This is a genomic window from Sphingorhabdus sp. Alg231-15 (assembly GCF_900149705.1).
Lineage (GTDB): Bacteria > Pseudomonadota > Alphaproteobacteria > Sphingomonadales > Sphingomonadaceae > Parasphingorhabdus.
In genome coordinates this window covers 2463876-2579218 of record NZ_LT703001.1, presented here as the reverse complement: position 1 = coordinate 2579218, position 115343 = coordinate 2463876, and the positions used below count along the sequence as shown (strand labels likewise).

The following is a 115343-nucleotide window of genomic DNA, read 5'->3' as shown; positions in this document are numbered from 1 at the left end:
GGATATTCGATAACCGGAATGACCGGTGGGAGCGATTTCTCCGCCGCCAATTGCTGCACGTGACTGCCATGGCTCCAGGCATGCGTGATCCGGCGATAGCGCATCAACGCCCGCATTTTCATCGAATAAGGAGAACCGAGTGCGCCGTGAATTGTGTACATGTCCGTATCCTATTTCAGCTGTGTCTGTTCGATATTGGTTTTGTTTGCTGGCAGGCTGAACAGCATACGATCTTCACCAACGGTAATTTCTCCGTCAAATTTCTCCGGCGCATCTGCCAGAAAGGCGGGATAGAGATAAGCGCTTGGCAGGGGAGGGACCAAATGGCTGAGTACCAGCTGTTTCACGCCCGCCGCCTGCGCTGATTCCGCCGCCTCAGCGGGTGTAGCATGGTAGTCCAATATGTCCTTTGTTATGATTGCAGCATTTTCCAATCCACGCTTTTCCAATGCTCCCGTCATCTGCTTGACCATATGAGACGCCAGCGCTTCATGGACCAACAGATCAACTCCTTTGCAGACGCGTTCCAGATTATCAGATTTGGCTGTGTCCCCGCTGATGCAGACAGAACGATCTTTATAGTCAAACCGATAACCGACGGCGGGTGCGACCGGATCATGATCAACCTTGAAAGCGGTGATTTTGAGACCGCTCTTTTCCAGTATAACCACGGTACTGCCGGTCATCTCAAAAGGACGCGCTTCCACGCCGCCGCCTGTTGATGGAGCAATTTTCTCACCATGATGAGCGGTGCGGTAGCTGTTATCGGTTGTGTAGGCAGCGTTGAAGCCTTCCACAATTGCTTCAACACCCGTCGGGCCATGTACTGGAAGAGGTGCCGTCGATGCACCCTGAACCCAGTAGGCCAGCATCAACGGCCCCATGCCGTCAATATGATCGGAATGGAAATGGGTAAGCAACACGCCCTCCACGTCGGGAGCTGGAATCGCCATCAGATTAAGATTGCGAGCGCCGCCTTCGCCGATATCCACGATAAACATCTGGTCACCCGCAATCACGATATTACAAGGCCCGGCGCGATCCGGATTGGGCAACGGTGACCCGGTACCGCACAGACCGACATGCAGACCATCTTCCAGTCCGGCCAGATTGTCCGTGCCGATACGTGCATCCAGTCCGCGCTGAAACAGGCTCAGCCCGATTTGTTTCTGGAACAGGAAAACAGATGCAACCGCGACGAGCATGAGAATACCGAAAACCAGACTTATCTTTCTAAACATGGAATTTCTCCAACCTCGGACGGCAATGACGGATGAAATTATAATATGACACTATAAATGTCATTAAGAAATTGCCATATGCGGAATTTCGGCTATTATAGCATTAATAGTGTCAATATATGAATAGGCCGCGGACTAACGGAATGACAGACAAAAAGCCAGTACAAATCCGGATGTCAGACTATCCAGCTACCGGGAATGCACGCGATATTTGGCGAGTCACCCATGATTCCCTTCGCCCCGTTGAAGATGGGGAAGTGTTGGTTCGGCTCGACTATATTTCCATTGATCCAGGCATGCGTGGCTGGATCACCAACAAGCGCAGCTATATGCCACCAGTAAAACCGGGCGGCGTCATGCGCGCCTTTGGTGTGGGTGAGATAGTCGAATCTCGGGCGACAGGACTTGCTGTGGGCGATCAGGTTACAGGATTCACCGGTGTACAGACGCATGGTGTTTTCAAACAGGAGAACTTGCGGAAGGTCGGAATTCCCGGCGTTCCTCCGCATACATTTCTCTCTGGTCTCGGCATGACTGGCTACACCGGGTATTTTGGCATGACAGATATCGGTCAACCCAAAGAGGGCGAAACGGTGGTAGTATCTGCGGCATCAGGTGCTGTTGGCAGTATTGCAGCCCAGATAGCCAAGCTGGCCGGTGCACGGGTTGTCGGCATTGCCGGTGGTCCGGACAAATGCAGCTATCTGATTGATGAACTGGGTCTGGACGCTGCAATTGATTACAAAAAGGGGGATATCAGTGCCGCGCTAAACGCAAATTGCCCGGACGGCATCGACCTCTATTTTGACAATGTTGGTGGTGACATTCTGAGTGCTGTATTGAACCAGATGAATTATCAGGGCCGAATTGTCGTGTGCGGCGGCATTTCTCAATATGGCGATTTCGCGAGCGCAGCCGGCCCGGCCAACTTCATGACTGTTGTAACCCACAGCCTCTCCATGCGCGGCTTTACAATGCGTGACTATATGCACCGCGTTCCGGAAGCGCTCGATTGGCTTGTTCCGGCATGGAAAGAGCGTCGGATCAAATTTCGTGAGCATATCGTGGAGGGAATAGAAAACTTTCCGAATGCCTTCGATATGATCTTTGATGGCAAAAACCACGGCAAATTGCTGCTTAAACTAGGGTAACGGATATGGAGTTTCTACGCACACCAGACGAGTGTTTTGAAAATCTGGCAGACTACCCGTTCGCCGCGAACTACGTGGATGTATCGGATTTTGAAGGCAGCACCCTGCGTTTGGCTTATGTCGATGAGGGGCCACGCGATGGGCAGCCAGTTGTGATGATCCATGGCAATCCGACATGGTCCTATATGTGGCGTAAGCTGATCCCGGTGCTCGCCGAGAACGGATACCGCGCCATTGCCATCGATCTGATCGGCATGGGGCGATCGGACAAGCCGGCCAGGATGAGGGACTACACAATCGCTCGTCACGAAGCATGGGTGAAGGAAGCGCTCTTCGAAAAGCTCGACTTGGAGAATGCCCATTTTATCCTGCATGACTGGGGGGGGATTATCGGTCTGCGCGCGATTGCCGATAATCAGGACCGAATTGCCAGCGTTATCATGTCGAACACCGGCTTTCCTGTACGCGACCCGGATGAGGCTATCACACAAATGGCACGTAAGGGCGCAAAGATGCTGCGGGGCTTTCAGCTCTATATTCGGTTCCGGAAGAACTGGGAACATTGGAAAACGCTGCGCAAGCTAGTGCTGTCCGAAATGCCCGATGCAGATGTGGCAGGGTTTGCAGCACCATATCCCGACAAAAGATATCTAACCGGGAACCGCCAGTTCACCCAGATGCTGCCAACTCGCAACGACAATCCCATTTTGACGGAAAACTGGCAGGCATTGCAAAGGCTCAAAAACCTTGAAAAGCCATTCCTCAATCTTTTCTCTGACAAAGACCAGGTTGCCCCACAGGGCTTCAATAGTGTGCGACCAATCATTCCGGGAACCCGGAACCATGAACCAGTCATCCTCAAGGATGGGTCCCATTTCCTGCTTGAGGATGTGCCACAAGAATATACCGCCGAGGCCTTGAATTTCCTCAAATCAGTGGAGACCGGGTGATATGACTAAAGTCACTGAATTATGGGTAACCCGCGACAAATTGCGCGAAACAAGGATTGTCGAAAGCGACCAAAAACCCCTTGAAAACGGCCAGATCCGCGTTGCCATCGACAAGATGGGGCTGACCGCGAATAACGTCAGCTATGCCGTTTCTGGTGACGCGATCGGATATTGGAAATATTTTCCGGCCGAAGGCGCATGGGGCAAAGTCCCCGGCTGGGCGATGGCGGACGTGGTCGAATCACGCAGCGACGCCATTTCTGAAGGCGAACGGCTATATGGTTTCTTCCCGATGGCCAGCGAGGTGATCCTGGAACCCGGTCGCACGGCAGATGATTTCTTCATGGACGAGGCGCCGCACCGCGCCGAGCTTCCTGCGCTCTACAATCAGTATCGCCGGACGCGGAGCGAACCGGAATTTCTGCAATCCCTCGAAAATGAGCGTTGTCTTCTGTTCCCGCTCTTCGTCACATCCTTTGTTCTCTACGATTACCTGATCGACAACGCATTCTTCGGCGCGCAGCAGATCATTATCGGTTCGGTATCATCGAAGACCGGCTTCGGTCTAACCCACCTGCTCAAGAATGATCCAGAGGTGAGCCAGAAAGTTGTGGGTCTAACATCGTCCGGCAATGTGGGCTTTGTCGAAAACCTGGGCTGTTGCGACCAGATTGTGACCTATGGCGAGGCAGACGATATCGACAGGAGCCTTCCATCAGCGTGGATCGATATGTCAGGCGACGGCCCGCTCACCGGTGAACTGCATCGACTGATGGGCGACAACATGGTTGAAAGCTGTATCGTCGGCGCTACTCACTGGGAGGCGGAGCGCAAACGCGACAAGAACTTGCCGGGTGCTTTGCCCACCTTCTTCTTTGCCCCTGGACACATTGCCAAGCGCGATGCCGAATGGGGTGCAGGCGAGATATGGCGACGCGGTTCTGAGGCCGGCGCCGAAATTGCCAAATCGGTGTCGGACCAGATTGCGGTCGAGAGGATATCGGGTGCGAGTGAAGTCGCCGCGATCTGGAGGGAGATGCTTGACAACAATGTTTCACCAAGCCGCGGAATCATGATTGCGATCTAATCATGTCCAACAAAGGAGAGTAGCTATGCGTCTTTCAATTCTAGTGTCAATTTCTACCCTGGCCATGGCAGCTCCGGCTCTCGCCCTAAACGCCGCCGCAGACAGCAAAGCCGCCCAGGAAAATTTCAGTCAGGCCGATGGCGATAAAGACGGCCAGCTGACAAAGTCCGAGTTTCGAAAATTCATCGATGCCAATGCGGCCGACGATATTGGCAGGGCGTCGATGATCAAACGCTTCGGCACCTATGACACAGCCTTTGGAAGAGTAGACGCGAACAAGGATGGCCTTGTAACTCCAAAAGAACTCGCCGCTTCACAAGGGAAATAATATCATGACACTCAAACTGCACTTCGCCCCGAACAGCCGAGCCAGCCGGATCAGCTGGCTGCTTGAAGAGCTGGAACTGCCCTATGAGCTTAACGCCATGGCTTTTCATCCCAAGGATCTGAAATCGGATGAGCATCGCGGTCGCCATCCGCTGGGGCGTATTCCGGTGCTAGAGGATGGCGATGTGTCGATTTATGAGTCCGGTGCGATCGTCGAATATATCCTCGAGCGCCACAAAAACGGAGGTTTGAAACCGGCGGTCGATGATCCGAACTACCCCTATTACCTGCAATGGTTTCACTATTGCGAAGGCATGGTGATGCCGCCGGTCAACACCATCGTGGTTCACACATTATTGCTGCCGCCCGATCGACAGGACGAAACCGTGCGTGAGCAGGCCAAGCGCCTGCTGACCAAGGCTTGGAAACCGGTGGACGAAGCCCTCGAACGAAAGGATTATCTGATCGGTAATTTCTCCGGTGCGGATATCATGCTCGGCCATGCTGCTTTTATGAGCAACCGCCTGGGCTGCGTGACCGATGATATGCCGAACCTGAAGGCCTATGTGCAGCGGATTACTGAAAGACCGGCCTTTGCCAAGGCGATTACAATGGGAACCTAGGCTAGAGACCTAATCACCAAAAAACGAATAGCGCGGGCCTCTTGGCTTGGGAGTTTTATGTTCCTCTGGCAATTTGCAAAGCCGGTTCATTTTTGTCACCGAACCATCGGCATATTCCCACACCAGTTGCTTGCCATCCAGGTAGCGGCGCACAACGACCGGTCCCCATCCGAAGACATTGAAATCCAGCTTGCCATCGCGCCATTTCATGCTGGCAGAGGTGCGGTTGCAATATTCTTTACCACCTAGGGTAAAGAGCACCGAGCCTTCGGTATCGTTGGAATTTAGCCCGCCGGTCTTGTTGGTTCCAGCATCGTGAATGATCCCGGCAGCGGTTATGACCGTCCGGTCGCCGCATTGCTCGACGCGCTCAAGATGGCCGATCTTGGCATTTTCGCCGCCACCTGTACCAATCCACAGTCCGCGCATATCGTCCGCACCCTCGACAAGGGGCTCGGTACATTCGGCCAATATGGGAAGCGGGAAATGATCATAGGCACAGCCCGGTGTATTCCCTTTGGCGATGTCCGCCGCCATTTTCCCGCTGCCATCGAGTTCGGGCATTTCGCAATAGTTGATGGTGCTGCCGTCCCCCGCCAATGTTTCCGGATCAGTTGTAAGCGGTGGCCTCGGTGAGAAAAAAGCAAGCCAGAACAGGAACAGAAAGAGCAGCAGCAAAGTGCCTGAAATGCGGAGCATCCATTTTTTCATATCAAGTTCCCATGTTGTTCATTGTTTGCGTCTTGCGCGTGCGTAAAGGACGAATGGCGATACAAACAGTAACAAGAGAATGCTGATCAGGATCGCAGGCCCCGCCTGTTCGCGCAGTCCGTTGAGAGCGACTTGCTGCTGCGCATTGAAGCCCTTTGGAACAGGAAGCACACCATTTTCTTTCGTGTACCGGACATAGGCATTAAGCATTTTCTGAAAGCGCTTCGGCTCGCTTTTTGACAGATCCCGCGTTTCACCGGGATCGTCCACAATGTTGTAGAGATACCATTGTCCATCGCCTACCGGGCCCCGGTTGAGGACAATCTTGTAATCCCCTTGAAACAGCGCACTGTTTCCGCCCAGTTCATAGCCAATCGGTTCATCCGGCTCGTATATGCGGTCTTGTTCACCGTTGATCAGCGGGACAAGGCTGCGCCCGGTCATGGCCTCCACTTCCCGGCCTCCATAACGCAAGGCACCAAATCTTGGCAGAGGTTTCTCCGCACCGGCCAGCTCGAGGATGGTGGGCGCGATATCGGTGGCAAAAGCGAAGGCACTGGTCATAGCAGATTGCGATGGCAGGACCTCACCGGCAATGATCAGCGGCACGCGCATACCGCCTTCGCCGGAATAGAATTTGTAGTAGGACAAAGGCGAAGCGGCAGCGCTTGCGAAGCTGGGACCGATGCTGTTGAAACTGCCTTTCAGGCCGAGTGTTTCATAGTCATTTTTATAGTCCTGCCGCGTAAGCGCAAATCGAGTCAGCGCCGTATCGGGGTCGGCAGGACCGCTGGGTTCCGCACCGTTGTCTGAGGTGAAAACAAATATCGTATTCTCATATTCACCAATGCTTTTGAGATGCGCGATTAGACGGCCGATGTGAAAATCCATAGCCTCGACCATCGCCGCATAGACCGCCATGCGTTTGGCCTGGTATTTTTTCTGCTTTGGCGTGAGCTTGTCCCAATCCGCAGTGGTTTGCATATCAACCATCGCGCTGTTTTTGGGAACCAAGCCAAGTTCCACCGCCCTCAGATAGCGCTGCCGCCTGAGTTCATCCCAGCCGCCGTCATAAGTATCCATATAACGGTCAATAAACTCCTGCGGCGCCTGCACTGGCAAGTGCACCGCCTGAAATGGGACATAGGCCAGAAACGGTGCGCCATCGCCCGCATTTTCATCGATAAATTCTATGGTCTTGTCGATCAGAAATCGCGAGGAATAGAAATCATCGGGGAGCGTGGTCCGCTTGCCATCGGCGAACCAGTTGGCCTGCTTATAAATTGGCAGATAGGGTTTCTGCTCCCAATTATCCGCGCCGGAATCGGCCATGATGAAGCTGCGCTCAAAGCCGCGCGCGCTGGGCAGCAAATCGGGCGTCATCCCGAGATGCCATTTGCCGGCGATATAGGTGTGATAGCCCTGATCCTGCAAAAGCGTCGCGATGGTCACGACATTGCGGCCCAAAACGCCGCGATAATGGGAGTATTGTGTCTGCTCGGGCGGGAGCATTTCAGGGATATTCGGAACCCCCGCCCGATGACTATCCACACCGGTCAGCAGCATCGCACGCGAGGGCGCGCAGCTGCCTGCGGTGTGATAGTTGGAAAAGCGCAAGCCCTTGGCCGCCAGCGCAGATATGGTCGGCGTGTTGATCTCGCTGCCATAGGGCGCGGTATCGGTAAAACCCAAATCATCGGCGAGGATGAAAACAATATTGGGCCGGGAAGATTGGGCGCTGGCTGCATTGCTAAAAGCAATCAAAAGCACACTGGCGAGAGCGGTGCGGAATAGAATGAAAGTGCGCTTTTTCATTCTGGCTTTTGCGATTGATCAGCGGTCAGTTTTTTGGATGCAATCAAAAGTAAGGTGCCGATGACAATTTCCGGCACGATCAACGGTATCACCAGAGACGCGCCATGAAACAGCCAGGCCAATATGCGGAAGATCGCGATCGCATAGACCAGCAACGATGTGGCGAGGAACCACTCGCGCTTTTTCGTGACCATGCCAAACAAGACAAATAGTCCCATACAAAGAAACAAACCACCGACATCGCCAATCTGGCTGCTAAGCGCCGCGCCGTTGAACAGGGACATGTTCAGGGCTTCCGCCGCACCAGATGGCGCAACTGCCCACCGCAGGCCCATGACGAGAAAATTGAGGGCAATCAGTCCGGTCAGCACCCAAAGTACGGTACGCAGCGCCTTTTTCATTCTGTAGTTTCCTCATCTTTCGATGCCGGGGCGGCAGGCAGTTTGGAAATAATCTCCATCATCTTATGGGCTGTGACATGGCCGCTATTCTGGTTTTGCCCAGTCACAAAACGTTTCTCGTCATCGATCACAACATGGGTTGCAAACATGTCGCGAAAGGCGGTGCTGCTTTCATAGAGCGCACCCGCTTTGCGAAGCTCCGTTTCCGGATGCATCGGGGTCATGCTTACGCCCAGTTCTTTGATCTGTTTATCACTGACACCCGTAGCTTTTCTGCCAGCGATGATTGGTTTTCCATCCTCATCCTTGGCGTTGATTAAGCCTAATGCGCCGTGACATACCGAACCGATAATTGGCCTCTTGGCAAAATAGGCATCGCTGATTTTCTCTCCCAGCTTTTCAGAATAGCCGAGATCATAAGCAGCGCCCCAGCCGCCCGATATGAAGATTGCGTCATATTGCGTGAAATCGAGGTCATCAATCTTGATACTGTTCTTGATCTTGCCCCGTAGAACCGGGTCTTCGAGATAGCGTTTATCCTCCGGCGTGATGGCCATCCGGCTGAGGGTCTGCGGATCAACGGGAATCACACCACCCTTGATACTGGCAATATCGACATCCATCCCGGCGTCAAGAAATCCATAATAGGGATGGGTAAACTCCGATGCCATGACTCCGGTTGGATCGCCCGTTGTCTCACCCGGCTTGTTGAGCACGCCGTGATTGGTTGCGATGATCAGCGCCTTTTTCCCAGGCAACTTGTAACTCGGTCCATCATAGTCGGGATGTAAGCCCAGCGCGTGGACGATCGATGGAGCAGCCATTGCCAATATGACGATGGTCAGGGCTAACAAGCCGAAGATAGTGAGCAGTTTCTTTTTCATGGCGAGCCTTGTGGTTGGGATTCTCTTGACCCTTCTAATCCAATATGACACACATAGTGTCAATATAATATTTCCTCTCATAATTCCCACAGATGACGCTAAACAGTTTCTTCTATGAAAATTCTGGAGATCGAAAAATGCTGAAAACCCTCAAGAGAAACTTTGCATTTGCGAGACGCATTTCCAGTGTTCTACGCAGCATAAAGGATTTGCAACCGGACTCGCCTGTAACAATGGCCGATGAGTTTGAAGCCACCGTCGATCGATCCCCCGATTCCGCCGTTTTCGTCTTTGAAGGACAAACTCTAACTTATCGCGCTTTTGATGGGCGCGCTAACCAGATTGCTAACTGGGCCATCGAGCAAGGTTTTAAATCTGGCGACACCGTTGCGCTAATCATGGAAAATTGTCCCGACTTTGTGGCGATCTGGTTCGGTCTTTCAAAAATTGGTGTGATTACCGCACTGATCAATACCAATCTGGAAGGCGCCGGGCTCAAACATTGCATCGATATTGTGAACAGCAATGCAATCATTGCAGCCGGCGTTCAGGCCCAGCGAGCTGAAGCCATAAGGGATACGCTTGCTGATGACATAGTGATCTGGAACTTTGACGGCAAAACAGGAGAGGACCTGCAAGCCCAGCTTGCAAAACATAGCCAAGATCGCCCCGATCCTGCAATTCGTTCGCATATTCGCGGATCAGACACTTGTCTCTATATCTATACATCGGGCACCACCGGTCTGCCGAAAGCGGCCAAAATCACGCAAATGCGCATCCGCGGGACATCGCGTACAGCGATTGCGTTAAGCGGAGTTAAAGCCGGAGACCGCGTCTATAATGTTCTCCCGCTCTATCATATTACCGGCGGAGGCATGGGCATTACCGGCCCGCTTTACGTGGGCGCGACTGTTATATTGCGGCGTAAATTTTCCGCCTCCGCTTTTTGGGATGACGCGACTGACAATGAAGCGAGTTTGTTCGTCTATATTGGTGAGCTCTGCCGCTATTTGATCAATGCTGACCCGCATCCCAAAGAGACCAGTCACCAAATGCGTGCCGGTTTTGGCAACGGTTTGCGTGGTGACGTATGGCGATCCTTCATTGATCGGTTCGAGATTCCAACCATGCACGAGATTTATGGCTCAACGGAAGGTAATGTCGCGTTCGTCAATTTTGATGGAAAAATTGGGGCTGTTGGCCAGATGCCCAAATGGATTGAAAAGAAGATGGGCGTTGCTCTTGTGAAATTTGATGTCGTCGAGGAACAGCCTATCCGCGATGGAAACGGATTTTGCATCAAGGCAGGTGTTGACGAACCCGGAGAAGCGCTCGGGCGAATTGGAACCAGCGGGCGCGAGTCATTTTCCGGCTATCATGAAAAGAAGGCCACCGAGTCCAAAATTCTCACTGACGTGTTTGAACCAGGCGACCGCTGGTTTCGGACTGGCGACCTGATGCGCCGCGATGCTGAAGGTTACGTCTATTTTGTTGACCGCATTGGCGACACATTTCGCTGGAAAGGCGAGAATGTTGCAACAAATGAAGTATGCGACGCGCTTTCCAAATATCCAGCAATTGATCTCGCCAATGTTTACGGCGTGGAGGTTCCTGAAACAGAAGGACGTGCGGGCATGGCTGCCATTACCGTAGGCGATGGATTTGATATTGGCGGGCTGCGCGAACATTTGGCGGCGCATCTTCCCGTCTACGCAGTACCGCTGTTCATTCGTATTCAGCCGGAAGCAGAGACCACTGGCACGTTCAAATTCCGCAAGGTCGAGCTGGTGAAGGAAGGCTTTGATATTGAGGCGGTTGACGATCAGATTTGGTTCCTTGAGCCAGGACAACAGAACTTCATCAAACTCGGCGCCGACCAGCATGACCGTATCAACAATGGTGATTATCGCTTCTAATCTCACTCAATCGAAAGAATTGCATCAATGACCACACCCCATATTCTCTATGGCATGGCCGGTTCACTCTACACCGGTAAGGTGCGCGCCTATATGCGGCAGAATCATATCCCGTTTGTAGAGCACAAGGCAGGCAGCAGGCGGTTTACCGAGCAGATTGTGCCCAAAGTTGGTCGCTGGATCATTCCGGTTGTCGAAACACCGGAAGGAGAATTGATTCAGGATGGCACGGTCATTCTCGATCATTTTGAAGCCAATGGCGCGAGTGTAAAATCCATCTATCCGCAAACGCCGGTCATGCGCGCAGTGGCACATCTGTTCGAGCTGTTTGGCGGTGAGGGCTTGTTGCGCCCCGCGATGCACTATCGCTGGAATTTTGATGATGTGAACTTGCCGTTTATCCGCGATGTATTTCGCGATGTCCTGCCCAATGGCCTTGATCCCGAAGCGCAAAAAGCTGTCTTTGATCATGCCAGTGGACGTATGCGCAAAGCGGCGGTGGCCTTTGGCGTGACGCCAGAAACCTTCACGACGGTGGAAGAAAGCTATGCCGATTTTCTCGGTCGCTATAACGCACATTTGCAGCAGACACCCTTTCTGCTTGGTGGTCATGCAACCATCGGCGATTTTGGGTTGTTCGGACCGCTCTATCCACACCTGGCACGCGATCCCAAGCCGCTCCACCTGATGCAAACGACCGCTCCAAGGGTGTTCCGCTGGACAGAACGGATGAACATGCCGGAGATATTTATCGACGAAGAGGCGGAGCGGGTTGGCGACAAGCTGTTCGCTGATGACGAGATTTCCGACACGCTGAAATCACTGATGTATTTTGTCGCAGAGGAATATCTTGGCGAAATTACGGCCCATGTTGAGTTCGCCAATGATTGGCTGGAGAAAAATTCGGAAGTCGATCCCAGCAAAATGCGACTTGGCCGGGGAATCGGCATGACCAGTTTTAACTGGCGCGGACATGAGATCACGACAGCGGTAATGCCCTATCGTTTCTTCCTGCTCCAGCGCCTGACTGACTGGATCGAGGGCCTGGACGGGCCAGATCAACAGTCCGTTCGTGCGCTTTTTGCCGAAACCGGCCTCGAACCAATTCTCGACCTGAAAACCAGCCGCAGAGTTGAACGGAAGAACCACCTGGAAGTCTGGGCGGATTGATCAACAGACCTACGCTTTCGGGACATAGCGGGCGTCAGGGCGGCGATAGTCTTATTTTTGTTAAGTCTGGAACTGGGCCGGCAGCGGACTGTCCGCTGCCGGCTGCTTTGGGCGAAAAAAGCGGACGTTGGAAATCTAGGTTGCCAACTCTCGCTATTTCTACTCGTCCTTGCGTCCCAAACACAGGCATATTTTATCGATCGATTGTTTCGCATATTCTGCGATATCATGGTTTCTCAGGGATGCGATTGTCGCGCCTTTCAATTCCGCAAAACTGCTGAGTGAAGCGACCTTATTGGCTTTGGCTCCAACACCGAACCGCTCGTTATCGAGGCTCATATCATAGTCGAGATGAAGCGCGGCATCACAATAGTCTGGAAGGCTTTTTGAGTTTCTGAAATCATCATCGTCAACTATATGGAGCGATACGGTATACCCATGACGTTGGGCATTTTCCCGTAACGCTTCCAAAACGCGGAATATGCGGTTTGCCGATGTATTTCTTATACCCGTCAACTTGTCGCCGGCGATAATTGCAATATTCTTGAACGCGCTTTTTCGCAGGCTCGATGCTGCTGTATTGGGATGATAATTCATCTCTTCGGAGATACGGATTATCTTGTCCCGCAGAAAATCACTGACCTGAGAGCTGCCACGCAAAGCACGCGAAACCGTCGTAGGGGCACATCCGACTTTCTTCGCTACGTCAATCGAAGTCACCGCCTTTTTGGGAGCGCTGTTCAAGACCGGGGCCGATCCCTCGTTCACAGCCTTTTGATTACGCGCCCGCTTTTTTTCGATGGGACGCACATTGGTTGCTGATGCGATCTTATGGACAGTTGCCATGAATTTATCCTCCTGCACTCCTGAGAAAGTCGAACTGGGTCATTTCAATCCAACAATGCCGGACACGGTGTTGGTTCGTCGGCTTCATCGATCGTCGCGCTCAATAAAGTCACCGCCAAACCCGCTTCTCCTTCCAACCGGAAGGCGTTCCCGACGCTTTCAAAATCACTTTCAGCTGTTCCAAGGCATCGTAGCGGGATTTGGAGGCTCCGAACTTTGCCGATTTCGGCTTGTCGAAACCATCGCGTCAGCGACATTCGGCTGTTATGAAAAGCCAGCACAGCGCCGCCTACGCCCTTTGCATCCACCCGCATGTCTATCGCGAGGGCCAAAGACTTTTGATATTGGTCGGTCATGTTAGCCATTGGTCCTTCGATGCTGACCGAGCCTGCCCCCGTCCAAACGAACGCCTTGCCATCTTCTTGAGCCGCAACGTCGATGGATCGGACAGAAAGCAAGCCAGATGGGCTTTCGGCCGAACCGCTTGCAACCGGTCGTTTTCCGCCCAAATCAGAGATGTAAAGCGTCCAAGGTTTCTGAGCGCGCCCATTCGAAAAGAAATCAGCTGCGTTCATTGCCTTTTCAAGGTCGATGCCCGGATCTTCTGACAAAGGGGATAGAGTGGCAGAACTTCCATAACTCAGGCCATAGCCGCGCTTGAAAAGCGGTTTTTCAATCGGCGAGTTGGCATCAACCGGCCAATGGAATGGCAGTTTTCCGTTAAAGTCACGTGATGATTTACCGTTTTGCTGCGCGACCATGACATCGGCCAGACCGTCACCCTGGGTCCCGGGAAGCCAAGCGGCTACGAATGCGTCCGAAGCATTAATCTCTGGGCTAGTGAACATGGCCCGGCCGGAAAGAAAAACAGAAACCACAGGGATGCCCTGACTTTTTAGCTTCTTTAGGAGCGCCAAATCCTTGGCTCCGGAAGGTTGGTAATCAAGGGTTGTGACGTCTCCCTGGAACTCTGCATAAGGTTGTTCACCAAACACGACGATCGCGACGTCTGGTTTGCTTACATAATCCCCATCGGCTGATAATTCAGCGCTTCCACCAGCTGCACGGATGGCATCAGAAAGCCCTTGCCAGATCGTTCGTCCATTGGGAAAATCGGATCGCGTAACATCTGCGCCTTGCCAGCTTATCGTCCAGCCACCGGATTGCATCGCGAGACTATCTGCGCCGGGTCCAGCCACCAACACATTCGTCCCTGGCCGTATAGGTAAAATCGACCCGTTATTCTTGAGCAATACAAGCGATTTTGCGACGGCTTCACGGGCCAAGGCCAGATGGTCTGACGCGCCAATGTCGGAATAGCTGCTGCGATCCCGCATCGGATCATCAAGCAGACCCAGCTTTATTTTCACACGCAAAATGCGGCGCACAGCGTCATCGATCCGTTCCATTGGGATAGTCCCATCTTGCGCATCTTGAAGCGTGTTTTTGTAAAGCTCTTTCCAGCTATCGGGGGCCATGAACATGTCGAGCCCAGCATTGATAGCCTGCGGGCAATTCGTCACCGTACAACCGTCCACTTGACCGTGGCCATTCCAATCCCCGACGACAAATCCTTCAAATCCCATTCGGTCTTTCAAAGCATCGGTTAGAAGCGATTTATTGCCGTGGTTTTTGACGCCGTTCCAGCTAGAAAAACTGGCCATTGCGGTCAACGCGCCCGCTTCTATGGCCGGCGGATATCCGGCAGCATGAATTTCGACCAGTTCGGCCTCATCAATAACCGCATCGCCTTGATCCTTACCATTCAGGGTACCGCCATCGGCCAGAAAATGCTTTGCTGTTGACGCGACTTTTCCCGCTTGCAAAGGCTGGCCATTCGCCAGCTGGCCTTGCAATCCATAGACCATCGCGCTTGCATATTCGGCGACGATGGCCGGATCGGACGAATAGCCTTCATATGTCCGGCCCCACCGCTGGTCCTGCGGAACGGCCAATGTGGGAGCGAAGGTCCATTCTATGCCGCTAGCGGCAATTTCTTTTGCAGTCACAGCTCCGATGCGACGGATGAGGTCCACATCGCGCGCGGCTCCCAGTCCAATATTATGTGGAAATATTGTCGCGCCCGGGACGTTGTTGTGCCCATGAACCGCATCAACACCGAAAATAATCGGGATGGCCACATCGCCCTTGCCATATTGCAACGACGCGGCTCGAAATTCCCGCACCATCCGATCCCAATCTTCGGCCGACCCGCGTTCGTTCCCATAAGGACCGCTATTTCCCCCGGCCAGCAAAGACCCCAGCGGATAGGTAAGCAAGTCCTCCGGTTCAATCGTGCCGATATCAGCCTGGATAAGTTGACCGACTTTTTGCTCGATCGTCATTTGTGCGAGCAAGCCATCAATCCGCTTTTCCGTTTCAGCATCGCTGAGTGCTTCGGGGCTCTTGGCTTTCGGCCAGTTTTCCGCTGCCGCAACCGATCCCGAAACGGCGTCTTCAGATTGATTTTGAACGCATGCAGCCAGCATAACGATGCTCGCCATTGTGATTATTTGCTTGCGCACTTCCAAGCCTCCCCCGAATCTCTGTGAACGTTCACAATTGTTATCTAGTCCGGGGACTAAATGCAAGGGATTATCTAGCCTCGGGAAGGGTCGCCAATAGAATACAAGAAAGAAGTGCGAGGCCGGCAAATAGTAGCAACATTGCTGGGAATCCAAAGACTGGAACCATGGCCAATACGATCCATGGCATGATGAGCGATGGCGCCGTGTTGGTCAGGTTAAAAATCCCCAAATCGCGGCCGCGTCGCTCTGGCTTTGGCAGCACGCGCAGGGTCTGACTGGTATGGAGTGCGAGAAATACCGCTGTGGCGAGACCGAAGATAACATAACTGCCGACCGCCGCAGCCAAAGACGATGAGAGCGCCATACCCACCAGCCCGGCAGCGGCAAAACCGGCGCACAAAACCAAAGGAAATATGGGACGGCTCTTCAAGTCCGTCCATCGGCCCATGACCATCGCGACCGGGATGGATATTATCAGAACAAAGCTCAATACCTGCGCGGTACTGCTCTCGCCCATGTCCGAGTCAATCGAACGAAACCAGTAGAGTAAGTATGAAAACAGAGCCGCCTGCGAAATTTGCAGCAGCAACCGCGCAGACCACATACGCATAAGCACACGGGTTTGGACACCATCAGACCCAATGTTTCTGTCCTCATCCTCCGGCTTGCGATGGAGTTCGGCAAAATGCACAGGTTTCGCAAAGAACAGAACCGGCAATACGCAGACACAGACCAATCCTGCCAAAAGCCACAGTCGCGCTTCGTCACTTGCCAATCCCGGGATGGTTACGATGGCCCCAGACATGGCGCCCAATGCTGGTGAGAAAGCGAGCAGTCCTCCGAGCAATCCTTTCTGATGGTCTGGCACACAATCACCCGCCCAAGCACCAAGTGGAGCCAGCATCATGTTAAGCGCGAGTTGCCATAGTAGCATCAGTCCGATCAGCGCTTCCAGCTGCTCGGTCCAATTGAACAAAACGAGCAATATACAGGATGAAAACAGACCGCAAAACGTCCAACCACGACGGTTCTTCGTTATATCGCTCAACCAACCGAAAACGATATTTCCAATGCTAGCTGAAATAGCGCCAGCAAAGCTGATATAGGCCAGCCATTCCACATCATTATAACCTGCAAATACTGTGACACGCGCAGGCAGAACGATCGTCAAAAATGGCACATAAGCTATTGCTCCTCCGGCTGCAGCCAGAGCATAGAGCAACATAAAGCGATAGCTTTGCAGCTTTGGAGAATGTGCGTCAGCCACCTTTTGGCGGCGGTGCAGTGGACTCGCGTTCGACAAATCCAGCCTCAACAATCGTTGGACCCGCAGCGGATTTTTCACCCCGTTTCGCGGCGACAATCATTTCAACGGCCCGCGATGCTGTTTCGGCGACAGGCTGATCGATCGCCGTCAGCGCCGGGCGTGTAAATCGCGTCATTGGGCTGTTATCGAAACTCACTATTGAGAGATCTTCTGGCACCGAAAGGCCAATTTCATGGGCATGTTCCATGGCGGCAATGGCCATATGGTCATTGCTGGCCAAGATGGCTGTTGGCCTGGGCTCTAGCGATAGCAATGTACGCGCTGCCGATACCCCGGACGCATAGCTAAAATCGCCTTCGGCACAAAGGCCTTCGATCGACAATCCGGCCTTCGCCATTTCATTTTTCCAACCGTTTTTGCGCCAGCTGCTTAATTTGTAACTGCCAGGGCCAGTGACAAAGCCAATCTGCTTGTGCCCTAGATTGATCAAAAATCGTGTCGCCATTTCCGCAGCGCCTTCATCACCCATTTTGAGTGGAATGCCGCCGCCACGTTCGGCCGAGCCGATTTGGGCAAAGGGAATATTATGCGTGCTGAGCAGCTCGGTAATGAGCGGATTGTCAGAATGGGGAGGCGTTAAAATTACACCATCCGGCTGCAAGGCGGCAATGGCGGCCTTGAGTTCGCGCTCGACATGTTCGTTGCGGGTGTCCACCAGTTCCAGAATGAGCCGATAGCCAAGTTCTGCGCATTTAAGCATTCCGCCGAGCAACATCTGGTCAACCCAGTCGCTTCCCTGCCGGGCTTGCCAATCAGCGATAGTCCGTTCCCGGTCATTCAGGGCCAGTATCAGATACGATCTGGACCCGCTCATCCTTTGGGCAGCAATGGATGGAACATAACCAAGTTTGTCTATCGACGCCTGGACCTTGTTCTTCATTGCCGGGCGCACATTCGGTTCATCATTTATGACCCGACTAACGGTCTGCAGGGATACCCCCGCATCAGCCGCGACATGCTTGATTGTAACCGCCTGACGTAGCCGTGCCATTCCTGATTATTCCCCTGAATCGATACAGTTATGTGGGTTAACAGGTCGTTCGGTACATTGCCAGACCCGGACGAAGTCCACTTCAAATCGCTTGGGAAAACCATCTTCAGAAACACCGCCAGCTCCCCGATCTTCGGACAGTCTGCCACCTATGGCAAGATTGAGGATCAAGTGAAAAGGCTTGTCAAACGGGGCATGGGGATCGTCAGAGGCGGTGGTAAACCAGTCTTCTGCTGTCTTGGTGGCAATATGGCGACCGTTGACGAGCCAGTCGAACCTGCCTTCGCTCCAGACAATAGTATAGGTGTGGAAATCATCCAGTGAGCCGGGCAAAGGCACTTCCGTATCCGCCTTTTTGTTGTCGGGCCAGAGCCCGCCAAAATGCAATGCTGCCATAATCGTATTTTCAAGCCCGCCCGGGCATTCTTTACAGGCTATGCCCAAATTGACGGCTTCCATGATATCGATTTCGCCCGATGCGGCCCAGCTGCCATAGTCATTATCTTCCGGCAGCATCCAAATGGCTGGCCACGTTCCTTGACCTTGCGGCAGTTTCGCTCGCACATCTATCCGGCCATAGCGCCATGAAGCCTTGTCTTTGGTTGTGAGCCGCGCCGACGTAAATGGTTTCGTGTTTATCGCCTTCCGGTCTTCGGCAGTTTTTCGAAGATGGGTTGGCAAAGCCGGGCCGGCCGATTCCTCTTTATGCGCGGTAATGACCAATTTACCGTCTTCAAGCGATGCATTTTTGATATTGTCAGTATAGCATTGCCGTTCATTGTTACCGCCGCCCCAGCAATCGATGTCGAACCCCCATATGGAGCCATCAATCGATGATCCGTCAAATTCGTCTGACCAAATCAGGTCCCAACCCTCCATATCGCTCGGGCTAGTGAATGCATCAACAGCATCATCGGCCGCACAACCAGCGGTGAGGAGAGCCAGTGGGACAAATTTAAGACAGAATCGCATCATTTGAATCTCTGCATATCGGTAACAAGAAAACGGGCCCCTGCCAAAAAAGCAAGAGCCCGCTTTACACTAAGCACGTTCGCTTTCCCCCTAGAAGTCGAAGCGCGCCAGAAAAGTAAATCGACGGTCATTTCTGAATGCCGATCGCGGAACTCTAAGCCCGTCGAAATTGACGACCTGGGATGTCCGGGTCACCTCATCCAGCAAGTTCACGGCCTGAACGCCCAACTTGATTTGATCGGTTAAGCTGTAGAAAATTGACGCGTCCAGCTGACCCGTTGATTCCTGCCAAATTGGCGAGAATGGGAAAATGTCATCGCGCGGCGTGACCAGGAATGAAGAGCGCCAGTTATAGGCCGCCCGCATCGCCAAAGGTCCTTTTTCATAGAATATCGTCGCGTTGACGGTATGCTTCGAAAGCCCTGCCAGCGGTTGCAGGAAAGCGAATGAACCGCCGCCCAACTCATCGCCACCCGTGGTTACCGATGCTTCACCCGGATTGGCCAGATTCGGGTTCGAGAAGTCATTGCCATCCACATAGGTGTACGTGACCTGTGTTCCTAACCCGCTCAACAATCCCGGCAGGAAGTCATAGGTCTGTTGGTGAGTGACCTCGAAACCTTTCAGGGTTCCGCCTTGGTCGTTTACCGGACCCTTGACCTGCACGTCCGTCGAAACACCGCTGTCGCCGGTGTAATTGACGGTCTCGAAACCGGTGTTCACAATTCCCTTAATGTCCTTCAGGAATACCGAGAATGTGAGTGACCCAACATCATCGAAATACCATTCCGCCGATAGATCATAATTCCAAGACGTGACCGGGCGCAAATTGCGGTTACCAGTGGAAAGCGCAAATAACGGACCTGATTCAAGAGTGCCCGCTTGTAAAAGCGCATTGGTATTGTCCGCAATACCTCCGCCTGCGCGGAACAACTGCAAGTCCGGCCTTGATAGACCTTTTGAAACCGCGACACGGAACAATAGTCCGTCGCCGACGTCTAGCTTCGCGTTAAAACTCGGCAGCCAATTGTCGAAACGGATTTTGCGATTGTCGACCAGAATTTCACCTGTATGGACCGCTGCAAATTCTGATTTGCGCGCATCGGACAGGTCGCAATATCCTCGATCAATGCCTGGGATCGGTGGTCCCGCGCAATTGGCGTTGATTTCAGCCACCTGCACAACACCATCGCCATTCCCGAAACCGTTGGCTGGGTCATCGAAGCGAGCAGCATCCGGGAAGCCGACCCGACCACCGCTGGTCACCTCGGTTTCAACATATCTCAAGCCAATATTGCCCTCAATACTTACACCACCATCAAACTCATGGCCGAAATCAACACGGGCATAAGCTGCCTTCGTGACCTCTGAAACAGTTGACACCTCACCGGGGCAAAAGACGCCTTCGATATCGCATGCGATTAGATCACCGGTCAGTGGATCAGGGCGAGAGCGGCCATTTACGCCGTAGTTGAAACGCTCTGGCGATTGGCCAAATTCCTGAATTTCCGCAAATTGTTCGTCAGTGATTCCGTCGAGATATTCTGCGAGGAAGTCATCACCACCGAAAAACCAAGCCGAACCATTTTCAATTGGCGTTTGCGCATTACCGCGTTGGAAACCATTGGCAAATGGATTGCGATATTGTGAGTAGTCCGGGAATTCGTCGGTAAAGGCACCACCAGCAATGGCAAATTCCTGACCTGGCAGCCCGGTATAAAAGCGGCCCGGGATGAACCCGTTGCCGAAAGGCCCTGGACCGCTTGCGCCGCATCCGGGACCTTCACCCCACGGGGCACAGCCCGCACGACCGGCCCAAGGCGCCGACAGGTTGCCCCAGGTGCTGAAATCCGTATTGCGCGTGGTACGATCGCGATCAGCCCAGCGCGCGCCGAAGCGGGCACTCTTGAAAAAGCCCTCGTCGCTGATGTCATATTCAGCATCGAAACGCAGGCTGTCCAGATTGCCCTCGTTCTTCTCGCGGCTGTCGAGGCCAAACCAATAATAGGTATTCAAGCCGGATGAAAAATAGTCAGCAGGTGATCCCGGTGGTGCTAGAAATGCAACTTGCGGCGTTTTGCCTGTCAGGTCGAGATCCAAATTCGCGAAGGTACTCAGCGCACCGAATACTGAGTTTCGCTCAAGGTCCGAACTGATATGCTGCGCTTCAAAATTGAACCGCAAGCGATCAGTGGCCTCAAATTTCAGATCCAGCGAAATATCTTCGGTGGTCGAATCAAGGCCCCGCAGGAAGCGGAGAGAGTCCACCGGAATACCGCCGCGACCAAATGGCGTCGCATAAGCGTCGCCCGGACGCTGCGTCAGGACACCACTTTCGAACACCCCGTTATGATCAAACTGCCATGTGCTACCAGCGGCTGGCACCGGGAACAATCCATCATCATCAACGCGGGCAATCAGAGCATATTCCTCGGTCTCGAAACTCGTTTCAGAGCGCAGCCATTCCACTGTCGCAACAAAACGACCATCGACGCTTTCATATTGACCAACCGCCGAAAATGCTTCGCGGGAGCGGTCCAGGTCCGTCGTGCGAACCCCTGCACCTTTGGGCACGACCAAGGTATTTGCCGGCGGGAAATTTGCGGCATCAAAATTTGGATCACCAACGAAACCGCCCGACCCGACAGTAACTGCGCGCAAGCAGGGCTGGTCGAACGTGTCGAGGCGATAGCATGGATCCGCAACCTGAGAAGCATCGGTCCGGCTCTTCAGTTCCGAATAGGCATAGCCGAGCTGGATACCAAAACTACCCGCGTCTGTGTTCCAGCTGTTGGAAACCAAACCCGAAAATTCGGGTGACCATTTTTCACGAAGATCACCATAGTTGGCGCCAATGGTTCCTGCGATTTTGAAGCCATTGGTATCCAGAGGTTTGCGGGTGACCAGATTGACGGTACCGGCGATTGCGCCCTCGACCATATCCGATGTGACGTTTTTGAAAACCTCGACACGACCGAGCAACTCAGGAGAGACATCATTAAAGCTTAGCACGCGTCCGCCTGTTGCCGAGAAAATTTCCCGACCATTCAGTTCGGAGCGAACATAAGGAAGGCCGCGAATGATAACGCCGGTTCCTTCGACCGAGAAGCGATCGGGATCAGAGGCTTTTTCAAAGCGCCCGATATTGACGCCAGGTACACGTTGCAAAGACTCGGCTACAGATCGATCCGGAAGAGCACCGATATCTTCTGCCGATATAACATCAACAAACGTATCAGATTTACGCTTGATCTCCTGGGCATCGTTTAATGCCGCTCTAAATCCGGTAACGACGATGGTATTTTCATCATCTACCACCTCGGCTTCTGAGGACTCCTCGGCAGGCACAAGTTGTTCACTTGTTTGTGCATAGGCAACATTACTCATTGCCATACCCATTGCCATCGACGACGCCGCGCCAAGCATTTTCATGCGATTGGCCCGGAATATACCCCAAATATCGTTTTCGTTGGTCAAGCGACCCTCCCCTTTTTCAACAAATCTACCCGAATTCCGTGATTCGCGCTTATTATGTTGCACGCTCTATATGAAATTGTGAGCGTTCACAATCATAAAAATGAACGTTCACAATTGATATTCATTGTGATAGACCTGCGCATGCTAGTGAAGCAATCACTATCCATCGAGTTCAAGTTGCGATAGCTCGAATAAAAGATAATAAATGCGCAGGGGAGCGGTGGAATGCCAATTAACAAGATCGTGATCGTCGGTGGCGGTACTGCCGGCTGGATGGCAGCGGCTGCATTATCGAAATTAAACCAGGCCAACAAGGTTTCCATCACATTGGTGGAATCAGAACAAATCGGAACAGTGGGCGTTGGCGAGGCGACAATCCCGCCGATCGTCGAATTTAACCGGCTCCTCGAAATCGACGAACGCGAAATGCTCAGCGCTATCCAGGGCACGTTCAAACTCGGCATCCAATTTGTGAACTGGGGACAAGTAGGCGACAGCTATATCCACCCTTTCGGCAATTATGGCTATCAGATCGAAGGCTTGAACTTCCACCATATCTGGCACCGGATCCGCGAAGCAGGTGACAAACGACCAATACAGGTTTTCAATCCGGAAACCATGGCTGCCTATTTCGGACGCTTTGCCCGCACCCCCGAGCAACAGCGTGAAGATCTGCCGCCCATCAACTATGCCTATCACATTGACGCTGGCCGCTACGCTCAGTTCCTTCGTGGCTATGCTGAAAAGCGCGGGGTCACACGGCTAGAGGGCAAGGTTTCCGATGTTGCTCTGGATGGCAATAGCGGGTTTGTGGAATCCGTCACCATGGACAATGGCGAAACCATATCCGGTGACCTTTTCATCGATTGTTCGGGCTTTCGCGGCCTGTTGATCGAGCAGGCACTCGAAACCGGATATGAGGACTGGACCCACTGGCTGCCGTGCAACCGGGCCGTCGCACTCCCCTGTAATCGCGATGACGGCAGCCCGCCGCTACCCTACACTCGCGCGACGGCCCATTCGGCGGGATGGCAGTGGCAGGTTCCGTTGCAACATCGGAACGGAAACGGACATGTCTATTGCAATGAATATATGGATGATGACGAGGCCCATGATATTCTGGTCAACAATCTCGCCGGCAAGCCATCAGCAGACCCAAATTTCTTGCGCTTCGTAACAGGCAGACGAAAAAAATTCTGGAACAAAAATGTGGTCGCGATCGGTCTCTCCGCCGGTTTTATGGAACCACTCGAATCCACGTCGATCCATCTCATCAACTCCGGTATCAACAAGCTGATTGCACTATTATCTCTGAACGATATCACTGAGGTTCAGCAAAATGCGTATAATCGGCTGACCGGCAAGGAGTATGAACGCATTCGCGATTTTCTAATCCTGCACTATTGTCAGACTAGCCGGGATGACAGCGAGTTCTGGAACTATTGCAGAACCATGAGCATCCCCGACAGCCTGACAGAAAAGATCGAACTTTTCCGCGCCAACGGCCAGATTTTTCGAGAAGATGACGAGCTCTTCACGGAAACCAGCTGGGCGGCGGTCATGATGGGGCAGGGCCTGGAAATGCAGGGTCACAACGCGATGGCAGATGCGATCGATCTTGCAACCTTGAAACCCGAAGTCGATGAAATCGAAAAATCAATTTCCTTCCTCGTCAAGCATATGCCGACACACAAGGAATTCCTTGATCAATATTGCCCTGCTGCGTCGCAAGCGTAACTAGGCGAAACAGAACAGATAGCCTTGTCGGAGCAATTTTTCGGGGCATTTTGTTGGTGCTCTAGTGTCCGCTTTAAGGATATTGCGGACTCGATCGGAACGTCCGAAACTGGGGCGCAAAGCAGTCATTCTCGAATAGTTCCGATTGCCATCAACAAGATTTCAATCTGGTTTGTTTGATCAACCAAGTCATCTAACATCTTCATGGCCTCAGATTGATCAATCTCGCTACGTTGTCCATGAACCGCCAATTCATGAGCATCTTCTATGCGCGCGGTGAGAAGAGCAAACAGCCCTGATCGCGCTTTTCGGGGATCGATTTCATCCAAATTGATCATGCGCCAAACAACGCTCATCTCGCTCAAGAAATCCACATGCAGCTTTTGAATTTACTCAGATAAACGACTGGACTTCGCTGCTTGTTCGAGCAATGCTGTTGTTGTCGCACATCACAGCCGCGACATGCCGCAAGCCTCATCGAGCGATCTGCGGCTTGGATCAGTGGAAGCGCTGGATTATCCAGCGTCAAGCTGGAGACCCAGAATGGCAAAATCAAATCCTCAAACCAAATCAGCGAAAGTGATCGCACTGCTTGAACGCGGCAAAGGCGCGAGCATCGATGAGATATGCAAAGCGACAAACTGGAAACCGCATAGCGTTCGAGCGTTCCTGACCGGTCTTCGCAAAAAGGGCTTTGTGTTCGCGCGTGAACAACGCGGTGATGAAGGAACGGCCTACCGCATCACCGAAGGGCCTTCCAAAGATGATAAGGCATCGGCATCATGACATCGCTGAATCAACAGCTCGCCGAGCTAAAGGCGATGTCCCCTGCCCGGCTTCGTTCACTGTGGCGTGATACATTCAAGACACGCGCTCCTGATATTGCACCTGACCTCCTTCGGCGCGGCATTGCAAACCGGCTGCAGGAACGTGTCCACGGTAGCCTCACCGGCGCGACCAAACGTGAAATTGACCGGCTACGCAAACGGGTCGAACGAACCGGTAAGGCTGGTCATATGCATGCCATCTCACTCAAGACTGGAACACGGCTGGTTCGATCATGGAAGAACAAAACCTATCACGTGCTGGTGTGTGATGCTGGATTTGAGTTTGAGGGTCGCCAATATGCCAGTCTCAGTCATATCGCACGCGAGATAACCGGTGCCCATTGGTCGGGACCTCGTTTCTTTGGTTTGAGAAAGCGGAGCGAGTATAAACCCAGAATTCCAGCCAATGCCTGATAACAAACCGAAGCGAAAACGCTGCGCCATCTACACACGCAAATCTACCGAAGATGGTCTTGAGCAGGATTTTAACAGTCTTGATGCGCAGCGAGAGGCATGTTCCGCCTATATCCTCAGCCAGGCAAGCGAAGGCTGGGAGGCAGTTCCGGAGCTATACGATGACGGCGGCTGGTCTGGCGGCACCATGAAGCGTCCTGCCCTCAAACAGCTGTTGGACGATGTTACGGCCAATAAAGTCGATGTCATTGTGGTTTACAAGGTGGACCGGCTAACCCGCAGTCTCGCAGATTTTGCAAAGATTGTTGAGATACTGGACGAGCAGGAAGCTTCATTCGTCAGCGTCACGCAAAGCTTCAACACCACCAACAGCATGGGTCGATTGACGCTGAACGTTCTTCTCTCCTTCGCTCAGTTCGAGCGCGAGGTCACTGGCGAGCGCATCCGCGACAAGATCGCTGCGTCCAAGAAAAAGGGCATGTGGATGGGTGGTGCTATTCCGCATGGGTACAAGGTAGAAGATCGGCAGCTGCTAGTGCGAGACGATGAAGCGAAAGAAGTTCAATACATCTTCGATCGTTACGCACAGCTCAAATCTGTTCCCAAACTTGTTGATGATCTGGCGGCCCGAGATTTCAGGACGCGTAAACGTGTCCTGTCCAATGGAAAGATACTGGGTGATGAGCACATCAGAACAGGTGCCGTAACCCTGATGCTTCATAATCCCATCTACATTGGCAAAATCCGTCATAAAGAGAATGTTTATGATGGTGAACATGAGCCAATCATTGACAGGGAACTGTTCGAGAACGTGCAAGCAATCTTCGCTGCCAACCGTCGCGATATTAAGCTCGGCAAAAGAACCCGCAATCCTAGTTTGCTAACCGGTATTGTCACCGATCCCGATGGAAGGCCCATGTCTCCTACGCAGGCAAACAAAGAATCCAAATGCTATCGCTATTACTCAACGCGCCTCGAACCATTGGAGGATAAAGCATCGGCATGGCATCTACCTGCGGGTGACCTGGAAACCACGGTCATCGACGCAATCGCTAGCAATCTTGAAACTGAACTGATCAAAACGGCGAATGAAGACACGATTGCGCGATATCGAAAGTTGGTGAAGGAGCTTCCGTCACTGAATATTGTGGGACGACGAAAGTTCCTGCTCGGACATAAGGCGGCAATCCAAGTGAATGCCGATACCGTTGAGATCAGATTGCATCTAACGGAGCTACTGGATTACTTCACCATATCGGTGGAAACTACGCTGGTTCGCAAAGGATCAGAGCTACGACTGGCCATCGCGCCCGACAATGGGCTGGCAAAACACAAACCAGATCCGGTACTTCTGCGATTAATCGCGCAAGCTTTTGCGGCCAGAGATTTATTGGTCGATGGACAACAGTCATCCATTGTATCAGATTATTCCAAGCGGCACTTAAACAGACTTGCCAAACTAAGCTACCTTGCACCAGACATCATCAAGACCATTGTTCAGGGTTCACAACCAGTCAGTCTAACTGGACGAAAGCTATTGCGGGCAGGAACTGTTCCGCTTGCGTGGGACGAACAACGAGCCATGTTCGGGCTCCAATAACGCCAAAATATCCGAAATCTCAAATATGCATCTGGGATCCACGTTTCGGGCCATCGAGACACTTCGCCAGTTTGGGCTCATATCGCCGCTGCCAAATGGTCTCTGCGGCTCGCTTCGTTCGGACCGGGTTAGCTAAGCCACGGAAACTTAGGGAGTAATTCTGCACACAACCCGCAGCGCCAGAGACTCACAAAATCGGGAAGGAAAATGGTGCTGCTAGGGAGAATTGAACTCCCGACCTCGTCATTACCAATGACGCGCTCTACCACTGAGCTACAGCAGCACTGTTTTGATTGCGAGGAGCCATCTGCTCCAAGCCCCGCGCCTATGGCGAAAGGGTTAAGGACTTGTCAAGCGGAGTTGCATTTTTGATTGCAGGCTGGCAAATATTATCCATGCCCAAACCGCAACCAAAGTCCGAGAAACAACGCAAGGAAGCCGAAAAGGCTGAGCGCCTTGCTGAACAGTTGCGCGCCAATTTGCGGCGCCGCAAGTCGCAGGCCAAGGATTTGCAGGGCGATAACGTGGATTAAAAGCTGGCTAGACGGCGACCACAGCTCTTTCCGGCTCAATAATCTCAAAATCGGTAACCGCATCAATGAAGCTCTGCGCTACCGGTGTTACTTCTTCCGTCGCCGGGTCAAACCAGACATAGGTCAGCTTCACGACGTTCAGCAACGTATCTTCGCGTATTATATGCGCAATGGCGGAATAGCTGGTCCGACCGAATCGGGTGATGCGCAGACAGACGTCAATCAGATCATCGGCCTTGGCCGGTGCACGGAAATCGACCTCGGCATGGCGCACCCAGTTGTCGCCGCCAAATAGTTCCATGAACTTGCCGGGAGAATCTTCATTACCTTGCGCGCCCACCAGTTGGCGAAAATATTCGGTCACACCGATATCGGCAAAGGCAAGATAGTTTGCGTTGAACACGATGCCTTGCATATCCGCTTCGGCATAGCGCACCCGCAACGGCGTGATCAGGCGAAAGCCGGCGCGAGGGTCATTGGTTTCATTTGTCATTCTAGGGGTCGTAATCCTTGGTAAATGGGCGCTCATCATCCTGAATTAATTTCAGGACGCCGAGACAGTCGGTGTTGATCAGATTCTCTATAGAGGCGCGCATTGCTCCTTAAGCCAATGCAGTGCGTCGCCCTCCAATTGGGGCGCAACCGTTTCAAGCACCTGTATATGATAATCATCCACCCATTGGCGCTGTGCATCAGACAGGATTCCGATATCAATCAAGCACCGTTCGAGCGGAGCAAAGGTCAGCGTTTCAAAACCCAGCATATCCTGCTCCGCCCCAGGAACCGCGCGCTCTTCGACCAGAATAAGGTTTTCGATGCGGATCCCGAAGGCATCGGTCTTGTAATAGCCCGGCTCGTTCGAGCAGATCATCCCGGCAACCAGCGGCTCGTTGAAGCCACCAAAAGCGGCAATTCTCTGAGGGCCTTCATGAACGGAAAGATAGGCACCGACACCGTGGCCTGTGCCATGCGCATAATCGACACCGTCCGCCCAAAGATATTGCCGCGCCAATATGTCGAGCTGCCCGCCTGTAGTCCCTTTGGGAAACAAAGCTGTGGCGAGTGCGATATGACCTTGTAGAACCTGGGTATAGCGCTTGATCATTTCCGCAGAGGGCTCGCCAACCGCCATGGTCCGGGTCACGTCGGTGGTGCCATCACGATATTGCCCGCCGCTATCGACAAGATAGAGCGTACCGGTTTCAATCTTGCGATTGGTTTCCTCGTTCACGCTATAATGACATAACGCGCCGTTTGGACCGGCACCCGAAATGGTGCGGAAGGACAGATCCATCAGCTTGTCGGATTGCCCGCGAAACTCGAAAAGTTTGGCTGCGACGGACAGTTCATCATGACCGCCCTTGGGGGCCTCTTGTGCAAACCAGTGCAGAAACTGGCTTAGCGCAGCACCATCGCGCGCCTGCGCAGCTTTGTGGCCGTTGATTTCGGTTTCATTCTTGATTGCTTTGGCGAGTATGGTGGGATCGCGCCGCTTCAATATTGTGGCGCCAGCCCCTTCGAGCTGCCCAAATATTGCGGCTACAGAACGTTCCGGATCAACACCGATCTTCTGGCCATCATATTCGGACAGCGCATCGGGAAATTCGCTATAGTCCCGCAATGCAACCGCGTTGCCGAGATGCACACGGACATCGTCTGTCAATTTTTCTGGTGCAACAAACAGTTCTGCATTGCCATCCGCTTTGATGATCGCATAGCCACGCGGAACCGGAGTATTGCTAATATCCTTGCCGCGAATGTTAAATGCCCAGGCGACCGAGTCGAGCGCTGCAATCACGGTTGCATCGAGTCCTTCTTCCTTCAACCATCCGGCAATGTCTGCACGCTTGTCCGCCGCACTTTTTCCGGCAAACTCATCCGGTTGCACATCCAATTTGGCCAATGATGGCTCTGGCTGATCTTCCCAAACCGAATCAATCGGATTGGCCGTTACCGCGATCAGTTTAGCCTTTTGTTTCGTGAGTTTCTTTTCTGCTGATTTGACCCAATCCTGCGTGTGCAACCACGCATCATAGCCAATAGTAGAACCCTCGGGTGCGTTGGCTCCGAGCCAGTCAATAACACTCTGATCCGCCGTGCCGACATATTCATAGAGATTGCCGTCAACCTGATCGCGCACCTGAATCGTATAGCGCCCGTCTATGAAAATCGCGGCCTTGTCCTTGAGCACAACGGCAGAACCAGCGGAGCCACCAAAGCCTGTAAGCCAGGCTAAGCGCTGGGCATAGTCGCCGACATATTCGCTCATATGTTCATCACAGATCGGAACGACAAAACCATCAAGACCGTCTTTTGCCATTTGCTCGCGCAGGGCAGCGAGCCTTGCTTCATAAGTGGACATCAACATCGGCCGTAAAACTCCTTGAATTAGCTGCTTAGCAAACACATAGGTGTTTCAGACGATTTCCGCCACCAATTTCCCTGATAAGAGGCGTTATGAAACAGATAATTTGTCCCCTGATATTGGCCATCAGCCTGGCCGCCACATCCACTTTTGCCGCATCTGAAACAACAGAAGAGACTATGACAAAAAAACTCGAAAAACCGCCTGTCGCAGAACAGCGGCCCTATAGTTATGAGCGCCATGGCTATACCGTCAGCGACCCCTATCACTGGCTGAAGGATCAAAGTTATCCCAAGGTCGATGATGAGGATGTGCTTGATTATCTGAAGGCCGAGAATCGTTGGTTTGAACAGAATATGGCTGGGCAGAAGACGCTCACCGACGAGCTGTTCAAAGAGATGAAGGCGCGGATCAAAGAGGATGAAAGCTCGGTCCCGCAAAAAGATGGCGACTGGGTCTATTGGGCGAAGTTTGAAGAGGGCATGCAATATAAGCAGCATTACCGGAAATCTGTTTCCGGTGGCGCAGATCAGCTGATCCTTGATGAAAATGCGCTGGCCAAGGATAAGGAATATTTCCGGCTAGGCGCCATGGCGGTCAGTCCTGACGGCAAGCTGCTGGCCTTTTCTGTCGATGATACCGGTGCCGAGCGATTTGAGGCGCGTGTCAAGAATCTTGAAACCGGCGAAATGCTGACGGACGTCATTCCCGGTACCCTCTCTAGTCTAGTCTGGTCAGCGGATTCCAAAAACCTTCTCTATGGCCTCGCCAATGAAAACTGGCGCACCGACAATGCCCGTCTGCATGTGATCGGCAGCGACCCCAAAGACGATATCGAGCTGTATAAGGAAAATCAGGACGGCTTTACCGTTGGCATTGGCCTCACCCAATCGGAAAAATACATCGTCATCGCAACCGGCGACAATGAGACCAGTGAAGTACGTTTGGTCCCAACCGACAATCCGACAGCTGAGCAGCTGTTGATTTCCCCGCGAAAAAAGGGCCGCGAATATTCGGTCGAGGAACATGATGGCTCGCTCTATATTCTCACCAATGATGATCATGTGAATTTCCGGCTAGCGACGGCATCGCTGGATAAGCCCGGCGAGTGGGTAACGCTTATCGCCGGTTCAGACGAATTTTATCTGACCGACATGACGGCATTCAAGGATTTCTTTGTCACCGAAGGCCGCGACAATGGTCTCGATCAAGTCGAGATCCGCTCCTATGCCGATCCGACGAAGATAGAGCGCATCGCTTTTCCCGAGGCTAGCTATAATGCCGGACTCGACGATAATCCGGAATATGATGTCAGCAAGCTAAGGCTCAGTTATGAGTCGATGGTCACGCCGGATACGGTCTATGACTACACGCTGGCCGACAAAAGTCTCGAAACGCTGAAGGTTCAGGAAATTCCCTCGGGCTATGATGCAAGCCAGTACACCACTGAACGCCTGAGCATAAAGGCACGGGACGGGGCGATGGTTCCGGTTTCGCTGGTCTATAAAAATGGCACAAAACTGGATGGCAGTGCGCCGCTGCATCTCTATGCTTATGGCGCTTATGGCTATGCGGTCCCGCCTAGCTTTTCGACCACAAGGCTATCGCTCGTCGATCGCGGCTTCGTGTACGCTATCGCCCATATCCGTGGCGGCGATGATCTCGGCCGTGACTGGTATCTGCAGGGCAAGCTGATGCAGCGAACCAATACGTTCAACGATTTTGTCGACGTCGCCAAAGGTCTCGCCGGCAAAGGCTATACCGCCAAGGGCCGCATAAGTGCCTCTGGCGGGTCTGCTGGCGGAGAGTTGATGGGTGCAATTGTCAATAGCGATCCCGATCTATGGGGCGCTATTGTCGCACATGTGCCTTTTGTCGACGTCCTCAATACGATGCAGGACGAAAGCCTGCCGCTCACGCCCGGCGAATGGCCGGAATGGGGCAATCCGATCACCGACAAAGCGGCCTTTGAATATATCCGCAGCTATTCCCCCTATGATCAGGTGAGCGCGCAGAACTATCCGCCGATGTTGATCACGGGCGGCCTCAACGATCCGCGCGTAACCTATTGGGAGCCCGCCAAATGGGCCGCAAAACTGCGCGCAACCAAGACGGATGACAATATTCTGCTGCTCAAAACCAATATGGGCGCGGGCCATGGCGGCAAGTCGGGACGCTGGAACCGGATTGAGGAGGTCGCAGAAGAATTTGCATTTATTCTGTGGCAAATGAGTGGGACTGATTCTGTGAAATGAATGAACATTTCCTCGAAATTACTGCTCAGGCAGAAGATATTGACGAGCTAGGTCACGTCAACAATGCGGTGTGGGTGCGCTGGATACAGGACATGGCCACAGCCCATTGGCAGGCGACCGCGCCACAGGAATATATTGACCGCTATATCTGGGTCGTGACCCGGCACGAAATTGACTATCGCGGGAACGTCAATGCTGGCGAAACCGTCACCGGACGAACGTGGATCTCAGAGCCGCCCAAGGGCGCCCGGTTCTGGCGCAATGTCAGTTTCGCAGGCGATGACGGTAAATTGAAAGTATCCGCCAAGACCAATTGGGCGATTATCGACCAGACCAGCGGCCGGCCTGTCCGCGTGCCCGCGGAATTGGCAGAACTGTTTTTGCCCGAAGGCTGAAAATCAGGGAGCAGGGATCGGCGTCACTGGGGCCAGTGGCGAGGGTTGATCAACCCGCTCGCCTTCCGCTGTTCGTAACTGTTGCGGCTCCAGTATCGCGGCCGTTTCAATGACATCCAATGCACGGCGCGCTTCGTTGTAACGTCGGGCTTTCTCAACCCATTGGCCGGTCAATTCATCGCCATTTGTGCTGCCGGGCATTTTATCAATCTCTGCAATCGCAGCATCGACATTGCCATTTTCCACATAGCGCTTGGCGCGTATCAACCGCTGCTGAGGGATTGGCGATGGGGTTCCATCCCGCCGGATAACAAATAGCTCGGACATTTCGCGTTTGAAATCGGTCCAGAAACCTTCACCGCTTGAGCCGCTGGTCAAGGCAGGACCGATATCATCAAGTCCGGTTGCCAATTCTTCCAGCGTGACCGGTTCGCGCGATGCGTTGACGATTGTCGTCACAGCCTTGGGTTGTGCATCGCCGAAACGCAGTCTCAGCTGCGATTCTATATATCCCAGCGGTGATCCTCGATCGAGAGCCCGACGTGCTGCAAAGGCAATGAGCAGGCCTTCTGCCCTTGCGGCATTGCCTGATGCCGCTTGGGCCTGGACATTGATGCGGGATAACCTGTCTTCAAGATCGGCAACGCGGACAGCCAGCGCCCGTTCCTTGTCTGGTGTGATCAATGGAATTTCGGTTGGTACCGGCTCGACTGGCGGCGGAAGCACCGTGCCATCCGAATCGATCCGCTTTGCCAACGCAGCAGCTGGATCGGCCGGAACCGCCGTTTGTTCTTTCGCCGCCCCTTCAACAGTCGTGCTTTCCGCCTCAGCACTTTCAAATGGATTATAACGTGAGAAAACCCAGCCGGTCAGTATTGCGCCGCCAACAAAAGCGACAACCATCAGGACGAGAACATTGCGCGTCAAATTGCTCTTACCGCCTGACGACGCAATTTTTTCATAGTCCCGGTTCATTCCAGTTCCTTAGATGCTATTTGTGGGCGCTTCGCCCTTCCCGATCTCTTTATCTAGACATAGTCGCCCCGCCAGAGACAGTAAAGCGTCGTCGGTTGGCTCTTCCGCTGTCTGGATGCTTTTCCATCCCTCCCCGGCGGCGGCCGCGATATTGGCCGACAGAGCGACGATGTGGTTGACCGAGCGATCAAGGCCGACACGTTCCATCTCATCGCTCAGTATTCTGGCTGCCCGCACCGAATAAAGCAGAACAACATGTCCTTTCCTCAAGGCGGCCTGCGCCGTGTCACCCAAGGTCAATGCACGCGCCTGATAAACTTGTTGCAGCGCTATCCTTCGACCTGATGGTGCAAGCCTCACATGGTCTTTGCCGGTAAGCCTTAAAATGCGAGAATATTGGTCGTCGGCTAACGACCGTAACAGATCATCCGCACCGCGATCCCCGGTTACGGCGACATTAAAACCCGCTTGCTCCGCCGCGGCTGCCGTTGCCGAACCGACCGCAAGCACAGGCAAGGTTTTATAGGCATCAAGCGCTTTGCCACCAAAGGTCACTGCATTGGCGCTTGTCAGCATCAAGGCATCAAATTCTTGTGCCGGCGGCGCTGACCATTTCAGTGGTTCAACAACGAACAGTGGATCAATAATGCTCGTCAAACCAAGTAGTGCAGCGCGCTGAGCCGTTTCGCGAGCGCTATCATTCGGCCGCAGAATGAGAATCGAAGGTGTCATCGGCCAAAAACAGCACGTAATGCGGGACTCGCCCTTCCCAGCATCTTCTTGGCGAGACGGGCAGGCGCTCGCACATCACCATTTTCAAAACTGGAAGAATCGCGGACACTCTCACTGCCGTCGGGTAGCAGGATTTCCGCCTGTAATTGGGTCTCAAGTCCTTCTACCGAGGCGAGCGCAGCAACGGGGCTGTGACAATCCGCGGTCAGTTCTTTGAGAAACAAGCGTTCTGCGGTCACCGCCCGAGAGGTGTTCGAACACGAGATTTCCCGGACCAGGCGGCGTACATGATTATCATCAGCCAGCGTCTCGATGCCGACCGCACCTTGTGCCGGGGCAGGAAGCATAACATCTTCGGAAATCTTGTGTCCGATATCGCCCATTTCCAAGCGGTCCAGTCCGGCGGCGGCCAGCATGGTCGCTGCAAATTCACCATCCTCTATTTTCTGCAAACGGGTCTGAACATTCCCGCGAATAAGCCGGATATCAAGGTCAGCACGCTGTCGCAACAATTGCGCTTTGCGCCGCGGCGAGGCCGTACCCACCACCGCACCGATCGGCAGCGCGGCAATCGATTCCGTGCCCACGATACGATCGTGAACGTCCGCTCGTTCCATTATGGCTGCGATTGTAAACACGTCCGGTCGCACCGTTTCAACATCCTTCATGCTGTGAACAGCGCAGTCGATTTCTCCTCTATGTAGCGCTCTGTCGAGCTCCTTTGTCCATAAGGCCTTTCCGCCAACCTCTGCCAGGGCTCGATCCTGAATTTTATCGCCTGTTGCCACCATCGGCACCAACTCAACCCGATCGGGGTGCCACCCATGTGCAGCCAATATTGCCGAAGCTGCCAATTCCGTTTGCACCATGGCCAGCGGAGATTGCCGCGTGCCAATTCGCAACGGCCGATCAATACCGGCCAATAATTTCTGTTTCGGATCAATATTCGCTGTCATGCCACTTGTCCTAATCCCGCCATGGCTTAAGTAAAAGGAATATGAGTATAATTTTGGGCATTGAATCGAGCTGCGACGAGACAGCCGCTGCGCTGGTTACGTCGGATCGCGAGATTTTGGCCCATAAACTTGCGGGCCAAGAGGAAGAGCATGCCCCTTACGGCGGCGTGGTCCCGGAAATCGCCGCCCGTGCCCATGCCGAGATAATCACGCCGCTCATCGAAGCGGCGCTTGCCGAAGCTGATCTGACATTGGATAATGTGGACGCGATTGCCGCAACGGCCGGGCCAGGATTGATTGGCGGTGTTATGGTCGGGCTAGTGACCGGCAAGGCACTGGCCATGGCTGCGAATAAACCGCTGGTTGCGGTCAATCATTTAGAAGGCCACGCACTGTCCCCACGGCTTGCCAATCCGGATCTGGATTTTCCTTACCTGCTTCTGCTGGCCTCGGGCGGACATTGCCAGATTTTGCGCGTTGACGGTGTTGGGCAATATCGCCGCCTCGCCACAACAATTGATGATGCTGCTGGCGAAGCGTTTGATAAAACAGCGAAAATATTGGGTCTTGGCTATCCTGGCGGCCCCAAGGTGGAAGCCCTGGCAAAAACCGGTGATGCCGATGCGGTTCCACTGCCGCGTCCGCTCAAAGGATCAAAAGAGCCGCATTTTTCTTTCGCCGGGCTCAAAAGTGCGGTTGTTCGTGCACATCAAGGTGGTGCTTATCGGCCCGAAGACATTGCGGCATCCTTTCAGCAAGCGACCGTTGATTGCCTGGAAGATCGCCTCTTAAAAGCGTTAAGCGACCATGGAACCGTGCCTCACCTGGTTGTTGCCGGCGGTGTTGCCGCGAATGGCTCAATACGCGCAATGCTCGAAAAGCTCGCTAGCGATCATGATATGCAGTTTACTGCGCCGCCGCAGTGGCTTTGCACGGACAATGCCGCAATGATCGCTTGGGCCGGTGCGGAGCGTTTTGCCGATGGATTGACCGATCCGCTGGATTTCGCGGCTCGCCCGCGCTGGCCACTGGACCCCTCGGCAGAAAAGGCGCGCGGCGCTGGAGTTAAGGCATGAGCGAAAAGCAGAGAAAAATCGGCGTGGTTGGGGCCGGTGCATGGGGCACCGCTCTGGCGCATGTACTTTCTGAAGGGCACGAAGAATTGCTGCTTTGGGCGCGCGAGACCGAGGTTATCGAGCAAATTAACAGCAATCACGAGAACCGGGCCTTTCTGCCCGGCTACCCGCTGCGGCACAATATCCGTGCGATTGCGGATATGGACGCGTTGGAGACATGCGAAGGCATTTTGATCGTCACGCCAGCACAGCATCTGCGCGCAACGATTAACAACCTCCCCAAGAACGATGCTGCACTGATCCTCTGCAGCAAGGGCATTGAGGAAGCTACGCAGCAGCTGATGAGCGAAATTGTGACAGAGCTGCGACCGGATAGCCCGCTGGCGGTACTCTCTGGCCCCACATTTGCGCATGAAGTCGTGCAAGGGCTCCCGACGGCGCTGACGCTGGCCTGCGACAGTGAGGAGCTTTGGCACAAGCTCAATCCGCTCATTTCGAAACCATCGTTCAGACCCTATTATTCTGACGACATTGCCGGAGCCGAAATTGGTGGTGCAGTGAAAAATGTCCTCGCCATTGGCTGCGGTGTGGTTGAAGGCGCTGGCCTTGGACAAAATGCGCGTGCGTCGATAATCAGCCGCGGCTTTGCCGAAATGCTGCGCTATGGCGCTGCGCGGGGAGCACGCAGGGAAACATTGTCAGGTCTTTGCGGTTTGGGTGACCTGGTGCTGACATGTTCTTCCACCAGCTCGCGTAACTTTTCTTTGGGCAAGGGACTAGGTGAAGGCCAATCGGCGGACAAACTGTTGTCCAATCGCGCCACGGTTGCGGAGGGGGCATCGACCGCAGCCGTGCTCCAGCGTGACGCCAAAGCGCGCGGTATCGACATGCCGATTGTGGATGCAGTCTGCGCGCTACTGGCCGGGCAGACAGACTCTCGATCCGTCGTCGCACAGCTAATGGGGCGGCCTTTGGTCGCAGAGCAACGCTAGCACAAAAGATGACAAGCTGGATGGAGTGCGGTAAGAGCGGACTTTGAAATTTTGACCCTTTTTTGTGAATAGCTTCACCAGCCGGAGATATGTTTTTTGACCAGCCCGGAATCTTCAGGCACATCTTCAGGTCTCGCGTCAGAACCGCCGACCAACGAGACAGAGGCGGGTCAAGATGGTAGCAAAGAAGACATTGCCGCATTGGCCAAAGGTGGTCGTACCAATATATTCGGTTTTTTGCTGCGTTTGGCCGCACGCTTACCATTCTTGTTCATTGCTGGGCGTATCTATGGCGCTGAAGCTCTAGGACGTTTTGCTTACGCCATATTGATCGTAGAATTTGCTGCACAGCTGGCGACGCTGGGATTAAAACGCGGATTGGCCGAACAGCTCAGCCGGACCAAGCGGCCACATGTCCATGTCGTATGGGACGGTCTGTTGGTCAGCCTGTTTGCTTCGACAATTGCTGCCATATTGCTGATATTAGTGCCCCAAATCATGTTCCCAAATAGCGAGATAAACGGTCTCGATCGCTTCTTGCCGTTGGTGATTTTCACCATCGCGGGCGCGGATATCGCGCTGGCAGCGCTTGCTTATCGCTATGATATTGCTTCCACCGTACGCGCGCGTTCGATCGTCGAACCATGGACAATCAGTATCGCCGCCTTTTTGTTTTCCTATTATTCGCTGCGTGACGGGCTGATCCTGTCTTATGTCGTATCCATGATTGCGGCCTTGCTCGCATCATTATGGCCATTGTTTAAAAGCTATGGCCTGCCCTGGGGTTGGCGACCCAAGCCGCTGGCCATAGCCAAGCTCGCCCGACACAATATGCCGCTCGCGGCTGCCGATGCCGCCGAATGGGGTTCGCGAAGGCTGGATCTTGCAATCCTCGGTCTATTCGCGTCGCCGGCCATTGTCGGAATTTACTATATCGCCCAGCAGGTCGCCAGCCTGCCGCAAAAACTCAAGACCAGCTTTGATCCTATTTTGGGTCCGGTGATCACCCGCAATCTGGAAGCGGGTAATATGAAAGCGATTGCCAGCCAGGTCAGCCAGGTCGGCTTCTGGATCATAGCCGCTCAGGCCGGCATAGCGTTAGCATTGGCGATTCCGGGTGAAGCGGTCATGGGACTGGTCGGGCCCAATTTTGTCGGCGGGACCGGCGCGCTGGCCTTCCTGTTGGCAGCCGAGGCGATCGCCGCCACGGCCGTGGTCAGCGAAGCGGCCCTGGTCTATATTGCCCGGCATCGTAATCTGTTGATATCGCTGTCCATGCTGCTTCTGCAAGCCGCATTGAGCGTTGCCTTCATCCAGATTTGCATGCGTATGGGCTGGCCGCCATTGTTTCAGGCAGCATCCGTTGCCGCTGCGCTGATGGTAGCGCTAGCCTATGCTTCTGTGGTCAAGGCGATCTTCCTGTCGAAACTCCTTCAAGCCCCGGTCAACGGCTGGCGCTGGTCATTGATACTGGCTGTCATAGCGGCAACAGCTGTGGGTTATCTCGCCACCTATCTACCGGAATGGGCAGAACTGATCATTGGCATCCCGATGATTTTAGGCAGCTATGCCTTGGTCATCTGGAAATGGGGCTTTGGGCCGGAAGACCGCAAATTATTCAAGATGAAGAGTTAAGCAGGCAAACGTTCTGCCGATTTACCCAAGGCGTTGCTTTACCAATTCCCGCAAATCGGTTTCTGGCCGTGCGCCATAGTGGGAAATGACTTCTGCCGCGGCAATCGCGCCAATGGTCAGGCAGTCTTCCAAAGACCGGTCTTCGATGTAACCGCTCAGGAAACCAGATGCGAACAAATCACCTGCGCCAGTCGTATCGATGATTTTCTCAACCGGTTCTGCATCCACCGCGTAGGTTTTGCCATCTTGCACCGCAATTGCGCCTTGTTCGCTGCGGGTCACGACGAGGGTTTCCACTTGAGCAGCGGTTTGCGCTACCGCGGCATCAAAATCATCGGTTTCGCATAGCGATTTGATTTCGGCCTCATTCGCGAACAATATGTCGATCATCCCGTCCTTGATCAAACGGCTAAAATCATTCCGATGCCGTTCAATGCAAAATCCGTCCGACAAGGTGAAAGCAACCTTGCGGTCATTTTCGCGCGCAATATCTATCGCTAAGGCCATCGCCGCCTTGGGCTCTTCGGCGTCCCACAAGTAACCCTCGAGATAAAGGATGGCACCGCTGGCAATCAAATCGGCATCGACAGATGCGGGCGGTAAAAACTGCGACGCGCCGAGGAAAGTGTTCATCGTGCGCTGTGCATCGGGTGTCACAAGGATCAGGCAGCGCGCTGTTGGCGGTTCCTTGCCCAGCGGAGGCACATCGAAATCAATTCCGGTGGCGCGAATATCATGGGTAAACACTTCACCAAGCTGATCATCGGCAACCTGTGCGATCAACGCGCACTGACGGCCAAGCGTGGATGCGCCTGCCAATGTATTGGAACCAGAACCCCCGCTAATCTCCCGTGCCACGCCCATATCACGATAGAGCTGCGTGGCGCGTTCCGCGTCGATCAATGTCATCGATCCCTTGTTCAGTTGCTCCTCTTCCAGAAATGCGTCGTCGGCCTGGGCAATCACATCAACAATGGCATTGCCAACAGCAACAATATCGTAACGGGCTTCGGTAGTCATAAAGATGTCCTTATATGGAAGCGGATAACCGCCGTGCGTTAGGGGCAAGCGCTGTATGGTTCAAGTGGAATTGACCCGATGCGTGATTTCATGACATGGACCGAACATGATCGATGCACTATTTCTCTCACTCGGCCAGCTATCAGACCGGCGCATAATATCTCTGCTTCTGAAGGTATTCTTGATCTCACTGATGCTTCTGGTCTTTTTTGGGGTCGGCGCCTATTTTCTTCTGGTGTGGCTAATCTCGTTTTCAGGCTTGGACAATGACGGTTTTGCCGCAGCCGCAGCAGCGGCCATTATAACCGCTTTGACCGCCATCTTCCTGTTCCGGGTAATCGCAATATTCGTCCTCAACATCTTCTCTGACGATATTGTCGATGCGGTGGAAGCACGCCATTATCCCGCTCGTGCTGAACTGGCCAAGCCGCCGGGCTATATTCTCGGCGTAAAAATGGGACTGGCCTCTGTGGGCCGTGCCATTGGCTATAATCTGTTGGCGATGCCGGTCTATATTGTGCTTCTTGTAACGGGGGTGGGCGCACCGATGGCCTTTTTTGCAATCAATGCGATCCTGATCGGCCGCGATCTGCAGGACATGGTAGCGGCACGGCATGTCGATGATCTCGCGCAGGCCGGTGACGACTGGCGGCTGGACAAACTGACCCGTTTTGGGCTCGGCTTGACCATTGCGCTATTGCTTGCAGTGCCGATCGTCAATTTTCTTGCGCCCATAGTGGGAGCCGCTATGGCTACCCATCTGGTTCATAAGGCACGTGAAAACAGTCCCGTTGAAAGCAAATGACATGATCCGCAAGCTATTGATCCTATCCACGCTGCCTGCGCTTGCCGCCTGTGCATCAACCGGGGTGGTCAATACGCCTGCACTGCCCACTGCTGCAGCTTCGCCGCTGAGCAAAGTGCAGGGCCTGGAACTGGTCATGGGCAAGACGGCCGGTCAGTTGAAACGCTTGTTCGGCAATCCGCAGGCTGATGTGGCCGAACCGCCCGCCAGGAAGCTGCAATTTTCCAGCGGCGCCTGCATATTGGATGCCTATCTCTACCCTGGGAAGAGCGGGGGCGAAGGCCGTGTCACTCATATTGACACGCGGCGCAGCGATGGCGCTGAGGTGGACAGAGTGTCTTGCGTCAATGCTCTACGGGTGCGTTAGACTAGACTGATTGCCATTCCAGGCGGACATCCGCATCTGTTTCTCTCGGCAGACGGCTTCCCTTTTCCCGGTCAAAACAAACCGAATCAAGTTGCGACAGCGCCCAGACTGCTGACCCGCGCACGACGCTGTCTTCATCATCCAGCAGCGCTGTAACGGACGAAACCAGCGACCTATCACCGCTGTTACCAGCCGCTATCAAACTGTTGCGAACCATCCTGTTGCGACCGGACCGCTTGATTGGCGAGCCGGAAAATATCTTCCTGAAACCGGTGTCGTCCATCGCCAAAAGATCCGCCAGGGCCGGGGCTGCCAATTCGGCGCGCGGAAGAAAAGCCTTGTGCGCCGCTGCGGTTTCAGCAAATTTGTTCCACGGACATACTGCCAAACAGTCATCGCAACCATAGATATGATTGCCTATCGCGTTGCGATATTGCCTTGGGATGGGGCCTTTGGACTCAATTGTCAGATAGGAAATACAAGCCCCAGCATCCAGCCGATAGGGCTCCGGAAATGCATTGGTCGGACAAATATCCTGGCAGGCAGAACAGCTGCCACAGCGGTCTTTGCCGCCGACCGATGATTCCAACTCTAAAGTCGTGTAAATCGCGCCCAGAAATAACCAGCTACCATGATCCCGGCTGACCAGATTGGTGTGTTTTCCCTGCCAGCCGAGACCAGCGGCTTCGGCCAGCGGTTTTTCCATAACCGGCGCGGTATCAACGAAAACCTTTACCTGACAGCCGGCATTTTCAACGAGCCAGCGCGCGGTGTGCTTTAGTGCCCGTTTGACCACATCGTGATAATCCTTACCCTGCGCATAGACCGAGATCCGGCCATGATCAGATACGTCTTCCAGTGCAAACGGGTCACGAGCGGGCGTATAGCTCATACCCAGCATGATGACCGAGCGCACATCCGGCCACAGACTTTGTGGACTCGCCCGCTCATCGGCCCGGCTTTCCATCCAGATCATATCGCCATGCTGGCCATCCGCCAGCCAGTCCTGCAGACGTTGGGCTGTGACAGGCGCGAGCACCGCAGGCGCGACACCAAAGGCAGCGAAACCTTGCTCCCGTGCCATTTTTTCCAGCCTTTGGGTTAATCTTAACTTGTCATCAGCCATAAGAGGCCACTATCAATCACCGCGTCCCATTAGGAAAGCCGTAAATGACTTCCCACGCACAAGCCAATGCCCCCGTCAACGCTATTGAGGCCCACCATATCGTCAAAAGATTTGATGGCGAAACCGCCGTTGATGGCATCGACCTGACGATCAAAAAGGGCAGTATCTTCGGAATATTGGGACCTAACGGCGCTGGCAAGACCACAACCTTGCGCATGTTGCTGGGAATTATCGACCCCGACGAAGGTGAACGATTCTTGCTCGGCTCCCCCGATCCGATCAGCAAAGCGCATCAGGTCGGCTATCTCCCGGAGGAACGCGGCCTTTATCAATCGATGAAGGCCTATGATGCGATCGCCTTCATGGGCGCCTTGCGCGGTCTGCCGCTGGCTGAAGGCCGAAAGCGCGGACGGCAAATGATGGAAGATCATGGCCTCGGCGAGGCCGTCGACAAGCAGATCAGGCAATTATCCAAGGGCATGGCACAGACCGTGCAATTGCTGGGAACGATCGTGCATCAACCCGATCTGATCATCCTCGATGAACCTTTTTCCGGCCTCGACGCGCTTAATCAAGGTAAGCTGGAACGTCTGATCCGTGGACAGGCCGACCGGGGTGTGACGGTTATTTTTTCTACGCACGTGATTGCCCATGCCGAGCGGCTTTGTGAGGAAATCGCGATTGTCGCTAATGGGAAAATACCCTTCACCGGCAAGGTTTCCACCGCGCGTGATCGGCTGCGCCCACAAGTACATTTGGAAACCCGCAACCTCGATGGCGCCTGGCGGTCCGCTATTCCTGCAGATTGCGAACCGTTGGGACATAACTGGCATTTCACTTTGCCGGAAAGCGGTGTGGAGCCACTGCTCCGCGCGCTTATTGAGGGTGATGCCGGAATCCAGTCCTTGTCCATAGAGCGTCCCGGCCTCCACGATGCTTTCGTCCATATCGCAGGTGAAGCGGTTGCAAAGAAAATGGATGAAGATCTAGCAGCGGATGCCGGATTGCAGGGAGAAGCCGCATGATAGAAACCATCCGCGCTGCTTTCGTGATTGCTCGCCGTGATTTCGCCGCGATCATCTTCTCAAAATCTTTCTTCTTCTTTTTGTTGGGGCCCCTTTTCCCTTTGATCATCGGCATTGCTGCGGGCGGATTGGGCCAACAGGTTAGACAGGATATAGACCGACCGGTTATTGGCGTCGCACTGGACGAGCGCCAGTCGGCAAAACTGGTCGACGCACGCGCCGCACTCGTCAAAAATCTTGGTAACAATGCCATTCCCGAACTGTTGCTGTTAACCGATGTAAATCCGACGGCCCCCGATATCGGAACTAGGCTCGACACGGAGGCGAAGCCGCTCACTGCGATTGTTTCAGGGTCTTTGGAGGCGCCGGTGCTGACCGGATCGGAACGGGACGTCAAACGGTGGAGAGGCAAAATTGCTCTCTTGTCCGAGACAGCCTTGTCAGGGTCAGATCCTGTTGCAGTCAAAACCGACTTTGTCGCAGCGACCGGCAGCTCGAAAAAACGGACGCAAATTGCCACGGCACAGGGTGGTCAGATCATATTGATCCTGCTCACCATGATCCTGGCAGGGATGGTCCTGTCCAATCTGGTGGAAGAGAAAACCAACAAGATTATCGAAATTCTTGCGGCGGCTATTCCGATGGATGCGATTTTTCTGGGTAAACTCTTTGCGATGCTTGGCATGGCTTTGGTCGGGATCACGGTATGGTCATCACTCGGCTTCATCGGTGTTTCGGTGATTAGCGCAGGTATGCCGAATCTGCCGGCACCGGCAATTGGCTGGCCCATATTTTGTGTATTGATGGTGCTCTATTTTTCCATGGCCTATTTGCTTTTGGGATCCTTGTTCCTTGGCATTGGTGCCATGGCTACTACGGTACGGGAGGTGCAAACATTATCCATGCCCGTCACCATGGGACAGCTTCTGGTGTTTTTTCTCGCGGCCTTAACCGTAACCAAATTGGGTGAGCCCCTCGAGTGGTTCGCAGTCGTGTTTCCGTTTAGCTCACCCTTCGCGATGATCGCACGCGCGGCGCAGATGGATAATATCTGGCAGCATGGCTTGGCCCTTATCTGGCAAGCTGTCTTCACTCTGATCATCATCCGATTTAGCGTGATGCTGTTTCGCCGGAATGTCATGAAGTCCGGTAATAGTGCGCGGAAAAAGAGCTTCTTGGCCCGGATTCGCGGCTAAGGTACCGGCCAGAAATATCCGGCGATTCCCGCTATTTGGCGGAATCCCGTTGACATTGCTGTCAATAAAGGCAGATTAAACGGGTTTTGAAACGCAACCGATTGCCCAAAAGACAACGGCAGGAGAGAAAAATGGCCACCAGTCCCGTCTTAAACGCATCAAACCTAACCACCTCACCAACGGCTTCGGAGGCGCTAGAAGCTTGGTATGAAGCGAATCCGCCGGTTGCTGATGCCAATGCCAATCCGCGCGATGTCAGCAAGGCCAGTCTCTACAGCAAAGATTTATGGCGCGCGCCTTTTGCCGAGATGCGAGCCAATGCGCCGATCAACAAGGTCGAAGATTCGGATTATGGACCCTATTGGAATATCTGCAATCACAAGGCGATCCAGCATATCGAGGCCCTGCCCGAGCTTTACTCCTCCGATGTCAACAATGGTGGCATTACAATCGCCGAGGAACGCGACAATTCTGATTTCCAGTTACCGATGTTTATCGCAATGGACCGCCCCAAACATACCGGGCAGCGCCGCACGGTAGCCCCCGCTTTCACACCCACCGAAATGAAACGGATGGAGGATGAAATTCGTCATCGCACGGCCGAGGTTCTTGACGGCCTGCCGTGGGACAAGGAATTTGACTGGGTCGACAAGGTTTCGATCGAACTGACCACGGGCATGCTCGCCATTCTCTTTGGTTTCCCATGGGACGACAGACGCTTGCTGACCTATTGGTCGGACTGGGCCGGTGACGTGGAACTGTCTCTCGCGCCTGAACTGGATGATCAGCGCCAAAAGATCCTTTATGAGATGGGTGCCTATTTCCAGAACCTCTGGAACCAGCGCGTCAATGCAGAGCCGACACCTGACCTGATCTCCATGATGATCCATAGCGAAGCCATGAAAGATATGGATCAAATGGAGTTTATGGGCAATCTGGTCTTGCTGATCGTCGGCGGCAACGACACCACCCGCAACACCATGTCCGGTCTGGCTTACGGGCTCGATCAATTCCCTGATCAGCGCAAGAAGCTGCAGGACAATCCTGACCTGATTCCCAACACTGTTCAGGAGATTATCCGCTGGCAAACACCGCTTGCTCATATGAGACGCACCGCCACCGAAGATGCCGATCTGTTCGGTCACGAGATCAAAAAGGGCGAAAAGCTAATCATGTGGTATATCTCGGCCAATCGCGACGAGAGTGTATTTGAAAATGCCGACCAGATTGATATCGAGCGCGAGAATGCCCGCCGTCATCTTGCGTTTGGCTATGGTATTCACCGCTGTGTGGGCGCACGCCTGGCCGAATTGCAGATCCGAATATTGCTCGAAGAAATGGCTGCACGACGCATGCAGGTCAACGTCACCGGCGATATCAAGCGGGTTCACGCCTGTTTCGTGCACGGATTCCGCAAGATGCAGGTTAAGCTATCCAAATATTGATCAGTTTCTATTCAGGCGGCGTGATGTAACTATCTGGCAAGACACACCGAATAAGGTGTGAATAGCACAGGAAGACGCGCCATGAAGAGTTTCAGCCGACGCAAAATAGTTACCACCAGCTTGATCGGTGCAGGCCTCTATGGCGCGGCAAGCGTTAGCGGTTTTTTCGGCGGCAGTGCGAGTGCAAAGTCCGGTCAGAAATTCAAGATCAACCGCACACCGGAAGAGTGGAAAAAGCGGTTGGGCCCTGCGCGCTACCGCATTTTGCGTCAAGCGGGAACAGAACGCGCTTATTCCAGCCCGCTGGACCAAGAAAAGCGCCAAGGTGTATTTGCTTGTGCGGGCTGTAACCTCGGCTTGTATTCATCCAAGACCAAATTTGACAGTCGCACCGGCTGGCCGAGTTTTTGGGCGCCGATCAAGGACCGCGTTGGCACGTCCACCGACTATAAAATCGGTTATCCACGGACTGAAGTCCATTGCATCAGATGCGGTGGGCATCTGGGTCACATATTCAGCGATGGCCCTAAACCAACTGGAAAACGTCACTGTATCAACGGCTTGGCGCTGAAGTTCATTCCAGCCTAGATTGATCAGCCGCCAGCTTCCGGTGCTTCCATCTGTTGCCAGAACTCCAGCTTGATCCCGTCGCAATCGAGTATCCAAGCAAATTTACCGTAGCCTTCGTCGACTTGGCCGAGGATCTCAAGCCCCTTGGCCTTCAACTCCGCTACATAGCCGTCCAGATCATCAACCCGCAGATTGATCATGAATTTTGCCGCACTCGGTTCCAGATATTCTGTATCCTCAGAGAAATGGCTGATCAGGCTATAGGGACTATCACCTTTTTCATCGGACCAGTTAAGCATGGGACCATATTCACCATCCAATCCGAGAAAATCCTTGTACCATTTTCGCGTTGCCGCTGGATCTTTTACGATGTGGAACACACCACCTAGTCCGGTTATCCCCGCCATTTTTTTCTCCTGGTCCCGATTTATGATCGCCTAGATACGGCTATCATATTTTACATTCCTTTACGTAGCTCTTTCGGCACAACTCGCCAAATTGACAGGCCACTGTCCCGTAAATGGACAGAATGCAACCAGTCCACTTTTTGTCCCTTGGATAATTTTGCCCACAGACCATCAGGATGTTTGACCGCATACATATTCAGTTCTGACTCGCCGGGACATATCGCAACATAACGGACATTTCTGGCCTCCAGAATATCACGTGCTTTTTCCGGGCTTGAGGTAAAAATACGAATGTGGTCAGCCATGGCCGCGTCGTTGCGATGGTGACTGGTCGCGAGAACATTGTGCGGTGTCTGCACCAGTATCTCGGGACCGAAATCAAAAGGAGCAAGGATGGTAGACTGTGGCAGCGCATTAAGCTTGGCCAGTGACGGTGATGAGTCGCAAGCCGGCACGTCGGTCGAAGATGCGACCTGTTCGGCTTCAATATCCTGATCACCGCTGTCGATGGCGTTGACCAACCCCAGAAATAGTGGGCCGGGCAAGATAAGAAAAACGACCGCTGCAGTCGCGAATATCCGGATGGCTGGACTCTTGAGTTCCCGTGCACCCAAAAATGCATGATGCACAGCCCAACCCATGAGTGGCAAAGCATAGACAGCCGCTACAGACGCGGCACGCTGAACCATCAGCGATACGATAAATGCCCACAGAAAGGCATAAGCCAACAGAAACAGTTTATCCTTGGCCATAACATCTGACCGACGCCATTTAATGTAAGTCAGACAACCGAGACCAACGATGATCGACCCACCAAATAGAGAGATAATCTCCCTACCTGGCTGATCCCAGATAGGTAAACCTTCCCGGACATGAACCAACCAATAGTCGTGCACCAACGGGTCCAGTTGCCCAAAGGCTCCACCAACACATTGCGGTGCGCTGAAGTAAAAAGTGCCGAGTGCTGCAGCTCCTGCCAACGCGAGTGCGATGAGGCGCACCAGCCAGGAAGCCGGTGCAAATTTTATCGCTGGCAAAATTACAAGGGCGCCAGCAACACAGGCGAATAGATGTGCTGGCGTTATTGCATCACAATAAGCGAGGGCCGTATCAATACCGCCATGATTGACCAGATAAAGGCCCCAACTGCTTCCCAGAAAGCCTGCAAGGGTCCAAAGAAGCCGAACGCCTTCGTCCAGAGAAATAATCCAGCGCCAGGCCAATAGAGCGATGAAAGCAACCGATAGCGGCAAGCCCTCCAGCGAGATGGTTAGCCACAAGGCCAAGGCGGCGCCCATGATCAGACCAGCTTTGCGCTTGTCCGGCCAGAACATTGTCCACAACGCAACCAATGCGAGTATAATCTGCCAGCCATGATGGTCGATCCGCATCGGTCTGAGTTGCGCAACAACGGGCACAGCGGTCGCCGTCAACGCAGCTGACAATATTGCAATTTTCCGTTCGAAAAGCTGTTCCGTTATCTTGCCCACCAGCCACATTGCGATGCCAAGTGCAACCAGTGGAACCAGTGTCATTGCGGCGGTTTCTGCAGCACTGGGCCCAATTATCGGCCCAAGCGCCAGAACCACTATCGCCAATGGTAACTCGATCAGTCGCGGCCAATGCATTGGCTGGCTATCAGGCGTACCAATCCGATATTGTGTTGTGTCGAACCAGCTTTGCCCGGCTAACCAATCCCGCAGTTGAACCTGTCGCAACTGGTCATCCGGACCCCAGCCAATACCAGAAGCGATCTGCTCGAACGACACTGCAATCAGTACCGCGCAAATCGCTACCCAGATGAAAAGCAGCGGTCCCGATTTCCGCAGATATTCAGTGATATTCATGACTCTGGCGTAGCAGCCCCTTTGTGCTTCAGATATAGCCAAGGCACGCGCTCGGGATCAAATTGAGAGCGATGGTGCCGGTCATAATAAGGCGGCATATGGTCGCCAACGATCAGAATATCAGCCTCCGGAAAATCACTTGCGGTAATTTCTGCGATAAGGGCTCTGTCGATATCGTCGAATATTGCAATCTGCCGACAGATCATTGGAAAATCCTTGGCCAGTACAGGTGAAACCTTCTGACAATCATCCACATTCAGGTTCAAACCCGTCGGAACCGGCAAATGCGCATTAAGTGTCAGCCAGTATAGGAAGGTTGGCTGCTTCGTCTGCTTGAGGTTTTCGGCCAATAGTTTCGGTATCTGCCGATCACAAGCTCCAGCAAAGACGCCGCCGCACCATTCCGCACCTCTTTTTTGCAAGTCGGGCCAGAATTCCTGCTGTTGGAAGCCAATATTGGGATACCATTCATTGCGTTTGAAAAATCCGCCCTGGAAACTGTGCATTGCCTGGGTCGCATAGCCTTTCGCCGCCAATTGCGCTGGCATGCAGCTGTCATCCTTGGCTTCGACAAGTTCGTAATAATCCCCCCAGCGGCCGCACATTTCTCGCACTTCGCCCGCGGTCGTGCTGTTATAGTAGAGGCTGGTGCCTTTGCTCACGTCATAACGTTGCTGAATCGCGCTGTTCTCATAATATGCGAATAGCTTGTCCGACATCGCCTGATTGTCTTGCGGCACACCAAGGGACTCGACCATGATCAACACCAGATGGCGCTTCCCGTCGGCCCGTGCGGCAAATTCGGTTTGTCCGGTTGCGGATTCAAAAAATGCGCCTGCAGGTGCTGACCGTTTATAGTGACCCCGCATGCCTTGTCCCATCGCAAAGTCGGCGGTAGCGAGACCCATGATCAGGCCACCCGAAAGGATGATCAACCAAGGGTTAGAAAAATTACCTGGCCGTCGGAGCAGCCAGAATGCCACCACCATTGTGACGACCGCCAAAATCGATACGATTATGTATTCAATCGAACTGTCCGGCTTGAGTTCTGCAAAAAACTGCAGCGAGTAAATCAATGACGAAATATTGAGGTTAAACAGACCGCCAACAAAACTGAGCATTGAATAGCTCATCACGGCGACAAAGGCGATCCACTGAACCCAGGGCGCAAAACGCTTCACGATCAACCCGGTAAAACCGATAATTCCAATTTCAAGATAACGAGGAGGTGCGCCGACAAACCACATCGCGATGAAACCGGCATTGGCGAGTAATATCCAGACGAAGGCCCAATTTAGAAAACGGTTCAATTCTGCTTTGGGGAAAACAGGATTACGATCAACTGATATAGCTGTAGTTGTTGCTGTCACCGGAATACTCCAAACTTGCGGGTCAGGTAGACCGCAAAGAAACTAACAAAGACCGCTACGCCTTTGGCAACGACCGGCAGAGTACCCATATCGGTTAACCAACTGACGATGCTGACGGTAATTCCAAGGCCTAAGACTGCAGTGGCCACAAAGCCGATACGTTGTAGTTGCAGCGCAGCACCCTGTCTGGTCTTGCCAGGAAAAACAAAACTCGATGAGATAAGCCAGTGTACCAGGATACCGGCAGTATAGCCCGCCGCCGATGCCCAACCTGGGTCGCTTGCGAACGCAACTAGGACCATGAACAAAGCGACATCAAAGGCAAGGCTGACAACACTTGCCAGCAAATAGCGCGTGATCGAGAAGCGGTTCAGCAGGGCCAACGGTCCGGGCAGGTTTCCTACCCAGATTCCGACGGTAGACCGTCTGTCATGACCGCTGCGCTCCATGTTGCTTAAGCCGCTTTGGAAGGCTTGGCTTCTGGTGCGTCGTCGTCAATCCGTGTCGGAACATCGCGCATGCTTTCCAGCGCAGCTGCCCGGTCTTCGGAAATCACGGTTTCTGCGCCTTCGTCACCGGCTTCGTGATATTCAGCGTCTTCGTTGACGTTCCACACATTCCATTTGCGTGATCCGGCTTCGATATTCTCGACTGTGAGCATCGCGGTCATCATCGCGTGATCCTGGTTGTTGTACCGGTGCATACCGTTGCGACCGACCATATGGAGCGTCGGGAAACGCTCTTCGAGATCGCTGCGCATGGTTTCGACATTGGCTTCATAGCTGTCGTCATAAACCGGATAAGCTTTTTCCTGTCGGACGACCGCGCCGCCAACAACATCTTCCGGTTTGCACAGACCCAGGATCGCCATTTCTTTTTTGGCCAGTTCTACAAGATCCTCATCGGTCGAAGACCACAGGCCATCATTTTCAAAACAGAAATATTCGAGTCCGACACAGGCAATTGATTCATCCGGCACCATTTCGGGTGACCAGCTGCGGAAATTCTGCACGCGACCAACCTGAACCCGGTCATCATGAATATAGATCCAGTTGTCTGGAAACAGATCTTCGGATTTGACCATTAGCGCCACAGTCAAGAAGTCACGATAGTGAAGATCCTGCGCTTCTGGCAGAGATTGAGGCAGCGGGTGAATACGGGTAGCCAGTTCGCGCATCGGCGCAGAGCTGATCACATGTTTTGCATTGATAACAGTCTCGCCGTCTTCGGTTGAAGCCGAAACGCGCCAATTGCCATCAGCATCCTGCGCCAGTTGCTTCAAACTGTGACCCATCAGCACTTCATTGCCCTTGGACCGGACGAAATCGCGAGCCGCGTCCCACATCATGCCAGGGCCGAGGCGGGGATAGCGAAAGGTCTCCAGCAAAGTCTTGGTTTCCATGCCGTCATTGGGTTTTTTGTTGAGACCCAGAGAGCGTTTCAGACCGTCAACGACGGCACCCCAGAGGCTCAGGCCCTTGATCCGTTGTGCTGCCCAGTCAGCAGACATTTCATCACAGGGCATGCCCCAGACTTTCTCGGTATAGGTCTTGAAAAAGATCGAATAGAGCTTCCAGCCAAATTGGTTGACCGTCCAGTCTTCAAAGCTTTTCACATTTTTGTTCGGAAAGACCTTCGCCTTGGCATAGCTGACCATGCACAAGGTTGAACGCCAGATACCCAAATTCCAAAGAGCCTCGAAAGCGCGCAATGGATAGCTGTAGAATTTACCTTCATAATAGATGCGGCTCATCCGCGGCCGCTGAATAAAATCGTCGGGAAGGATTTCATTCCACAGATCAACGACTTCCTTAGATTTGGAGAAGAACCGATGGCCACCAATGTCGAAACGAAAGCCTTCATATTCGACCGTCCGGCTGATACCGCCAACATAGGTTGGATCTTTTTCGATCACCTTGACGGTATAGCCTTTTTTGCTGAGCAGATACGCGGCGGTAAGGCCCGCTGGTCCTGCACCAATAATGGCCACATCTACGGGGTTGGTCGCTTCAGTCATATATTTGATCCCTGTTCAAAAACACGGCACTCGACAGCGCCAGTTCATGTTTCAGAAACCGGAGTGAACGAAATTGGTTAGCGATAAGTTAACAGAGGCGTAAAATTGGCCACAAGTGACGGAAAAATGTTGAACTTCTGGGGAAGCTCGACTAATTTTTGATTCGCAAAGGCAAATTGCATTTGCGCAAACTCGGAGCTTTTTTGTTAGAGAATGTAACAACCAACTGATTTGAAACCCGTTTAGCGGTTCAAATCACAGCAACGACGAAACCGGTGTGCCTGGCACACAGGCTTTTTCGTCATATCCTATGGTTTATTCTCCGAGTAAAGATAATGAATATTTCAAAAGCCGAACAGCGGGTGCTTCACGTACTCGCTCAAGGCGGTCATATCCGCCATAAACGTAACAAAAACAGCAAGATCGACGAAGTGATGTGCATGACCCGGGATGGCTATGTGCTGTCCGATTGCACGTTAGACATATTCGCACGCCTCAAACGCAGGCGGCTGATCATGTCCCGCAAAGGCAGTCCCTATCGCATCTCGCAATTGGGCAGAGTGTCGGTGCGTCCTCAGCTCGACAACAGATAAAGGAAGAACAATGAACTCACCCGAACAGAAATCCATCAGAGCGGTGGAACCCGATGACATCCCGGCTTTAAAGCGAATAATCGACGCAACCGATATGTTCCCGTCAGAAATGCTGGACGATATGATCGCCGGTTATTTCAGTACTGGCGGCAGCGAGGAAATTTGGCTGACCTATAATGATAACGGTGCAAAAGCTGTCGCCTATTGCAGACCAGAAGAAATGACCGACAGGACATGGAATCTGCTTCTCATCGCAGTCGATCCGGACCGTCAGGGTGAAGGCATCGGGGCCGCCCTGATGAGCCATATCGAAGATCATCTGGCCGCACATGGTCAACGTGTTTTGATTGTAGAAACATCGGGAACGGACGCCTTGGCCCGAACCCGTGAATTCTACCGGCTATGTCAATATGATCAAGAATCACGCATCCGCGACTTCTACGCGGATGGTGATGACAAAATCACGTTCTGGAAAGCTCTACAGGCTTAATATATGCTTTGATCAAAACGTCCAACCTGTCTCGCGATGGGTTGGACTTTTTGCCAATCACTCCATCAGATCATCTGGCAGTATCGGCTCGCTCAACAATTTTTCCATCGCCTTCCAGCGCCAGACCGGGGCGTCGCCTTGTCGTTCGATCCAGGCTTTCACCATATCCTGACCCAAACCATAATTGATCACATAGCTGCGATACTGATCGTTAAACGACAGGGATTGCTCGGCCCGTTCGCGGCTGACGAGTTGATATTTCTGGATGAGTGCAATCGCCTGCTCTCGCGCCAAGGTCTTGTCGAGATAACCTTGGGCAATGACAAACCGCGCGCCCTTGAGTTCGCTCAACGCCTGTTGCAACTTGAAATAGTCGGCCGCAGTAGCCGGATCCAGCCCCGCCAGCGGATACAACACATCGCGCTCGAAAGTCAGACGCTCTTCGCCTGGAAATGCGAGATCGATGCCATAGTTGGCAGATCCCTCGGCGATAAGCGATTGTGGTGAATAAAGCGGATAGATCGAAAATTCCTGCCAGCCACGTTCACGGGTCAGACGCTGTTCGAGCAACAAGTTATACACATGATGCCCAGGATAGCCTTCATGGCAACCCAGGTCGACAGCACGGCTGATGCGGATCGGTAGATCGGTGTTGATCTGAATCAGACTCTGATAGTTGCCCTGATAATAGTTATAGCCGCTCCAACTTTTGCCAGTGACAAATTCCATTCTGAAATTTTCGTCCGGTGGAAGTGTGATATGCTGTGCTGTCCGTCTTTTGCATTCTGCAATCGCAGCGTCAAAAACCGGTTTCAGGCGATGGGTGGGGATTGTGAAACGGTCTTGATAGGCCTCGACCCTTTCGTGCAATGGCGCCGTGCCTGGAACCAGTGACTCAATTGTTGCCAGCGCCGCGTCATAGCTGTTCAGCGGAGCAAATTCAGGCGTTACGCCGAACAGACCCTTGGCTTCTTTTGCAAAAGGAAAAACCTCGTCCTGCATCATCGCATGCCGGGTCAGGGCGGCTTCCAGCTGCGCCGATAAAAAGCGCTTCCGGGCCTCTATCAAAGCATCATCGCTCGGCGGCAGCGCATCAAGGCGCAGCATCAGATCCACTATACTATTGCCCAGTTCGCGCATATCGCGTGGCTTTGCCTTGGCTGCGGTCGCCCATTCGGCCGGGCCATAATAAGCATCAACATAGCCGGCCTCTTGTTCCCCAAGCTCTAAGGTAAGTTTGACATAATCGCGGCTGATCAAATCCATGGCCGAATCTGGTGCCAAAGTCGGCGCAGCTTGTGACGACGGTGGCACGTAGCTGCAGGCGCTCAGCAATATCGCCATGAGCCCGGCGGCTATACAGCCGATCCGCATCACGCCGCTTTGGCTGGTTCAGCCACTGCCAATTCGTCCTCGTCCTCATTCGGCTGAGGCGCAAAACGCAGGATAGTGAACCCGACGATTGCAGACAGGAATGAGCCCATCAACACGCCAATTTTTGCTTCTTCTATCAACAGCGCTTCGCCCGGGAAGGCCAGTGCACCAATGAAAAGGCTCATGGTGAATCCAATACCGCAGAGCATAGAAACCCCATAGACTTGTAACCAGGTTGCCCCGCCAAGGCGCTGGGCAAAGCCCGTCTTTACAGCAATCCAGACACTAGCAAAAATGCCGACTTGCTTGCCAAGGAACAGTCCTGCGGCAATGCCCAGTGGCAGGGGCGCAAAAATTTGCTCCACGCCAAGGCCCTCAAGCGACACACCGGCATTGGCAAAGCCAAATATCGGGACAATCAGGAACGCGCTCCATGGCGCTATTCCATGTTCCAACCTGTGCAGCGGCGAATCCACTGCATCTGGTGACCCCGGAGTCACAACGATCGGTATCACCATGGCCGCAAGCACGCCGGCAATCGTGGCATGTACTCCCGACAGCAAAACCGCAAACCAGAGCAACAAGGCCAGGAACAGATAAGCGATCAGTGACTTCACGCCTGCCTTGTTCATCGTGTACATAATGCCCAGTATCACCGCCGAGGCGAGCAAGGCCGCACCGTTAATTTCCGCCGTGTAGACCAATGCGATAATGGCCACGGCACCCATATCATCTACAATTGCAACGGTAACGAGGAACAGCTTCAATGACGTCGGTGCTCGCGGCCCAAGCAGCGCCAGCACGCCAATGGCAAATGCAATATCCGTTGCTGCCGGAATCGCCCAGCCATTGTAGAGTTCCGACATATCGCGGACAATGGCGAGGTAAATCAAGGCAGGCACTACCATACCAGCGGCTGCGGCCAAGACCGGCAAACGCCGTCGCTCCCATGTATTCAGGCGGCCGTCGACAAATTCGCGTTTGATTTCAAGACCAACCAGCAGAAAGAATATCGCCATCAGGCCATCATTTATCCATAAATGCGGGGTCATCGGACCGAGTTTTTTCGACAGTACCGGTCCCTTCAACTCATGAAGGAAGTGATGGTACATGTCATAAAGCGGGCTGTTCGCAACGATCATCGCCAACGCGGCAGCGAACATCAGCAATATACCGCCTGCTGCTTCGCTTTCCAAAAAATTACGCAGCGCAGAATCTGTTCCGGTTCGCGCTTGTTTCTCAGAGGACATAAAAGGCCTTTTGTTGATCCGTGGTTTCGGTCAACCCATGCGCAGACGCGCTCCCAAAATCAAGGGGAACTATTGGTTTAATGTCCGGACAATATGTTGACTCGACCCGTTGGCTTGCACCAGCAAGCGGCGGGTGAGCCCATTGACGAACATGCCGCCGTCACTCTTGACAGCGGCATGTCTAAATCATCTTCATGCACGGCGCGCAGATTTGAGCTTCATCTAGCCAGATCAAATTGCCCTATGCGCTATGCGGCTTCTTGGCTGACCAGCGGTAACCGATTGAGATAGATATCGGCGATTTCCTTTGGGGTGAATACCGGTGGTTGTTTCAGGTTGGCCTCTGCCTTGCCGTCATCGCCGACACAGGCGTTGATCGCGGACAAAAGCGATTCTGCCAAAGGTTCAGGATCCGTATTTTCAATATCGCCCTTAAGCATGAGACTGAGCAAAAAATGCTCAATCTTCAGGCGCAACGGTTCGTCGATCCGGTGCGCATATTGCTCTTCAATCCACCGAAAGGCACGCCGGTCGCGTGCGCGAGAGGCTCTAAGCTCAAAGCTTTCTGGGGACAATAAGATTGCGATCCCAGCCTTGCAAAACCGGTGCAGCATTTTTTCGACGGGTTGATCAGTATCGAATTTGATCGACACCATAGCCAAATCTATTTTTTCAAATAATTCCAGCCGGGAAGCGCAATAGAGCTCTTCGCGATTGGCAAATTGATTATAGACGGTACGACGGGAAACACCGGCTTCGGAAGCAACAGCCTCCATCGCAAACTCGTTAAAGCTCTGTTGGCGCAGCTTTCGCCGCGCGGCATCCAGGATCAACCGACGAGAGGATGCTGGACGCCATGCTGATCCCTCAGCACTCACATCTACTTTCGGATCCATTGATTTCATTTTGGTTGCCATTATTTACGCTCCTGTATCACTATCAGCCGGGGGGTCGGCCTTTAAACTGCACGAATAAGGTTACGTAAAATGATGTAAAATTTCTCGTGCTATTCTACGAAAAGCGGCCAAGAACCGACAAAAATCACAAAGTAGCAACAAACGACCTGCTGAACCAAATGAACGACCCGCGAAGATGGTTTCGCTCGGTTTCGTCCGCATGCATAACGATGGCCATGGGCAGAGTGAATAGATATTGGAGCGGCAGAATTGATTTTCTGAGCCCTGTTCTTTCTTCTGCGGCCAATGGGGTAGCCAGAACATACTCTGTCATTGCACGGATGATCGAACCGCGGGCAATATCCAGCCATCCTACCGAAATCTATCATGATTTACCCACCGTTGTTCAGCCAAGTGTAATCCCCGCGAACTTATCCTCTGTCTTTCCGTGGACCATCAATTCCCTCAGGCTCAGGCAATGACCCCGATCACTGTGCTGATTAGCGATGACGAGCCGCTGGCCGTCTCCCGTTTGGCGGAACTTGTAAACAGGATGGATGCGGTGTCTCTGATTGGGGAAGCCGCCGATGGCAGGGAAACCTTGGCGCTCATTGAAAAACTAAATCCAAATGTGATTTTGCTTGATATTGAAATGCCGCTTCTGGATGGATTTGATGTCATTGAACATCTTACATCCTCCCTCAACGATCACGCCAGCCGCATTCCGCTTATCATCTTCATAACCGCATATCCCCAATTTGCGGTCCGTGCGTTCGAAACTGGGGCACTTGATTTTATTCCAAAGCCCGTGCGCTATGCCCGCTTAGTCGAAGCCATCGACCGGGCCCGGGTTGCTTATGCCGATCGCGAAGCACGCAACCGGCTTGCGCTTCTGGGAAAGACGCTCAACGAACTGAGGCAGGAGCGCTCCAAAGCACTGGATGATGACCATTACTTATGGGTCCCACGGCACGGTGAAACGGTGCGCGTGGATTGTGATCGGATAGACTGGATAAAAGCGGAGGGCGAATATGTGCGCCTCCATGCTGAAGAAAAAACCTATCTGTATCGCCAGATGATCGGAGACTTCGTTTCCCGCAACGCCGCCATTGGCTTTCTGCGCGTACACCGTTCCGCAGCGGTAAATGTCTCTCGTATCGTCGCCATAAAACGCAACAGCAATGGTGCTCGAATAGTGCGGTTAAGCACCGGCGATGAAGTCCCGGTAGGTCGAAAATATGCCAAAGAGGTGATGGCGATTATCTCTCCGAATATCGAATAATAATAACTTCATTATCAGTGGTGTAAGATATTATTCTCCATAATTACTGATATATATTCACGCGATTGTGCACCCACCGTTGCATCAATTCGCCATCTGTTATTCAATATTCAAATTACCGTCATATTTGATTGCTGAACCGCTCTTTCTATTTATTTGGTTGCCCCTGTATTTAACCAAGGGAGCCAGCAATGCGGCCGAATTTGAAAACTCAAACCTTACGCAAATGCCTTACTTCAGCGGCGATGGTCGCTGTTGCTATCTCTGCTACGGCAGCCAAAGCGCAGGATCAGGAAGGCGCAGAAAGCGATGATTCCGCAGATGTGATTGTCGTTACAGGGTCTAGGATCACGGATCCCAATCTGGAGCTGTCCAGTCCAGTGACCGTGTTGGGTCGCGATCAAATTGACCTTGCCCCCTCATTGACAGCGGAAGAGTTGATCAGGGATTTACCCGGAGTTGTTGCTGGCATTGGCTCATCAGTCAATAATGGCAATGACGGTTCGTCGGAGGTCAACCTTCGCGGACTGGGAAGCAATCGTAACCTTGTCCTGATTGACAATAGCCGAGTGGTACCAGCCGGGCTAACCGGTGTTACCGATACCAATGTTATCCCGCTGGCCTTGGTAGAGCGGGTTGATATCGTGACCGGAGGTGCCGGAACGGTTTATGGTGCGGATGCGATATCCGGTGTGGTCAATTTCGTGTTGAAACGGGATTTTGAAGGCGCTGAAATCTCAGCCAGCTATGGCCTCACAGAAAGCAGTGATGCCGGTGTATTCCGGACCGATTTGACCATCGGCGGCAATTTTGCGGACGATCGCGGCAATGCTGTCCTGAACATCGGATATCACAGTTCCGATCCCCTGTTCCAGGCTGATCGCAGCTTTGGTGTCGACTCGATCAGTTCGGTCTCCGGCAATGCTCTCGGATCCGGAACATCGGTACCAACTGCCATCAACGGGATGCAATATGATCCAGATACCGACTCTTTGGTCGCACCGTTCAACACGTTTAACTTCAATCCGTTCAATCTCTATCAAACGCCGCTGGAACGGATCAACATATTCGGTGCCGCTCATTTTGAAGTTGCTGATGGCATTGAAGTTTACGGCAAAGGACTGTTTTCCAACAATAAGGTTGATATTCGGGCAGCGCCATCAGGACTCTTTGGTACGACCTATAATCTCCCGCTCAGCAATCCATTCCTGACCGACAATCTGCGAAACCAGATATGTGCCCAACAGGGTGTAGGAATCTCGCAGGCAGACTGTGATGCGGCGGCGGGTGTTACCGACCCCAGCGATCCTGCCTTTCGCGCTCCGGCGGTGACAATCAATCGTCGGCTGGTTGAACAGGGCAATCGCGAGGAGACAATCGAATCCAATGTATTCCAGATTGAAGCCGGTGTTCGCGGTACGATAGTCGATAATATCGAATGGGATGTCCACGCCACGCATGGCCAGTCCGAACGTGTCCGCAGTCAGCGAAATAATGGCTTGCAATCCCGTGTTCAGCAGTCGCTTTTCGCTATTGATGCAGATAATTGTGTGGATCCATCCAATGGCTGTGTACCGATCAATCTATTCGGTCCAACCGGTCAGGATATCTCCCCGGATTTCGCCGCTTTCTCGGCACCGCCAGTATCTCTGACGACAAAAACCGAATTGACCGTGGTTACCGGTTCGGTTTCCGGTGATGCAGGCTTTGCCTTACCTTGGGCAGGCACACCACTCAATTTTGCCGTTGGCGTTGAGTATCGCGAGAATATTGCGTCGATTAACCCCGATATTGCAACTGGGACGCTTGATGAGGTGCTCGGTAATGGCGAGGCCTTTTTGGCCCAATCCGGTCGCTATAGTGTGAAGGAAGTATTTGGTGAAATCGTTGCTCCCATTGTCGAGGATCAACCATTTTTCAAAAGCCTGACGCTTGAGCTTGGCGGTCGCTATTCCGATTATTCCAATACGGGCGGGAATTTCACCTGGAAAGCCGGTGGCAGCTGGGAACCCGTGGATGGTCTGAAACTGCGGGGTATCTATCAACGCGCCGTGCGGTCTCCCAATATCGAAGAGCTTTTCGAGCCTCCGGTGACTGGACTGGACAATCTCGCTGTTGATCCGTGTGCTGGTGCCAATCCCGTCGGGAATGCTGAGCTCACCGCTATCTGTATTGCGCAAGGCGCCCCCGCCGGCACTATTGGCTCCATTCCGGCCCCGTCCGCGAGTCAAATCAACTTTACCGGCGGCGGCAACCCTGATCTGGATGTTGAAAAAGCAACGACCATTACTTTTGGTGCGATTATCCAGCCCGCCATTATTCCGGGTCTGACGGTGTCGGTGGATTATTACGATATTGAGATCAAGGACGCCATTTCGCGGACAACAGTCGGGGATGTTATCCAGCCCTGTTTCAATCCGCCTGATGCCAGCGATCCCGCCTGCGCACTGATCATCCGCAACCCCCTGAACGGCAGTCTGAACGGCGGGGCAAGCGATACACCTGGCCTTCTGCTAGAACTAACCAATCTTGGACGATTGGAAACGTCGGGAATTGATTTCAACATTAGCTATAGTCGGGACCTCGATTTCGCGACCCTCGGACTGCAAGTGAACGGAAACTATACGTTCGATAGAAAGTTCCAGGCCACACCGGACAGTGTAAATCGCGAATGTGCAGGCTTCTACAGCGTCAATTGCGAAAGTATCCAGCCAGAATTCCAGACGAACAGCCGGATTTCATTATCGCGCGAGGAAGGATCCATCTCCCTGGGTTGGAAATATATTTCCAGCCAGGAAGTCGAGACGTCTTTGCAAGGCAGCTTTCTTCCCGAGTTCGAAAGCATCGGCTCCTATAATATCTTCGATCTGGTGCTGCAGACGACGCTCATGGATACGCTGGATCTGACATTCGTGGTCGACAATCTGTTCGACAAGAAACCGCCGCTGGTTGGCAATACAATTGGTGCGACGGAATTTAACAGCGGCAACACATATCCATCAACATATGATGCCCTGGGACGACGCTATACAATTGGCGCGAAGCTTACTTTCTAAGCGCGCTTGGAAGTGAAAAAAGGCGGCCGTACGGAACGGCCGCCTTTTTATGTTCAGTATGTTATAGCAACAATCGAAATCTAAGGGCGTGAGATCATCCCGCCATCCAGTGCAATTGTTTGCCCGACCAACCATGATGATGCTCTGGAGCACAGATAAAGCGCGGTGCCAGCAATATCTTCCGGCGCACCCATGCGTCCCCTAGGAATCTGGGAAATTGCCATTTTGGTCATCCCGTCATTCTCAACTATCTGTTTGGTCATATTGCTCGGGAAGAAGCCCGGTGCAATGGCGTTTACATTGATGTTGTAGGACGCAAGATCGGTCGCGAGATGCTCGGTCAAATGAATCACTCCGGATTTACTCGCGGAATAGGCATAAGTCGGCATGCCGGAATTTCGGATGCCATTGATCGACGCGATATTGATTACCCGCGCAGGATCATCCGGATTACCCGAAGCTTTGAGAAGTGGCAGGAATTTTTGGGTTGCGAAGAATATCGCCTTGATGTTGATATCCATGACTTTATCCCAGCCTTTTTCGGGAAAGTCCTCAACCGGTGCAGCCCAGTTGGCGCCGGCATTGTTGATCAGGATGTCGACCCTAGTTTCCCGCTCGCTCACAGCCGCTACGAAGCTTTCAATACCCTCGACATTGGATAAGTCAGCTGGAATGGCGATACACTCTCCCAGTTTGGAAAGCTCTTCGGCCATCGCCATCAGCCGCTCTTCCTTGCGTGCGGTGATATAGACTTTGGCGCCGTTCTCAACCAGACCACGTGCCATCATAGCGCCGATACCGCTTGATCCTCCCGAGACAACCGCCACTTTTCCGCTCACGTCAAATAGGTTCTTCATATGCTCTCCTGTATCCTGAACTCACTTGAAGCTTCCTTTCCACAGCCGGACAAGCTTGTCACCTAATGATGAGCGTTTGGGATGCATATGAAGCGGATCGCACCTACTGGAGCTATGTCGAGACCTAGTGGCGCCTGATGGGCCCGTTTTCGGCAATGGAACGGAGTTTTTCCGCTAAAAATTTGGCATATCGGCCAAGAGACGTTTCTGCTGTTTGGAAGACGTTTTTACTTAGTCAGACCGCCCTTGCCGACGCTGATAGCGCAGATCGAAACTGCTCAGCAAAAATGGTGGACAGGATAGGATTCGAACCTATGTACGCTTGCGCGGGCAGATTTACAGTCTGCTGCCTTTAACCACTCGGCCACCTGTCCATTTGGTTGCCTGTCTTGACCGTTTTTTGGCAAGATGCGGCTCAATGACGAAAGCATCGCCCAGTGTCAATGCCTGCCCTCTCAAAATCACATATTTGCCGTGCAAAAAAAAGGATGTGCCATCGCAGCCGAGCCGTTAAAGAGCGATATGGCACGTAAAAACAGATCTGTGAAGAAAACCGGCGGTGGTTTGAAATTCTGGGGTCGGCATGCGGTGGAAGCTGCACTCGCCAACCCGCACCGGTTCGTAAAAAAAATATCAGGAACACGAGAGGCCCTTGCCTCACTTGACCTTCCGCAGGATCTTGCGGTCGTATATAGCGACGTGGCTGATCTGGGCCGCGCCATACCGCGCGATGCACCGCATCAAGGGATGGTACTTGATGTCGATCCTCTGCCCGAAATCTGGCTTGGCGACATGCTCGACAAAGCAACCGAAAAAGGTCGCCCGATCTTGGTGTTGGATCAAGTGACCGATCCTCATAACGTCGGGGCAATTTTGCGCTCGGCCGCAGCCTTCGACGCCGCAGCCATAGTGACCCAGGATCGCCATGCGCCGCCCGAGTCCGGGACGCTGGCAAAATCAGCTTCAGGCGCTCTGGAAATTGTTCCTTGGATACGGGTGGTCAATCTGGCCCGAGCGCTGGATGAAATTGCCGAGGCGGGATATTGGCGCATTGGTATGGACGGTGATGCGAAGGAAACACTGGGCGACATCATGGGGCAAAGCAAGTTGGCACTGGTGATGGGCGCAGAAGGAGAAGGTCTGCGTCAGAATGTTGCCGCCCATTGTGACGCTCTCGCGCGGTTGCCTATGGCTCCGCAGATGGAAAGCCTCAACGTATCAAACGCCGCAGCCATAGCTCTTTACGCAGAATATACACGAAACCGGGAGAATTAAATGAAACAGATGTTCAAATTTGTTGCAGCGCTGTCTGCACCCCTGTTGCTATCGGGTTGCTTCCTATTGCCCGGCAAATTCAATGCAAATCTCAAGATCCTTGACGGTGATCGCTATGAATTCAGCTATACTGGGCAAATTCAGATGACGATGCCAGACGACGGCAAGCTGAAAAAACCAAGCAACGAGCCGTTTGATTCAGCGAAGCTGATCTGCCGGGACCGCGTTTACAAGAGCAATGGTGAGGTCAATCCTGTCAGGCCGGTCTATGGGGATGACTATGATGCCTATGGAAAAGACGCCAATCCTGATGTCGATACCAGCATTCGCACCTATGACGTGGTCGATCGTGACTGCACGGACGAAGAAATCACCAAAAGAAAAGACGAATATGTCCGCAGTCAGGAGCGCAGGAAAAAGCGCTATGACGAAGAAAAGGCCATGGCAGGCGCATTTTTCGGTGGTCCTATTCCTGGCGATGACGCGAGCATGATCGCCTTTGCGAATACAATGAGCAAATATCGCGGCTGGAAAAAAATCGAGCATGCGGGCGGGAATATTTTCGATGTTGAGTATAGCGAAACCGGCACTATCGGAAATTATTTCAGCTTTCCGGTGCTTCCAGATTCACAGATGCAATATCCGTTCTTCCAGCTTATCCAGCGCAGCGATGGTGCAGTGGAGCTGTTATCGCCTAGCATTGCCGGACAGGGCAGCTTCTTTAACATGATGATGATGAAAGAAAGTGGCGGTAAAGCACCAAAAATTTCTGAAATTGACGGTGTCCTGACGATCGAGACCAATGGCACGGTTGCGACCAACAACAGCGTTGATGGCTTTGTTGAGAAGAACGGTCTGAAAGTGATGACCTGGAAAATCGGCAAGAATGCTGCAGAGACGGCAGAGGGACCACGCGCTCTTATCAGGTTCTGACTACTGTGTGACCGGCATAAAAAAGGGGAGCTTCGCGGCTCCCCTTTTTTGTGTAATATTTCGTCCGACTTAATCTTCTTCGGCGATTTTCACTTTCAGACCGTCAAGATCATCATTCAGCTCGATCTGGCAGCTCAGGCGGGAAAACTCATCCCGGTGGTCGCTGCTTTCCAAAAGATCATCTTCGTCCTCGCTCATCGCAGGCAGCTTGTCTTTCCAATCCGCATCAACATGGACATGGCAGGTTGCGCATGAACAGCATCCACCGCAAAGCGCCAGCAATTCATCAAATCCGTTGTCGCGGATCGCTTCCATGACGTTCATACCGCTATCGACGGTAACCGCTTTTTCTTCTCCGGTACGACCGGTGACGTGGATGGTTGGCATATAAATCCCTTAAGCTGTTTTCATTCAAAATCCGGCACGCTATGTCCGCTCGATTAAAAAGAATCAAGAGGCCACAAGGCCAGTAACCTAAGGCGAAGCCGCAATGGGCCTATCAAAAGAGACGATAAAGACCAGCCTCGATGCGATTAGCAAAGTCGAGCCGTCATTGAGCAAGGCTATCAAGGCGGCCGGTTACCCCGAACCGCGGATCAATCCCAAAGGTTATCAGACCTTGCTCCGCACGATTGTCGGTCAGCAAGTCAGTGTGGCGTCTGCCGCTTCAGTTTGGAACAAGCTGGAGGCGCGCTTGGGCGCAGGTTGCCCGGCCGAGGCGCTGATCGCAACCGACTTTGACGAATTGCGTGCTTGCGGCCTTTCGCGTCAGAAACAAGGCTATGCCCGCAGTCTGGCAGAGTTGATTTTGTCTGGCGGATTGGACCTCGACAACTTACCGGATGAAGATGAGGAAGCCATTGCCCGGCTCACTCAGGTAAAGGGTATTGGCCGCTGGTCGGCGGAAATCTATCTGCTCTTTGCCTTGGGCCGCCCTGATATCTGGCCAGCCGGTGATCTAGCAATTCAGGCTGGCGTCGGCGACATTTTCGGCCATGACACGCGGCCATCGGAACAGGATTTGCGAGAAATTGCGCTGCCGTGGTCACCGCATCGCGGATCGGTGGCGATTTTTATCTGGCATCACTATAATAGGATGGTGATGTAAGCTTTCGCGCGACCGGTCGCTATTTCTTCAGCAAGGGATTCAGCGCCATCACTTCTTCCATGAAGGATCGCGGTTTTTTCCAGAATTTTGTCTTCGCATTGAACTGATAACCCAATATCGCAATCGCCTCGCTAGTAAAATGGACACAATTGCGCTTGTTGAGGCTGTAGCTTTTCTGAGGCTTGTTGCGCCACTTAGTAACCAGCGCCATTAATTCACGATATTTTTTGTCGCCAACGGTGACTGTGAAATGCGGATTACTGTTGGTAATATATTTAGGCTTGGGCGTTTCAACCTTGCCCTTGACCGAACCCCACAGGATCCCCGGCGAGATATTGACCGCGGTGAACCCGAAGCTGGTATCTACAGTCTCGCCGCTCTCCAGTTCCCCCTTCATCACAAAAAAGGCATGCGGAAAATTCTTGCCAAAATCATGGGAGTAGAATGTCACCGCCACTTGCGCATGCGCTGGCACGGTGGCCATGAAGAGGGGAATTAAAACGGCCAGAAGACGCAGCCGGAACATCACAAAAAACTGTCTTGTCACTTATTGATCTTTCCCATTTCTGATCTGCTCATCCAGCCAGCGCGCCGCCTGTCTGGGCGATTGCTTGTCCGCCTCGCGGTCGACTTTATAATTGGCCTCTCGCATATTTTCCACAGTAATTGCACCAACCAGAGGTTTGATTGCGTTCATGAAATTATCATCACCACTGCGTCCGGGGGCAACCAATATCATCGCTTCATAAGACGGCACCGCGCCCTTTCCATCTTCCAGTACAACAAAGCCATTGGCGGCGATCCGTCCGTCAGAAGAAAAGGCCGAGATAACATCCACATCTCCGCTCGATAAAGCGGGGTACATGAAGGTTGGATTAAACGATCGGGATTCCTTAAATCGGATCGGATATGCTGCCTGGACCATATCCCATTCCGGCCGTTCGAGAAATTCAAGGTCGGTGCCAAAAGTAAACCCTGGTGAAACGCGCGCCAAGTCATCGAGCGTGCTGAGCCGCTTGCTTTCCGCATCTTCCGGGCGAACGGCAAAAGCGTAGGTATTTTCAAATCCCAACGCGCCAAACATGGTCACACCGTGATCGGATAGACTCCACTTGGCTATCTCTTGCACCATATCTTCAGCCGAAACCGGGTCGGTGCGCTTCATCTGATTGGTCCAAATCGTACCGGAATAGTCTACATAAATATCGATATCGTCTGACGCTACCGCCTGAAACACGACCGCTGAGCCAAGACCATCCTGATACCGAATCTCATAGCCCGCCTCGACCAGCCGCGAACCGATCAGACGCGCCAAGATAAACTGCTCCGAGAAGCCTTTCGCACCAATGACGACGACATCATCGCTCCGATTGAGTGTAGGCAACACCGCGATGACCAGTCCGATGCCAAGTGTAACGGCGGCACCCCAAGCGATGATTTTGCGTCGCTCACGAATGGCGCGCTCAATTACGCCCAGAAGCAAATCGACGATGATGGCTAACCCAGCCGATGCCAGACAACCGGTTAAAACCAATGCCCAGTTTTGAGTCTGCAGACCGGCAAAGATCAAATCACCCAAACTGGCTTGTCCCACCGTAGTGGATAGCGTAGCCGCCCCGATGGTCCACACAGCAGCTGTTCGGATGCCCGCCATAATCGTTGGCGCAGCCAAAGGCGCTTCAACCAAACGTAGTTTTTGGACTGTGGTCATACCCAATCCATCGGCCGCCTGTTTCGCCGCGGGTGACACACCGGTCAGTCCAGTGACCGCGTTGCGCAGTATCGGTAACAAGGCATAAAGAGTAAGCGCGAGTAGGGCCGGCAGAAACCCCAATGCCGATATTCCACCACCAAGCAAGGCGGACAGCCCCAGCAGAACCGGATAGAAAAGCGCAAGCAAGGCCAGCGCCGGAATAGTCTGAACCAAACTGGCAAAGCCAAGAATGACCGCAGCTACTTTCGGTGCGCGCGCCGCCCAGATCGCGAGCGGCAGACATAAAGCCATAGCAAGCAACAATGCCGAAAAACTAAGCTGTACGTGGGCTGCCAGCAATTCGGGCACCCGCGAGAAGGCCTGTTGCCATGCCTCCGTCACGCCTTTTTCGCTCCATCTGTTTCACCAAGCGCGATGAGATGGGCTGCCTGCGCGCGCGGAATGGCAACCAGGGCCTCGGCTTCGTCGCCGACTCCGCCGGATAAAAGCTCTGCAGGCGTGGCATCCGCTTTGATCTGCCCGGCCTCCATTACCAATATCCGATCCGCGAGATAGAGCGCTTCAGCCATATCATGGGTGACGATGATCGTTGTAAGGCCCAGCTTTTCGTGTAGCGCTTTATACTGGCCGGCAAGGCTGTCTCTCGTCACCGGATCCAGCGCACCAAAGGGTTCATCCATCAACATCAGACCGGGGCGCGTTGCCAGCGCTCGGGCAACACCAACCCTTTGCTGTTGCCCACCACTAAGTTGATGCGGCAACCGGTTCGCCATTTCTTGTGGAAGCTCCACCAGATCGAGCAACTCGGCCACGCGATCACTCAGCCCTTCTTTCTCGCCAGCCAATTCCAGCCCGATTGCAATATTGCGCGATATCGTCATGTGCGGGAAGAGACCAATATTCTGAAACACATAACCGATCCGGCGGCGCAATATATGCGGATCAATCGCTTTGACATTATCATCAGCGATCAAAACCTCGCCCTTCGTCGGGTCTATCAGCCGATTGATCATCTTTAACAAAGTAGATTTGCCGGATCCGGAGAGACCGACGAGCGCTACAAAGCTGCCCGCTGCAATCTCAAGCGAAACATCGTCGACTGCCGTGACAGTCCCATAGATGCGCCTGACATTTTGCAGGCTGATCGCTGGACCAGAGGCAGAAGGGGTTGAAATCATTGTGACTACTATTGGCCAGCTTTACCCAATATGTCCAATCGCTCTTGACCTGATGCGGAAAAACCGCTCGAATGAACATCAATGTCAATAAGACAATGATGAGAGGGCGAGCACAAGAAAATGGCATATCAAACCGGACAGAAGTCCATATTCATCACCGGCGGAGCGTCGGGACTGGGCCGCGAAGTCGCCCGTTATTTTGCCGGCAAGGGTTGGTTTATCGGTATTGCCGATATCAACGATGCCGGGATGGCTGAGACCGCATCAATGCTTCCGGAAGGCCAAAGCTCCGTCCACAGGCTTGATGTCACTAGCCGCGCCAACTGGAAATCTGCGGTTGCCGATTTTGCTACAATTACCGGCGGCACAATGAACGTCCTGTTCAACAATGCAGGCATTGGTGAAGGCGGTCCGATTGAGGAGATGACCGACGAAGATATCGACTTGATGATCGCCATTAATTTTACCGGATGCATCAGTGGAACGCGGGCCTGTTTCGAAATGCTGAAAAATACGCCTGACAGCTGTGTACTCTACACTGCGTCAGCGGCCGGTATATACGGCGTGGCTGATCTTAGTGTTTATAGCGCGACGAAGTTTGCGGTGCGCGGTCTTGCAGAATCACACGATCTGGAATTCAACAAATATGGTATCAAGTCTCGCTCGTTAATGCCCGGCTTTGTTGACACTAATATCATCTCTGATGTGGTAGAGGGCACCAATCAGACTGGCAAAGAACGTCTTGAAGAAAGCGGTGTGTTGGTAAGTCCTGTGTCGATAATCGGCCCAGCTGCATGGGAAGCCGTACACGGCAAAAAGGTGCATACACCCGTCAACAAAATGGCCAAACAGCTGGCTTTCGCTGCGCGCTGGATGCCGGGCCGATTGCGCAAACAAGCTGTTGAACTGGCCGATCTTGGCAATGTTCTCGCCGGAGCAGAGCCTAAAAACTAGAGAATGCCCTCAATTGTCCTCGCCAAATCGATGTCGCGCTGAGATAATCCGCCATTCTCACCGGCATCATGGGTGGTCAGCGTAATATCGACATTGTTGTAGACGTTAAACCATTCGGGATGGTGATCCGCTTTTTCGGCATGTATCGCCACGCGGGTCATGAAGGCATAAGCTTCAGTGAAATCGGCAAATTTAAACTTGCGGCTAATCGCATCGCGTTTGCCGTCATATTCCCAGTCGGGCAGGGCCGCGAGAGCCGCTTGCCGCTCAGCATCATTCAGTTGAGCAACCATATTTCGATACTCCTTGCTTGGCTTTACCGCCATTTCATGGCTTAAGTCTTCCCCATGAACCGAGGGGCGTCAACCAAAATGCGGGAAGAAGGGAGCGAAAATCTGCGCGCCGAAGCCCTTGCGTGTGTGCGCGGCGAAAAATTACTCTTCCGCGATCTCAATTTCACGTTGACACCAGGGCAAGCGGGATTGGTCACTGGCCCTAATGGCGTTGGTAAGTCCAGCCTGTTGCGATTAATTGCTGGATTGCTCCAGCCGTTTTCCGGCACGATCCATGTTCCGACATCGGTTGCATTATGTGATGACCGCATGGCTCTCGATGAAAATTTGTCGTTGCGAGATGCTCTCCGTTTTTGGACTAGACTCGATGGTCAGACACAGGATGATTCCGCGGAAGCCATGGACGCAGCTGGTATGAGCCATCTAGCCGAAGTGCCCGTCCGCTATTTCTCCACCGGCCAGCGGCAGCGTGCACGGCTGGCCCGTACCTTTCTCACCAGATCCAATCTATGGTTGCTCGATGAGCCCGCCAATGGCCTAGATACGGCATCGGTGGATTTATTGGGCCGCACTCTACAAACCCATCTTGACGGCGGCGGCATGATATTGGCCGCAAGCCATATCGCACTGCCGATTGCCTTTGACTTATCGCTCGAACTGGATGCGCTGGAAGAGATGGAGACGCCGCTGTGATTGGGGCGCTCAAAGCAATGATCTGGCGTGATGTCCGGCAAAGCTATGCCAGCGGCGGGACCTGGCTACCAGTGATTTTCTATCTCTCGGCGGCGACTCTGTTTCCTTTTGCGGTTGGCCCGGATCGTGATTTGCTGCTCCAAACCGGCGGCGGCATATTGTGGATCGCGGCGTTGCTTGCGACCCTGTTGCCGCTCGACCGATTGGTGCAGCCTGACCTGGACAATGGCCTCTACGATCAATTGTTGGTGCGCGGCATTACCGACGAATTGATCGCCTTTGCCCGGCTGATCTCGCATTGGTTGGCTTTTGGGCCGCCGTTGCTGTTTGCCGCTTTGCTCGCCAGCGGCCTGATGGGCTTGGAGGGGCCGCCGCTCGTCACCTTGCTTGCCAGCCTTGCGATCGCGACACCGGCGCTTGCCGGACTAGCAGTGATGATCGCGGCCTTGACTGCCGGCCTGAAAGGCGCAGGGGCTTTGGGTGGATTGCTATTGGTACCGTTAGCGATTCCGTTGCTGATTTTCGGAGCAGGTAGCTTGGCGGATCAAAGCGGCAGTGCGCTGTTGTTCCTGAGTGCCGTATCGCTGCTGATCGTCGCGATTACACCTTTTGCAGCCGGAGCCGCGTTACGGGCGATACGGGAATAGTCCTAAATCCCGCCTTCGGTAACCTCATAACCGGCCTCTTCCAACCCGGATTTCAGTGCCGCCTTACAGGTCGCCAGTTCATCTGCATCAGTTGAACGCACGACGAAATTCGCGCCGACTGTGCCATTGCGGAAAAACGGGTAGCTGCCAATCTGGCAGCCTTCATGCGCTTTCTCCGCAACTCTCAAAACATCTGCAATCTCGCTTTCCGGCGCCCACGCACCCAGCGTTTCGGACAAGAGCGGCACGCCGCCCTCCAGCGTCCCCGTCAATGCATCAAGCATCCCCGCAGTAATATGTGGAACACCTGCCATCAGGTACAGATTGTCGATTTTTATTCCCGGCGCGCCGGACATACGATTTTCAATCAGCTCGGCGCCATCAGGCACCCGTGCCATGCGCAGACGGCCTTCGTTAATGCCGCCCTTGTCCGCATAATATTTCTCCAATATCGCCCGTGCGGTCGGGTGGATCACCACATCGACACCCAGCGCCTTGGAAATGGCATCCACCGTAATATCATCATGAGTCGGACCAATGCCGCCAGTGGTGAAGAGATAATCATTGCGCGCCCGCAAGATATTCACTGCCTCGGCAATCGCGTCCATGTCATCGGCAATCACGCGCACTTCGCCAAGCCTGATACCCTGCACGTTCAGCCATTTGGCGATTTGCGCGATATTCTTGTCCTGCGTGCGACCAGAGAGGATTTCATCTCCAATGACAATCAGGGCGGCGGTGTAAATGCGGGATTTGCTCATGTCCTTGGGATATAGAGCAGTTCCGGAAATCATCAACGGCCATTTGTAATTTGGTAAGGTCCTGCAACTAAGTTGAAATGGGGCGCATTTTTATCATCTCCAACAGGAGAATATTATGGACATGCAATTTGGTTTTCAGACGGCGTTGCATGACACCGCTGCGAGCCTGGCTATCTCACAAGACGGCCCGTGCCTGATCATCGAAGAAGTCGATGCACCGCCAAGCACCGTATCATTTATCGCCGGTGTTGCTTTTGCCCTGTCTTTTGTTGCTTTCGGCCTTTTTGTCGCCAGTTGGGAACTGGAGCCAGCCAGCCAGCCCTTGCGTTTTCCGATTGCTGGTTTGTTCACCCTGGTCGGCGCCGGATTATTATGGCTGGCGGTTAGCCGAAAGAAATCAATCAGGCGGCTAATTGCAAATTGCGACACTCAAACCGTTGAATATGGACATATGGTCGCTGGTAAAAAAGACAGTTGGCAGTATCGAAAAAAGGGTGTTTTTGACTATCATCAAACAGACAGGTTCAATACCGGCTATGTTGATCATACCGAAATCGGAGCCGAACTGACCTATACGGGTCTGTATGTGAGAGCGCCCGACGGACCGCGCGGCGGCCTGCTGGTAATGGGTGCGTTATATGAAGTCGAAATCGCAGTCGATTATATCTACCGCCATATGAACGAAACCGCACGACGCGAGAGCAATTTTGGCGATGATGCCAACAGTCTGCCGCGCAGTTTTGTTCCGCTAAACAGGGACAGGAGCTGATTCCCCCTCGTCAAACCCGGTTATTGATCATATATATTGCCTATGACTGATTATCTGACCGTAGAAGATGCCACTCCGCAAAGCCGGACCGGCGCGATCAAACTGCACGGCCCTGAAGGCTTTGAGGGTATGCGCAAAGCTGGGCGGCTAGCTGCCGAAATACTCGACGCTTTGGTACCACACGTGGTGCCGGGCGTGACTACAGGCGCACTGGACGATATGGTTCGTGCACATGCCTTGCGGGAGGGCGCTGTACCCGCAACGCTTGGCTATCGCGGCTTTACCCATAGTTGCTGCACTTCGATCAACCATGTCGTGTGTCACGGAATTCCTGGAGACAAGAAGCTCAAGGAAGGCGATATCGTCAATATTGATGTGACCGTTATCGTCGATGGTTGGCACGGCGACACCAGCCGCATGTTCCTGATCGGCAAGGCGCCGGTCAAAGCTGCGAGACTGGTACAGACCACATATGAGTGCTTGATGCTGGGTATTGAACAAGCCAGGCCGGGCAACCGAATGGGCGATGTCGCTCACGCTATCCAGGCTCATGCAGAAGGGAATCGCTATAGCGTGGTTCGCGATTTTTGTGGCCACGGTCTTGGCCAGATGTTCCATGATGCGCCTGAAGTTGTTCACGCCGGACGCCCCGGTACCGGCCCCGAATTACGGCCAGGTATGTTTTTCACCATCGAACCGATGATCAACATCGGCAAATATGCCGTGAAGATGCTTGAAGATGGCTGGACCGCCGTCACCCGGGACCGCTCGTTATCCGCCCAGTTCGAGCACAGTATCGGAATCACGGAAACCGGCTGTGAGATTTTCACCAAAAGCCCTGCTGGTCTGGACTGCCCGCCTTACGCGTAAACATGCATCAGCCTTGACCGTAACGCCTAAATTTAGCTAGTCAGTTAAAACAGGTTCAACCCATGAAGGTTCAGCCGGGTCGGGAGAAGTAACGATGCGTCGTTTTGGATTATTTTTGGCAACATGTCTGCTGGCCGCCTGCCAGAACCAGACTGCGGATGACGGCGGCACATCAGCTGCCAGCGATGGCTCTGAATGGAGCAATATCGGCTTTAGTGCGAAAGAACAGCGTCACAGCCCCCTCGATCAGATTAATGAAAGCAATGTCGCCGAACTTGGCATAGCCTGGTTCAAGGATCTACCAGATGCTCGCGGACAAGAGGCAACTCCGGTGGTTGTCGGCGACAAGCTTTATATCTCCACAGCTTGGTCAAAGGTTTTTGCCTATGACGCGAAAACCGGTGAGGAATTGTGGTCCTATGACCCAGAAGTTCCCGGCGAGAAAGCAGTGGATGCCTGTTGTGACGTCGTCAATCGCGGCATTGCAATTTCTCGCGGCAAACTATTTTTCGGAACGATTGACGGTCGCCTGATCGCTCTGGATGCCAACACAGGCGCACGGTTGTGGGAGACCCAGACCACCGACAATTCAAAACCCTATACGATCACCGGCGCTCCGCGCGTGGTCAAAAATATGGTCATCATCGGCAATGGCGGCGCTGAATTTGGTGTGCGCGGTTATGTCACAGCCTATAGCGTTTCCGATGGCTCTCAGAAATGGCGTTTCTACACGGTGCCCAATCCTGAGGGCAAAGCCGACGGCGCGGCCAGTGATGAGATTTTTGCCAAGGCGGCAAACAAGACCTGGGGTGAAGGTGAGTGGAAGGAATCCGGAGGCGGCGGCACTGTCTGGGATAGCATCGTCTATGACGAAGACCTTGACCAACTTTATTTCGGTGTCGGCAACGGCAATCCTTGGAATCACGGGCTGCGTTCGGGAGGGGAAGGGGATAATCTCTTCCTTTCCTCAATCGTCGCGGTCAATCCGGATACGGGAAAATATCTCTGGCATTATCAGGAAACACCTGCCGAGACGTGGGACTATACAGCCACGCAGCATATCATCATTGCCGAAATTGACTGGCCGAAAGAAACCGAAGAAGGCGAAACCACTGCCGTGACAGAAAAGCGCAAGGTGCTGTTCCACGCGCCGAAAAATGGTTTTTTCTTTGTCATCGACCGGACCAATGGCCGTTTGATGAGTGCAGAGCCATTTGTCGAGAATATCAATTGGGCTGAGGGTTATGACTTGAAAACCGGACGCCCAATCGAAAATCCGGAGGCGCGTTTTTACAAGACGGGCAAGCCATTTGTTTCGATCCCTGGCGCTCTGGGCGCACATAACTGGCATCCGATGAGCTATAATCCGAAAAGCGGTCTGGTCTATATTCCGGCCCAGCAAATTCCACAGGGCTATGAAGTGCCCACTTCTGATCTTGACCGGAAGCGTGAGCGGCTCGGCTTTAACGTCGGTATCGGTTGGGCTATCGGTCAGCTGCCCGATGACAAGGATGTATATAAAGCCGCCATCGCTGCGACGACAGGCAAGCTTGTGGCTTTTGATCCCAAGGCAGGGAAAGTTGCCTGGACCGTTGATCATCCTGCCGCTTGGAACGGCGGCACCATGACGACCGCGGGCAACCTTGTGTTTCAGGGCACCAGTGTTGGGCTGTTCAAAGCTTTTGCGGCGGATAGCGGCGAAGAGCTTTTGAGCGTGGATATGCAATCGGGAATTGTCGCTGCGCCCTCCACTTACATGATAGATGACGAGCAATATGTCGCGTTCCTAACCAGCAAGGGCGGCGCCTTTCCATTGGTTGCCGGCGTGGCGGGTGGCGCATCGCGGACGGTTCCGAATATTCCGCGGCTGGTTGTAATGAAATTGGGCGGCAGGACCAGCTTGCCAGCACTGCCAGAGAAAAGTGAAGTTGTCTGGAACCCGCCCGAACCAACCGGCACGCCGGCACAGATTGCCGATGGCAAAGCGCTTTACGGCCGTTTTTGTCTCGTCTGTCACGGTGACAGCGCTGTCGGCAATGGCTTCACGCCCGATCTGCGTATCTCCGGTACCTTGGCAAGCGAAGAAGCATGGGCTTCGATTATCACCGGCGGTGCGCTCAAACAGCATGGCATGGTCAGCTTTTCCTCGCAGTTAAAGGAAAGCCAGGTCGAAGCACTGCGTCATTATGTTATTGACCGATCCAATTGGACCAAGGCCAATGTCGCAGATGTAACTGCCCCGATTGGACGTTAGCTGAAGCGGCTTAGCGCTGCCTAATTTTTAGGCGGCAGCGTTGAAAAATGCCTGTTTTTTGGGCGGCATTGAAACTGTCACCGTTTGGCTTTAGCAGTTTACCGGCGATTCTTTTCACGATTCCAATCTGGCATGGTAATTGAATTGTACCGGGCAAGTGCGCCCGATTTTGGTGCTGCATAAGCGCGCCAGCACGTGAGTAAACGGGACAGGAACGAACAAAAATGAAAAAGATTGAAGCGATCATCAAGCCTTTCAAACTCGACGAAGTCAAAGAGGCGCTTCATGAGGTGGGAGTATCCGGCATAACTGTCACCGAAGCAAAAGGCTTCGGCCGTCAGAAAGGTCACACGGAACTTTATCGGGGTGCCGAATATGTCGTTGACTTCCTGCCCAAGGTGAAGCTCGAAGTTGTTGTCGATGATAATCTTGCGGAACGGGTTGTGGAGGCCATTTCTACAGCAGCGCAAACAGGCCGTATTGGCGATGGCAAGATTTTTGTCATTCCAGTCGAATCCGCTCTTCGTATTCGCACCGGCGAACGTGATAGCGATGCGATCTAAGGCAGTGTTTCAGCCAGCAGACATTCTTTAATTTTCAAATTCTAAAACCAAACTTCAAAACAAACCAAGGGACGAAATAATGGGCAATACTACCGCAGACATCATGAAGATGATCAAAGAGCACGAGATCGAGTGGGTCGATGTGCGTTTCACTGATCCGCGCGGGAAATGGCAGCATCTGTCCATGTGCGCTGAAGTGGTGGACGAAGATATACTGGAAGAAGGCTTCATGTTCGACGGGTCATCCATCGAAGGTTGGAAAGTGATCAACGAATCCGACATGATCCTGCGTCCCGATCTCGACGCCGTCTATATGGATCCGTTTTCAGCCACGCCGATGATGGTTCTCGTCTGTAATATTGTCGAACCAGGTGATGGTTCGCTTTATGGCCGCGATCCGCGCTCGACCGCCGTGCGCGCCGAGGCTTATTTGAAGTCAACCGGCATTGGCGACACCGTCTATGTTGGCCCAGAGCCAGAGTTTTTCATGTTTGATGACGTGAAATTTGAAGATGGCTATGACCGTAGCGGCTTCAAAATTGATGATGTCGAACTGCCGACCAATACCGGACGTGACTATGACATTGGCAATATGGGTCATCGTCCACGCGCCAAAGGTGGTTACTTCCCCGTCGCGCCAGTGGACAGCGCCATGGATATTCGCGGTGAAATGGTTGCCACAATGATGGAAATGGGCTTGCCCATGGACAAGCATCACCACGAGGTAGCCGCTGCGCAGCATGAGCTTGGCATTACCTTTGGCACGCTGGTTGAAACCGCCGATCGCACACAAGTTTATAAATATGTGGTGCAGCAAGTCGCTCATGCTTATGGCAAAACGGCGACCTTCATGCCGAAACCTATCAAGGATGATAACGGTTCAGGCATGCATACCCATATGTCGATCTGGAAAGGTGGCAAGCCACTATTTGCAGGCAATGAATACGCCGGTTTGTCCGAAACCTGCCTTCACTATATTGGCGGTGTGATCAAACATGCCAAGGCGTGTAACGCGTTTACCAACGCCACAACCAACAGTTATAAGCGCCTGGTTCCTGGATTTGAAGCACCAGTGCTGCTCGCTTATTCGAGCCGCAATCGTTCTGCTTCCTGCCGTATTCCTTATGGTGCGGGTGACAAGGCGAAGCGTGTAGAATTCCGTTTCCCCGATGCACTGGCCAACCCATATCTGTCTGCTGCGGCACTGCTGATGGCAGGTCTCGACGGCATTGAGAACAAAATCCACCCCGGTGAGGCAATGGATAAAAACCTATATGACCTACCGCCTGCGGAACTGGCCGAAGTGCCCACCGTATGTGGTTCGCTACGTGAAGCTCTCGAGGCATTGGAAGCCGATCACGAATTCCTGCTCAAAGGCGATGTGTTCACCAAGGATCAGATCGACGCTTATGCCGAATTGAAATGGGAAGAAGTCAGCCGTCTGGAAACTACACCAAGCCCGGTTGAGTTCGACATGTATTATTCGGCCTAAAACCAACAGTCATGATTTTGAAACCCGGGGCAAGCAATTGCTCCGGGTTTTTGTTTCATTCATTGTCCAAAACAGAAGGGTCAATAGTCGCGCGAAACTCGTACATTGACATTCTGCCGACCAATGGTTGAGATGCTGGACAATATCGACAACCAACGGGTGATCTGAAACTCCAGTCGCGTTGCGCTATATCCCTGACCATCGGTAATCAGCTCTACATAGGCTCTGCGTGTGATATATTTGCCCGCTGCAATAGAAGTGCTTTGACCGGTTGTAACGTCTGCTGGCAAAATGCGCAGCCGATCCAGTCCCACCGCTTTGCGCAACTGGTTGATCGGATCCAGTCCGCCACCGCTATTGAGCGATGCGACCGCAGCGGCCAGCTGCACAGCTTCCGGAGCCGAGAGATCAGAAATCGATGCTCCGAACAGAACCCGGGACAATAGCTCGTCCTCTGGCAAGGCTGGTACGCTATTAAAGGCGATCTCCGGACTATTGCCACGTCCGGTAACATTGATCGTGGCGTTAAGGCCGCTCAGGTCTGCTTCCGCCTCAATATCCAATATTGGATTGGGTGGCTGGCTACCGACAAAACGGATCCTTCCCCGCTCAAGCTGAAACCGGCGGCCGGAAAAAGTGTAGTTCCCGCGGACAAGATCAGCGCTTCCCGTCATCGCAAAATTATCGACGGGGCCAGAAACTTTCAAATTTGCGCGCCATTCGCTGTCGAGGCCCAGACCCTCGACCTGCAAGCGATTGGGAGCATTGGCGTTGAGCGCGAAACGCCACGGGCGACTGCGCACATCCGGCGGGCGCTCGTCGGCTCGGCGATTAATCTCTCGCACTTTAACCTGCGGCAAGACAACGGTCTCGCTGGCATTGCCAAACTGAAAGAAACTGCGATTCAATGTGACATCGCCAGAGATCAAACCGCCTTCGGCCGAACTGCGAATCTGGATTGGCCCGCTGACGGTTGCGGCAAAATCATCGCGGGCAATCAATCGTGCATTTTCAGCCGTGAGGTCGAGCATGATTCCAATGCCTTCCCCCGGCGCAACCGCAAAGTTGAAATTACCTGACCCACTGACTGAACCACCACCTCTTGTCACGCCAGTGATGTTGGGGAGCACCAGACGCGAACCGTCAAAGTCACCCTTTGCCTTAATCCCGGAAATAACCGTGCCGGTCAGAGCGCTTTCCAAACGGGCATTGCTGGTCCGCAGTTGGCCAGTTATTTGCGGATTGGCGAGCGTACCACCAACATCAGCATTCATCACCAATGGCCCTGTGAGATCAAATGTCTCAACCCCGGTCAGTCGCCACAAGGCATCGGCAGCGCCGTTGAACCGAGCCTGTGCGAACAGGGGACTACGCAGCAATTCATCACGCCAGTTCCCGTCCCCGAAACCGGTTACGCGTCCCTGAAACCGCCCAATTGTCTTGGACTGCGACTGGATGATTCCGCGCGCTGCAGCATTTCGCTCTGATACCGCGATATTCAAACCCATATCTATCGGCGTAGAGGTCAGGATCAATCCGGAACGGGTGAGTCCCTTAACGTTTAGTTTCGCCTCGCCGGTTGGCATTTGCGATCCGGTCTGCGTCAGCTTGATCGTGCCATTGGCCTCTCCGCCCAGTCCGAGATCATGGGCGGCAATATCCACCAGTACCAACGGCATTCTAGACAGGGTCAAATCGAGCCGAGACGTGCCGCTGCTCCACTGGCCAGAGAAACGAGCGGAGCCCGAGCCGTAGCGCAAAGTGGTCGGTAAAACTGACCAACCGTCAGTGATCCGTCGCAATTCAAGCGGGCGCGCGAACCGCAACGTTCGCCCTTCGAACAAACCATTGCCGGTCATCACATAGCGATCTGGCGTGATTTCGGCTTTGGCCTGAAAATTAAATGTACTTCCGCGTGTACCTGCGATCGAGAAGACTGCTTCTCCGGTCCCGTTGGTTAGGGTCGCATTGCCAGCTACCCGGCCGATCATCAGATCGCCCCGACTGATGCCCTGTGCTTGCACGGTCGCGGTGATATCAGACTGGCCTTCGATTAGGACAATATCGGCATCCAGGGCACCAGTACGAATGAAAATCGGTGGTACGCCCTCAAAGCGGGCATTATTTGCAGTCAGTTTCGCCTGGATAAGCTGTCGACCTGGGTCAGGTTTAAACGAGACATTGCCATTTACTCCGCCGCCACTGATCGCCAACCTTCCGGCCAGCCCCTCGCTCGTTGGACGGATGATGCCTGTTGCCATTGTTTCGGACACCAACAGCCTGTCCACACGCACTCTTGTCTCTTCACCCGGCACCGTGACAATGGCGCCATTGCCAGTAAACGGCCCGAGGGTTGATCCTCCTGAAGCGGTAAAGACGAATCCATTTTCCGCAGGATTCAGATCTAGTTGCACAGACGACAAGCCGGCCGCTGGCAACGGACTATCAAGCAAGGCGGTAATTTGCGGCCTTGCGAGCGGCCCTTCGAGTGCCAGATCAAAGCTGCCATATTGGTCATGCTCGCCGCTTCCAGTAAACTCGAATATGGTCGCGGTTTGCTGGACCCCGCTGCCGCTGAAACTGAGCTTCGGGGCCCTTATGTTCAAACCGGGAAAGCGCAGCTTCTTGTCATCGCCTAGCAACAACCCGGTCTTGATTTCTGGCAATCCGCCGCCCAGTTCCCGCAGGAACTCATTGTCGAACCGTCGCAAATTTGCTGTGACATCACCCGTGATAGCGAGCCCGCCAGCACCTGGGCCTAGTACCACCGTTGCGATAACATCAGCGACACCAACGCCGTTAATGCCAAAGCCGGGTGCCTGTCCATCAATGGCAATCCGATATTCGCCAGTCGCCAGTCGCGCCTCTATATCAGCGGTCGCGCGAATCGCATCAGTTGTGATCGCAGCGCTCTCGGCAAATAGCCGCCCGTCTTCCAGGCGCAAAAAAGCTTTGCCGTCAAATCCAGATAAAAGCTGTTTGAGCAGATCGCCATTTCCGATCAAAGACGCCACTGCAAGGTCCATAGGAATATCAAATCCACCGGCATCCCGTTTGCCCTCACCCGATGCTCTGACATTGCTCAACAGGGTTTTGCCAAAGGCCAATTGCGGTGCAGTTAGCAGATATTGGTAGCGCAGTTCGGAAAACTTTCCGTTGAGCAGCGCATTAAGTTGCAGATCCTGCGCCTTCATATTGGTGATCAACGCGCCAGGGTTGCGCAGATAAAATTCCACACGCAACGCATCAAGCGCATTGCGCGCCAGATCAATACCACCATTCGCCGTCATTGCCGCCGCATTGGATCGCGCTGTCAGATCAAGAGCGATCAGCCGATCCTCCAACGACGCAGTGCCAGCTATGCCCAGGCGTGGTGCTGCCAATTTTCGTGCAAGCCCGCTCGGAAAAAGGATAGATGAAATGTTGCCGTCATAGCCGAATAGCCCTTCGCGCGCCTCCAGGGTCAGTTCTGCAATCTGTTGATCAGCGCTATTTGCCAACAGCTCGCCATCCCATTTGGCCCAATCACCATCACCGGAAAGAGTGATTGCATAATCTTGCTGAAAACCCAGAAAACCGGCTATTAAACCGCCTTTGGGAGCCGTGATCTCGGCGTTCAGATCAAGCTTTTGCCGCTCTGGCTCCGCATTCAACATGATATTGATCTTGTCACCGCTGCGCGTGGTCGCCGCGTCCAGAGAAACCATTGCCCGGCCAGATCGAATATCGACGGCCCCGGTCACATCGGCGCGCTGTTCTTCGCCGGTAATGGGGGCGCCGAGAACAAGGCTATCTGCCCGGAAAGCACCAAGGTAGATATCGAAATCCGGTAAGAGCGGGCTCTCCGTCTGTGTGTCGATAAGTTCGGGCAGGCGATGAAGACGGGCTTTGGCAACCACCGCCTCGGAAATGTTCAGCTCGTTGAAAATCCAGGCGAGCGGATTCCAGTCCAAGGCAACCCGGTCAGCTTCAAAAAATATACCCTTCGGGTCCGATAGCCGCAGATCGACAATTTCCATCTCGCTGTAGATCGATCCGTCAATTCCGCCGATCGCAACGCGCAATCCATCTTCCGGCTCCAGCGCCTCAACCTGACCAATGATAAAGTCGTGACCACTGTCACTGTCCAGCCAAAAGGCAGCGCCGGCCAAAGCGATAGCAATCACCAGCAACACTGTTCCCAATACGGCCCATATCGCCCGGGGTATCAAGCGGCGAGACTTCACAGGTTCGGCATCAGGCACGGGTGCATTGTCAACCATCAGAACGCCTGGCCCAGTGAAACGTAAACCGCGATCCGGGAATCGCCTTGCTGTGGGTTAATCGGCGTACCGACATCCACGCGGATCGGACCGAAGTCGCTATAGTAACGCAGTCCCAAGCCTGTTCCGAACCGCAACCCACTGAAATCGGGCAGGGAATCAGTATAGACATTGCCTGCGTCGATAAATGGCACGACCCCGAGATTACCGCCGAACACATCAAGCCGCACGCGCGCCTCCAGCGAAAACTCGACAAGAGAACGCCCTCCCGCCGGGTCGTTATTTACATCGCGCGGACCAATACGTTGAAAACCGAAACCGCGGACTGAACCACCACCACCAGCATAGAGACGGCGGGAAGGAGCGATGCGATTGCTTCCTGCGCCGACAATGGAACCAAACCGGGTCCGTCCTGCAAGGACGATCTTCTCGGACACCGGATAATAGCCGCTGGCATCAAATTGACTGCGGGCATAGAAGAAGCTCCCGGATTGCAGCGAAGCTTCGGGCGATATGCGAGCGCTGAGTCTAAAACCGGTAGTTGGGTCGAGTAAATTATCACTCCCATCATAGGCAAGATTCACCGGCAGCGCGCCGATAAAAAAAGTGTCGCGCGAAGTTGTCTGATTCTCACCGTCAATATCACGCTCTTGCGAAGCGAGCAGTTCGATTCCTGCAGACCAATTCCATTTCTTTTGAAAAATCAGATTGCTTTGCCGCTCGATATTGGCGGAAACGGAAAATGTCCGTGCTTCAAAAGCCGAGTTGTCGATATTGCTCAGGGCGACTTGACCATTAAGTACATTATCGCGGCGGCGGAAGTTATTGCGGCGATAGGTAATGCTGCCCGACTGCTCCTGAGTTGCCAGCACCCCGGTCAGCCGGATCAACCCTTCTGGCGGGAACAGGTTGCGATGTTCCCAACTGACTTCTGAACGGAGGCCCTCGCCTGTGCCATAGCCAATCGCACCGGATATTGTGCGCAGCGGTGCCGGTGTCACATTGGCGGCGAGATTGACAACACCTGCTTCGTCATCAGACGCGACAGGTTCCAGAGTGACAGTCGATACCAGACCAGTTGCGATCAAGGCTCTGCGAAGATCCTCGACGTCTGATTGCCTGTAGAGATCACCCTCTTCAAACCGCGCAATTAACTCAGCATGCTCCGGGCTAAAAAGCTCGGTACTTTGCATAATGATTGAACCAAACACATATTTCCCGCCGGGAGTGACAATGATATCAAGATCACCTTCTTGTTCGGCATGATCGATAGTCAGTTCCGGCTCGCCGGTCTCTGCGAACGCATATCCATTCTCGGTCATGTTCGAAGCAAGGCTTGTCGTAGCCTCCACAATTGCGTCGCTATTGACCACATCACCAGACTGCAAACCGAAAGCTTCGCGGAAATTTTTAGGGTCGTCGCCTTGCGCTTGCTCGACGCCGGCAATACTGATTTCATCCAGTCTATATTGTGGTCCGGCGGTCACCGCGATCGTTACGGTAATGTCTCCATCCGCCTGCTCGGCAAAACGATTACCCACAATTGCATCATAATATCCATCAATCCGCAACAACCGTTCCACGAGCTCCCGATCAGTCTCTGCTCGCCGTTTAATTTGTGCGAAGTTGGCTTCCTCGCTCTGATATTCCTTCAAGGCAGAAAGAATTTTGAAACGAATGTCAAAGCTGTCATCAAGCCCATCAGGCAAGCCGGTAAATGCTATAGTATAGTCGCGCTCGGTCATGGCATCGGTGGGACGAAAATTGGCGGCGAGACCGTCTTCAAGTTCGGCCTCGGCCTCCTGTCGGATCGAATCATCCTCTATTTCGGCAATCTCTTCTTCAGCAAAACGCCGATCCATTTCCAGATCTTCCAGTGTCTTTGTATCTGGCCTCGATGGATTGCCTTTGTCAGAATTGGGAGAGTCAACTTCTGGCCATTCAACCCCAAAGTCTGGAAATTCAGTGAGCGGTTCGTCCGGATCCAGCGGTTGCTGATCGGCGATACTGTCTTCAGCTATCGCGTCGTCCAATCGTTCGGCAGCACTTCGGCTGTCTTGAGTTTGCGCAAGGAGGGGTGAAGGTACATCTAACAGTGCAGCCACAAGGACTAGGCCAACCTGCAACATCAACAGGCGGCAACGATACGCGATCAGGTCCATGACCGATTCTTTAGACCGTCCGAATGGCGGAAGCCAATGAAATTGGCGGCGATTCGGGCGGATGTTTTAATTATCCCGACCATTTGCAGAGAATCGGAGGCTGGAGCAGCCTCCAGAACAGTTTTTCGACCGACCGTCGCTGTTACTTTTAACCAGTTGTTAACCAAGTTAGCCCATATTTTGCCTGATGATATGAATGCCCCTGCGTATCCGGGGCCAAAACAATGTGGGAATGTAAAATCATGTCGAGTAAACGGACCATAATGATCGAAGCCGCGATTGTCGTAGGCATGTTGTCGACCGGCATGGTCGTGGCACAATCTGCGCACGCTTCTCCTCTCCAAGCATCTATCCAGGCCGCTGATCCTCGCGCCAATGTGAAAATCGAAAGTAAAGTTCTGGTTGAACGCAACGAACAGGACGCGACCGGACAGACAGCAACCAAATTATATCAGCCAGGCGACGTGAAAGTCATTCCAGGTGATAAACTGGTTTTCATCAACAGCTATCACAATACCGGCAGCACAGCCGTCACCGGATTTGTCGTCAACAATCCGGTGCATTCAGCGGTCGCCTTTACAGGCGTCAATGAGAACTGGGCCATGCTCTCTGTGGATGGCGGTAAAAATTTTGGTGAACTGATCGGACTGACGATTACCGAGACGACCATAGACGGCGCAGAATCGGAAAGTGTAAACATTACTCGAGCCGCGCAGCCGAGCGATGTAACTCACATTCGCTGGTCCTTCGATAAAGCCATCGCTGCAGGTGCATCAGGCGAGTTGCGTTTTAGCGGCATTGTAAAATAGCATTGCTTAGCCCTTGACGGGGTCGCATTGCCACTCGATCGTTTCGGCACCGATCAAACGGGCCAGACGCGCCAGTTCTGCATCAAGCTTGTTGGCGCGGGCGCCGGTCCACCTCACGCCTTGTTCGAGCCATATCTGAATCACCTTCAAAACCCCAGCCTTGCGATCGGCCTTGAGCTCGATCCGACCCACAAACCTGTCGCGTTCCAATAGTGGGTAGACATAATAGCCCCAGCGCCGCTGGGCAGCAGGCACAAATATCTCGATGCGATAGTCAAAGCCAAAAAGCCGTGCAAGCCGTGTCCGATCCCGAACCGCAGGGTCAAATGGACTTAATATCCGTAGCCGGGATGTTGGCGCACAAGTTTCTTCTAATAGAGTCTCGATCTCGGGCGCTGCGACCATGTTGATCCAATCGCCGTTCACTGTTTCTAGCTCGACCGGAACCAAATGACCGGCAGTTTGGTCAGCCCAAATTTTCACTTCCCTAGCATCAAGGGCCGCCCAAAACCTCTGTATCTCGCCCAGCGTTCCAAAGCCCAGCCGATCAAGTGCGGCCTTGCATAGCCAATCCATCTGATACTCATCACTATGTTCGACTTCCCGATGAGCAGCAGGTACAACCCGTTCCGTGAGGTCATAATATTTAATAAACTTCTCGCGATGGGACGTCGACAACTGCCCGGCATACCACAGTTGATCCAAGACTCGCTTATGCGGCGGCCGCGCCCACATTTCCTTCTTGCCCTCAATTTTCGTATCGAACGCATGAGTAGATAGCGGACCTTCTGCTGCGATGCGTGCCTTGATTGCCGCTATGTCTTTGTCATCCATCACCTTGTGTTTACCAACGCGCTGGCCAAGGCGACGAAACTGACGCTGCCAAAGCGGATAAAATTCCATCGGCAACACGGATGCATCATGGGTGAAATGCTCAAATACAGACCGGTCTTTGGCCAGCAATGTGTTCAGCATCGGCTCACGATAATTTTGATTGCGGCTCCACAAGATATGATGATGCGCACGCGTCACATTACGGATCGTATCGAGCTGCACAAATCCCAGATCTGTTATGATCTGGAGCAAGTCTAGCGTCCCGGTTGGCGTCCGCGCCAGACCCTGGCGATCCAGCCACAAGCGACGCGCATCCCGGTTTTTGATCCGAAGCGCCATACTAAAGAGCCGTGGTTTCTACATGAGCGACGGGCCGATCGCGGCGGGTCGCCATGATGCAACCGGCGACGATCAACACCGTTCCAAACACAGTAGAGGCAGTAACCGGTTCATCAAAATACACCCAACCAAATAGAGCGGCCCAGATGAAGGCGCTATATTCCAGATTAACCAGCAACTGTGCTTCGGCACGCGCATAACCCCACATGATCAACAGGATCGAGATGATTGCCAATGTCGCGGCCAATGTTATCATAGGCCACGCCGAGGCTTCAGGCACAATTGCAAACCATGGTGCAACCGCCAGATAGGCCAGAAAGACAATCAGGTTTTGGAAGAAACTGACTTCTATCGGGCCAACACGCAAGGCCTGATAACGCTGGATCACCAAGTTTCCGGCGTATAATATCGCCGAGAATAATATGGCAGCAAAGCCCCAGAGCGTTTCTGTCGGATAGTCACCGGTTAGTTTTTCATAAGCTATGACGGCAACGCCCGCGAGGCCAAAGAGCGATGCCCAGATCGCCTTGGGGTGGATCGATTCCTTAAGGAAAATTGCAGCGAGGTAGAGCGCGATCAGCGGCGCTATAAAGCTTAGCGCTATACCTTCCGCAAGCGGTACGCGAGTCAGCCCCCAAAAGAAAAGATAGGCCATGAAAACGATCAAGACGCTACGCAAAACATGGATCTTCATGATCTGGCGATCTGGCCAACTCGGCCGTTGCCATAAATAGAGGACGCCGATGATCACAAAACCCACAGCATAGCGCCACAGAATCGCGTTATACGGGCCCAAGCTCAGGCTGAGACTCTTCATAACGGCATCCATGGCAGAGAAAGACGCAAGCCCCAGCAAGACCGATCCTGTCGGCAGCAAAGGCGCATTATTTGGCTTGGTGATTTCCGGTTGTTCAGTCACCGACATTCTATCGACTTATGATGAAGCCATGTCCAGACAGGAATATTCCCGCCCCGATCAAAGCCCCATTTGCCGCACGGCGAGATCGCGCATAATTTCTTCGGATCCGCCACCAATGGCCATGACTTTAACTTCGCGATAAAAACGCTCCACGACATTGCCGCGCAAATAGCCTGCGCCGCCCCAGATCTGCATCGCTTCACTCGCACAATATTCAAGATTCTTGGTACTGAAAAACTTGGCTTTGCAAATCTGATCCACCGGCATCTGGTCATTCTCGGCGAGGAAGCAGATCTGGTTCACCCAAGCCTCGGTTGCATCGACTCGGGCCGACATTTCCGCAATTTTGTGGCGGATCACTTGATGCTGGCTAAGCGGCTTGCCAAAAGTTTCGCGCTGCTGCGCATAGCCGATGGATTCTTCCAGCAAGACACGCATCATACCCAGGCATTGAGCGACCATGCCGAGCCGTTCATAATTGAAATTATGCATGATCTGGATGAAACCGCGCCCTTCATCACCAAGCATGTTGCCAGCTGGAACGCGGACATCATCGAAGTAAAGTGTCGCCTGATCCGATGCCCACCAGCCCATTTTCTTGTCCAGCGCAGTACGGGAAAAGCCGTCCATATCTTTCTCGACCAGAAACAGCGAAATCCCATTCAGCCCCTCGCCGCCGGTCCGCGCACCGACAACAAAATAGTCCGATGTCATTCCGCCGGTAATGAAAGTCTTTGAGCCGTTGATAACCCAATGATTGCCATCCTGCCGCGCAGTTGTTTTCATATTGGCCACATCAGATCCGCCACCCGGTTCGGTCACGCCGAGACTCGAACCGACACGCCCCTGGACAATATCTTTGAGAATGCGGTCCTTGATATCCTGAGACGCCAGCTTCTCGATCGGGCCGATGGAAATACTGCGCCCGCCGAGCGCCGCCAATGTGCCGCCATTATGCGCCCGCGCTGCTTCCTCTCCCCAGATGCAGCGCATATACATATCGTCGAAACCAAGCCCGCCATATTGCTCGGCGACGCCAAAACCCCAAGTGCCGAGGGCACCCACTTTTTGATGCACTTCCCATGGGATTTCTCCAGCTTCGTCCCATTCATCGGCATGAGGCTGCAACTCGGTTTCGATAAAACGGCGGGTCATGTCCCGAAATTGCTGGCGTTCCTCGGTATCGGCGGCGTGGCGCATAGTCTTGGTCCTTTAACTGCTCAGTTAAAGGGTTATCAATTCCAGCGCAGAACGCAAGGGTGCGGGCAGCGGGGTTGGCCGCCGGTTGTCCCGATCGACATAGACATGGGTAAAGCTGCCTGCCGCCGAAGCGGTTTTTTCCTCTCCACGAAACAGACCGACGCCATAGGTCACACTCGTCCGACCGAGCTTCTCGACACGGATGCGTGCCTCAACAAGATCGGGAAACGCAATCGGCGCGAAATATTCGCATGATGTCTGGACGACCAGTCCAATGACATCGCTCTTTCCAATGTCGAGCGCACCTTGCTCGATCAGATAGCGATTCACCGCGGAATCGAACCAGAAATAATAGACCGCGTTGTTGACATGGCCATAGGGATCATTGTCATTCCAGCGCGTAGTGATCGACGAACCGTCGCGGTAGTCATCCCATGCTGGTGGCGCCGTGCGCTCTTTACCAGGCATCGGCATAAATCCGCTTGGCGTCGGCAAGATCGAGTTCTTTGGGATTGTTTACCAGTAATCTGGTTTGCAACATCGCTGCCTCAGCCAGTTCGTCGACCGCATCTTCCGCAATGCCGACCTCCCGTAATCGCCGAGGTGCTTTGACCTTCACCGCCAGACCTTCAAGATAGTCGATCAACTCCTGCGCCCGTGCCTCCGCACTGTTTGGACCGGTTTTCGGTATGCTCAGTGCATCGGCCAGCTCCGCATAGAACGCCGCTGCTGCCTCCAGGTTAAACTGCATGATATGTGGCATGACCAGCGCATTGGAAAGGCCATGCGGGACATGGTAGATGCCGCCAAGCGGATAGGCGAGTGCATGGATGGCGCCGACAGGAGAATTGGCAAAGGCCTGCCCTGCCAGCATCGACCCACGCAGCATGGCTTCGCGTGCAGCCATGTTAGTGCCATCCGAACATGCCGTTTCAATATTTGCTGTCAGTAATTTCAACGCCTCGATGGCCAGCATATCCGACACCGGATTTTTGGCATTGCGACCGGTAAAGGCCTCAATCGCGTGGACCATTGCATCAATACCGGTTGCTGCGGTCACGTTTGCGGGAAGGCCGAGCGTCAGACAAGGGTCCAGGATTGCAGCGTCAGCGAACAGATGCGGCGAAACAATTCCGGCTTTGGTCGTTTCACCGGTAGTAAGAATGGAAATGGCGGTAACCTCCGAACCCGTGCCGGACGTCGTCGGGATCAAAATGGTGGGCAGGCCTTTGCGATCCAATTGGGCTACACCATAGATATCAGAAAGGCTTTGCGCGCCTTCAATGGCCAGTGCTGCAACCACCTTGGCTGTATCCAAAGAGCTGCCGCCGCCAAGGCCGATGACAATATCAACATCCGCGTTCTTCGCCAACTTTATGGCTTGCTCGACAATTGCCTCAGGTGGATCGGCGACCACCGTATCATATATCTGAGCTGTCAGACCAGCCTCGGCCAGCGCTTGCTCCACCGGGGCGACGAGGCCTGCACCGACAATACCTTTGTCAGTTACGATCAGCGGACGGGAGCCGCCTAGGGCCGCGACTTGATCGGCCAATAAAGAAAGACAGCCCTCGCCAAAATGAAGGACCGGAACGGTTTGAAAACTATAGTTGCTCATGAGAGAAGTTTTGCACCGATCGGACAACTGCGCAACCGGCATATGCACAGCAACAAAAAAGGGGCCGGAATAACCGGCCCCTCCTTGTGGTGACGAAATGCCCCCAAACTGTTTAAATCTTAGAATGCACCGCGAAGGGTCAGACCAAATGTCCGTGGCTCTTGCGGGAAAGCAGAGCGTGATCCGCCGCGCAGCACGGTGTTAAAGGTAACACCACGTGTTGTTTCATTGGTCAGGTTCTGAACCCAGGCTTCAATGCCCCAGCTATCATCCTGGCTACCGATACCGGCGCGCAGGTTGATTTTGACATTGCCGTCCTGAACATCAAATGGAACCGGTGTCCGCGTCGTCAGATCTGATGGATCAAACGCTTGTGTGGATGTCCGACGGTCGCTTTCGAAGCGCACCTGACCGTTTAGGAAGAAATCAAGACTGTCGCCAAGATCACGCTCATAGGTTGCGCCGGTAATGGCAACAATCTGAGGCGCGTTGGTCAAAGAGTTTCCGCACAGCGAAAGCACATTGTTTGACGTTTGCGTTCCCGCACAGTCGCTCGGATAGTTTGCATCCGTGTAGGTTACGCCGGCATTGACCGTGAGATGATCGTCAGGACGGATGACCGCTTCGATTTCCACACCTTGCGTTTCTGCTTTTGGTACGTTGAAAGTTTGGAACTGAGCACCAGTAAATTCCAGAACCTGGAAGTTCGAGAATTCTTGATAAAAAGCTGCCACATTCAAGGTGATAGCATTGTCAAGGAACTTGCTTTTCAGACCAATTTCATAAGCGTCAACTTCTTCGGACAGGAAGCTCGGATCAGCGCCGTTAACGGCTGCGGTAGAATCGAGGTTGAAGCCACCTGACTTATAACCATGCGTAAAGCTGGCATAAATGTTGATCGGAGCAGCAAACTCGTAAGATGCCTTGATCGTGTAAATCAACTCACTGTCACTGAAATCTTCCGAGTAGGTTCGCGGTAGAGGAAGACCGTTGCCTGGTGCGGTTGCCGATCCTGGCAAATCAGCTGGAGCAACAAAGGCGAAGCAGCCCAGTCCGAACAAACCACCACGCAATGCAGCGGTAGCCGGTGATGCAGGCGGTATTGGAGCAGCACCCGCAGGTGTTACACCACCAAGATTGCTGACAATCGCTGGGCAAACGCCATTATTGGAAGCAGGCTGACTGAAGCTACCGGTCTTGCTTTCATCAGAATAGCGCAGACCAACGGTGAAATCCAAGCTGTCGGTAATCTCAAGCGTATTATGCGTGAAGAAAGAAAAGCTCTCACTATCTTGGGCATAAGCATTCGTCGCCGTCACCGTGGCTGGGCTTACACCAGAAAATAGTGTCAGTGGAGCTGGTCCTACCGCGCCGCCGAATATTGCACCAACCAGCGCATCATAATCAGCGCCCAACGAGAAATCCGTCTGTTGCCGGATTTCTTCGTCGGAATAATAGGCGCCGACCAACCAATTCAAACGACCATCGAACAATTCACCCTGGAACCGCAATTCATGTGTCATTGTGGTGATTTCTGTGTTCAGACGATCTACGTCGAATACACTCAAACCGGAAAAGTCAGAATCATAGGATTCGACGGATTCAAAATCACGATAAGAACCAATGTAGATTACGTCTGCATTATCGCCGAGTGGGAATTCCACTTCAGCACTGATGCCCCATTGATCTACGTCCGCTTCTGGCAAGAAGCTTTGGGTTGAGATCCGATCATCCAGTGCCTGTTCGGCCGCAGTCTGATCAAAGGGAGTCGTAGCAACATTGGGCGCAGCCATTCCGCCAATCGCAAGCGGAGATGCCAATAGCTCAACTGCACCACAACAGCTGGACGTGCTCTTGGAATAGTCACCGATCAGGCGAACGGTCAAACCGCTATCGCCTTCATAGCCAATCTGGCCACGGATGAGATATTGGTCGATGTCATTGGTATCGCCAATGTCATTGCCCGCGCCATCGACAACATCAATATAGCCGTCACGCTGGCGATAAGCACCGGTTAGACGAACAGCCAATGTATCTTCGACAATTGGCGCGTTAACCGCACCTTGCACGCTGATCAGATCATAGTTGCCGTAGCTTGCGTTAACAAACCCACCAAATTCAGAAACGTCAGGACGCTTGTTGGTGATGTTCAAAGCACCGGCAGAGGTATTCCGTCCAAACAACGTACCTTGTGGTCCGCGCAGAACTTCAACCCGCTCAACATCGACAAATTCAGAAAGCGCGACGCCGGGACGTGACTGATAAACACCGTCGACGAAAATACCGACAGCAGACTCAAAGCCAATATTGTTGGAGGTAGTACCAACACCGCGGATCCGCAAAACCACCGACCCGGATGCGATCTGCGCATTGGAGGTCGAGAAGCTGGGAGAGACACTGCCGATATTCTGAACGTTGACAACGCCCTGTTGCTCCAGTTGGACCGGGCTAACCGCGGTCACTGCAAGCGGAATATCTTGTACATCTTCTGCACGGCGGGTGGCCGTCACGATGATGACATTGTCATCAAACTCTTCAGCACCGGTATCCTGTGCGTAGGCAGGAACTGTCATGGCGCTTGTACACAAGGCTGCCATAAGGACGCGATTCAAACTTTTCATAATCATTCTCTCCCGTTGAACTTCACCGCCACTTGTCATTTGTCCCATTATTTTGGGGAAGGACAATGATCTTATCATGGCGGTTTCGAACCTATAGGTCGTGTAGTTAGGCCGCTAAATCAAGCGGATATACACATGTTTGTGTAGAATATGGCCAGCCGTGGTAAAAATGATACAATGGAAACCACACGGATTTTAGCGATAATCGATAGTCCAAATCACAATCTGTTGTATATTTGATGCTATCAGCATACCACCCAGCGAGCGTTAACCTACAGGCAGCACAAAAAGGGGCCGGAAAACCGGCCCCGATTCATGCTGACGAAATCCCCCCCCTAAAGTCCCGTGAATATTAGAATTTTCCGCGGAGCGTTACACCAAATGTTCTTGGTTCTTGTAGGTAAGCCGAGCGTGAGCCTGATCGCAATACGGTGTTAAAGGTGACGCCCCGGGTTACCTCGTTGGTCAGGTTATTGACCCATGCTTCGATACCCCAGCTATCATCCTGACTACCAATCCCTGCGCGCAGGTTGATCTTGGCATTTCCATCCTGAATATCAAAGGGGAGCGGCGTCTGGTCCGTAAGATCGGTCGAGTCTGACGGCTGGGTCGAAGTCCGGCGGTCACTTTCCATACGGATTTGACCGTTGAGAAAGAAGTCAAGATTATTGCCGAGATCATTCTCATAAGTCGCCCCCGCAATGGCCACAATGTCCGGTGCGTTGGTGAGGGAGGCACCGCAGAGGTTTAGCACCTGCAGATCGGCGAGATCGCCTGCGCAGTCACTGGGATATCTCGCATCAGTATAAGTCAAACCCGCATTCAAAGTGAAATTATCATCCGGACGAATGACCGTCTCGATTTCCACCCCGGTGGTTTTCGCCTTTGGCACGTTGAATGTCTGGAACTGCGCACCGGTAAACTCAAGAATTTGGAAGTTCGTGAATTCTTCATGGAAAGCAGCAATGTTCAAAGTGACCCGATTATCGAGAAGCTTGGCCTTCAGACCGACTTCATACGCATCCACCTCTTCCGAATCAAAACGGGGATCTGCACCGCCAGCCGCAGCGGTCGAGTCGAGATTAAACCCACCTGATTTATAGCCATGGGTGAAGCTAGCATAGATATTGACCGGAGCGGCAAACTCATAGGCTATCTTGCCGGTATAGATAAGCTCGCTGTCGTTAAATTCGCCAACAAATGGTCGCGGCAGAAAGGCGAAAGGAATTTCTGTATCCGTGACGTCCGATCCGGTAGCTGGCGCAAGAAATGCAAAGCAACCTAGCGAAACAGCCGCGGGCGGAATGAGCGCTGGATTGGCTTGAAAAGCGGCCCTGATATTTGTGCAAAGCGGATTGTTGCTTGCGGTTTGTTCAAACCCTCCGTCCTTGCTTTCGTCGGAATAGCGCAGACCTACTGTCAGTTTCAAACCATCAACAACTTCCAGTGTATTGTGCGTAAACAGGGACCAGCTTTTGCTGCTTTGCGAATAACTATTGGTTGCGGTGACCACCGAAGGGTCGATCCCACCTGACAATTGTTCCAACGGATTAGCACCCAAGGCTCCGCCCAGAAGAGCACCAACAAGAGCGTCATAGTCCGTGCCTAACGAGAAATCGACATCCTGCTGGATATCTTCATCAGAGTAATAACCGCCCACCAGCCAGCTCAACGCACCGTCAAATGCTTCACCTTGCACTCTTAGCTCATGAGTCATCGTGTCGATATTGGCCCGGGCGCGATCCACGTCGAATATATCGAGCGCAGTAAAGTCGGAATCATAAGATTCGCGGCTATCAAACTGGCGATAGGAGCCGATATAAATAATGTCGGCACTGTCGCTGATAGGAAATTCAATCTCTCCCGTTACGCCCCATTGCTCGATGTTTCCACGGGGTGCGAAATTGGCCGAGGCTATGCGATCATCAGCGGCTTCCTGTCCGGTATTGGGCTGGAACTGACCACCTCGCGGACCGAGTCCAACAGCCTCAAACACACCACCCGTCTCAAGCGGCGAAGCCAGTAATTCCACCGCCGAACAACAATTGGCCGTGCTTTTCGAAAAATCGGCAATCAGCCTTACAGTCAGGCCGCTATCGCCTTCATAGCCAAGCTGACCGCGAACGAGATATTGGTCAAGCTCATTGGATTCACCAATCTTGCCAGTTTCATCAACCACATCGATAAAGCCATCCCGCTTCCGATAGGCGCCAGTTAGTCGCAGCGCCAATGTATCCTGAACGATCGGGACATTAATCGCCCCTTGCACGTTCATCAGATCATAATTCCCGTAGGTCGCATTTACAAAACCGCCAAATTCGCTGACATCCGGACGCACATTGGTGATCGTCAGCGCACCGGCAGAAGTATTGCGACCGAATAATGTTCCTTGCGGACCACGCAGAACTTCGACGCGTTCCACGTCGACAAATTCGGAAAGGGCGACCCCGGGGCGGGACTGATAGACGCCATCGACGAAAATACCGACCGCGCTTTCAAATCCAATATTATTGGACGTCGTACCGACACCCCTGATCTGCAACACGACTGTGCCCGATGCCGCCTGTGCATTCGAGGTCGAGAAACTCGGCGAGACCTGGGTGATATCCTGTACATTTACGACGCCCTGTCGATCCAGCTGTACCGGGCTGACCGCGGTCACAGCCAAGGGAATATCCTGCACATCCTGTGCCCGGCGGGTAGCGGTCACAATGATAATATTGTCATCTGCTATTTCTTCAGCGCTTTGATCCTGTGCGTAAACGGGAGTGGCAATGGCCGTGCTGCAAAGGGCCGCCAAGAGGACGCGATTTAAGCTCTTCATAGTGATTCTCTCCAGTTGATCGTAACCGCGGCATAGCCATCATCGTGGGGTGGAGTGGGGGATGGACTTAATCTGCCGCGGTTACGCTTGCATAAGTCATTTAATCAGGTCATTAAATCAACCGAAGAAGAACGATCTGGAGTCGAATAAACTGTCTTGTGATAATAGGGAAACAGGCGTTTCCCGTGGCTGTAAAGCGGTATGGCAGGACGCTGTAAAATAGGATATAAAAGCGATGCGCCCAATCAATGAGGCGCGCAGGAGGGGGAACATGAAACGCAACTTTTTAGGTCTGGCGGCAATTGGCGCGCTGGTGGCAGGTTGCTCTGGTGGGGACAAGACGGACAGCCAGACCGATATAGCATTGGCACCTGGCGAGACGACAGAACAACCCAATCCCGATCGCAATGTCTATTTTGGTGACTTGCATATCCATACCCGCAACAGCTTTGATGCCTATATTTTCAACGTCCGTACGACGCCAGAAGATGCCTATAAGTTCGGCATGGGTGAAGGTATCACTCATCCGTCTGGTTATGACCTGAAACTGGAAGGACCCGCGCTGGATTTCATGGCGGTCACCGATCATGCGGCCTATCTCGGTCACCTGCCGGCGATGGACACCGAGGGCACCGAAATTTCCAAGCTCGATATGGCGAAGGACATGTTCAGCGCTGATCCGGACAAGATTATCGCAGCATTCCAGCTGATCGGCGGCGCTGTGCGCGACGGTCGCAAGATGGATGGGGTCTATGATCCGAAAATTGTTGGAGATGTCTGGAAAGCAACGGTTGCTGCGGCTGATAAATATTACAGACCGGGGAAGTTCACCACCTTCTCCGCCTATGAATATACCGCCACGCGAGTGACACAGGGCGAAGGCGGCGGATTTGCGGGCGGCAATCTGCATCGCAATGTCGTGTTTCGTGGATCGGCCCCCGACATGCCCTTTGGCACGTTGGATTCCAGCAATCCCGAAGATTTGTGGACGTGGATGGATGAACAGCGTGCAGCCGGTATCGACGGACTTTCAATTCCGCATAACAGCAACGTGTCGGACGGCGAGATGTTCAAGCTGGAAACCTATAATGGCCAACCGCTGACCAAGGCCTATGCCGATCAGCGGATACGCAACGAACCCATTGTCGAGATTACACAGGTCAAAGGCACTTCGGAAACCCATCCTTCCCTATCGCCTAATGATGAATGGGCAGATTTCGGCATTTACGAATATCTTCTGTCCTCACAGATCAAGTCCAAGACAAGCAGCGGCGATTATGTTCGGCAAGCTTATGCCAATGGTCTGATGCTGGAAGATAAAATCGGCAGCAATCCGTTTCAATTTGGTTTGATCGGTTCTACCGACAGTCATGTTGCGGGTGGATCATTTGACGAAAAGAATTTTTGGTCCAAAGTCGGTGTCGTCGATGGCACGCCAGAGGCACGCGGTTCGATCCCACCAGGCGGCAAGAAAAGCTGGGATGGTGTAACGGTTGATCCGCGCGCCGCCAGCTGGTTCTCGCGCTGGGGGGCGTCAGGCTATGCTGCGGTATGGGCCGAGGAGAATACCCGCGAAGCAATATTCGATGCAATGCGGCGCAAGGAAACCTACGCAACCACCGGAACACGGATCAAATTGCGCTTCTTCGGCGGCTTTGGATTTGATGCAGCGATGCTGGATGATCCCGAAATGGTGTCCAAAGCCTATAAGGATGGTGTCTCCATGGGTGGCGACCTGGTTGGTGAGGGCAAGGCTCCCGGTTTCATTGTCTGGGCCATGCGCGACGCGATGAGCGCGCCTTTGCAACGCATCCAGATCGTCAAAGTCTGGACTGATGGCGGCAAGACCAGTGAAAAGCTGTTCGATGTCGCCTGTTCCGATGGCGGCACAGTGGATCCGGCCACCGCCCGCTGTCCGGATAATGGTGCAAAGGTCAACCTGTCTGATTGCTCGATCTCAACGGACAAGGGTGCACCGGAGCTTAAGACATTCTGGCGTGACCCGGAACATCAGGCGGGACAACGTGCCTCCTATTATGTCAGGGTACTGGAAAATCCGGTTTGCCGCTGGTCAACATGGGATGCAATTCGCGCAGGTGTGCCGCCAAATCCAGCCTTGCAAAAAACGATACAGGAACGCGCCTGGTCTTCGCCCATCTGGTATGTACCAACCAAGGCCTGATAGCAGTTTGGGATTTGCAATAGCGCTCAAGCTGAGCCCCGTCGAAGCTGGTCTCAAGACTCTTCGACAAACTCAGGCTGAGCGCAATTCTGAAATGTCGTTATATCTATGACCATGTTGAAAAAAGCTCTGCGCGATCCGATCAACCATTTCATTCTAATCGGGCTGATACTGGTGTTCATCAATCATCACTGGTCAAGCTATCAGGGTGAGCAAGGCCGCACGATAACCCTCAGCACCGCTGAGCTTGATCGGCTCAGCGCGCTATGGGCGAATACTGCCGGCCGCCTTCCCACCGGTGAGGATAAACAACAAATTATCGATCAATTCGTGCAACAGGAGGTTCTGGTTCGCGAGGCCGAGCGGCTTGGGCTTGGCGATGACGACACCATCATCAAACGCCGCCTGGCACAGAAAATGGACTTTCTGGTCAGCGGCGAAAGCAAAGCAACCAATCCAACAGATGCAGAGTTGAAGCAATGGTTTGAAGCAAACCGCGATAAGTTTGCCGCGCCTGAACGGCGGAGTTTTGTCCATATCTATCTTAGCCCGGAAAAACATGGTGTTGCGATTGACAGGATAGCGGACGACAATTTGCTGAACGTGCAATCGGGAGCGGACTGGAAAGGTCTGGGCGACCCTTTCATTCAGAAACGTAGCTATGCCGCGATACCTGAAAGCGAGGTTACCCGATTGTTCGGTTCGGAATTTGCCAGCGCGATCTTTAAGCTGAAGTCCGGATCATGGAGCTCGCCCATCGGCTCTGCCTTTGGGTTGCATCTGGTCCGGATAGAAACCATTGACGGCGCTGCTGAAGCGAGTTTTGAACCGATCAAGGCGGAAGTCACCGAAGCTTGGCAGGAAAATCAGAGCGCCAAGGCCAAGCAGGCGGCCTTGAGAAAACTCGTGCGCGACTATGATGTCGTGATTGAAGGCTCTGACAAGTGACGGTCATAAGGTTCAGCGTTTCCTGGGCCATCCTTATGTGGATGTGCGGCATAGTTGCCAGCGCCCATGAAATCCGGCCCGCTGCCCTCGAACTGACCGAGCAATCCGGCGGCACCGTCGCGGTCGTCTGGAAACAGCCGATCCTGTCTGGTCGCAAGCTAAAGATGCGACCCATCTTGCCCGATCAATGCCCGGAACCGGAGACGATAGATCAGGTTGTATCGGGCGATGCGATTGTCGAAAGCTGGCAGATACCCTGTCGTCTGGATAAAGGCCGTGTTTCCATTGCGGGACTGGACCGCACGCTCACTGATGTCTTTGTCCGCTTGCGCACGAAAGATGGGACAGAAAGCACCTATGTCTTGCGCCCTGCCAGCGCTTCTTTTGCGCTAGGCGATCCGGCTGGCTCCCCGACCGGTGCTTATCTACGCATCGGAGCGGAACATATGCTGTTCGGCTGGGATCATTTGCTGTTCGTGCTCGGCCTATTGCTGCTCACTGCCCCGCGTCAGCTTTTGTGGGTGATCACCGCCTTTACCCTTGGTCACAGCATCACTCTCGCCATCACCGCCCTGGGTTTGTTTACGCTACCCAGCGAACCGGTTGAATTACTGATCGCTGTGTCGATATTCTTCCTCGCCATCGAAGTGGTGCGCAAATGGGCGGGAAAGACAAGCATCACAATCCGCAGACCATGGTTAATCGCACTCGGATTTGGGTTGCTTCATGGACTTGGTTTTGCCGGCGCGCTGGCGGATATTGGCCTTCCCAAGGGCGAAGAAATATGGGCATTGCTGTTGTTCAATCTTGGCGTCGAAGTCGGACAGATTTTGTTTGTTTGCCTGGCTCTTGCGGTCTTGTGGTTGGCAGGCAAAATATCTCTGGACAAGCGCAAATGGATTGAGGCTCCGGCTCTCTACCTGGTTGGTGGACTAGGCGCATTCTACACCCTCAGCCGAATATTCTAGTGTTGGTGGCCGCACGCAAAACAAATATGCAGCTTGGCGTGAAACACCTTCGCCGCTAAGGATGCGGCAACACATCAAATAAGGACATTAAATGCCTCAGCTCATTCTGCTTCGTCACGGCCAGTCGCAATGGAATCTGGAAAACCGCTTCACCGGGTGGTGGGATGTAGATGTCACCGAAAAAGGAATTGAAGAAGCCAAGGAAGCTGGCCGCATGATGAAGGAAAAAGGCATTGAGTCAGACTTGTGCTTCACCAGCTTACAAAGCCGCGCGATAAAGACACTTAATCTCGCGCTGGAAGAAATGGATCGGCTTTGGTTGCCGGTCGAGAAAAACTACCGGCTGAACGAACGCCATTATGGCGGGCTAACCGGTCTCAACAAACAAGAAACCCGCGACAAACATGGTGACGAACAGGTGCATATCTGGCGTCGCAGTTTCGATACGCCGCCGCCGCCAATGGCTGCCGATAGCGAATATCAAATGTCATCCGATCCGCGCTATGCAGGAATTGAAGTGCCCGCGACCGAGAGCTTGAAAGACACAATCGCCCGCGTGCTGCCTTATTGGAAAAGCCGGATCGCGCCGGAATTGCAATCCGGTAAGCGCGTGCTGATCTCCGCCCATGGCAATAGCCTGCGCGCATTGGTCAAGCATCTCTCGGGAATTTCGGACGATGAGATTACCGGGCTGGAAATCCCGACGGGTCAGCCGATCATCTACGATCTTGATGACGATCTAAAGGAACAGGAACGCTATTATCTGTCTGAACGGTGAAGACCTTATAGTTCTCGGCCAGATAATTCTCAGCCAGTCAGTTATCATCGCCTTTTGAATTGTACATGGCCTCGTCCGCCCGGGACATCAGAGCCGAAACCGTATCTGTGGGTCCAACAAAACTATATCCAATGGCGGCACCGAATTGCAGGGCCTGGCCCTCATGCTCCAATTTGGCCGACTTGAATCGATCCATCAGCCCCAATATCTTGTTTTCAACCTGGTCGGCATCAAGATTGTCGAGCAACAATGCAAATTCATCTCCGCCAATCCGCGCTACCATGTCACAGGCCCGGATATTGCCTTTCAATATCTTTCCAAGACGCACCAGCAACAGGTCACCGGCAGCATGACCATGACTATCGTTGACCCTCTTGAGATCGTCCACATCGAGGAAAAGCAAAGCAGTATTGTCACCATAGCGCTGACAACGCATGATCCTTTTGTCTAAACTCTCAATGAAAAAGCGGCGATTGGGCAAGCCCGTCAAAACGTCATGATTGGCACGCTTCTCCATTTCAGCAAGTTCTTTGCCTAGTCGCAAATTCTCTAGCTGAAGAGCTGCACAATGATTGCATCTTTCTTTATCTTCATTTCTATTGATGACTTCGTCTAACAATGCCCTGTCCCCCACCGCGATACTGTTATTTACCAGTATTTACGCAATACGGCCCTGTAGTTTGCAATAGCCTTGTTAGTCAATAGTGATAGCAAAAAATGCGTTCCGCAGTCCGTTATTGTAAACTACAAACACAAAAGAACGCACATCGCCATTGCCGCATTGCGCGTGCGGCATTTCATGGCTAAACGAATTTGCTTCCGCGACACTATTCAGGTGCAAGCATGACCGAAGCCACTCCGCCAACTGAACCGCAAGTTGGGATTATCATGGGCAGTCAGTCCGATTGGGCAACCATGTCCCTTGCTGCCGATATTCTAGAGCAGCTCGATATCGCCCATGAGGTTAAAATTGTTTCGGCTCATCGGACGCCTGACCGACTCTATGACTATGCCAAAGGCGCTACTGAACGGAAATTGAAAGTGATTATCGCGGGCGCTGGCGGCGCTGCGCATCTGCCCGGTATGGCCGCCGCGATGACGCGGGTACCTGTTCTTGGTGTGCCCATTCAATCGCGAACCCTGAACGGGGTCGACAGCCTGCTTTCCATAGCTCAGATGCCCGCTGGCATTCCGGTTGGAACCTTGGCTATCGGAGACGCCGGTGCGAAAAATAGCGCACTACTCGCGGCTGCGATCCTCGCCAACGAAGATGATGCTTTAGCTGAGCGACTGGATGCCTGGCGTGCGGCACAAAGCAATGCCGTCGCAGAGCAACCGGAATAATTGACTGCGATGACTCCGCTTCCTCCCGGTTCAACCATTGGCATATTGGGTGGCGGCCAACTTGGCCGGATGTTAGCGGTCGCTGCCGCACAGCTTGGTTATCGCTGCCATATCTACGCGCCAGATGAAGCCAGCATTGCCGCCGATGTCGCAGCCGAATTTACCTGCGCTCAAGATGACGATATTGAGGCGTTGGGCAAATTTGCCGATAGCTGCGATGTCATCACATTTGAGTTTGAGAATGTCCCGGTCGCGCCGCTTGCCGCGATAGCAGACCGCGCACCGCTATATCCGCCTGTAGCAGCGCTTGATGTTGCGCAGAACCGGGTCACGGAAAAGACATTCGCTCGCACCCATGGCGGTACGACCGCCCCTTTTGCCGAAGTGACGGATCGTGAGTCTCTGGATGGAGCGATTGAGGAAATCGGCGCAACCGCCATTTTGAAAACCATTCGCATGGGCTATGATGGCAAAGGACAAGCCAGAATAAAGCCGGGTGATGATCTTGCGGTCCATTGGGATTCCGTGGGACATCAGCCCTGCGTGGCCGAAGGCTTTGTCACTTTCTCCCACGAATTTTCGGTCATCCTGGTGCGCGGACAGGATGGTGCCATCGGTTACTGGGATACGCCGCATAATATTCATGAAGACGGGATTTTGGCCCAATCGCTGGTTCCCGCACCGGCCGAGATTGTCGCGCAGGAACAAGCCGCTCGTGCGCTGGCAGCAAAAATGGCAGAGGCGATGGATTATGTTGGCGTGCTGACTTGCGAATTTTTCGCTACTGCTGACGGCCCGGTTTTCAATGAAATGGCCCCGCGCGTGCATAATAGCGGGCACTGGACAATCGAGGGCGCGATCACCAGCCAGTTTGAAAATCATATCCGGGCCATCTGCGGATTGCCTCTCGGCGATACCGGATTGGCCGCTAGTAAAGTTGAGATGACGAATCTGATTAGCGGCAATGCCGACCAGTGGCAGGCGTTGCTATCGGACCCCGCCAACCACCTCCATCTCTATGGCAAAGGCGAAAGCCGCCCCGGACGAAAAATGGGTCATGTCACGAAATTATTTTTCTGATTTGCACAGGATTTGATCTGAGCTAGGCGAATCCCATGAACCATCCGGAAATCATCCTGATCCTCGCGCGCTCCGACAATGGGGTCATCGGTAAAGACGGTACGATGCCCTGGCATTTACCAGCCGACTTGCGGCATTTCAAATCGCTGACCCAAGGCAAACCGATGATTATGGGACGCAAGACTTTTGACAGCCTGCCCGGCCTTTTACCCGGTCGCCGGCATATCGTTCTCACCCGTGATACAGAATGGGAAGCCGAGGGTGCGGAGGTGGTTCATGATATTCAGAACGCACTGAGAATTGCCAATGCGCCGCATATCGTCGTCATCGGCGGCGCAGAAATTTACCGGCTCTTTCTGCCGCAAGCCGATCGTATTGCGCTCACTGAAGTGCATATGGATGTGGATGGGGACACCGTCATGGATGGCTTTGATCCTGCCGTCTGGCAAGAAAGCGAACGGGAAAGCCATGATGCCGAGAATGGCAGACCGGCCTTTTCCTTTGTCACGTTGAAACGGAAACAGGCATGAAAAAAATTGGCCTTGGAATACTGCTTGTCCTGATTGTTGGTGCGACCGCCTTTTTCATTTTTGCGCCGGCCATATTTGAAAAACAGACAAACAGGGTTGTAGCAGGTTATTTGCCAGAAATGAGCCGTGATTCGAGCGCCATCGAAGCGCAAATCAACCAAACAGACAACAAGGCATTACCTCCAATACGACCAGAAGCGCAGAAATTGCATGACAGCCTTATGATTGTTGATCTGCACGCCGATACCTTGTTGTGGAAACGCCGGATTACTGATGCGGTCGACTATGGCCATGTTGATCTCAAACGGATGCAGAAGGGCAATGTTGGCCTGCAAATCTTTTCCAGCGTCACCAAGACGCCAAAGGATCAGAATTATGACCGTAACAGCGCTGATACGGATAATATCACCCTCCTGACGATCGCGCAGTTGCAGCCTATTCGGACGTGGTTTTCCTTGCTGGAACGACAACTCTACCATGCCCAAAAGCTCGATCAGGCAGTCATCATCTCTGATCGCGCTCTGGTCGCGATCAGCACATCTCAACAACTCGATGGTCTGACATTGGCGCGTTCGCAGAATGAAAAAATTATTGGTGCATTATTCTCAGCCGAAGGTCTTCAAACGCTGGAAGGCAAGCGTGAAAATCTCGACAAGCTCTATGATTCCGGCATGCGTATGGCGGGCCTCGTGCATTTTTTCGATAATGAACTGGCCGGCTCCATGCATGGTGAGGAGAAAGGTGGGCTCACCACATTTGGCCGGCAGATTGTCCGCGACATGGAAGATAAAGGCATGATCGTGGATATTGCGCATTCGAGTCGTGAGGCGGTTGCCGACATTCTGAAGATGGCCCGGCGCCCTGTGGTTTCCAGTCATGGTGGTGTGCAGGCAGTATGCGGCGTCAATCGCAATCTCACCGACGAAGAAATCAAGGGGGTGGCGGCCACTGGCGGCATTGTAGGACTGGGCTATTGGGACGGAGCCATGTGTGACACCGATCCGAAAACCGTCGCCAAAGCCGTCAAACATGTCCGCGATCTGGTCGGAATTGAACATGCCGCCCTGGGCAGCGATTTTGATGGTGCTGTAACAACCCGCTTCGATACCAGCGGCATCGTCCACATCACCCAAGCATTGATGGACGCAGGCTTCACCGAAGATGAAATTCGCGCTGTAATGGGCGGGAACGCCATGCGGGTGATCAAGCAGGGTCTTATCCCTTTCAAAGATTTACCCAAACAAGCGGTTGAACAAACCACCGAAACTGGCCAATAGCGCAAATCATGCGGTTGAGTGGGCAAAACAGGATTTCGGATGAACTGCGCGGTGCGATTATCGCGCTGGGCAATTTTGATGGTTTTCACAAAGGCCATCAGGCGGTTGCACAAACCGCGATCGACTGGGCCAAGGCCGAAGGCCGCCCGGCGATCATCGCGACCTTTGACCCGCACCCCGTCCGCCATTTCCAGCCCGATGCGCCGCCATTTCGCCTGACCACTCTCGACCAGCGCGAACGGCTGTTCACCGCCGCCGGCGCGGACGCGATGCTGGTGTTTGAATTTGGCGGCGAACTGGCCGGAACCACCGCAGAGGATTTCGTGACGAAATTGCTCGTCGAGCGTTTTGGTGCAGCAGGCATCGTCACGGGCGAAGACTTTACCTTTGGCAAGGGCCGCGCAGGCAATGTCAGCGTCATGAAGCAGCTCGGCGCACCTTTGGGCCTATCGACCAAGGCGGTTGGCCCGGTCAGCGACGCCGATGAAGTCATCTCCTCCAGCCGTATCCGCGATGCGCTAAAGGCAGGCGATTGCGAGACGGCGACCGAACTGCTGACGCGGCCCTTCGCTATTGAAGGCCCTGTCATTCACGGCGATAAAAATGGCCGCAAGCTCGGCTATCCGACAGCCAATATCGACATTGATCATTATCTGCGGCCAAAATATGGAATCTATGCCGTCAAGGGTCGCTTACCTGATGGCCGCGTAATCAACGGTGCAGCCAACCTGGGTATTCGACCGACATTTGACCCGCCCAAGGAATTGCTTGAACCCTATTTCTTTGATTTTGCGGAAGACCTTTATGGCCAGATGATCGAAGTCGAATTGCATCACTTCTTGCGCGGCGAAGCGAAATTTGATGATCTCGATGCGCTGATGGCGCAAATGGCAATAGACTGCGACGAGGCCCGAGAAATACTCACATGAAGCGGAAAATTCTATGGTCATTCGGGATCATCTGGATGACTCTTCTAACCGTGATATTGCTCAATTCGTCTCGTTGGGCATCGGCGCCTGAAGGCCAGTTCAAAATGATCGCCCATCGCGGTGTCCACCATATTTATGATCCGACGGGTGTGGGCAGAGATGACTGCACCGCCATTCGGATGCTCCCGGGCCAGGAAGATCTGGAAATTTTTGAAAATACGATTCACTCCATTCGCGCGGCCGTCAACATGCAGGCGGATATGGTGGAGATTGATGTAGCGCCGACCAAGGATGGGAAAATGGTGTTGTTTCATGACTGGACGGTCGATTGCCGGACCGATGGGACAGGCAATACGCGCGACCTGACATTGGCGGAACTGCAATCGCTCGACATTGGCTATGGCTATTCATCCGATGACGGCCAGACATTTCCCCTGCGCGGCAAAGGCATTGGTAAGATCCCGACCGTCGAACAGGCAGTGGCCTCGGAAACCTTCAAGCCGTTTCTGTTCAACTTCAAAAGCAAAAACCCGGACGAGGCTGATCAACTCTATGCGATCTTGAAAGCAGCAGGCCGCGACCCTTTGCAGGAAGGGGACGGGTTTTACGGCGGCGAAGCCCCGGTCAAGCGCATGAAGCAACTGGTGCCCGGGATCTGGGCCTGGTCCAAACCAGGTGTCAAAGCCTGCACCAAGGATTATCTGTGGATGGGCTGGTTCGGCATCACTCCGGATAGCTGCAAAGACGGCACTTTGGTAATCCCGCTCGACTATCAATGGGCTTTTGCCGGATGGCCGAACCGCACCACGGCCCGGATGGAAGCGGTCGGTGCACGCACGCTGATAATCGGCCCGATGAACGACCGCGAATCGACGCGCGGCCTGACCTATGGCAACCAGCTGGCCAAAATCCCGGCGAGCTTCAACGGCTATGTGATGGTTGAGGATATCAGGAAGGTCGGACCAGCGCTCGTTCGCTAGCGGATCGGGGCGAATGAGCGGCCGTGAAATCCCGCTTGCACCCGCGCGTCGCCTCGCCTAATCCCCGCAAATCATGACTGACCCAAAAGCATCTGAAGCACCAGATTATAAAGATACGGTTTTCCTGCCGAAAACCGATTTTCCCATGAAAGCCGGCCTTGCGAACAAGGAACCGGGCATATTGGAGCGCTGGCAGAATATTGGGCTGTATGAAAAGCTGCGGGAAGCACGCGACGGCCGAGAAAAGTTTATTTTTCATGATGGCCCGCCTTATGCCAATGGCAATATCCATATGGGCCATAGCCTCAACAAGACGCTGAAAGACCTTGTTGTAAGGTCACAGAGTCTGCTCGGAAAGGATGCACCTTTTGTTCCGGGTTGGGACTGTCATGGCCTGCCGATTGAGTGGAAAATCGAGGAGCAATATCGCAAGAAAAAGCGCAACAAGGACGAAGTCCCGGCCAGCGAGTTTCGCGCCGAATGCCGCGAATATGCGGACAAATGGGTCAATGTCCAGCGCGAGGAATTCAAGCGGCTCGGCATCCTGGCGCAGTGGGACAAGCCCTATCTGACGATGGATTTTGACGCCGAAGCGGCGATTGTCGCGGAGCTGCTGAAGTTTGCGGAAGCGGGACAACTCTATCGCGGCGCCAAGCCCGTCATGTGGTCGCCGGTCGAGAAAACCGCGCTGGCCGAAGCCGAAGTGGAATATGAAGATATCACATCGACGCAGATTGATGTGGCGTTTGAGATTGTTGAGGCGCCGAATGCACCGGAGCTGGTCGGCGCGCATGCTGTGATCTGGACGACCACGCCTTGGACCATTCCGGTGAATCAGGCGCTCGCCTATGGGGCGGATATTGAGTACGTTGTTCTCGATCTTCATAAACTCGCGCTTATCCCTACGAGTGAAATAGGAGAACGTCCTCCTGAGATGGACACATCTCAAGACAAGAAGGTCTTGATTGCAAAATCACTCGTTCCCGCGTTTTTGCATCGATTGAATCCCCCTCAAATTATGGCGAAATGGTCTGTTAGTGAGTTACAAGGTTCTTTTAGGGGCTCCCAACTCGCCGGTGCCATCGCCAAACACCCGATGGCCGACAAATTCCCGGACAGCGATTTCTACACCAAGCCGCGCCCGTTTCTCGACGGCTCCCACTTTGTCACCACCGAAGCAGGCACCGGCCTTGTCCATATGTCTCCCGACCATGGCGAGGATGATTTCGCGCTGTGCAAGGAAAACGGGATAAACCCGGTTTTCGCTGTCGATGCCGATGGCGTTTACCGCGAGGATTGGGACTGGCTGCCACGCGGGGACGAGCGTGCAGGCGGCGTGATCAACAAGAAATTTGTCAGCAGCGCTGGTCCGATCTGTGAAGATTTGCGCGCTGCCGGTGCCCTGCTGTCGGCCAGTGATGATTTTCAGCATAGCTATCCGCATAGCTGGCGCTCCAAGGCGAAGATTATCTATCGCTGCACGCCGCAATGGTTTGTGCCGATGGATACCCCCCTCCCGTTTACGGGAGGGGCCGGGGGTGGGCCTGACAAGCCTATCGAACTTTCCCACCCCAACCCCTCCCGCGAGCGGGAGGGGCTTGAAGTCGGCCACGGCGAAGGCATTAATGCCACCCTGCGCGAAGTCGCTCTCGATGAAATTCGCAACAAAGTCCGCTTTGTCCCAGAACGCGGCCGCCGCCGTCTCGAATCCATGGTCGAAGGCCGCCCGGACTGGGTGCTGAGCCGTCAGCGCGCCTGGGGCGTGCCGATTGCGCTTTATGTTGATCGGAAGACAGGTGACTATCTCAACGATCCCGCAGTCAATGAACGCATCATCGAAGCCTTTAAGACCGGCGGTGCCGATGCGTGGTTCAATGCGGACCATCAGGAATTTCTCGGCAATACATATGTGCTCGATGATTATGAGGTGATTACCGACATTCTCGACGTGTGGTTTGACAGCGGCTGCACCCATGCCTTTGTACTGGAAAGCGGCAAATGGCCGGATCACCAGACCCCGGCCGATCTCTATCTGGAAGGCAGCGACCAGCATCGCGGCTGGTTCCAGTCGAGCCTGCTCGAATCCTGCGGCACGCGCGGGCGGGCACCGTATAAAGCCGTACTGACCCACGGCATGACGCTCGACAAGAATGGCAAAAAAATGTCGAAGTCGCTCGGCAATACGCTCGACCCGCAGAAAGTTATCAACGTCAATGGCGCTGATATCCTGCGCCTGTGGGCCGCCAGTGTCGATTTCACCGAGGATCACCGGATTGGTGATGAGATCCTGAAAGGCGTCACCGACAGCTATCGCAAATTGCGCAATACCTTCCGCTATATGCTCGGCGGTCTCAGCGATTTTCAGGATAGCGAGCGGGTCGCCGTGGCGGATATGCCGGAGCTGGAACGCTACGTGCTCCATCGGCTGGCCGAAGTCGATGCGAAGCTCAAACAACATGTGAATGATTTTGCGTTCGGGCCCTATATGCGCGAGCTGACTGCCTTTGCGCAGGATGATCTCAGTGCTTTCTTTTTTGATATCCGCAAGGACTGTCTCTATTGCGACGCGCCGGATGATCCGAAACGCATGGCATACCGGACGGTCATGGATATCCTTTTCCATGCGCTGACCCGCTATATCGCGCCGGTGCTGGTCTTTACATCGGAAGAGATTTGGCAAAGCCGTTTCCCCGACGAGAATGACAGTATTCATTTGAAAGAGTGGCCGGAAGTTGATGGAAATTGGTCGGATGAAGCTCTTGCTGGCAAATGGGAAAATATCCGCACCGCCAGAATGAGTGTCACCGAAGCGATTGAACCGCTACGGCGCGAGAAAACCATCCGCTCCAGTCTGGAAGCAGAAGTCACCTATCCGATGGCTGGCTTGCCGATTGATGCAGCCGAATTCGCCGAATTGTGCATTGTTGCCGATGTGCAGGATAGCAATGAAGTCACGGTGACCAAAACAGGGCACAACAAATGTGGCCGCTGCTGGCGCCTGCTGCCGGATGTAGAAGAAGACGGTGCGCTGTGCGGCCGCTGTGAAGGGGTTCTGGGCGCATGAACGACGCAATTTCGAAATACCGGATTACCGGCCTTGTTGTCGCGTTCCTGATCTTCATCATCGACCAGTTCACCAAATATATGGTGATGTTTCCACTCGACTTGCGCGCCAAGGGTCAGATTGAATTGCTACCCTTTTTCAACCTGACCTGGGCGGAAAATTATGGCGTCTCCATGGGCTTTCTGACCGCCTCAACCGATTTCCAGCGCTGGGCGCTAGTAGCGCTTACGGGCCTGATCGGTGTGGCCGTGCTGATCTGGATGTGGCGAGAGAAAGCGAAATGGGACATTATCGCGCTCTCGTTCGTCCTCGGCGGCGCGATGGGCAATATACTGGATCGGGCCCGGCTCGGTTATGTTGCCGATTTTGCAGATTTGCATATCGGTGGTTTCCGCCCGTTTCTTATTTTCAACGTCGCCGACGCCTGCATTTCGATCGGAGTCGTAATCCTGCTTGCACGCGCGCTGTTATTGCGCGAGAAGCCGGATGAAGATAAAAATGTTCAGCTTGGCGACAGTTGACCCATGGCAAAGGGCCTCGCAAAGCCAACAGGCGTGCAGGGCAAGTTATTTTGAGGGAAGTGAATATGCGTAAATCTATCATCGGCATCAGCCTGGTATCGCTGGTCGGACTGTCCGCTTGCGGATCGAGCGGTCTGTTTGACCGTGACCGTCCTGACGAATTTGCTGTTTCGCGCCAGCCACCTCTGGTGATTCCACCCGATTTTGGTCTTAATCCACCTCAGCCCGGCCAACCGCGCCCGCAAACCGGTGGTGTCCAGCAACAGACTTTGGAAGCCATGTTCGGCGGCGCGCAAGCGCGCAGCGTGACCGAGTCAGCCATTGTCGGCCAAGCCGGTGACGCAGATCCCGGCATTCGTTCCTCCGTCGGCGACAAGGAAACCTTCACCGTCGACAAGGGCAGCGTAACCCGCGACATTATCGCCGCACCGGAAGGTGATGGACAGGCTGCGCAAGCCGCTACGCCGGAATAAGCGCAGAACAGAGAGGGTCTGTTTGGGTGGAGTTGGCTTTATCCCGAAAGCGGACCTAAAGATCAAACCAGTTTGATGACAGTCCGCCTTGTTAAGGGAGTGAACAAAAAGTTTTAACCTGGACGATCTGCATCATAGTCAGGAGAAATGGGCCGATCATTGCCTATTGTGAGACAGTTAGTATGATCGTATCATTTTGGTTATGGATATACTCAATGACATATTGGACACGCTTGACTTAAAGGGCGCGCTTTATTTTCGTACTGATTTTTCGGGACCGTGGTCGGTCACTGTACCTGTGCTGGAGCACGCGGCGCGCTTTCATCTGGTTATTCAAGGTCAATGCCATGTAAAACTTCCGGGCGAAGAAGCCGTTATACTTGGTCCCGGCGATTTGGTCCTGATACCAAAGGGACAAACCCATATATTATCGGACAGTCCAGTCGAAGACGCGCCGCCACTGGAGCATGTGTTGGAAGCAGTTCAATATGATGGTGATGGCGTGTTGGTTGTGGGGGAAGGCAATGATACCGCTTCGACACAACTTATCTGCGGCCATTTCACATTCCGGAAAAATGCAGATCATCCGATTTTAAGATCGCTCCCCGATTATCTGCTAACCACAGCATCGATGCGCGCTCAAAACCCATGGCTCGACGAAATATTGCGATTGATAAATCGTCAGATGTTCTCGGAAAATGTTGGATCAGATGCTTCGGTACGTCGATTGTCGGAAATCATGTTCATTGAATTGCTGCGCGCTGGGATTGAAGATCAGGATGAGATTGGCGCTTTGCTAAAAGGTTTTCAGGATCCACAAATTGGACATGCTTTAGAACTGATGCACCGGGAACCGACCGGATCATGGACAGTGGAATCTCTCGCTCGGCAAGTGGGCATGTCGAGAAGCCGCTTTGCCGAACGGTTTGGTGATCTGGTTGGACAAGGCCCGATGTCTTATCTGTCGGATTGGCGGCTGCAAAAGGCGCTCTCCATATTGGATCATAGCAACTGCTCTGTACAGCAAGTGGCCGTACAAACCGGCTATCAATCACCGGCAGCATTCACCCGCGCCTTCGCCGGAAAATTTGGTGTTGCACCAACAATATATCGTCAAATGCTATAGTATTTTGCATATCGTCCCAGTGATTTGATAATTAGTCGCTAACTATTCCGCAGATATTGCCTCATCGTCCTTTTCCAGAGAAAGACGCTCCAACGACATTGAAGGAGCGAATCATCAAACGGGACATGTGACAAACATTATCGGAGACTTTCAGCACCCTCTGCTGGACATATCTTCTTTCCCCCACCGTCACACAATTTCGTCTGAGGCAAATTCCTTGTCGTCAACTCACGTGACCATTTTGGTTGCAAAATAACCGGGGCAAATTCCCCCAGAACATGACTAGATGAAAAGGAAATATCTATGTTTAAAAAAGTAACTCTCGCCACCGCAATCGCATTGGCAACCTTCGTCGTAGCGCCTGCAATGGCGGCTGACGAATATAATGTATCATCCGGCCTAACCGCAGCAGCAGCTCCTCTTGCGCTGCATGGTGTTGATACAGTCGCATTCATCAACACCGGCAACCGGATCGAAGGGTCAGCAAATTTTGCAGCTGTCCATGACGGCGTTGCATATTATTTCGCTAGCCAGGCTAATCTTGATACGTTCAAATCAAATCCAGGTCGCTTCCTACCTCAAAATGGCGGCTTCTGTACCTTTGGTGTTTCGGTCGGCAAAAAGTTTGATGGCGATCCACGCTGGGCTGATGTTCGTGATGGCAAACTCTATGTTTTCCTGAGTGAAGACATTTTCAAAGCTTACCAGAAAGATCCAGAAGGCGCGATCGCCAAAGCTGAAGCCAACTGGAAAACCATCCGTCACACAGCGGCAACCGACCTTTAAAAATTACGACGGGGTGAGCAGGCAATCTGCTCATCCCGCCTGGCATTAGGAGTATCATCATGGAAATTGCATTTACCTATCTTGCCCTAAGCGGCATCCTCACCGTCCTTTTGTGGACACCCTATATCGTTGGCCGCCTATTCGTTTGGGGCCTACCCACATTCTTGACCGGCTATCCCGAGAACTTCCCAAAGGAAGAACCGGAAACACCATTGTGGATGGACCGCGCAAAACGGGCGCATTTGAACATGGTAGAGACTATGCCAGCATTTGTAGCAGTCGTTGCGGCGGCAGGCTTACTCGGTGATGCGTCTATTGCTGAATCCGTTGGCACTTGGGCAAAGGTATTTTTCTTCGCTCGCGTCGCCCACGCCATTGTTTACACACTTGGCATTCCGGGCCTTAGAACGCCCGTATATCTGATTTCATGGGCAGCAATCTTGATGATCGGCGCTCAAGTCGTTCTATAACAAGTCTTCAACTGGAATCTTGGCAGACCTGCAGTGCGAACCCACGGCGTTGCAGGTCTCGTCCATAATAGCTCGTTGTAATCTAGTGTCCGCTTTTGCCCCCGAAAGCGGACATTAACCAGCCGCTCGAATACCGCCTTCAAGACCGCAACAAAATCATTTCGACGGATCTGGTCCGAAGTCTCGATTAGCGATCATCCATGAACCGACAACCAGTGCACATAGTTTCCCGGTCTGCTGGTTGATGAACTGCGTCTCCACAACGCCAAGGCGGCGTGAGCGGTTCACGAGCTGACTCTTTACGTCGATAATTTCACCAGCCTTCATTGGGCGGAAAAAGCGCGTCGCAAAATCCGCGGTTGAAAAGGTCTCCGGTTCCTGGCTCGTTGTCGAATAGGCAAAGGACTGACCGGTATCGGCGATCACATTGACGATGCCGCCCTGAACCATTCCGTCATAATGGGTGAGATGCTGTCCAACGGTCCATTCCATGTCAAACTCTCCCTGAGACACACGTGTGAACTTCAGGCCGCTCAAATCCATGCCTCTGACAAAAGGGGGAGCCATGGACATATCTGGCTCCTGGCCGTCAGCTTCAGCTGTGGCGTCGATCATCATCTGAATATTTGCGATCGGATCAAATTTGCGTTCATTCATCGAAAGGCCCTCCCGGGATCAACCTAGGCGATCCTGGCTACTGCGCACAAGGGTGTCGCCGTCGCTGGCAAGTCCACCACCGGCCGCCTCTTTCATCCATGGCGCAATCCATTTGGTTTTAAACGCAGTCTAACGGCCCATGCCCGACAGTCTGTTCGCAAGGAAATCAAAGACCCTTCTGACACGGGGATTTGTTTTCAGCTCTGAATGCGCAGCGAGCCAAACGGGCACCGGATTGGGCTCAACCGATACATTGATCCGAGAAACCTTTGGTTCCCTTTCACCAATTTCCAGCTGATTGAACCCGATCCCGTAACCCTGCAAAACCATATTCCAGCAGACCACCTGATCATCACATCGGAATGCGAAAAACTCGCGATCGACATCCAGGCCAAACCGTTTGAGAGCCTCGATGATAAGGTCGTTTTTGTCGAATCCGATAAAATCATGATTCAGAAGATCGTCTGGAGCCGTAACGGTCGCGTTCCGCTCCAAATAAGAATTGGCAGCAAACAGACCAAACCCTGTTTCACCGACTTTGCGGGCGAATAGATCCGCTTGCGTGGGCTGGTACATTCGGACCGCTATATCGGCTTCTCTCCTGAGGAGATTATCGGTTTTGTTCGAAGCTATCAGTTCAACATCAATTTCAGGCTCTTCACGCCTGAGTTCGGCAAGTATCGACGGCAAGATGAATGTCGATGTGACCGTGGTAGCCGTAATGCGCACAGTGCCTGAAAGGTTGGTTTCATGGCCCTCTATGTCCAGAGACAACCTGCCGGCGGCATCTGCCATGGCCAGCGCATGTTGCAAGACTTCCATCCCACGGGAGGTCAGTTCCGTTCCACCAACGGCGCGATCAAATAGATGGGTATCGAGCTGGCCTTCGAGCAACGAGATATGCCGGCTCAGCGTCGCCTGGCTCCCATGGGTTGCGCGCGCGGCTTCCGAAAACGAACCATGCTCACTTACCGCAATAAAGGATTGCAGGAGATTCCAATCAAGCGCTTTGATCATGCGACCTATCCATAAATGAATAAGCTTAGTCAAATTTTTGGAATTATCAAATCAAATATGGTTAGATATATGGGACCCATCAACACAGAATGAAAGGAACCAAATTATGTCTGATCACAATATCCAAGCCAACACCCTATCCGCATTTGCCGCAATTTTTTCTGCGATTCTGGTCATTAGCGCCAGCATAGTCCCTGCTATCAACTCCGCCGCACCGATGATTTAACTGATAATTCACATGTGAAAGGAACTTCGATTATGTCCTATCTGAAAATCCGCACCAAAATTATGAATGCAACGGCAGCTGTTTCGTCGGCGCTGATCCTGGCCAGTCTCAGCCTTGGTCCCGCAATCAATGCAGCTTCGATTGCGGCATAGAAGTCCAAGAATATGCGTCTCCCGAACTGACCATATAGCTATTTCAGTAATACCATTCTAACGTTTCACTTTCGCGCCCAAAGCGGACCCTCGTCAAACCGCGAATCTATCTCTCATCAATGCCGGAAATGGCGCATCCCGGTAAACAGCATCGCCAATCCGGCTTCGTCCGCCGCCGCAATAACCTCATCATCGCGGATCGAACCGCCGGGTTGAATCACCGCCGTTGCGCCCGCTTCAACCGCTGCCATCAAACCATCGGCAAAGGGGAAGAAGGCGTCAGATGCCACGGCCGACCCGATGGTCTGCGCTTCACTCCAACCCGCTTTCTCCGCCGCGTCTTTCGCCTTCCAGGCCGCAATGCGCGCGGATTCGAGCCGGTTCATCTGCCCCGCACCGACACCGGCAGTGGAGCCGCCTTTGGCATAGACAATCGCATTGGACTTCACATGTTTCGCGACGGTCCAGGCAAACAGGCAATCCGCCTTTTCCTGGGCGCTTGGTTCACGCTTGGTCACACATTTGAGGTCGCTTTCCGCAATCTGGCCATTGTCGCGCGATTGCAGCAGATAGCCGCCCGCGATCGTCTTCAGACCGATGCCGCCGCGGGCCGGATCCGGCAGGTCTCCGGTCAACAGCAAGCGTAGGTTTTTCTTCTTCGCAAAAATCGCGCGGGCATCCGCATCGGCATCAGGCGCGCAAACGACTTCGGTGAAGATCCCGGTCATGGCTTCGGCCGCCGCACCATCCAGGGGCCGGTTAACCGCGATGATCCCGCCAAAGGCCGAGACGCTGTCGCAGGCCAAAGCGGCTTTATAGGCCTCCAGGATGCTGTCACCGC

103 protein-coding genes and 2 tRNA genes (2 of these 105 cut by a window edge) are annotated in these 115343 nt (G+C 53.3%); 55 read left to right on the top strand and 50 right to left on the bottom strand.

What is annotated here, in order from left to right; all coding sequences use genetic code 11:
* A protein-coding gene (locus DG177_RS12790) for a glutathione S-transferase N-terminal domain-containing protein (protein WP_108811828.1) crosses the window boundary here: on the bottom strand, positions 1-161 show its 5' end (the start). 832 nt of this gene lie to the left of the window's left edge; 161 of the gene's 993 nt are visible here — the first part of the coding sequence; its start codon is at positions 159-161; the stop codon falls past the left edge of the window.
* 9 nt (positions 162-170) lie between these two features.
* Positions 171-1241, bottom strand: a complete 1071-nt coding sequence (locus DG177_RS12785; RefSeq protein ID WP_108811827.1) for an MBL fold metallo-hydrolase — start codon at positions 1239-1241, stop codon at positions 171-173.
* Positions 1242-1384: 143 nt separating this feature from the next.
* Here DG177_RS12785 and DG177_RS12780 point away from each other — a divergent pair, with 143 nt between their 5' ends.
* From DG177_RS12780 to DG177_RS12760, 5 genes are read left to right on the top strand one after another with little or no spacing between them, the layout of a single operon-like run.
* Entirely contained in the window at positions 1385-2392 is a 1008-nt protein-coding gene (locus DG177_RS12780) for an NADP-dependent oxidoreductase (protein ID WP_337658812.1), read from the top strand.
* A gap of 5 nt (positions 2393-2397) precedes the next feature.
* Positions 2398-3342, top strand: a complete 945-nt coding sequence (locus DG177_RS12775; RefSeq protein WP_108811825.1) for a haloalkane dehalogenase — start codon at positions 2398-2400, stop codon at positions 3340-3342.
* 1 nt (position 3343) lies between these two features.
* Positions 3344-4429, top strand: a complete 1086-nt coding sequence (locus tag DG177_RS12770; protein WP_108811824.1) for a DUF2855 family protein — start codon at positions 3344-3346, stop codon at positions 4427-4429.
* 25 nt (positions 4430-4454) lie between these two features.
* Positions 4455-4757, top strand: a complete 303-nt coding sequence (locus DG177_RS12765) for a hypothetical protein (protein ID WP_108811823.1) — start codon at positions 4455-4457, stop codon at positions 4755-4757.
* A gap of 4 nt (positions 4758-4761) precedes the next feature.
* Positions 4762-5379, top strand: coding sequence for a glutathione S-transferase N-terminal domain-containing protein (locus DG177_RS12760; protein ID WP_108811822.1), 618 nt, complete (start codon positions 4762-4764; stop codon positions 5377-5379).
* A 9-nt stretch (positions 5380-5388) separates the two neighbouring features.
* Here DG177_RS12760 and DG177_RS12755 read toward each other — a convergent pair whose 3' ends face one another.
* The 4 genes from DG177_RS12755 to DG177_RS12740 are packed head-to-tail and all read right to left on the bottom strand — an operon-like array spanning position 5389 to position 9190.
* Positions 5389-6090 (bottom strand): hypothetical protein, encoded by a 702-nt coding sequence (locus DG177_RS12755; RefSeq protein WP_108811821.1) that lies wholly within the window; start codon positions 6088-6090, stop codon positions 5389-5391.
* 18 nt (positions 6091-6108) lie between these two features.
* On the bottom strand, positions 6109-7905 hold the full coding sequence (locus DG177_RS12750; protein ID WP_108811820.1) for a sulfatase-like hydrolase/transferase: 1797 nt from the start codon (positions 7903-7905) through the stop codon (positions 6109-6111).
* A complete protein-coding gene (locus DG177_RS12745; protein WP_108811819.1) occupies positions 7902-8306 on the bottom strand; it encodes a hypothetical protein in 405 nt (134 codons plus the stop codon). The genes DG177_RS12750 and DG177_RS12745 overlap by 4 nt, the downstream gene beginning before the upstream one ends.
* Positions 8303-9190, bottom strand: a complete 888-nt coding sequence (locus tag DG177_RS12740) for a DJ-1/PfpI family protein (protein ID WP_108811818.1) — start codon at positions 9188-9190, stop codon at positions 8303-8305. Before DG177_RS12740 ends, DG177_RS12745 begins: the two co-directional genes overlap by 4 nt.
* Positions 9191-9327: 137 nt before the next feature.
* Between DG177_RS12740 and DG177_RS12735 the strand changes: the two genes are divergently transcribed.
* Both DG177_RS12735 and DG177_RS12730 read left to right on the top strand, forming a co-directional pair.
* Entirely contained in the window at positions 9328-11106 is a 1779-nt protein-coding gene (locus DG177_RS12735) for a long-chain-acyl-CoA synthetase (protein ID WP_337658811.1), read from the top strand.
* Between the two features lie 27 nt (positions 11107-11133).
* On the top strand, positions 11134-12276 hold the full coding sequence (locus DG177_RS12730; RefSeq protein WP_108811816.1) for a glutathione S-transferase N-terminal domain-containing protein: 1143 nt from the start codon (positions 11134-11136) through the stop codon (positions 12274-12276).
* A gap of 159 nt (positions 12277-12435) precedes the next feature.
* Here DG177_RS12730 and DG177_RS12725 read toward each other — a convergent pair whose 3' ends face one another.
* The 6 genes from DG177_RS12725 to DG177_RS12700 all read right to left on the bottom strand — a co-directional run bounded on the left by DG177_RS12725 (position 12436) and on the right by DG177_RS12700 (position 22417).
* The gene (locus tag DG177_RS12725; protein WP_108811815.1) at positions 12436-13122 is read right to left on the bottom strand and encodes a LacI family DNA-binding transcriptional regulator; all 687 of its coding nucleotides are present in this window, start codon (positions 13120-13122) and stop codon (positions 12436-12438) included.
* 44 nt (positions 13123-13166) lie between these two features.
* Positions 13167-15626, bottom strand: a complete 2460-nt coding sequence (locus DG177_RS12720; RefSeq protein ID WP_108811814.1) for a glycoside hydrolase family 3 N-terminal domain-containing protein — start codon at positions 15624-15626, stop codon at positions 13167-13169.
* Positions 15627-15717: 91 nt separating this feature from the next.
* Positions 15718-16917: an MFS transporter gene (locus tag DG177_RS12715; RefSeq protein WP_337658810.1), complete on the bottom strand. Its 1200-nt coding sequence runs from the start codon at positions 16915-16917 to the stop codon at positions 15718-15720.
* Positions 16910-17968, bottom strand: a complete 1059-nt coding sequence (locus DG177_RS12710) for a substrate-binding domain-containing protein (protein ID WP_108811813.1) — start codon at positions 17966-17968, stop codon at positions 16910-16912. The genes DG177_RS12715 and DG177_RS12710 overlap by 8 nt, the downstream gene beginning before the upstream one ends.
* Positions 17969-17974: 6 nt before the next feature.
* Positions 17975-18943, bottom strand: a complete 969-nt coding sequence (locus tag DG177_RS12705; RefSeq protein ID WP_337658809.1) for a glycoside hydrolase family 16 protein — start codon at positions 18941-18943, stop codon at positions 17975-17977.
* Between the two features lie 87 nt (positions 18944-19030).
* Positions 19031-22417, bottom strand: coding sequence for a TonB-dependent receptor (locus DG177_RS12700; RefSeq protein WP_337658808.1), 3387 nt, complete (start codon positions 22415-22417; stop codon positions 19031-19033).
* Between the two features lie 225 nt (positions 22418-22642).
* Between DG177_RS12700 and DG177_RS12695 the strand changes: the two genes are divergently transcribed.
* Positions 22643-24154 (top strand): tryptophan 7-halogenase, encoded by a 1512-nt coding sequence (locus DG177_RS12695; RefSeq protein ID WP_108811812.1) that lies wholly within the window; start codon positions 22643-22645, stop codon positions 24152-24154.
* Positions 24155-24279: 125 nt separating this feature from the next.
* On the opposite strand, the gene DG177_RS12690 is transcribed toward DG177_RS12695, so the two are convergent.
* On the bottom strand, positions 24280-24519 hold the full coding sequence (locus DG177_RS12690; protein ID WP_337658807.1) for a hypothetical protein: 240 nt from the start codon (positions 24517-24519) through the stop codon (positions 24280-24282).
* Positions 24520-24697: 178 nt separating this feature from the next.
* Here DG177_RS12690 and DG177_RS12685 point away from each other — a divergent pair, with 178 nt between their 5' ends.
* The 3 genes from DG177_RS12685 to DG177_RS12675 are packed head-to-tail and all read left to right on the top strand — an operon-like array spanning position 24698 to position 26995.
* Positions 24698-24940 carry a DUF3489 domain-containing protein gene (locus tag DG177_RS12685; RefSeq protein WP_337658806.1) on the top strand — a complete coding sequence of 81 codons (243 nt, stop codon included), beginning with the start codon at positions 24698-24700 and terminating at the stop codon, positions 24938-24940.
* Entirely contained in the window at positions 24937-25395 is a 459-nt protein-coding gene (locus DG177_RS12680; protein ID WP_108811809.1) for a DUF2924 domain-containing protein, read from the top strand. The genes DG177_RS12685 and DG177_RS12680 overlap by 4 nt, the downstream gene beginning before the upstream one ends.
* Entirely contained in the window at positions 25388-26995 is a 1608-nt protein-coding gene (locus tag DG177_RS12675) for a recombinase family protein (protein WP_108811808.1), read from the top strand. The genes DG177_RS12680 and DG177_RS12675 overlap by 8 nt, the downstream gene beginning before the upstream one ends.
* 208 nt (positions 26996-27203) lie before the next feature.
* Here DG177_RS12675 and DG177_RS12670 read toward each other — a convergent pair.
* Positions 27204-27278 (bottom strand) — tRNA-Thr (locus DG177_RS12670).
* A 112-nt stretch (positions 27279-27390) separates the two neighbouring features.
* Here DG177_RS12670 and DG177_RS12665 point away from each other — a divergent pair.
* Positions 27391-27528: a hypothetical protein gene (locus DG177_RS12665; RefSeq protein ID WP_337658805.1), complete on the top strand. Its 138-nt coding sequence runs from the start codon at positions 27391-27393 to the stop codon at positions 27526-27528.
* A gap of 7 nt (positions 27529-27535) precedes the next feature.
* Here the strand turns inward: DG177_RS12665 and DG177_RS12660 are convergent, their stop codons facing one another.
* The gene (locus tag DG177_RS12660; protein WP_337658804.1) at positions 27536-28021 is read right to left on the bottom strand and encodes an acyl-CoA thioesterase; all 486 of its coding nucleotides are present in this window, start codon (positions 28019-28021) and stop codon (positions 27536-27538) included.
* A gap of 87 nt (positions 28022-28108) precedes the next feature.
* Positions 28109-29890 carry a M24 family metallopeptidase gene (locus DG177_RS12655; RefSeq protein ID WP_108812966.1) on the bottom strand — a complete coding sequence of 594 codons (1782 nt, stop codon included), beginning with the start codon at positions 29888-29890 and terminating at the stop codon, positions 28109-28111.
* 182 nt (positions 29891-30072) lie between these two features.
* Here DG177_RS12655 and DG177_RS12650 point away from each other — a divergent pair, with 182 nt between their 5' ends.
* Both DG177_RS12650 and DG177_RS12645 read left to right on the top strand, forming a co-directional pair.
* Positions 30073-32148, top strand: a complete 2076-nt coding sequence (locus DG177_RS12650; RefSeq protein ID WP_108812965.1) for a prolyl oligopeptidase family serine peptidase — start codon at positions 30073-30075, stop codon at positions 32146-32148.
* Positions 32145-32543 carry a thioesterase family protein gene (locus tag DG177_RS12645; RefSeq protein WP_108811805.1) on the top strand — a complete coding sequence of 133 codons (399 nt, stop codon included), beginning with the start codon at positions 32145-32147 and terminating at the stop codon, positions 32541-32543. Before DG177_RS12650 ends, DG177_RS12645 begins: the two co-directional genes overlap by 4 nt.
* A 3-nt stretch (positions 32544-32546) precedes the next feature.
* Here the strand turns inward: DG177_RS12645 and DG177_RS12640 are convergent, their stop codons facing one another.
* Genes DG177_RS12640 through hemC form a run of 3 tightly spaced genes read right to left on the bottom strand, consistent with a single transcriptional unit; the run spans position 32547 to position 35206 of the window.
* Entirely contained in the window at positions 32547-33518 is a 972-nt protein-coding gene (locus DG177_RS12640) for a mitofilin family membrane protein (protein WP_337658803.1), read from the bottom strand.
* Positions 33519-33527: 9 nt separating this feature from the next.
* Positions 33528-34250 carry a uroporphyrinogen-III synthase gene (locus DG177_RS12635; RefSeq protein ID WP_108811804.1) on the bottom strand — a complete coding sequence of 241 codons (723 nt, stop codon included), beginning with the start codon at positions 34248-34250 and terminating at the stop codon, positions 33528-33530.
* A complete protein-coding gene (gene hemC, locus DG177_RS12630; protein ID WP_337658802.1) occupies positions 34247-35206 on the bottom strand; it encodes a hydroxymethylbilane synthase in 960 nt (319 codons plus the stop codon). Before hemC ends, DG177_RS12635 begins: the two co-directional genes overlap by 4 nt.
* 41 nt (positions 35207-35247) lie before the next feature.
* Between hemC and tsaD the strand changes: the two genes are divergently transcribed.
* From tsaD to DG177_RS12615, 3 genes are all read left to right on the top strand, one after another.
* Positions 35248-36282, top strand: coding sequence for a tRNA (adenosine(37)-N6)-threonylcarbamoyltransferase complex transferase subunit TsaD (gene tsaD / locus DG177_RS12625; RefSeq protein ID WP_108811803.1), 1035 nt, complete (start codon positions 35248-35250; stop codon positions 36280-36282).
* On the top strand, positions 36279-37274 hold the full coding sequence (locus DG177_RS12620; RefSeq protein WP_108811802.1) for an NAD(P)H-dependent glycerol-3-phosphate dehydrogenase: 996 nt from the start codon (positions 36279-36281) through the stop codon (positions 37272-37274). Before tsaD ends, DG177_RS12620 begins: the two co-directional genes overlap by 4 nt.
* A gap of 192 nt (positions 37275-37466) precedes the next feature.
* Positions 37467-38909, top strand: coding sequence for a lipopolysaccharide biosynthesis protein (locus DG177_RS12615; protein ID WP_337659034.1), 1443 nt, complete (start codon positions 37467-37469; stop codon positions 38907-38909).
* A 21-nt stretch (positions 38910-38930) separates the two neighbouring features.
* Here the strand turns inward: DG177_RS12615 and DG177_RS12610 are convergent, their stop codons facing one another.
* Complete coding sequence (locus DG177_RS12610; RefSeq protein WP_108811800.1) at positions 38931-39929, bottom strand: PfkB family carbohydrate kinase; 999 nt, start codon at positions 39927-39929, stop codon at positions 38931-38933.
* A gap of 106 nt (positions 39930-40035) precedes the next feature.
* Between DG177_RS12610 and DG177_RS12605 the strand changes: the two genes are divergently transcribed.
* Both DG177_RS12605 and DG177_RS12600 read left to right on the top strand, forming a co-directional pair.
* On the top strand, positions 40036-40734 hold the full coding sequence (locus tag DG177_RS12605) for an EI24 domain-containing protein (protein ID WP_108811799.1): 699 nt from the start codon (positions 40036-40038) through the stop codon (positions 40732-40734).
* A gap of 1 nt (position 40735) precedes the next feature.
* Positions 40736-41101, top strand: a complete 366-nt coding sequence (locus tag DG177_RS12600; protein WP_108811798.1) for a hypothetical protein — start codon at positions 40736-40738, stop codon at positions 41099-41101.
* 1 nt (position 41102) lies between these two features.
* On the opposite strand, the gene queG is transcribed toward DG177_RS12600, so the two are convergent.
* Positions 41103-42227, bottom strand: a complete 1125-nt coding sequence (gene queG / locus DG177_RS12595; protein WP_108811797.1) for a tRNA epoxyqueuosine(34) reductase QueG — start codon at positions 42225-42227, stop codon at positions 41103-41105.
* A 44-nt stretch (positions 42228-42271) separates the two neighbouring features.
* Here queG and DG177_RS12590 point away from each other — a divergent pair, with 44 nt between their 5' ends.
* The 4 genes from DG177_RS12590 to msrB all read left to right on the top strand — a co-directional run bounded on the left by DG177_RS12590 (position 42272) and on the right by msrB (position 46481).
* Positions 42272-43252 carry an ATP-binding cassette domain-containing protein gene (locus DG177_RS12590; protein WP_108811796.1) on the top strand — a complete coding sequence of 327 codons (981 nt, stop codon included), beginning with the start codon at positions 42272-42274 and terminating at the stop codon, positions 43250-43252.
* Positions 43249-44448: an ABC transporter permease gene (locus DG177_RS12585; RefSeq protein WP_108811795.1), complete on the top strand. Its 1200-nt coding sequence runs from the start codon at positions 43249-43251 to the stop codon at positions 44446-44448. Before DG177_RS12590 ends, DG177_RS12585 begins: the two co-directional genes overlap by 4 nt.
* Positions 44449-44579: 131 nt before the next feature.
* On the top strand, positions 44580-45893 hold the full coding sequence (locus tag DG177_RS12580) for a cytochrome P450 (RefSeq protein WP_108811794.1): 1314 nt from the start codon (positions 44580-44582) through the stop codon (positions 45891-45893).
* A gap of 81 nt (positions 45894-45974) precedes the next feature.
* On the top strand, positions 45975-46481 hold the full coding sequence (gene msrB, locus DG177_RS12575) for a peptide-methionine (R)-S-oxide reductase MsrB (RefSeq protein ID WP_108811793.1): 507 nt from the start codon (positions 45975-45977) through the stop codon (positions 46479-46481).
* A gap of 5 nt (positions 46482-46486) precedes the next feature.
* On the opposite strand, the gene DG177_RS12570 is transcribed toward msrB, so the two are convergent.
* From DG177_RS12570 to DG177_RS12550, 5 genes are read right to left on the bottom strand one after another with little or no spacing between them, the layout of a single operon-like run.
* Positions 46487-46870, bottom strand: coding sequence for a VOC family protein (locus DG177_RS12570; protein ID WP_108811792.1), 384 nt, complete (start codon positions 46868-46870; stop codon positions 46487-46489).
* Positions 46871-46920: 50 nt separating this feature from the next.
* A complete protein-coding gene (locus tag DG177_RS12565) occupies positions 46921-48717 on the bottom strand; it encodes a hypothetical protein (protein WP_108811791.1) in 1797 nt (598 codons plus the stop codon).
* Positions 48714-50087: a sulfatase-like hydrolase/transferase gene (locus DG177_RS12560; protein WP_108811790.1), complete on the bottom strand. Its 1374-nt coding sequence runs from the start codon at positions 50085-50087 to the stop codon at positions 48714-48716. The genes DG177_RS12565 and DG177_RS12560 overlap by 4 nt, the downstream gene beginning before the upstream one ends.
* On the bottom strand, positions 50084-50536 hold the full coding sequence (locus tag DG177_RS12555; protein WP_108811789.1) for a GtrA family protein: 453 nt from the start codon (positions 50534-50536) through the stop codon (positions 50084-50086). Before DG177_RS12555 ends, DG177_RS12560 begins: the two co-directional genes overlap by 4 nt.
* Positions 50537-50541: 5 nt before the next feature.
* Entirely contained in the window at positions 50542-52104 is a 1563-nt protein-coding gene (locus DG177_RS12550) for an FAD-dependent oxidoreductase (RefSeq protein ID WP_108811788.1), read from the bottom strand.
* Positions 52105-52439: 335 nt separating this feature from the next.
* Between DG177_RS12550 and DG177_RS12545 the strand changes: the two genes are divergently transcribed.
* Both DG177_RS12545 and DG177_RS12540 read left to right on the top strand, forming a co-directional pair.
* A complete protein-coding gene (locus tag DG177_RS12545; RefSeq protein ID WP_108811787.1) occupies positions 52440-52697 on the top strand; it encodes a YjhX family toxin in 258 nt (85 codons plus the stop codon).
* Between the two features lie 10 nt (positions 52698-52707).
* Positions 52708-53187 (top strand): GNAT family N-acetyltransferase, encoded by a 480-nt coding sequence (locus tag DG177_RS12540; RefSeq protein WP_108811786.1) that lies wholly within the window; start codon positions 52708-52710, stop codon positions 53185-53187.
* Between the two features lie 57 nt (positions 53188-53244).
* Here the strand turns inward: DG177_RS12540 and DG177_RS12535 are convergent, their stop codons facing one another.
* The 3 genes from DG177_RS12535 to DG177_RS12525 all read right to left on the bottom strand — a co-directional run bounded on the left by DG177_RS12535 (position 53245) and on the right by DG177_RS12525 (position 56728).
* Positions 53245-54531, bottom strand: coding sequence for a hypothetical protein (locus DG177_RS12535; RefSeq protein ID WP_108812962.1), 1287 nt, complete (start codon positions 54529-54531; stop codon positions 53245-53247).
* A 29-nt stretch (positions 54532-54560) separates the two neighbouring features.
* Complete coding sequence (gene nhaA / locus DG177_RS12530; RefSeq protein WP_108811785.1) at positions 54561-55811, bottom strand: Na+/H+ antiporter NhaA; 1251 nt, start codon at positions 55809-55811, stop codon at positions 54561-54563.
* Positions 55812-56059: 248 nt separating this feature from the next.
* Positions 56060-56728: a TetR family transcriptional regulator gene (locus DG177_RS12525; RefSeq protein ID WP_108811784.1), complete on the bottom strand. Its 669-nt coding sequence runs from the start codon at positions 56726-56728 to the stop codon at positions 56060-56062.
* Positions 56729-57185: 457 nt separating this feature from the next.
* Between DG177_RS12525 and DG177_RS12515 the strand changes: the two genes are divergently transcribed.
* Together DG177_RS12515 and DG177_RS12510 are read left to right on the top strand one after the other, a co-directional pair.
* A complete protein-coding gene (locus tag DG177_RS12515) occupies positions 57186-57989 on the top strand; it encodes a response regulator (RefSeq protein ID WP_108811782.1) in 804 nt (267 codons plus the stop codon).
* Between the two features lie 191 nt (positions 57990-58180).
* On the top strand, positions 58181-61045 hold the full coding sequence (locus DG177_RS12510) for a TonB-dependent receptor plug domain-containing protein (protein ID WP_337658799.1): 2865 nt from the start codon (positions 58181-58183) through the stop codon (positions 61043-61045).
* An 80-nt stretch (positions 61046-61125) separates the two neighbouring features.
* On the opposite strand, the gene DG177_RS12505 is transcribed toward DG177_RS12510, so the two are convergent.
* Positions 61126-61902, bottom strand: a complete 777-nt coding sequence (locus tag DG177_RS12505) for a glucose 1-dehydrogenase (protein ID WP_108811781.1) — start codon at positions 61900-61902, stop codon at positions 61126-61128.
* A gap of 288 nt (positions 61903-62190) precedes the next feature.
* Positions 62191-62276, bottom strand: a tRNA-Tyr gene (locus DG177_RS12500).
* Between the two features lie 148 nt (positions 62277-62424).
* On the opposite strand from DG177_RS12500, the gene rlmB reads away from it, so the two are divergent.
* Together rlmB and DG177_RS12490 are read left to right on the top strand one after the other, a co-directional pair.
* On the top strand, positions 62425-63177 hold the full coding sequence (gene rlmB, locus DG177_RS12495) for a 23S rRNA (guanosine(2251)-2'-O)-methyltransferase RlmB (RefSeq protein ID WP_108812960.1): 753 nt from the start codon (positions 62425-62427) through the stop codon (positions 63175-63177).
* Complete coding sequence (locus tag DG177_RS12490) at positions 63178-64110, top strand: hypothetical protein (RefSeq protein WP_108811780.1); 933 nt, start codon at positions 63178-63180, stop codon at positions 64108-64110.
* A 69-nt stretch (positions 64111-64179) separates the two neighbouring features.
* Here the strand turns inward: DG177_RS12490 and DG177_RS12485 are convergent, their stop codons facing one another.
* A complete protein-coding gene (locus tag DG177_RS12485; protein ID WP_108811779.1) occupies positions 64180-64497 on the bottom strand; it encodes a 2Fe-2S iron-sulfur cluster-binding protein in 318 nt (105 codons plus the stop codon).
* A gap of 103 nt (positions 64498-64600) precedes the next feature.
* Here DG177_RS12485 and DG177_RS12480 point away from each other — a divergent pair, with 103 nt between their 5' ends.
* Complete coding sequence (locus tag DG177_RS12480) at positions 64601-65218, top strand: DNA-3-methyladenine glycosylase (protein WP_108811778.1); 618 nt, start codon at positions 64601-64603, stop codon at positions 65216-65218.
* Between the two features lie 19 nt (positions 65219-65237).
* Here the strand turns inward: DG177_RS12480 and DG177_RS12475 are convergent, their stop codons facing one another.
* The 3 genes from DG177_RS12475 to DG177_RS12465 are packed head-to-tail and all read right to left on the bottom strand — an operon-like array spanning position 65238 to position 68110.
* Entirely contained in the window at positions 65238-65765 is a 528-nt protein-coding gene (locus DG177_RS12475) for a hypothetical protein (RefSeq protein ID WP_337658798.1), read from the bottom strand.
* Positions 65766-67313: an ABC transporter permease/substrate-binding protein gene (locus DG177_RS12470; protein WP_337658797.1), complete on the bottom strand. Its 1548-nt coding sequence runs from the start codon at positions 67311-67313 to the stop codon at positions 65766-65768.
* Complete coding sequence (locus DG177_RS12465; protein WP_108811777.1) at positions 67310-68110, bottom strand: ATP-binding cassette domain-containing protein; 801 nt, start codon at positions 68108-68110, stop codon at positions 67310-67312. The genes DG177_RS12470 and DG177_RS12465 overlap by 4 nt, the downstream gene beginning before the upstream one ends.
* A gap of 120 nt (positions 68111-68230) precedes the next feature.
* On the opposite strand from DG177_RS12465, the gene DG177_RS12460 reads away from it, so the two are divergent.
* On the top strand, positions 68231-69064 hold the full coding sequence (locus DG177_RS12460; protein ID WP_108811776.1) for an SDR family oxidoreductase: 834 nt from the start codon (positions 68231-68233) through the stop codon (positions 69062-69064).
* Here the strand turns inward: DG177_RS12460 and DG177_RS12455 are convergent.
* Positions 69061-69357, bottom strand: coding sequence for a 4a-hydroxytetrahydrobiopterin dehydratase (locus DG177_RS12455; protein WP_108811775.1), 297 nt, complete (start codon positions 69355-69357; stop codon positions 69061-69063). The genes DG177_RS12460 and DG177_RS12455 overlap by 4 nt on opposite strands.
* 78 nt (positions 69358-69435) lie before the next feature.
* Between DG177_RS12455 and ccmA the strand changes: the two genes are divergently transcribed.
* Together ccmA and DG177_RS12445 are read left to right on the top strand one after the other, a co-directional pair.
* Positions 69436-70050: a heme ABC exporter ATP-binding protein CcmA gene (gene ccmA / locus DG177_RS12450; protein ID WP_108811774.1), complete on the top strand. Its 615-nt coding sequence runs from the start codon at positions 69436-69438 to the stop codon at positions 70048-70050.
* Complete coding sequence (locus DG177_RS12445) at positions 70050-70697, top strand: heme exporter protein CcmB (protein WP_443216440.1); 648 nt, start codon at positions 70050-70052, stop codon at positions 70695-70697. The genes ccmA and DG177_RS12445 overlap by 1 nt, the downstream gene beginning before the upstream one ends.
* Positions 70698-70699: 2 nt before the next feature.
* Here the strand turns inward: DG177_RS12445 and DG177_RS12440 are convergent, their stop codons facing one another.
* A complete protein-coding gene (locus tag DG177_RS12440) occupies positions 70700-71458 on the bottom strand; it encodes a molybdopterin-binding protein (RefSeq protein ID WP_108812956.1) in 759 nt (252 codons plus the stop codon).
* 115 nt (positions 71459-71573) lie between these two features.
* Here DG177_RS12440 and DG177_RS12435 point away from each other — a divergent pair, with 115 nt between their 5' ends.
* From DG177_RS12435 to glnA, 5 genes are all read left to right on the top strand, one after another.
* Positions 71574-72227 carry a hypothetical protein gene (locus DG177_RS12435; protein ID WP_108811773.1) on the top strand — a complete coding sequence of 218 codons (654 nt, stop codon included), beginning with the start codon at positions 71574-71576 and terminating at the stop codon, positions 72225-72227.
* A 42-nt stretch (positions 72228-72269) separates the two neighbouring features.
* A complete protein-coding gene (gene map / locus DG177_RS12430; protein ID WP_108811772.1) occupies positions 72270-73097 on the top strand; it encodes a type I methionyl aminopeptidase in 828 nt (275 codons plus the stop codon).
* Between the two features lie 94 nt (positions 73098-73191).
* Complete coding sequence (locus DG177_RS12425) at positions 73192-75351, top strand: PQQ-dependent dehydrogenase, methanol/ethanol family (protein ID WP_108811771.1); 2160 nt, start codon at positions 73192-73194, stop codon at positions 75349-75351.
* Between the two features lie 224 nt (positions 75352-75575).
* Positions 75576-75914 (top strand): P-II family nitrogen regulator, encoded by a 339-nt coding sequence (locus tag DG177_RS12420; RefSeq protein WP_108811770.1) that lies wholly within the window; start codon positions 75576-75578, stop codon positions 75912-75914.
* A gap of 79 nt (positions 75915-75993) precedes the next feature.
* The gene (glnA, locus tag DG177_RS12415; RefSeq protein WP_108811769.1) at positions 75994-77406 is read left to right on the top strand and encodes a type I glutamate--ammonia ligase; all 1413 of its coding nucleotides are present in this window, start codon (positions 75994-75996) and stop codon (positions 77404-77406) included.
* An 80-nt stretch (positions 77407-77486) separates the two neighbouring features.
* On the opposite strand, the gene DG177_RS12410 is transcribed toward glnA, so the two are convergent.
* The gene (locus tag DG177_RS12410) at positions 77487-81668 is read right to left on the bottom strand and encodes a translocation/assembly module TamB domain-containing protein (protein WP_108811768.1); all 4182 of its coding nucleotides are present in this window, start codon (positions 81666-81668) and stop codon (positions 77487-77489) included.
* Positions 81668-83830 (bottom strand): BamA/TamA family outer membrane protein, encoded by a 2163-nt coding sequence (locus DG177_RS12405; protein ID WP_108811767.1) that lies wholly within the window; start codon positions 83828-83830, stop codon positions 81668-81670. Before DG177_RS12405 ends, DG177_RS12410 begins: the two co-directional genes overlap by 1 nt.
* Before the next feature lie 242 nt (positions 83831-84072).
* Between DG177_RS12405 and DG177_RS12400 the strand changes: the two genes are divergently transcribed.
* Positions 84073-84639, top strand: coding sequence for a hypothetical protein (locus DG177_RS12400; protein WP_337658796.1), 567 nt, complete (start codon positions 84073-84075; stop codon positions 84637-84639).
* 6 nt (positions 84640-84645) lie between these two features.
* Here the strand turns inward: DG177_RS12400 and DG177_RS12395 are convergent, their stop codons facing one another.
* The 7 genes from DG177_RS12395 to DG177_RS12365 all read right to left on the bottom strand — a co-directional run bounded on the left by DG177_RS12395 (position 84646) and on the right by DG177_RS12365 (position 94994).
* On the bottom strand, positions 84646-85812 hold the full coding sequence (locus DG177_RS12395; protein WP_108811765.1) for a DNA glycosylase AlkZ-like family protein: 1167 nt from the start codon (positions 85810-85812) through the stop codon (positions 84646-84648).
* Position 85813: 1 nt separating this feature from the next.
* Entirely contained in the window at positions 85814-86731 is a 918-nt protein-coding gene (locus DG177_RS12390) for a DMT family transporter (RefSeq protein ID WP_337658795.1), read from the bottom strand.
* 57 nt (positions 86732-86788) lie between these two features.
* The gene (locus DG177_RS12385; RefSeq protein WP_108811763.1) at positions 86789-87931 is read right to left on the bottom strand and encodes an acyl-CoA dehydrogenase family protein; all 1143 of its coding nucleotides are present in this window, start codon (positions 87929-87931) and stop codon (positions 86789-86791) included.
* A gap of 24 nt (positions 87932-87955) precedes the next feature.
* Positions 87956-88399 carry an acyl-CoA thioesterase gene (locus DG177_RS12380; RefSeq protein WP_337658794.1) on the bottom strand — a complete coding sequence of 148 codons (444 nt, stop codon included), beginning with the start codon at positions 88397-88399 and terminating at the stop codon, positions 87956-87958.
* Complete coding sequence (locus DG177_RS12375; RefSeq protein ID WP_108811761.1) at positions 88389-89549, bottom strand: iron-containing alcohol dehydrogenase; 1161 nt, start codon at positions 89547-89549, stop codon at positions 88389-88391. Before DG177_RS12375 ends, DG177_RS12380 begins: the two co-directional genes overlap by 11 nt.
* 119 nt (positions 89550-89668) lie before the next feature.
* Entirely contained in the window at positions 89669-92170 is a 2502-nt protein-coding gene (locus DG177_RS12370) for a TonB-dependent receptor (protein WP_337658793.1), read from the bottom strand.
* A gap of 352 nt (positions 92171-92522) precedes the next feature.
* The gene (locus tag DG177_RS12365; protein WP_108811760.1) at positions 92523-94994 is read right to left on the bottom strand and encodes a TonB-dependent receptor domain-containing protein; all 2472 of its coding nucleotides are present in this window, start codon (positions 94992-94994) and stop codon (positions 92523-92525) included.
* Positions 94995-95265: 271 nt separating this feature from the next.
* Here DG177_RS12365 and DG177_RS12360 point away from each other — a divergent pair, with 271 nt between their 5' ends.
* The 4 genes from DG177_RS12360 (at position 95266) to gpmA (ending at position 99870) form a co-directional block, all read left to right on the top strand.
* Complete coding sequence (locus tag DG177_RS12360) at positions 95266-97176, top strand: DUF3604 domain-containing protein (RefSeq protein WP_108811759.1); 1911 nt, start codon at positions 95266-95268, stop codon at positions 97174-97176.
* Between the two features lie 108 nt (positions 97177-97284).
* Positions 97285-98124, top strand: a complete 840-nt coding sequence (locus DG177_RS12355; RefSeq protein ID WP_108811758.1) for a peptidyl-prolyl cis-trans isomerase — start codon at positions 97285-97287, stop codon at positions 98122-98124.
* Positions 98121-99092 carry a HupE/UreJ family protein gene (locus DG177_RS12350; protein WP_337658792.1) on the top strand — a complete coding sequence of 324 codons (972 nt, stop codon included), beginning with the start codon at positions 98121-98123 and terminating at the stop codon, positions 99090-99092. Before DG177_RS12355 ends, DG177_RS12350 begins: the two co-directional genes overlap by 4 nt.
* Before the next feature lie 91 nt (positions 99093-99183).
* Entirely contained in the window at positions 99184-99870 is a 687-nt protein-coding gene (gpmA, locus tag DG177_RS12345; protein WP_108811756.1) for a 2,3-diphosphoglycerate-dependent phosphoglycerate mutase, read from the top strand.
* Positions 99871-99907: 37 nt separating this feature from the next.
* Here the strand turns inward: gpmA and DG177_RS12340 are convergent, their stop codons facing one another.
* Complete coding sequence (locus DG177_RS12340) at positions 99908-100387, bottom strand: GGDEF domain-containing protein (protein WP_337658791.1); 480 nt, start codon at positions 100385-100387, stop codon at positions 99908-99910.
* Between the two features lie 326 nt (positions 100388-100713).
* Here DG177_RS12340 and purE point away from each other — a divergent pair, with 326 nt between their 5' ends.
* The 12 genes from purE to DG177_RS12280 all read left to right on the top strand — a co-directional run bounded on the left by purE (position 100714) and on the right by DG177_RS12280 (position 112450).
* Complete coding sequence (purE, locus tag DG177_RS12335) at positions 100714-101214, top strand: 5-(carboxyamino)imidazole ribonucleotide mutase (protein ID WP_108811754.1); 501 nt, start codon at positions 100714-100716, stop codon at positions 101212-101214.
* A 9-nt stretch (positions 101215-101223) separates the two neighbouring features.
* Positions 101224-102294, top strand: a complete 1071-nt coding sequence (locus tag DG177_RS12330) for a 5-(carboxyamino)imidazole ribonucleotide synthase (protein ID WP_108811753.1) — start codon at positions 101224-101226, stop codon at positions 102292-102294.
* A 35-nt stretch (positions 102295-102329) separates the two neighbouring features.
* Positions 102330-102824, top strand: coding sequence for a dihydrofolate reductase (locus DG177_RS12325; protein ID WP_108811752.1), 495 nt, complete (start codon positions 102330-102332; stop codon positions 102822-102824).
* Complete coding sequence (locus tag DG177_RS12320; protein WP_108811751.1) at positions 102821-104101, top strand: membrane dipeptidase; 1281 nt, start codon at positions 102821-102823, stop codon at positions 104099-104101. The genes DG177_RS12325 and DG177_RS12320 overlap by 4 nt, the downstream gene beginning before the upstream one ends.
* A gap of 8 nt (positions 104102-104109) precedes the next feature.
* Positions 104110-105030: a bifunctional riboflavin kinase/FAD synthetase gene (locus DG177_RS12315; protein ID WP_108811750.1), complete on the top strand. Its 921-nt coding sequence runs from the start codon at positions 104110-104112 to the stop codon at positions 105028-105030.
* A complete protein-coding gene (locus DG177_RS12310; RefSeq protein ID WP_108811749.1) occupies positions 105027-106010 on the top strand; it encodes a glycerophosphodiester phosphodiesterase family protein in 984 nt (327 codons plus the stop codon). Before DG177_RS12315 ends, DG177_RS12310 begins: the two co-directional genes overlap by 4 nt.
* Positions 106011-106083: 73 nt before the next feature.
* Positions 106084-109074 (top strand): isoleucine--tRNA ligase, encoded by a 2991-nt coding sequence (gene ileS / locus DG177_RS12305; protein WP_108811748.1) that lies wholly within the window; start codon positions 106084-106086, stop codon positions 109072-109074.
* Positions 109071-109595: a signal peptidase II gene (gene lspA, locus DG177_RS12300; protein ID WP_108811747.1), complete on the top strand. Its 525-nt coding sequence runs from the start codon at positions 109071-109073 to the stop codon at positions 109593-109595. Before ileS ends, lspA begins: the two co-directional genes overlap by 4 nt.
* A gap of 65 nt (positions 109596-109660) precedes the next feature.
* A complete protein-coding gene (locus DG177_RS12295) occupies positions 109661-110068 on the top strand; it encodes a DUF3035 domain-containing protein (RefSeq protein ID WP_108811746.1) in 408 nt (135 codons plus the stop codon).
* A gap of 202 nt (positions 110069-110270) precedes the next feature.
* Entirely contained in the window at positions 110271-111194 is a 924-nt protein-coding gene (locus tag DG177_RS12290) for a cupin domain-containing protein (RefSeq protein ID WP_108811745.1), read from the top strand.
* Positions 111195-111497: 303 nt separating this feature from the next.
* Positions 111498-111980 carry a YHS domain-containing (seleno)protein gene (locus DG177_RS12285; RefSeq protein ID WP_108811744.1) on the top strand — a complete coding sequence of 161 codons (483 nt, stop codon included), beginning with the start codon at positions 111498-111500 and terminating at the stop codon, positions 111978-111980.
* 59 nt (positions 111981-112039) lie between these two features.
* Positions 112040-112450 (top strand): MAPEG family protein, encoded by a 411-nt coding sequence (locus tag DG177_RS12280; RefSeq protein WP_108811743.1) that lies wholly within the window; start codon positions 112040-112042, stop codon positions 112448-112450.
* A 156-nt stretch (positions 112451-112606) separates the two neighbouring features.
* On the opposite strand, the gene DG177_RS12275 is transcribed toward DG177_RS12280, so the two are convergent.
* The 3 genes from DG177_RS12275 to purH form a co-directional block, all read right to left on the bottom strand.
* Positions 112607-113107, bottom strand: a complete 501-nt coding sequence (locus DG177_RS12275; RefSeq protein WP_108811742.1) for a hotdog fold thioesterase — start codon at positions 113105-113107, stop codon at positions 112607-112609.
* A 129-nt stretch (positions 113108-113236) separates the two neighbouring features.
* Complete coding sequence (locus DG177_RS12270) at positions 113237-114124, bottom strand: LysR family transcriptional regulator (protein ID WP_337658790.1); 888 nt, start codon at positions 114122-114124, stop codon at positions 113237-113239.
* Between the two features lie 494 nt (positions 114125-114618).
* Positions 114619-115343, bottom strand: partial view of a bifunctional phosphoribosylaminoimidazolecarboxamide formyltransferase/IMP cyclohydrolase gene (gene purH, locus DG177_RS12265; protein ID WP_108811741.1) — the end only. Its footprint extends 868 nt past the window's final position; only the last 725 of its 1593 coding nucleotides appear in the window; its start codon lies off the right edge, out of view; the stop codon is at positions 114619-114621.

Bases quoted from the DNA above. Each gene is read 5' to 3' on its own strand.
- DG177_RS12785 (WP_108811827.1), bottom strand. From the start codon at position 1,241: ATGTTTAGAAAGATAAGTCTGGTTTTCGGTATTCTCATGCTCGTCGCG.
- DG177_RS12780 (WP_337658812.1), top strand. From the start codon at position 1,385: ATGACAGACAAAAAGCCAGTACAAATCCGGATGTCAGACTATCCAGCT.
- DG177_RS12775 (WP_108811825.1), top strand. From the start codon at position 2,398: ATGGAGTTTCTACGCACACCAGACGAGTGTTTTGAAAATCTGGCAGAC.
- DG177_RS12770 (WP_108811824.1), top strand. From the start codon at position 3,344: ATGACTAAAGTCACTGAATTATGGGTAACCCGCGACAAATTGCGCGAA.
- DG177_RS12765 (WP_108811823.1), top strand. From the start codon at position 4,455: ATGCGTCTTTCAATTCTAGTGTCAATTTCTACCCTGGCCATGGCAGCT.
- DG177_RS12760 (WP_108811822.1), top strand. From the start codon at position 4,762: ATGACACTCAAACTGCACTTCGCCCCGAACAGCCGAGCCAGCCGGATC.
- DG177_RS12755 (WP_108811821.1), bottom strand. From the start codon at position 6,090: ATGAAAAAATGGATGCTCCGCATTTCAGGCACTTTGCTGCTGCTCTTT.
- DG177_RS12750 (WP_108811820.1), bottom strand. From the start codon at position 7,905: ATGAAAAAGCGCACTTTCATTCTATTCCGCACCGCTCTCGCCAGTGTG.
- DG177_RS12745 (WP_108811819.1), bottom strand. From the start codon at position 8,306: ATGAAAAAGGCGCTGCGTACCGTACTTTGGGTGCTGACCGGACTGATT.
- DG177_RS12740 (WP_108811818.1), bottom strand. From the start codon at position 9,190: ATGAAAAAGAAACTGCTCACTATCTTCGGCTTGTTAGCCCTGACCATC.
- DG177_RS12735 (WP_337658811.1), top strand. From the start codon at position 9,328: ATGCTGAAAACCCTCAAGAGAAACTTTGCATTTGCGAGACGCATTTCC.
- DG177_RS12730 (WP_108811816.1), top strand. From the start codon at position 11,134: ATGACCACACCCCATATTCTCTATGGCATGGCCGGTTCACTCTACACC.
- DG177_RS12725 (WP_108811815.1), bottom strand. From the start codon at position 13,122: ATGGCAACTGTCCATAAGATCGCATCAGCAACCAATGTGCGTCCCATC.
- DG177_RS12720 (WP_108811814.1), bottom strand. From the start codon at position 15,626: ATGGCGAGCATCGTTATGCTGGCTGCATGCGTTCAAAATCAATCTGAA.
- DG177_RS12710 (WP_108811813.1), bottom strand. From the start codon at position 17,968: ATGGCACGGCTACGTCAGGCGGTTACAATCAAGCATGTCGCGGCTGAT.
- DG177_RS12705 (WP_337658809.1), bottom strand. From the start codon at position 18,943: ATGATGCGATTCTGTCTTAAATTTGTCCCACTGGCTCTCCTCACCGCT.
- DG177_RS12695 (WP_108811812.1), top strand. From the start codon at position 22,643: ATGCCAATTAACAAGATCGTGATCGTCGGTGGCGGTACTGCCGGCTGG.
- DG177_RS12685 (WP_337658806.1), top strand. From the start codon at position 24,698: ATGGCAAAATCAAATCCTCAAACCAAATCAGCGAAAGTGATCGCACTG.
- DG177_RS12680 (WP_108811809.1), top strand. From the start codon at position 24,937: ATGACATCGCTGAATCAACAGCTCGCCGAGCTAAAGGCGATGTCCCCT.
- DG177_RS12675 (WP_108811808.1), top strand. From the start codon at position 25,388: ATGCCTGATAACAAACCGAAGCGAAAACGCTGCGCCATCTACACACGC.
- DG177_RS12665 (WP_337658805.1), top strand. From the start codon at position 27,391: ATGCCCAAACCGCAACCAAAGTCCGAGAAACAACGCAAGGAAGCCGAA.
- DG177_RS12660 (WP_337658804.1), bottom strand. From the start codon at position 28,021: ATGACAAATGAAACCAATGACCCTCGCGCCGGCTTTCGCCTGATCACG.
- DG177_RS12655 (WP_108812966.1), bottom strand. From the start codon at position 29,890: ATGTCCACTTATGAAGCAAGGCTCGCTGCCCTGCGCGAGCAAATGGCA.
- DG177_RS12650 (WP_108812965.1), top strand. From the start codon at position 30,073: ATGACAAAAAAACTCGAAAAACCGCCTGTCGCAGAACAGCGGCCCTAT.
- DG177_RS12645 (WP_108811805.1), top strand. From the start codon at position 32,145: ATGAATGAACATTTCCTCGAAATTACTGCTCAGGCAGAAGATATTGAC.
- DG177_RS12640 (WP_337658803.1), bottom strand. From the start codon at position 33,518: ATGAACCGGGACTATGAAAAAATTGCGTCGTCAGGCGGTAAGAGCAAT.
- DG177_RS12635 (WP_108811804.1), bottom strand. From the start codon at position 34,250: ATGACACCTTCGATTCTCATTCTGCGGCCGAATGATAGCGCTCGCGAA.
- hemC (WP_337658802.1), bottom strand. From the start codon at position 35,206: ATGACAGCGAATATTGATCCGAAACAGAAATTATTGGCCGGTATTGAT.
- tsaD (WP_108811803.1), top strand. From the start codon at position 35,248: ATGAGTATAATTTTGGGCATTGAATCGAGCTGCGACGAGACAGCCGCT.
- DG177_RS12620 (WP_108811802.1), top strand. From the start codon at position 36,279: ATGAGCGAAAAGCAGAGAAAAATCGGCGTGGTTGGGGCCGGTGCATGG.
- DG177_RS12610 (WP_108811800.1), bottom strand. From the start codon at position 39,929: ATGACTACCGAAGCCCGTTACGATATTGTTGCTGTTGGCAATGCCATT.
- DG177_RS12605 (WP_108811799.1), top strand. From the start codon at position 40,036: ATGATCGATGCACTATTTCTCTCACTCGGCCAGCTATCAGACCGGCGC.
- DG177_RS12600 (WP_108811798.1), top strand. From the start codon at position 40,736: ATGATCCGCAAGCTATTGATCCTATCCACGCTGCCTGCGCTTGCCGCC.
- queG (WP_108811797.1), bottom strand. From the start codon at position 42,227: ATGGCTGATGACAAGTTAAGATTAACCCAAAGGCTGGAAAAAATGGCA.
- DG177_RS12590 (WP_108811796.1), top strand. From the start codon at position 42,272: ATGACTTCCCACGCACAAGCCAATGCCCCCGTCAACGCTATTGAGGCC.
- DG177_RS12585 (WP_108811795.1), top strand. From the start codon at position 43,249: ATGATAGAAACCATCCGCGCTGCTTTCGTGATTGCTCGCCGTGATTTC.
- DG177_RS12580 (WP_108811794.1), top strand. From the start codon at position 44,580: ATGGCCACCAGTCCCGTCTTAAACGCATCAAACCTAACCACCTCACCA.
- msrB (WP_108811793.1), top strand. From the start codon at position 45,975: ATGAAGAGTTTCAGCCGACGCAAAATAGTTACCACCAGCTTGATCGGT.
- DG177_RS12570 (WP_108811792.1), bottom strand. From the start codon at position 46,870: ATGGCGGGGATAACCGGACTAGGTGGTGTGTTCCACATCGTAAAAGAT.
- DG177_RS12565 (WP_108811791.1), bottom strand. From the start codon at position 48,717: ATGAATATCACTGAATATCTGCGGAAATCGGGACCGCTGCTTTTCATC.
- DG177_RS12555 (WP_108811789.1), bottom strand. From the start codon at position 50,536: ATGGAGCGCAGCGGTCATGACAGACGGTCTACCGTCGGAATCTGGGTA.
- DG177_RS12550 (WP_108811788.1), bottom strand. From the start codon at position 52,104: ATGACTGAAGCGACCAACCCCGTAGATGTGGCCATTATTGGTGCAGGA.
- DG177_RS12545 (WP_108811787.1), top strand. From the start codon at position 52,440: ATGAATATTTCAAAAGCCGAACAGCGGGTGCTTCACGTACTCGCTCAA.
- DG177_RS12540 (WP_108811786.1), top strand. From the start codon at position 52,708: ATGAACTCACCCGAACAGAAATCCATCAGAGCGGTGGAACCCGATGAC.
- DG177_RS12535 (WP_108812962.1), bottom strand. From the start codon at position 54,531: ATGGCGATATTGCTGAGCGCCTGCAGCTACGTGCCACCGTCGTCACAA.
- nhaA (WP_108811785.1), bottom strand. From the start codon at position 55,811: ATGTCCTCTGAGAAACAAGCGCGAACCGGAACAGATTCTGCGCTGCGT.
- DG177_RS12525 (WP_108811784.1), bottom strand. From the start codon at position 56,728: ATGGCAACCAAAATGAAATCAATGGATCCGAAAGTAGATGTGAGTGCT.
- DG177_RS12515 (WP_108811782.1), top strand. From the start codon at position 57,186: ATGACCCCGATCACTGTGCTGATTAGCGATGACGAGCCGCTGGCCGTC.
- DG177_RS12510 (WP_337658799.1), top strand. From the start codon at position 58,181: ATGCGGCCGAATTTGAAAACTCAAACCTTACGCAAATGCCTTACTTCA.
- DG177_RS12505 (WP_108811781.1), bottom strand. From the start codon at position 61,902: ATGAAGAACCTATTTGACGTGAGCGGAAAAGTGGCGGTTGTCTCGGGA.
- rlmB (WP_108812960.1), top strand. From the start codon at position 62,425: ATGGCACGTAAAAACAGATCTGTGAAGAAAACCGGCGGTGGTTTGAAA.
- DG177_RS12490 (WP_108811780.1), top strand. From the start codon at position 63,178: ATGAAACAGATGTTCAAATTTGTTGCAGCGCTGTCTGCACCCCTGTTG.
- DG177_RS12485 (WP_108811779.1), bottom strand. From the start codon at position 64,497: ATGCCAACCATCCACGTCACCGGTCGTACCGGAGAAGAAAAAGCGGTT.
- DG177_RS12480 (WP_108811778.1), top strand. From the start codon at position 64,601: ATGGGCCTATCAAAAGAGACGATAAAGACCAGCCTCGATGCGATTAGC.
- DG177_RS12465 (WP_108811777.1), bottom strand. From the start codon at position 68,110: ATGATTTCAACCCCTTCTGCCTCTGGTCCAGCGATCAGCCTGCAAAAT.
- DG177_RS12460 (WP_108811776.1), top strand. From the start codon at position 68,231: ATGGCATATCAAACCGGACAGAAGTCCATATTCATCACCGGCGGAGCG.
- DG177_RS12455 (WP_108811775.1), bottom strand. From the start codon at position 69,357: ATGGTTGCTCAACTGAATGATGCTGAGCGGCAAGCGGCTCTCGCGGCC.
- ccmA (WP_108811774.1), top strand. From the start codon at position 69,436: ATGCGGGAAGAAGGGAGCGAAAATCTGCGCGCCGAAGCCCTTGCGTGT.
- DG177_RS12440 (WP_108812956.1), bottom strand. From the start codon at position 71,458: ATGAGCAAATCCCGCATTTACACCGCCGCCCTGATTGTCATTGGAGAT.
- DG177_RS12435 (WP_108811773.1), top strand. From the start codon at position 71,574: ATGGACATGCAATTTGGTTTTCAGACGGCGTTGCATGACACCGCTGCG.
- map (WP_108811772.1), top strand. From the start codon at position 72,270: ATGACTGATTATCTGACCGTAGAAGATGCCACTCCGCAAAGCCGGACC.
- DG177_RS12425 (WP_108811771.1), top strand. From the start codon at position 73,192: ATGCGTCGTTTTGGATTATTTTTGGCAACATGTCTGCTGGCCGCCTGC.
- DG177_RS12420 (WP_108811770.1), top strand. From the start codon at position 75,576: ATGAAAAAGATTGAAGCGATCATCAAGCCTTTCAAACTCGACGAAGTC.
- glnA (WP_108811769.1), top strand. From the start codon at position 75,994: ATGGGCAATACTACCGCAGACATCATGAAGATGATCAAAGAGCACGAG.
- DG177_RS12410 (WP_108811768.1), bottom strand. From the start codon at position 81,668: ATGGTTGACAATGCACCCGTGCCTGATGCCGAACCTGTGAAGTCTCGC.
- DG177_RS12405 (WP_108811767.1), bottom strand. From the start codon at position 83,830: ATGGACCTGATCGCGTATCGTTGCCGCCTGTTGATGTTGCAGGTTGGC.
- DG177_RS12400 (WP_337658796.1), top strand. From the start codon at position 84,073: ATGTCGAGTAAACGGACCATAATGATCGAAGCCGCGATTGTCGTAGGC.
- DG177_RS12395 (WP_108811765.1), bottom strand. From the start codon at position 85,812: ATGGCGCTTCGGATCAAAAACCGGGATGCGCGTCGCTTGTGGCTGGAT.
- DG177_RS12385 (WP_108811763.1), bottom strand. From the start codon at position 87,931: ATGCGCCACGCCGCCGATACCGAGGAACGCCAGCAATTTCGGGACATG.
- DG177_RS12380 (WP_337658794.1), bottom strand. From the start codon at position 88,399: ATGCCTGGTAAAGAGCGCACGGCGCCACCAGCATGGGATGACTACCGC.
- DG177_RS12375 (WP_108811761.1), bottom strand. From the start codon at position 89,549: ATGAGCAACTATAGTTTTCAAACCGTTCCGGTCCTTCATTTTGGCGAG.
- DG177_RS12370 (WP_337658793.1), bottom strand. From the start codon at position 92,170: ATGAAAAGTTTGAATCGCGTCCTTATGGCAGCCTTGTGTACAAGCGCC.
- DG177_RS12365 (WP_108811760.1), bottom strand. From the start codon at position 94,994: ATGAAGAGCTTAAATCGCGTCCTCTTGGCGGCCCTTTGCAGCACGGCC.
- DG177_RS12360 (WP_108811759.1), top strand. From the start codon at position 95,266: ATGAAACGCAACTTTTTAGGTCTGGCGGCAATTGGCGCGCTGGTGGCA.
- DG177_RS12355 (WP_108811758.1), top strand. From the start codon at position 97,285: ATGACCATGTTGAAAAAAGCTCTGCGCGATCCGATCAACCATTTCATT.
- gpmA (WP_108811756.1), top strand. From the start codon at position 99,184: ATGCCTCAGCTCATTCTGCTTCGTCACGGCCAGTCGCAATGGAATCTG.
- DG177_RS12340 (WP_337658791.1), bottom strand. From the start codon at position 100,387: ATGGAGAAGCGTGCCAATCATGACGTTTTGACGGGCTTGCCCAATCGC.
- purE (WP_108811754.1), top strand. From the start codon at position 100,714: ATGACCGAAGCCACTCCGCCAACTGAACCGCAAGTTGGGATTATCATG.
- DG177_RS12330 (WP_108811753.1), top strand. From the start codon at position 101,224: ATGACTCCGCTTCCTCCCGGTTCAACCATTGGCATATTGGGTGGCGGC.
- DG177_RS12325 (WP_108811752.1), top strand. From the start codon at position 102,330: ATGAACCATCCGGAAATCATCCTGATCCTCGCGCGCTCCGACAATGGG.
- DG177_RS12320 (WP_108811751.1), top strand. From the start codon at position 102,821: ATGAAAAAAATTGGCCTTGGAATACTGCTTGTCCTGATTGTTGGTGCG.
- DG177_RS12315 (WP_108811750.1), top strand. From the start codon at position 104,110: ATGCGGTTGAGTGGGCAAAACAGGATTTCGGATGAACTGCGCGGTGCG.
- DG177_RS12310 (WP_108811749.1), top strand. From the start codon at position 105,027: ATGAAGCGGAAAATTCTATGGTCATTCGGGATCATCTGGATGACTCTT.
- ileS (WP_108811748.1), top strand. From the start codon at position 106,084: ATGACTGACCCAAAAGCATCTGAAGCACCAGATTATAAAGATACGGTT.
- lspA (WP_108811747.1), top strand. From the start codon at position 109,071: ATGAACGACGCAATTTCGAAATACCGGATTACCGGCCTTGTTGTCGCG.
- DG177_RS12295 (WP_108811746.1), top strand. From the start codon at position 109,661: ATGCGTAAATCTATCATCGGCATCAGCCTGGTATCGCTGGTCGGACTG.
- DG177_RS12290 (WP_108811745.1), top strand. From the start codon at position 110,271: ATGGATATACTCAATGACATATTGGACACGCTTGACTTAAAGGGCGCG.
- DG177_RS12285 (WP_108811744.1), top strand. From the start codon at position 111,498: ATGTTTAAAAAAGTAACTCTCGCCACCGCAATCGCATTGGCAACCTTC.
- DG177_RS12280 (WP_108811743.1), top strand. From the start codon at position 112,040: ATGGAAATTGCATTTACCTATCTTGCCCTAAGCGGCATCCTCACCGTC.
- DG177_RS12275 (WP_108811742.1), bottom strand. From the start codon at position 113,107: ATGAATGAACGCAAATTTGATCCGATCGCAAATATTCAGATGATGATC.
- DG177_RS12270 (WP_337658790.1), bottom strand. From the start codon at position 114,124: ATGATCAAAGCGCTTGATTGGAATCTCCTGCAATCCTTTATTGCGGTA.